The sequence below is a fragment of the Halobacillus aidingensis genome, from assembly GCF_900104185.1.
GTDB lineage: Bacteria > Bacillota > Bacilli > Bacillales > Halobacillaceae > Halobacillus > Halobacillus aidingensis.
Genome location: NZ_FNIZ01000016.1, coordinates 1 through 98544 on the forward strand (window position 1 = coordinate 1; position 98544 = coordinate 98544).

General features: G+C 44.4%; 80 protein-coding genes and 2 riboswitches. Of the genes, 26 read left to right on the forward strand and 54 right to left on the reverse strand.

Annotated elements, in window-relative coordinates; translation table 11 throughout:
• Positions 1 to 428 precede the first annotated feature (428 nt).
• The gene (locus BLS23_RS14410) at positions 429 to 1772 is read right to left on the reverse strand and encodes a sodium-dependent transporter (protein ID WP_089653540.1); all 1344 of its coding nucleotides are present in this window, start codon (positions 1770 to 1772) and stop codon (positions 429 to 431) included.
• Between the two features lie 128 nt (positions 1773 to 1900).
• Positions 1901 to 2119 (reverse strand): hypothetical protein, encoded by a 219-nt coding sequence (locus BLS23_RS14415; protein ID WP_089653543.1) that lies wholly within the window; start codon positions 2117 to 2119, stop codon positions 1901 to 1903.
• 73 nt (positions 2120 to 2192) lie between these two features.
• Between BLS23_RS14415 and BLS23_RS14420 the strand changes: the two genes are divergently transcribed.
• Positions 2193 to 2909, forward strand: a complete 717-nt coding sequence (locus BLS23_RS14420; protein WP_089653546.1) for a YwaF family protein — start codon at positions 2193 to 2195, stop codon at positions 2907 to 2909.
• 745 nt (positions 2910 to 3654) lie between these two features.
• Here the strand turns inward: BLS23_RS14420 and BLS23_RS14430 are convergent.
• The 5 genes from BLS23_RS14430 to BLS23_RS14450 form a co-directional block, all read right to left on the reverse strand.
• Positions 3655 to 4227 (reverse strand): cytochrome c oxidase subunit 3, encoded by a 573-nt coding sequence (locus tag BLS23_RS14430; protein ID WP_089653552.1) that lies wholly within the window; start codon positions 4225 to 4227, stop codon positions 3655 to 3657.
• On the reverse strand, positions 4224 to 6131 hold the full coding sequence (gene ctaD / locus BLS23_RS14435) for a cytochrome c oxidase subunit I (RefSeq protein WP_089653554.1): 1908 nt from the start codon (positions 6129 to 6131) through the stop codon (positions 4224 to 4226). Before ctaD ends, BLS23_RS14430 begins: the two co-directional genes overlap by 4 nt.
• Positions 6132 to 6155: 24 nt before the next feature.
• Positions 6156 to 6854, reverse strand: coding sequence for a cytochrome c oxidase subunit II (gene coxB / locus BLS23_RS14440; RefSeq protein WP_089653557.1), 699 nt, complete (start codon positions 6852 to 6854; stop codon positions 6156 to 6158).
• A gap of 706 nt (positions 6855 to 7560) precedes the next feature.
• Entirely contained in the window at positions 7561 to 7869 is a 309-nt protein-coding gene (locus tag BLS23_RS14445; RefSeq protein ID WP_089653560.1) for a phasin family protein, read from the reverse strand.
• Positions 7866 to 9530 (reverse strand): ABC1 kinase family protein, encoded by a 1665-nt coding sequence (locus tag BLS23_RS14450; RefSeq protein ID WP_089653563.1) that lies wholly within the window; start codon positions 9528 to 9530, stop codon positions 7866 to 7868. Before BLS23_RS14450 ends, BLS23_RS14445 begins: the two co-directional genes overlap by 4 nt.
• Positions 9531 to 9754: 224 nt before the next feature.
• Between BLS23_RS14450 and BLS23_RS14455 the strand changes: the two genes are divergently transcribed.
• From BLS23_RS14455 to BLS23_RS14465, 3 genes are all read left to right on the forward strand, one after another.
• Complete coding sequence (locus BLS23_RS14455; protein WP_089653566.1) at positions 9755 to 11869, forward strand: choice-of-anchor J domain-containing protein; 2115 nt, start codon at positions 9755 to 9757, stop codon at positions 11867 to 11869.
• Between the two features lie 236 nt (positions 11870 to 12105).
• Positions 12106 to 13005, forward strand: a complete 900-nt coding sequence (locus BLS23_RS14460; protein WP_089653568.1) for a GNAT family N-acetyltransferase — start codon at positions 12106 to 12108, stop codon at positions 13003 to 13005.
• Positions 13006 to 13019: 14 nt separating this feature from the next.
• Positions 13020 to 13886 (forward strand): fructosamine kinase family protein, encoded by an 867-nt coding sequence (locus BLS23_RS14465; RefSeq protein ID WP_089653577.1) that lies wholly within the window; start codon positions 13020 to 13022, stop codon positions 13884 to 13886.
• 1 nt (position 13887) lies between these two features.
• Here BLS23_RS14465 and BLS23_RS14470 read toward each other — a convergent pair whose 3' ends face one another.
• Positions 13888 to 14856 carry a YbgA family protein gene (locus tag BLS23_RS14470; protein WP_089653580.1) on the reverse strand — a complete coding sequence of 323 codons (969 nt, stop codon included), beginning with the start codon at positions 14854 to 14856 and terminating at the stop codon, positions 13888 to 13890.
• A gap of 192 nt (positions 14857 to 15048) precedes the next feature.
• On the opposite strand from BLS23_RS14470, the gene BLS23_RS14475 reads away from it, so the two are divergent.
• On the forward strand, positions 15049 to 16401 hold the full coding sequence (locus tag BLS23_RS14475) for a YjiH family protein (RefSeq protein ID WP_089653583.1): 1353 nt from the start codon (positions 15049 to 15051) through the stop codon (positions 16399 to 16401).
• Positions 16402 to 17053: 652 nt separating this feature from the next.
• Here the strand turns inward: BLS23_RS14475 and BLS23_RS14480 are convergent.
• The 9 genes from BLS23_RS14480 to ribD all read right to left on the reverse strand — a co-directional run bounded on the left by BLS23_RS14480 (position 17054) and on the right by ribD (position 26180).
• Positions 17054 to 17719 (reverse strand): type 1 glutamine amidotransferase domain-containing protein, encoded by a 666-nt coding sequence (locus BLS23_RS14480; RefSeq protein ID WP_208599188.1) that lies wholly within the window; start codon positions 17717 to 17719, stop codon positions 17054 to 17056.
• Between the two features lie 48 nt (positions 17720 to 17767).
• A complete protein-coding gene (locus tag BLS23_RS14485; RefSeq protein WP_089653586.1) occupies positions 17768 to 18589 on the reverse strand; it encodes a GNAT family N-acetyltransferase in 822 nt (273 codons plus the stop codon).
• Positions 18590 to 18648: 59 nt separating this feature from the next.
• Entirely contained in the window at positions 18649 to 19665 is a 1017-nt protein-coding gene (locus BLS23_RS14490; RefSeq protein ID WP_089653589.1) for an acyltransferase family protein, read from the reverse strand.
• Between the two features lie 170 nt (positions 19666 to 19835).
• Entirely contained in the window at positions 19836 to 21077 is a 1242-nt protein-coding gene (locus BLS23_RS14495; protein ID WP_089653591.1) for an aminopeptidase, read from the reverse strand.
• Positions 21078 to 21151: 74 nt separating this feature from the next.
• Positions 21152 to 22576 carry a cryptochrome/photolyase family protein gene (locus BLS23_RS14500; protein WP_089653593.1) on the reverse strand — a complete coding sequence of 475 codons (1425 nt, stop codon included), beginning with the start codon at positions 22574 to 22576 and terminating at the stop codon, positions 21152 to 21154.
• Between the two features lie 187 nt (positions 22577 to 22763).
• A complete protein-coding gene (ribH, locus tag BLS23_RS14505; protein WP_089653596.1) occupies positions 22764 to 23231 on the reverse strand; it encodes a 6,7-dimethyl-8-ribityllumazine synthase in 468 nt (155 codons plus the stop codon).
• A 16-nt stretch (positions 23232 to 23247) separates the two neighbouring features.
• Positions 23248 to 24441, reverse strand: coding sequence for a bifunctional 3,4-dihydroxy-2-butanone-4-phosphate synthase/GTP cyclohydrolase II (locus BLS23_RS14510; RefSeq protein ID WP_089653599.1), 1194 nt, complete (start codon positions 24439 to 24441; stop codon positions 23248 to 23250).
• 12 nt (positions 24442 to 24453) lie between these two features.
• Complete coding sequence (gene ribE / locus BLS23_RS14515) at positions 24454 to 25104, reverse strand: riboflavin synthase (RefSeq protein ID WP_089653602.1); 651 nt, start codon at positions 25102 to 25104, stop codon at positions 24454 to 24456.
• Positions 25104 to 26180 (reverse strand): bifunctional diaminohydroxyphosphoribosylaminopyrimidine deaminase/5-amino-6-(5-phosphoribosylamino)uracil reductase RibD, encoded by a 1077-nt coding sequence (gene ribD / locus BLS23_RS14520; RefSeq protein WP_143015285.1) that lies wholly within the window; start codon positions 26178 to 26180, stop codon positions 25104 to 25106. The genes ribE and ribD overlap by 1 nt, the downstream gene beginning before the upstream one ends.
• A 164-nt stretch (positions 26181 to 26344) precedes the next feature.
• Positions 26345 to 26495: riboswitch (FMN riboswitch) on the reverse strand.
• 295 nt (positions 26496 to 26790) lie between these two features.
• On the opposite strand from ribD, the gene BLS23_RS14525 reads away from it, so the two are divergent.
• A complete protein-coding gene (locus BLS23_RS14525) occupies positions 26791 to 28452 on the forward strand; it encodes a glycoside hydrolase family 13 protein (RefSeq protein WP_089653604.1) in 1662 nt (553 codons plus the stop codon).
• A 68-nt stretch (positions 28453 to 28520) separates the two neighbouring features.
• Here BLS23_RS14525 and BLS23_RS14530 read toward each other — a convergent pair whose 3' ends face one another.
• The 5 genes from BLS23_RS14530 to pepT form a co-directional block, all read right to left on the reverse strand.
• Positions 28521 to 28970: an OsmC family protein gene (locus BLS23_RS14530; protein WP_089653608.1), complete on the reverse strand. Its 450-nt coding sequence runs from the start codon at positions 28968 to 28970 to the stop codon at positions 28521 to 28523.
• Between the two features lie 17 nt (positions 28971 to 28987).
• On the reverse strand, positions 28988 to 29443 hold the full coding sequence (locus BLS23_RS14535; RefSeq protein WP_089653611.1) for a GNAT family N-acetyltransferase: 456 nt from the start codon (positions 29441 to 29443) through the stop codon (positions 28988 to 28990).
• Positions 29440 to 29634: an SE1561 family protein gene (locus BLS23_RS14540; protein ID WP_089653614.1), complete on the reverse strand. Its 195-nt coding sequence runs from the start codon at positions 29632 to 29634 to the stop codon at positions 29440 to 29442. Before BLS23_RS14540 ends, BLS23_RS14535 begins: the two co-directional genes overlap by 4 nt.
• 107 nt (positions 29635 to 29741) lie before the next feature.
• On the reverse strand, positions 29742 to 30518 hold the full coding sequence (locus tag BLS23_RS14545; protein ID WP_089653617.1) for a TerC family protein: 777 nt from the start codon (positions 30516 to 30518) through the stop codon (positions 29742 to 29744).
• 316 nt (positions 30519 to 30834) lie between these two features.
• A complete protein-coding gene (pepT, locus tag BLS23_RS14550) occupies positions 30835 to 32067 on the reverse strand; it encodes a peptidase T (protein ID WP_089653621.1) in 1233 nt (410 codons plus the stop codon).
• A 138-nt stretch (positions 32068 to 32205) separates the two neighbouring features.
• Between pepT and BLS23_RS14555 the strand changes: the two genes are divergently transcribed.
• Together BLS23_RS14555 and BLS23_RS14560 are read left to right on the forward strand one after the other, a co-directional pair.
• Positions 32206 to 33282, forward strand: coding sequence for an AI-2E family transporter (locus BLS23_RS14555; RefSeq protein WP_089653623.1), 1077 nt, complete (start codon positions 32206 to 32208; stop codon positions 33280 to 33282).
• An 86-nt stretch (positions 33283 to 33368) separates the two neighbouring features.
• Positions 33369 to 34553: an MFS transporter gene (locus tag BLS23_RS14560; protein ID WP_089653626.1), complete on the forward strand. Its 1185-nt coding sequence runs from the start codon at positions 33369 to 33371 to the stop codon at positions 34551 to 34553.
• A gap of 645 nt (positions 34554 to 35198) precedes the next feature.
• Here the strand turns inward: BLS23_RS14560 and BLS23_RS14565 are convergent.
• From BLS23_RS14565 to BLS23_RS14580, 4 genes are all read right to left on the reverse strand, one after another.
• Entirely contained in the window at positions 35199 to 36236 is a 1038-nt protein-coding gene (locus tag BLS23_RS14565) for a DctP family TRAP transporter solute-binding subunit (RefSeq protein WP_089653757.1), read from the reverse strand.
• 77 nt (positions 36237 to 36313) lie between these two features.
• Positions 36314 to 37579, reverse strand: a complete 1266-nt coding sequence (locus BLS23_RS14570; RefSeq protein ID WP_089653629.1) for a TRAP transporter large permease — start codon at positions 37577 to 37579, stop codon at positions 36314 to 36316.
• A gap of 31 nt (positions 37580 to 37610) precedes the next feature.
• Positions 37611 to 38168, reverse strand: coding sequence for a TRAP transporter small permease (locus tag BLS23_RS14575; RefSeq protein WP_089653632.1), 558 nt, complete (start codon positions 38166 to 38168; stop codon positions 37611 to 37613).
• A gap of 219 nt (positions 38169 to 38387) precedes the next feature.
• Entirely contained in the window at positions 38388 to 39233 is an 846-nt protein-coding gene (locus BLS23_RS14580; protein WP_089653635.1) for a GNAT family N-acetyltransferase, read from the reverse strand.
• Between the two features lie 127 nt (positions 39234 to 39360).
• On the opposite strand from BLS23_RS14580, the gene BLS23_RS14585 reads away from it, so the two are divergent.
• Entirely contained in the window at positions 39361 to 39543 is a 183-nt protein-coding gene (locus BLS23_RS14585) for an SE1832 family protein (RefSeq protein ID WP_089653638.1), read from the forward strand.
• Positions 39544 to 39582: 39 nt separating this feature from the next.
• Here the strand turns inward: BLS23_RS14585 and BLS23_RS14590 are convergent, their stop codons facing one another.
• Complete coding sequence (locus BLS23_RS14590) at positions 39583 to 41439, reverse strand: cation:proton antiporter (protein ID WP_089653641.1); 1857 nt, start codon at positions 41437 to 41439, stop codon at positions 39583 to 39585.
• 524 nt (positions 41440 to 41963) lie between these two features.
• Here BLS23_RS14590 and brnQ point away from each other — a divergent pair.
• Complete coding sequence (gene brnQ / locus BLS23_RS14595) at positions 41964 to 43283, forward strand: branched-chain amino acid transport system II carrier protein (RefSeq protein WP_089653644.1); 1320 nt, start codon at positions 41964 to 41966, stop codon at positions 43281 to 43283.
• A 38-nt stretch (positions 43284 to 43321) separates the two neighbouring features.
• Here brnQ and BLS23_RS14600 read toward each other — a convergent pair whose 3' ends face one another.
• The 4 genes from BLS23_RS14600 to BLS23_RS14615 form a co-directional block, all read right to left on the reverse strand.
• On the reverse strand, positions 43322 to 44173 hold the full coding sequence (locus BLS23_RS14600) for a transglutaminase family protein (RefSeq protein ID WP_089653647.1): 852 nt from the start codon (positions 44171 to 44173) through the stop codon (positions 43322 to 43324).
• A gap of 23 nt (positions 44174 to 44196) precedes the next feature.
• Positions 44197 to 45159 carry an alpha-E domain-containing protein gene (locus tag BLS23_RS14605; protein WP_089653650.1) on the reverse strand — a complete coding sequence of 321 codons (963 nt, stop codon included), beginning with the start codon at positions 45157 to 45159 and terminating at the stop codon, positions 44197 to 44199.
• Complete coding sequence (locus tag BLS23_RS14610) at positions 45152 to 46612, reverse strand: circularly permuted type 2 ATP-grasp protein (protein ID WP_089653651.1); 1461 nt, start codon at positions 46610 to 46612, stop codon at positions 45152 to 45154. The genes BLS23_RS14605 and BLS23_RS14610 overlap by 8 nt, the downstream gene beginning before the upstream one ends.
• A gap of 761 nt (positions 46613 to 47373) precedes the next feature.
• Entirely contained in the window at positions 47374 to 48309 is a 936-nt protein-coding gene (locus BLS23_RS14615; RefSeq protein WP_089653654.1) for an NADP-dependent oxidoreductase, read from the reverse strand.
• A 112-nt stretch (positions 48310 to 48421) separates the two neighbouring features.
• Between BLS23_RS14615 and recQ the strand changes: the two genes are divergently transcribed.
• Genes recQ through kynB form a run of 3 tightly spaced genes read left to right on the forward strand, consistent with a single transcriptional unit; the run spans position 48422 to position 52504 of the window.
• Positions 48422 to 50563, forward strand: a complete 2142-nt coding sequence (gene recQ, locus BLS23_RS14620) for a DNA helicase RecQ (RefSeq protein ID WP_089653760.1) — start codon at positions 48422 to 48424, stop codon at positions 50561 to 50563.
• Positions 50564 to 50582: 19 nt separating this feature from the next.
• Positions 50583 to 51860 (forward strand): kynureninase, encoded by a 1278-nt coding sequence (gene kynU / locus BLS23_RS14625; protein ID WP_089653658.1) that lies wholly within the window; start codon positions 50583 to 50585, stop codon positions 51858 to 51860.
• 14 nt (positions 51861 to 51874) lie between these two features.
• Positions 51875 to 52504, forward strand: a complete 630-nt coding sequence (gene kynB / locus BLS23_RS14630) for an arylformamidase (RefSeq protein WP_089653661.1) — start codon at positions 51875 to 51877, stop codon at positions 52502 to 52504.
• Between the two features lie 110 nt (positions 52505 to 52614).
• Here kynB and BLS23_RS14635 read toward each other — a convergent pair whose 3' ends face one another.
• The 3 genes from BLS23_RS14635 to BLS23_RS14640 all read right to left on the reverse strand — a co-directional run bounded on the left by BLS23_RS14635 (position 52615) and on the right by BLS23_RS14640 (position 56014).
• Entirely contained in the window at positions 52615 to 54141 is a 1527-nt protein-coding gene (locus tag BLS23_RS14635) for a BCCT family transporter (RefSeq protein ID WP_089653664.1), read from the reverse strand.
• Between the two features lie 158 nt (positions 54142 to 54299).
• Positions 54300 to 54473, reverse strand: a complete 174-nt coding sequence (locus BLS23_RS21810; protein WP_167356094.1) for a hypothetical protein — start codon at positions 54471 to 54473, stop codon at positions 54300 to 54302.
• A gap of 62 nt (positions 54474 to 54535) precedes the next feature.
• Positions 54536 to 56014 (reverse strand): phytoene desaturase family protein, encoded by a 1479-nt coding sequence (locus BLS23_RS14640; protein WP_089653667.1) that lies wholly within the window; start codon positions 56012 to 56014, stop codon positions 54536 to 54538.
• Positions 56015 to 56667: 653 nt separating this feature from the next.
• Between BLS23_RS14640 and BLS23_RS14650 the strand changes: the two genes are divergently transcribed.
• From BLS23_RS14650 to asnB, 3 genes are all read left to right on the forward strand, one after another.
• Positions 56668 to 57216, forward strand: a complete 549-nt coding sequence (locus tag BLS23_RS14650; protein ID WP_244157225.1) for a sigma-70 family RNA polymerase sigma factor — start codon at positions 56668 to 56670, stop codon at positions 57214 to 57216.
• Entirely contained in the window at positions 57198 to 58355 is a 1158-nt protein-coding gene (locus BLS23_RS14655; RefSeq protein WP_089653672.1) for a hypothetical protein, read from the forward strand. The genes BLS23_RS14650 and BLS23_RS14655 overlap by 19 nt, the downstream gene beginning before the upstream one ends.
• A gap of 109 nt (positions 58356 to 58464) precedes the next feature.
• Positions 58465 to 60348: an asparagine synthase (glutamine-hydrolyzing) gene (asnB, locus tag BLS23_RS14660; protein ID WP_089653675.1), complete on the forward strand. Its 1884-nt coding sequence runs from the start codon at positions 58465 to 58467 to the stop codon at positions 60346 to 60348.
• A gap of 41 nt (positions 60349 to 60389) precedes the next feature.
• Here asnB and BLS23_RS14665 read toward each other — a convergent pair whose 3' ends face one another.
• From BLS23_RS14665 to BLS23_RS14675, 3 genes are all read right to left on the reverse strand, one after another.
• Positions 60390 to 61637, reverse strand: a complete 1248-nt coding sequence (locus tag BLS23_RS14665; RefSeq protein ID WP_089653678.1) for an aminopeptidase — start codon at positions 61635 to 61637, stop codon at positions 60390 to 60392.
• 131 nt (positions 61638 to 61768) lie between these two features.
• Positions 61769 to 63664, reverse strand: a complete 1896-nt coding sequence (locus BLS23_RS14670) for an ABC-F family ATP-binding cassette domain-containing protein (RefSeq protein WP_089653681.1) — start codon at positions 63662 to 63664, stop codon at positions 61769 to 61771.
• A gap of 301 nt (positions 63665 to 63965) precedes the next feature.
• Positions 63966 to 65387 carry an alanine/glycine:cation symporter family protein gene (locus BLS23_RS14675; protein ID WP_089653683.1) on the reverse strand — a complete coding sequence of 474 codons (1422 nt, stop codon included), beginning with the start codon at positions 65385 to 65387 and terminating at the stop codon, positions 63966 to 63968.
• An 856-nt stretch (positions 65388 to 66243) separates the two neighbouring features.
• Between BLS23_RS14675 and BLS23_RS14685 the strand changes: the two genes are divergently transcribed.
• The 3 genes from BLS23_RS14685 to BLS23_RS14695 all read left to right on the forward strand — a co-directional run bounded on the left by BLS23_RS14685 (position 66244) and on the right by BLS23_RS14695 (position 69882).
• Positions 66244 to 67356, forward strand: a complete 1113-nt coding sequence (locus BLS23_RS14685; protein WP_089653689.1) for a Fe(3+) ABC transporter substrate-binding protein — start codon at positions 66244 to 66246, stop codon at positions 67354 to 67356.
• A 191-nt stretch (positions 67357 to 67547) separates the two neighbouring features.
• Positions 67548 to 69158 carry an ABC transporter permease gene (locus BLS23_RS14690; protein WP_089653764.1) on the forward strand — a complete coding sequence of 537 codons (1611 nt, stop codon included), beginning with the start codon at positions 67548 to 67550 and terminating at the stop codon, positions 69156 to 69158.
• Between the two features lies 1 nt (position 69159).
• The gene (locus tag BLS23_RS14695) at positions 69160 to 69882 is read left to right on the forward strand and encodes an ABC transporter ATP-binding protein (protein ID WP_089653692.1); all 723 of its coding nucleotides are present in this window, start codon (positions 69160 to 69162) and stop codon (positions 69880 to 69882) included.
• Between the two features lie 38 nt (positions 69883 to 69920).
• On the opposite strand, the gene BLS23_RS14700 is transcribed toward BLS23_RS14695, so the two are convergent.
• The 3 genes from BLS23_RS14700 to BLS23_RS14710 all read right to left on the reverse strand — a co-directional run bounded on the left by BLS23_RS14700 (position 69921) and on the right by BLS23_RS14710 (position 72521).
• Positions 69921 to 70442 (reverse strand): acyl-CoA thioesterase, encoded by a 522-nt coding sequence (locus tag BLS23_RS14700; RefSeq protein ID WP_089653695.1) that lies wholly within the window; start codon positions 70440 to 70442, stop codon positions 69921 to 69923.
• 64 nt (positions 70443 to 70506) lie between these two features.
• Positions 70507 to 71838: a sensor histidine kinase gene (locus tag BLS23_RS14705; protein ID WP_089653698.1), complete on the reverse strand. Its 1332-nt coding sequence runs from the start codon at positions 71836 to 71838 to the stop codon at positions 70507 to 70509.
• Positions 71835 to 72521 carry a response regulator transcription factor gene (locus BLS23_RS14710; RefSeq protein ID WP_089653702.1) on the reverse strand — a complete coding sequence of 229 codons (687 nt, stop codon included), beginning with the start codon at positions 72519 to 72521 and terminating at the stop codon, positions 71835 to 71837. The genes BLS23_RS14705 and BLS23_RS14710 overlap by 4 nt, the downstream gene beginning before the upstream one ends.
• A gap of 192 nt (positions 72522 to 72713) precedes the next feature.
• Here BLS23_RS14710 and BLS23_RS14715 point away from each other — a divergent pair, with 192 nt between their 5' ends.
• Entirely contained in the window at positions 72714 to 73862 is a 1149-nt protein-coding gene (locus tag BLS23_RS14715; protein ID WP_089653705.1) for a S1C family serine protease, read from the forward strand.
• 776 nt (positions 73863 to 74638) lie between these two features.
• Here BLS23_RS14715 and cls read toward each other — a convergent pair.
• From cls to BLS23_RS14735, 3 genes are all read right to left on the reverse strand, one after another.
• Positions 74639 to 76081, reverse strand: coding sequence for a cardiolipin synthase (gene cls / locus BLS23_RS14725; protein WP_089653710.1), 1443 nt, complete (start codon positions 76079 to 76081; stop codon positions 74639 to 74641).
• Between the two features lie 162 nt (positions 76082 to 76243).
• Positions 76244 to 76786, reverse strand: coding sequence for a transcription repressor NadR (locus tag BLS23_RS14730; RefSeq protein WP_089653713.1), 543 nt, complete (start codon positions 76784 to 76786; stop codon positions 76244 to 76246).
• Between the two features lie 80 nt (positions 76787 to 76866).
• Complete coding sequence (locus tag BLS23_RS14735) at positions 76867 to 78324, reverse strand: glycoside hydrolase family 32 protein (protein ID WP_089653716.1); 1458 nt, start codon at positions 78322 to 78324, stop codon at positions 76867 to 76869.
• Between the two features lie 166 nt (positions 78325 to 78490).
• On the opposite strand from BLS23_RS14735, the gene BLS23_RS14740 reads away from it, so the two are divergent.
• A complete protein-coding gene (locus BLS23_RS14740; protein WP_089653718.1) occupies positions 78491 to 78721 on the forward strand; it encodes a hypothetical protein in 231 nt (76 codons plus the stop codon).
• A gap of 74 nt (positions 78722 to 78795) precedes the next feature.
• Here BLS23_RS14740 and BLS23_RS14745 read toward each other — a convergent pair whose 3' ends face one another.
• The 5 genes from BLS23_RS14745 to BLS23_RS14765 all read right to left on the reverse strand — a co-directional run bounded on the left by BLS23_RS14745 (position 78796) and on the right by BLS23_RS14765 (position 84234).
• Complete coding sequence (locus BLS23_RS14745; protein ID WP_089653719.1) at positions 78796 to 79293, reverse strand: PTS sugar transporter subunit IIA; 498 nt, start codon at positions 79291 to 79293, stop codon at positions 78796 to 78798.
• 702 nt (positions 79294 to 79995) lie between these two features.
• Positions 79996 to 81180, reverse strand: a complete 1185-nt coding sequence (gene megL / locus BLS23_RS14750; RefSeq protein ID WP_089653721.1) for a methionine gamma-lyase — start codon at positions 81178 to 81180, stop codon at positions 79996 to 79998.
• Between the two features lie 73 nt (positions 81181 to 81253).
• Positions 81254 to 82447: an MFS transporter gene (locus BLS23_RS14755; protein WP_089653723.1), complete on the reverse strand. Its 1194-nt coding sequence runs from the start codon at positions 82445 to 82447 to the stop codon at positions 81254 to 81256.
• Entirely contained in the window at positions 82447 to 82875 is a 429-nt protein-coding gene (locus tag BLS23_RS14760; RefSeq protein ID WP_089653725.1) for a MarR family winged helix-turn-helix transcriptional regulator, read from the reverse strand. Before BLS23_RS14760 ends, BLS23_RS14755 begins: the two co-directional genes overlap by 1 nt.
• A gap of 108 nt (positions 82876 to 82983) precedes the next feature.
• A complete protein-coding gene (locus tag BLS23_RS14765) occupies positions 82984 to 84234 on the reverse strand; it encodes an EAL and HDOD domain-containing protein (RefSeq protein WP_089653727.1) in 1251 nt (416 codons plus the stop codon).
• 145 nt (positions 84235 to 84379) lie between these two features.
• On the opposite strand from BLS23_RS14765, the gene BLS23_RS14770 reads away from it, so the two are divergent.
• Both BLS23_RS14770 and rarD read left to right on the forward strand, forming a co-directional pair.
• A complete protein-coding gene (locus tag BLS23_RS14770) occupies positions 84380 to 85969 on the forward strand; it encodes an FAD-dependent oxidoreductase (protein ID WP_089653729.1) in 1590 nt (529 codons plus the stop codon).
• Positions 85970 to 86077: 108 nt separating this feature from the next.
• Entirely contained in the window at positions 86078 to 86983 is a 906-nt protein-coding gene (gene rarD / locus BLS23_RS14775; RefSeq protein WP_089653731.1) for an EamA family transporter RarD, read from the forward strand.
• A gap of 233 nt (positions 86984 to 87216) precedes the next feature.
• On the opposite strand, the gene BLS23_RS14785 is transcribed toward rarD, so the two are convergent.
• Both BLS23_RS14785 and BLS23_RS14790 read right to left on the reverse strand, forming a co-directional pair.
• A complete protein-coding gene (locus tag BLS23_RS14785; RefSeq protein ID WP_089653735.1) occupies positions 87217 to 88182 on the reverse strand; it encodes an NAD(P)/FAD-dependent oxidoreductase in 966 nt (321 codons plus the stop codon).
• 128 nt (positions 88183 to 88310) lie between these two features.
• Positions 88311 to 91478 (reverse strand): efflux RND transporter permease subunit, encoded by a 3168-nt coding sequence (locus tag BLS23_RS14790; protein ID WP_089653737.1) that lies wholly within the window; start codon positions 91476 to 91478, stop codon positions 88311 to 88313.
• 115 nt (positions 91479 to 91593) lie between these two features.
• Here BLS23_RS14790 and BLS23_RS14795 point away from each other — a divergent pair, with 115 nt between their 5' ends.
• A complete protein-coding gene (locus BLS23_RS14795) occupies positions 91594 to 92439 on the forward strand; it encodes a TetR/AcrR family transcriptional regulator (protein ID WP_089653739.1) in 846 nt (281 codons plus the stop codon).
• Between the two features lie 63 nt (positions 92440 to 92502).
• On the opposite strand, the gene BLS23_RS14800 is transcribed toward BLS23_RS14795, so the two are convergent.
• The 3 genes from BLS23_RS14800 to BLS23_RS14810 all read right to left on the reverse strand — a co-directional run bounded on the left by BLS23_RS14800 (position 92503) and on the right by BLS23_RS14810 (position 95045).
• Positions 92503 to 92958, reverse strand: a complete 456-nt coding sequence (locus BLS23_RS14800) for a hypothetical protein (protein ID WP_089653742.1) — start codon at positions 92956 to 92958, stop codon at positions 92503 to 92505.
• A gap of 36 nt (positions 92959 to 92994) precedes the next feature.
• Positions 92995 to 94215 carry an NAD(P)/FAD-dependent oxidoreductase gene (locus BLS23_RS14805; protein ID WP_089653744.1) on the reverse strand — a complete coding sequence of 407 codons (1221 nt, stop codon included), beginning with the start codon at positions 94213 to 94215 and terminating at the stop codon, positions 92995 to 92997.
• Between the two features lie 632 nt (positions 94216 to 94847).
• Positions 94848 to 95045, reverse strand: coding sequence for a DUF2188 domain-containing protein (locus BLS23_RS14810; RefSeq protein ID WP_089653746.1), 198 nt, complete (start codon positions 95043 to 95045; stop codon positions 94848 to 94850).
• Between the two features lie 135 nt (positions 95046 to 95180).
• Positions 95181 to 95291: riboswitch (SAM riboswitch) on the forward strand.
• A 109-nt stretch (positions 95292 to 95400) separates the two neighbouring features.
• Here BLS23_RS14810 and BLS23_RS14815 point away from each other — a divergent pair.
• Complete coding sequence (locus BLS23_RS14815) at positions 95401 to 97095, forward strand: O-acetylhomoserine aminocarboxypropyltransferase/cysteine synthase family protein (RefSeq protein WP_089653748.1); 1695 nt, start codon at positions 95401 to 95403, stop codon at positions 97093 to 97095.
• 23 nt (positions 97096 to 97118) lie between these two features.
• Positions 97119 to 98171, forward strand: a complete 1053-nt coding sequence (gene metX / locus BLS23_RS14820) for a homoserine O-acetyltransferase MetX (protein ID WP_089653751.1) — start codon at positions 97119 to 97121, stop codon at positions 98169 to 98171.
• Here the strand turns inward: metX and BLS23_RS22055 are convergent.
• A partial coding sequence (locus BLS23_RS22055; RefSeq protein ID WP_244157226.1) for a transposase occupies positions 98163 to 98544 on the reverse strand: 382 nt, incomplete at its 5' end. The two genes, metX and BLS23_RS22055, sit on opposite strands and share 9 nt — an antisense overlap.

Sequence of the window (98544 nt, forward strand, 5' to 3'; positions counted from 1 at the left end):
ATAAGCTGCTTTTATGCACAGATTTAATGGAGGGTCCGAACTTGCAGACACTCTATTCTGGGTGCGGAAAGCTTGTTATGTAGCGCTTTATGCATATAACACAAGGATAGTGGAAGTCCCCCTCCCACAGTAAAGGGGTTCGTTTCTCACCTTCATGGAATGGGGTGGTTGGGAAGCTGCGAGACTCCCGTGGGAGAAAGGAGATAGGCGAGATCCCGCAGGACGAAGTCCGAGGAAGCTTGCCACTCCCCCACAGGAAAGCGAGTAGCTTCCCAGCCACCCCCTAACGCTCAACACGGCAAACGAACCCCGAAAAGTCTCGGAATCGAGTCTTCAACAATCCTGCCATATTCTTTAATAACCACTCTAAAAATTCCAACATGTAAAAAAGAACCCCGACAAATGGTCGGGGTTCTTGGGTTCTAAATTTATAGAGAGATGACACCGATTTGGTTTAAGAAGATCAAAATGATCATGACTGGGGCAATGAACTTGACGATTGTAAACCATACGTTGCCAAGCAGCCCTTTTTTCATATCGGTGGCTTCCAATGCTTCGGATTTCTTGAAGTACCATCCTACAAGAAGGGCCATAGACAGACCTCCAAGTGGAAGCAAGATGTTGGAGGCGATATAATCCATTGAGTCGAGAATATTCAAGTCTCCAATCGGGGTGACGCCGGACCATAAGCCAAAGCCAAGGGAAACGCCAATTCCGAGTACAAACATAATGGAGCCCACCAACACACTCGTGGCAAAACGAGTCCAACCGAAAGCTCTCATAAAGTAAGCCGTCGGTACTTCCAGTATAGATACAGATGATGATAAGGATGCCAGAATTAAAGCGAAGAAGAACACCAGTCCGATGATTCCTCCAAATGGCATCTGCTCAAAAATACTTGGTAGTGTAATGAATACAAGTGGCGGGCCTGAACTTGGATCAATTCCAAACGCAAACACAGCCGGAAAAATCACAACACCTGAGATGATGGCGAAAAATGTATCCATGATGCCGATCCCAAGCGTCGCACTCGGCAGTTTGTTTTCTTTTTTCAAATAACTGCCGTACGTCAACATGGCTCCCATTCCAAGGCTCAAGGAGAAAAAGGCTTGACCCAGGGCTGCTATATAAATGGACGGATTACTAAACGCTGTCCAATCAGGTTGGAACAAAAATTTCAAACCTTCTGAAGCTCCCTCCAGGGAAAGACTGAAGAACGCAAGACCGATCAAAATGATGGCAAGCAATGGCATGAAAATTTTGTTTGCTGCTTCAATCCCTTTCTTAACACCACTCAACACAATCACAATGGTTAAGATCATGAATAGTGCTGTCCAGGCAATCGGATGCCAAGAGTGGCTGATAAATTGGCCAAACGCCCCTTCATAACCAACTTCAGGCGAAGTAAAGAATGATCCATTAATATAATTCCAAAAATAAAAGATCGCCCATCCAGCTACCACAGCATAAAACCCTAAAATTAAGAAAGCACTGGCAATACCAAAGAATCCCGTCAAATACCAGGGCGTCTTAGGAGCCAACTTCTGAAATGAACCTACAACATCACTTTGAGCTTTCCTTCCGATACTGACTTCAGTCAATAACAGGGGTACTCCAATTAAAAGTACGAATAATAAATACAAGATTAAAAAGGCGCCTCCGCCATTATTACCTGCTACGAAGGAGAACCTCCATATATTTCCTAGTCCGACAGCTGACCCCATTGCGGCAAGCATAAAGCCCAGCTTCGTCCCCCACTGTTCTCTCGCCATACTCACTACACTCCTCTCACTCATTCATCTAATTCAGCCGCTCTCTTTTTTTTTCGGCTTAGTGAAATATTCATCAGCATACCATAGAATGAGCGAGTGTAAATACATATTCTGAAATTTCATTTAATTTATAGTCGGTAATCGATCATGGAAGAAGTTGCAGATTGATTATTCTTCTTTTTTTGCTTCTTTTCAGCAAATTGTAAGCATTCTGTGCCTGTCGATTTCAAAACGAATGCAGAAGGTATTTCTTTCGTTTTGAACCCGTAAGCCTCGCACGCTCTCGGAAAAGCTGGGTTCCATGTTGTACGAAAATGCTTGCAACGGAAGCAGTTGACCTTTTTCATATCGACCCTCTCTCCTGCCAAATGATATGGTAGAATCATAGCACAGCTAAAGCCCGTTCTCTAGGAGGCTATTATGGAAGCATGGTTTAGTGAACAAATTGACCAAACCTTTACTACATTCGGTAGCAGCCATACATGGATGCTCTCCATTTACTTGGTTGTTTCTTTAGTAATCCTTTTGATGCATCAAACCTTAAAAAATTCCAGCGTACTGCATAACATTGTGCGCTACAGTCTATTATTTCTGTTAATTATATCGGAAATCAGCTATCAAACATGGACAATCATGCACGGTCTCTGGATGGAAGGGAGCCACCTCCCCCTCCATTTATGCGGGATCGCTTCTTTATTAGGTGTTGCCGCGCTCATTACCTATCACCCTAAACTGATTAAGATCACTTTTTTTATAGGTATTCTGCCCGCAGCCATTGCCTTGATCACTCCCGATATCCCTCATGGATATGAGCACTTCCGCTTTTGGAAGTTTTTTGTGCATCACATGGCCATCTCCTGGACCAGTCTTTTTTTGATCATATCGACAAAAGTCACGATTAAAGGAAAAGACTTGTTGGAAACCTTCTTCTATTTGATCATTTACAGTGTGTTCATCTTCATTTTCAATATTTACTTCGAGACCAATTATTTGTATTTGAATGGACCTCCCATTGCAGGGACCCCTCTTGACTGGATGGGGGAAGGCGTAATGTATTATATCAGTCTAGTTTTAACAGCACTCTTTGTTTTTTCCCTTATGTATTTCCTTTACAAGCTCATCAAAAAAACTAGGTAGTCCCCTTGTTATTCAATATAATGGCAGGATTGTGGAAGACTCAGTTTCGAGACTTTTGTAGAGTGGATGGGGGCTGCGGGGAATGACTCGCTTTCCGTGGGAACGCGGTGAGCCTCCTCGGACTGCGTCCTGTGGGGTCTCACCAATCACTTTTTTCCTCTTCTATATCCGGTTTCGGCGCCTAGCGGCTAGTGAGACTTCCCTCGCTTCTGTACGATAAGTCAACATCGAATCACTCCGTTCTTCGTGTTTCCTTTATCTCCGCCAGCTCAGTCCAGTCCATACGCCGCTGATCGAGGCGCCTGCACACTTAAAGTAGGAGTCTCCCCATTCCCCTCCGCCCCTTTTGCCGTATTAGTCTCTCGAAACCACTTCAAGAATCATCTCATTTCCAACTGGATGTAGGTTTTTAATTGGAGCACCTGTGCCAGGTATTTATTTCCCTAATGCTGATATAGAGCGCTTCTACCTACATCCCATGATGATTGGAAGACATCCACTCTCGGTATAGGGGTTCGTATCTCTTTCACATGGAATGGGGTGGTTGGGAAGCTGCGAGACTCCCGTGGGAGAAAGGAGATAGGCGAGATCCCGCAGGGCTATTAGCCCGAGGAAGCTCGCCACTCCCCCACAGGAAAGCGAGTTGCTTCCCAGCCACCCCTAACGCTCAACCATGCAACGAACCCCGGAAACATCTCGAAACTGAGCCAGAAAAGGGAGCTTATCTACAAGAAATAATTCGATATCACAATAGATAGGGTGCGTATACGATTAGAATGATCAGTACCCAGATGACATCGACGAAATGCCAGTAATAATTGAAGATTTTGTGCTTTTCTATGAACAAGGACTTCGGCATCGTCTGCTTGAACTGGACCATCAAAAGAATCATCCACACCAGCCCAAACGCAACGTGTGACGCATGAAGTCCAACAAGTACATAAAAGGAAGCGAGGAAATTGTTCATCGTAAGGGTGTAGCCTTCACTCCAGTACTTGTAGAACTCATGAACTTCCAATCCCATAAAAATGCTCCCGAGCAGGAAAGTCGTCCCCAGTCCGATCCAGATCTTGAGACGATTCCAATTTCCCAACCCACTCTCCGCTATTAGTAAGGTACCGCTGCTTGAAAGAAGGAAAACGGATGTCAATACGACGGTTCGCAGCTCGTACACTTCTGTAGGATCGGCTCCCCGCGGTGAAGGGGTGTAAAGGATATAGGTGGCGAACAACGTCGCAAACATGATGGCTTCAACGACTAAATAGAGGAAGAAACCGAGTCGTTTGTCATTGAATAAAACCTCTGATGTCTGTTTCATGACTCTTCCTCCTTTCGGTACACAGCTTTCCTTTCATCATTAAACACACGGTAGATGAAGAAACCTAGCGCAGCGATTCCACCCATTACCTGTATCCAAACCCATCCATATATAAAGCCGATACTCATGACAATCAAGACACCCGCTAGCAGGACGGGAGCGACCGTTTGAATAGCGATTGGAGAAGGTCTCGGCTCTTCGGATTCTGGAAGCTTCTTTCTCTCGACTTTGCTGTACCAGTAAGCATCGATGGAATTTATTTTTGGAATAGGTTGGAAAGGATGCTCAGGCGCTGGGGATCCGACGGTCCATTCCAGCGTCCGCCCATCCCACGGATCCGCACCCACGGGGTCGGTAAGACGGTGAGTCTTATACAAATTCAATAAGACAATAAGCATACTCGCCCCCATCAAAAATGCTCCGATCGTACTGACGAAATTCAATAGGAATACACCATCTTCCCACGTGTAGGTATACACGCGGCGTGGCATCCCGTTTAATCCAGCAAAGTGCTGGGGCATGAACGTCAAATGAAAACCGATGATGAAAAGCCAGAAATGCCATTTGCCCAGTTTTTCATCAAGCATCTTCCCTGTCATTTTCGGATACCAATAATAAATGCCTGCAAATGCCCCAAGAATCGTTCCACCAATCATCGTATAGTGAAAATGGGCCACGACGAAATATGAATCATGATACTGGTAGTCAGCCGCTGCTACAGCGAGCATGACACCTGTCACTCCTCCAATGACGAATGTAGGAATGAACCCTAATGAAAACAGCATAGGAGTCGTAATCCGGACAACCCCTTTTCGCATCGTAAACAACCAGTTGAATACCTTGATCCCGGTCGGAACGGCAATTAACATCGTAGTGATGGCAAAGATCGAATTGGCCAGAGCCCCTAGTCCAACTGTAAACATGTGATGCGCCCATACCATAAACCCTAGAAGTCCGATTAAAGCAATCGCAATGACCATTGATGTGTACCCATACACTCTTTTCCTTGAAAATGTGGAAATCACATCAGAAAAGATCCCGAAGGCAGGAAGGATCAAAATGTACACTTCTGGGTGACCGAAAATCCAAAATAAGTGCTGCCAGTACACAGGATCGCCGTATTCCCCAAGAAAGAAGCTCGTTCCATAAATCCGGTCGAACATCAATAACAATAGGGCTACCGTTAAGACCGGAAAAGCAATCAGGATAAGAAAAGATGTAACGAGGGTAGCCCAGGAGAATAAGGGCATCCTTGTCATCTTCATCCCTGGCGCACGAAGACGGATGATGGTGACAATCATATTGATAGCAGTAAAAATGGTACCAAGGCCTGAGACTTGAAGACCGAATATGTAATAGTTGTTATTTGGGCCTGTAGTAAATGTATCTGTGGCGAGTGGAGCATAGGATGTCCACCCTGCGTTCGGGGCAGCATTGAAGAAAAAGGCCATATTGAAAATGATGCCGCCGGATACAAACAACCAAAAGCTGATCGAATTCAAATAAGGAAAAGCAAGGTCATTGGCCCCCAACTGAAGAGGCACAGCAATATTCATCAAGCCAATCAAAAGAGGCATGGCAACGAAAAAAATCATCACTGTCCCGTGCGTCGTAAAAACTTCATTATACTTTTGAGATTGGAAGACCCAGAAATCATTTTCCGGTATGGCCAGCTGCGTCCTGATGAACATCGCGTCGATACCGCCACGGATAAAGAAAACCATAGCAAGCAAAATGTACATCGTTCCAATTTTCCGATTGTCTGTAGTTGTTATGTAATCCCAAACCAATGGCCACTTCTTTCTCGTTGTCATCCACCATAATAAGGCGGCACCCAACAGAATGGATACAATCCAGGCCACAACGATATCTGAAGGTACTTCCCCTACGAAAGGTACATACATCCCATTCACCTCTTCTCCCCATGTTTATTCTTTTTCCAACCAGCTTTCAAATGCTTCCTGACTCACAACTTTCGTTTCAAACCTCATCAAAGTATGCTCCGCTCCACAAAATTCTGCGCATTTCCCCTGATATGTCCCCTCTTCACGTGGCTCAAACGATAACCTTGTCTCTTCACCAGGGAGAACATCAATTTTCCCTGATAAATTCGGAATCCAGAAGGAATGGATGACATCATTAGAAGTGAGGCGGAATTCTACTTCCTGATCTACAGGTAAAACGAGCTCATCATAAGATTCTTTTCCGTTCTCATAAGTGAACTTCCAGTTAAATTGCTGGCCTACCACTTCAACGGTCATGGCGTCTCCCTGAGATCCTTCTGCTGAACCTGACACTTTCGAGGTTAAATCATATGTAGCCTTTACCGTCGGAACAGCTAAGATTGCAATCAATAAAAGAGGAACGAGCGTCCATGTGATTTCCAGCCACTTGTTCTCTTTCTCATCTGGGGGAATATCGAATTTCGCCTTCCCTCTTTCCCGAAACTTCCTAAGAAAGGCGACGAATAAAACAAATACGACGATCAGCACAAGCATCATAATGCCGAAACTCAGATAGATTAAGTTCGTCAATGTATCAGCTGTATCGCTTTTTGGATTAAGAACTCTCATTTGGCACCCAGATAAGAAAGCGATTACGAAAAAGAACAAAACTAGTTTCTTCACCGACTCTTCCCTCCCGTCCAGTTGGATATCTGTAGTTATAGGACTGTCTAGTAATGCTCTATTACCTAATCCTTACAGAACAAAACTCCTTCTTTTCCTCCCACAAAAGCTCCCTTTTCTGGAAGGCTCAGTTTCGAGACTTTTGTTGAGTGGATGGGGGCTGCGGGGAATAGCTCGCTTTCCGCGGGAGCGCGGTGAGCCTCCTCGGACTGCGTCCTGTGGGGTCTCACCATGCACTTTTTTCCCGCAGGAGTCTCTCCATTCCCCTCCGCCCCTTTGCCATATAAGTATCTCGAAACCACTACCGGAATAATCAGCTTTCCAACTAGGTGAAAGTGTGATAATTAAACTTCTATCCATGTATTATAATCCTGAAAGGTTGATATAGAGAGCTTTCTACTTACAACAGTAGGATAGTGGAAGACACTCATCCTTGGAAAAGGGGTTCGTTTCTCACCTATATCGATTGGTTTGGAAGCTGCGAGACTCCCGTGGGAAAAGGAGATAGGCGAGATCCCGCAGGACAAAGTCCGAGGAAGCTCGGCTCTCCCCCGCAGGAAAGCGAGTGGCTTCCCAACCACCCCTGACGCCCAACATGGAAACGAACCCCGAAAACATATCTAAATCAAGTCTTCAAGAATCCTGCCATTATCCTTAATAAGAAAAGCCCCCGTTTCTGGTGGAATCAGATACGGGGGCTTATTTGTTATCTTCCATGAAGATTTTCAAGCCTTTCGATGCGGGCTTCTAGCTTTTCATATTCTTCTTTTGAAACGAAGCCCAGTTCTTTCATTTGATCCTGGAATCTGGCTTTCGCTTGTTCATTCCATTCTTTGTCTTTGCTTTGTCCTTTGGAAATCCATTGGTTCATCCAATTGTTGACCATTGTCTTTGCTTGTGAAGGGCTGATTTCTCCGCGCTTCACCATTTCGTTGACCATTTTTTCAAAACGTTCCTTGCCACTGATGGCAGCGCCTAAACCAAGATGGAATCCTTTCTTCAATAAATCACTCATCCTTCATTCCTCCTATTGTGATGGATGCGTTTTAACATCCTCAAATGATTGACCGAACTTACGAGAAACCCAAGTACACCGACTCCTGATAGGATACTCCCGATCCATACAGTCGGGAGGACAGGAACGATGAATGTGTAATATAAAGCGGCTGCACCGATTCCTGCAATGACGAGCGAAAAGAACGTATAAAATAAATAGTATTGATGAAATAAATGGTTTTTTTGATGATAACTCTTCCATTCCCTCTCTTTATCTCCATCTTCGAGATACTCGACCAATGCTCTCGGTAAGGAAAGGAGCGGTCGAGCTGTCTCTTTCGCGATTTCTTTATATAGAGAAAAACTGGAAGCTTCTCCTGACATCCATTCTTTGATCACTGGTCTGCCCCACCGGATTAAATCGATTTGAGGATACACACTTGTGAGAACCCCTACGATGATTGAAGTCGCACGTCCCAAAAAGGCATAATCTGCAGGGAGCTGAATCGGCTGCTCTTTCACAAACTCTTGCAAATCGCCCAGCATATCATTCATCATATGCGCATCCAACTTGTCAAAGTTCCCATCCAAGTACATGTCTGTCGTCTGCTTCAACAGTTTCTTCACTTTTTCTGTATCCGCATCAGGAAGTAGGAAATCCATTTCCTGCAGCGATTCAATGACTCTGTCGTAGTCGTCTAGTATGAAGCCTTGGATCATTTTACGGATCGAATTGGCATCTTCGTTTTTGATTTCTCCGACCATCCCGAAATCGATCACAACCACCGTACCATCTTCTTTTAACATTAAATTTCCGGGGTGAGGATCGGAGTGGAACATTCCTGCATATAGAAACTGTTCGACACACAAATCAAACAACGTACGAGCGATTCCTTCCCGGTCGATGCCCTGCTTTTTAATAAAAGATAAGTCCGTAATTTTTGTTCCTTCAATCCATTCCATGACAAGGACACGTTTCGTCGATAAATCTGAATAATAATCAGGAATGTAAACATCATCAAAATCTGCAAACCTCTTTTTGAAATGGTTACCGTTTTCAAGCTCCATGGTGAAATCCAATTCGTTGCTGATCACTCGGACGACTTCCCGATACAAAGCGGGCAAATCTGCTTTTTTTCCGTAAACAGTAAGCTTATCCAGCATCCAAAATACAATTTTCAATGCTTTGAAGTCCATCCGGAATGTATCGCGAACCCGGTATCGTTGGACTTTGACCGCTACGGGTGTACCGTCTTTTAAATGAGCTTTATAGACTTCCCCGATAGAAGCTGAAGCAACGGAATTTTCATTGATGTCTGAAAGGTGTTCATCGAGGGATGCATTCCAATCTTCCTCTATGGTCTGTTTAGAATACTGGAAAGGAACCGGTTCGACTCTGTCGACGAGTCCCTCTAATTCTTTAATGAACGACTGTGGCAATAGATCTCCTCTTGAGCTTAAGAATTGCCCGAATTTGATCAGAAGACCACCTAACAAGACCGCCTTTTTCCGATACTCTTCCGCTTGCCCTGCCAGCATCTCCTCCCATTTCCGTTTTGTATCCTGATCCCAGATCCGGTGTCTTTTTTCAAACCAGAAAATTTGTATAAGAAATTTCAACGCCATCCAGACGATGATAGAAATTCTGTATATAGATATGTATTTCAACCGTTTTCCCATTTTCCTCCCCCTCTATACTTCTGTACTTCATTCTTCCCTTCTCTTATTCTCGTCAATCATGAAAATTTTTAAGCCCTTAAGGAAAATAGACCTAAAACTTTTCGCCCAACTTATTTGTTTCGGGTTCCGAAACTCCATACAAAATGACTATTCTAATTTTTTAGAATATTCCACATAATAATACTTAGGTGTTTTTACAATTTTTTCATTAGGGGGATCATATTTTGAAGAATAAGAAACTAACAGCTTTACTTTCAGCGGGGGCTTTGACCCTGTCATTGCTATCTCCAGCTGCGGTGACGCAAGTAAGCGCAAGCAAAGTACAGGAAAATTGGAATGTCGAACGCTATAGCGAAAAGATAGATATTGATGGTCAATTGCAGCGTTTGGACGAGAGTGAAAGCTTCCAGCGTCAAGCGAAGCAAACGATTAAGGAAAATGCGTCTAAAGTAAACTTTAATGGGGAAGAAGTTTCTGCTTCTAGTGAACAAGCCGATGCAAACTTTACTTTCAATGGTGGAACAAAACAATTTCTTGATCGCGATCTAGGATTTAAATCTTTCACTCAAAGAGCTGTAGGTGAACACGTAGAGGTTTGGGTAGCTAACGACTTATCTTTCCCTGAGGGTGATCCTCGGGATGCTCATGTGATAAACCAAGAACAAGTGAACAAAATGGCTGCTGAATTCGATGCTAACATGTATCCAGTAGCTACAGACTTTTTCGGTAAGCCTGACTCACTGGACGGAACAAACGCTCTACTTGAAGACCTAGGAATAGTGCCAGAAGGGTATTATGAAGGGGAAGGTGATAAAGTTATTCTTCTAGTTAATAACGTAAAAGATGACAATTACGCTGACCCTTCCTACCCATTCTTTGTTGCCGGATTCTTCTGGCAAACCATAGAAAATTATACGGACCGTAATATCGTGACCATTGATTCAAGGGACTGGGATACACGACTGGAAAGCACATTCTTCGGGACGACGATCCATGAACTCCAGCACTTGATCCATGCAGACAACGACGGAGATGAAACTTCCTGGTTAAATGAAGGAATGTCGACTTTCTCTGAATACTTAGGTGGATACGGACTGGACTCAGGTTCTATCAACTTCCTGCTTGATCACCCGGAAAACTCATTGACGAACTGGGACGAGCATGTAACTGCCGAAACGGGACCAGAGACGATTGCTGACTATGGTTTGGTACAGTTGTTCACTCTTTATAACTATGAAAGGTTCGGCCAAGAGCTTATCCGCTATGTGGCGACAAATGAGTTGAATAGTATCGAAAGCTTCCAACAAGCGTATGACGAGTTTGGGTTGAACGTTACATTCAATGAAGTTTACCAAGACTTCTCCACAGCCTTAGTGGTTGATGATCCGAAATTCAAAGGCGGAAAATATGGTTTTGAAAACATCGATCTGCGCAACCTTCCTGTTGGGGATGGGGAAACACGCGATAAAACCGTCAATTTTGAAAAAGCGAAAACCTATGAAAAAGAGGGTGTCCCTGCCTGGGGTACAGACTTTAAAGAATTCAACTTTGAACCAGGTGAAAACGTAGAATCCTTCAAATTTAATGGCGTAGATTTTGAAGATAACACTTGGGAATCTGTTATCGATCCTTTAGGAAGCGATAACGAAGTTCTTTCTGCCGGTACAGGAGACGAATTGGACAACAATTTGATCTTTAAAGCGGACTTAACAGATGTTGAAGATGCAACATTAAACTTTGATCACTTTGTAGACATCGAAGAGAGCTGGGATTATGGTGTGGTTCAAGTCTCCACAGACAATGGCCAAACATGGACGTCCCTTGAAAACGAAAACACACGTTCAGATGTCGTTGAAAACGGTTATCCGAAAATCAAAGAAAATGTTCCTGGTTTCACAGGACACTTTGAAGATTACCAGTCTGAGAGCTTTGACCTTTCTGAGTATGCAGGACAGGAAGTCCACATCTCTTTCCGTTACTTGACAGACTGGGGTTACAATGACACAGGCTGGTTCATTGATAACATCGAAGTTCCAGAAATCGGTTTGAGTTATGATGGCAAGACAAAAGAGCCATTCATGTCTAAAGCGGAACTTCTTGGAAATTACGTAGACTATGGCGTTACGTTCATTAAAGAGAAAAACAACGGGAAATATCAAGTCGTTGAAGTCGACCCATTCAATGTTACAGAAGAAGATGCATTGGAACTTCAACAAGTGTTCCGCCCTGGTAAGACGTATATGACGACTTACTATGCGGCTCCACAGGATAGCTTGAACCCTGTTGAATTCGAATATGAAGTGGTTGACAAAGAACAAGGGCCAAAAAAGAATAAGTAGAATTCTAATTCTCCCCCCCCCAATCGGATGATTGGGGGTTCTTTTTAATGGTTGGATTTAAAGTTTGAATGATTCTTCTTCTGCCTTTGAGTGATTTCGCACTGGATTGGATAGATAACTCAAGCACTTTGAGGGATTATCTATTCCATTTGATCGATTCTCTTCACGCGTTTTCCTAACAGTTGCGCCATCTATACCAACTGTGTGAAAATTTACTATACAAAGGAGTGTTGCTGATGCATATTCGTGAATTGGAAGTGAAAGAGTTACATACCGTTGCCGAATGGCTGTTCAAAGTGAACGAACAAGATCACCATTACGTTGCCTGGATGGCTTCCGAACAAAACGAAATATTTGAACAGATCTGGACGTTGACGCAGTTCAAAGAACCTCTTGCCTATGTGGCGTGGGAAGGAGAAAAAATCATCGGGTTCCTTGGAATCCTTCCTTTTTTCGAGCAAAAACTATGCCGCCTACTAGGGCCATTCGCTACCAAGGACCAGCAGGAAGTCATTGAGCGTTTATGGGACAAAGCTTCTTTAACGGCGCAATTACACTTTGATGTCGTGAAGGTGGCCTGTTTTGCTGCAAATAAAGCACTCGTTTCTTTTACAGAGAGACATCAGTTTCAGATGTACAATGTAGAACGGACGTTAGCTGTCCATAAATCTTCATATGAAGCCAGTGAGACCAAAAACACGTCGATCGTTGGGCTTAGTCAGGAAGACTATGAAGCTTTGGATGCCATCCACCCTTCGGCCGCTTACTACACGACAAGGGAAATGGTGCATCTATCCGGTGATGAGGGCAATTATCTTTGGGGCTACCAGCAGAACGGAGAGTTAATTGGATACATTTACTTCGAAACCATCATTGCCGGCCATGAAGGAGAAATTTGCTTTGTGAATGTAGCCGCTGACCACCGAAGCAGTGGTGTTGGTTCAGAGCTTATTCATCATGCGTTACAGTATGCGTTCTATGCTCTTGAACTTGATGTTGTCACTCTCTCAGTCAGAACAGAGAATCAACAGGCAGAAGCCTTATATAAACAATTCGGGTTTAAAGAAATTCACACCATTTATGCCTATCAAAAAGAAATGAAACCAGAACCGCCGCTTTCCACAACCATCCATTAAAAAGGAGGGATCCCATGGAGCTTTTCATTCGTGAGACATTAGAAAAAGTCAACGACACCTCAGCCGTACGCTCCATCAAATCTGTGAGCGGAGGAGATATTAATCAGTCATTTTATGTAGAAACGGATCATCGTCCATATTTTATTAAAATAAACGAAAAAGTCGCGAGCCACTTTTTCCAGGTGGAAGCCGAGGGATTACGTCTGATCAAGGAAACAGGAGCGATCCGAGTACCTGAAGTTTTCCATTATGACTGCCCGGATGGTGATGAAAAAGCCGCTCTTGTTATGGAATGGATCGAAAAAGGTTCTTCAGATGCTTCCCATTCCCTCGGAAAGAGCTTGGCTCACATGCATCAGCATACCTCAGTAAAATACGGATTCGGAAAACCGACGTTCGTCGGTGAATTGAATCAACCGAATGAGTGGTCCCCGTCTTGGACAGATTACTACAGCCGTTATCGTTTAGGTGGGCAGTTGGAAACAGGAGTGACCAAGGGTACGATTTCAGGTGTTCGAGAAGAACGGTTGAAAAAACTGATCAATCGGATTGAAGAATTCATCCCTGAAAACCCTAAACCTTCTCTCCTACATGGCGATTTATGGGGTGGGAATTGGATGACCACTCGTGACGGTGAACCTGTTTTAATCGATCCGTCCATCCTTTACGGAGACCATGCATTTGAACTGGCCTTCACCGAGCTGTTTGGAGGATTCCCGTCAAACTTTTTAGATCAGTACAACACTTATTTCGAGCTCCCGGAAGACTACCAGGATACCAAACCGATCTATCAGCTTTTCTATTTGCTCGTCCACCTTAATATCTTCGGTGAAATGTATGGACCACAGGTGGATCGGATTTTAAAAAACTATGTCGGTTGATTCAGGAATAGGCCCTCCCCTTTCCTGAATCCGATATTTCCACAAGCTCCATCGGATAGGGTTCAAAATAGGTCTGCTGCTTAAGATACTCACTTTGAAAACGGGCGACCCAACAATTCAATACACTCAACACAGCACTCAAGGGAACTTTCTCTTCTTTGTATTGTTCCAAAAGACTTTGGAAGCTTTCTTTCTCCTCTTTAGACAATTCCCTTTTGAAGTATCCTGCAATATGCTGGCATACGTTCACGTGGGCACTTGGTTTTGCAGGTTTGCTCATAAGTTCATGGAGCAACGGTTCATAGACCACAATCACCTGTTCGAAATCAAGATGATTATGATTCGCGACTGTTTGCCCCATTTTCTTGAGCGTACCAGGATGATAAGCCATGAATAGATATTTGTTACGGGCATGAAACTGCTGCAACCCTTTCATTCCCTCTTTCTTCTTCACCTCACGAAAGTCAGCTAAAGTAAACAACTTCGTTAAAAAGTGGTGTCTCAATGTGAAGTTCTTCAGCCTGCCTTCTTCTTCGATGGCCAACCCTCCATGGCGATGAAGGATTTCTTTAGCAAAAAAACCTGACGTCTTCCCGACCACTTGAGAGTTTCCTTCACTGTGATAAACTTTTACGTCATGCATGCCGCACGTGGGCGAGCGGTTTTTCAATAAAAAACCATCCACCTCGGTCAAATGATTAAGAAAACCTTCGGAGAACTCTTTCATCGTATTTGTAAGGTTTTCCCCCGTTTTCGGCTGGACAAGTTGTTCTTCTTCACCATCAATAATACGAATGACTTCACGTGGTACACCAAGCCCGATTTCAACTTCTGGACAAACGGGTATGAACTCCACATGGGGCTGCATACGCTGAACGGCCTTGTCTGGAATCACCGCTCCATTATAGCGGACTTCTGCAAATTCAAGACACCGGCTGACAACGACTTTCGGTGTAGGGAAATGCCGCATTTCTTTCTCCCCTTTCTGACTAATGCAAGTACTAGCAAACGTTCCTTATTTTCTACTTCCATAAACACACCCCGCACATTATCTACAAATTTCCTATTGGTTTTTGACGGAAAACGTAATAGAATAAATAGTGTTGCATAATTATTCTCAACTATTTATAAATAAAACAGATAACGTCAGGAGAGATTTTGGATGAAAGCGAAAGACTTTAGTGCATCTTCCCATTTAAAGTTCATTATTCCATCCTTGATCGGGATTTTCCTATTCATGTTTCCGATCTTCGGAGATGACGGTGCCGTTACCATTCCAATCGCCATTCTTGCGGGTTGGGTGGAGACATGGCTTGCCGATTATTTATCTTTGATCATGATGATCATTATTTCTATTACCGCCATTGGAACAGTCATAGCGAAGGCAGCTGGAAAAGAAGCCCTGAGTGGCTCGCCATTTTTCCAGTCTTTATTTAATGTCCCACCAGTATGGGTGGTTACTCGCCTTTTAGGTATGATTTTCGCCATCATGGTTTACTTTCAAATCGGCCCTGAAGCGATTACCAGCGCAAACACAGGCGGTCTGCTTCTCGACTCCCTACTGCATGTTCTATTTGCTGTTTTTCTATTTGCAGGTTTGTTTTTACCCCTGCTTCTGAACTATGGACTGCTTGAACTGTTCGGGGTCATCTTAACTAAAATCATGCGTCCGCTTTTCCGCCTTCCGGGACGTTCTTCCATTGATTCTTTAGCCTCCTGGTTAGGAGATGGAACCATCGGTGTCCTTCTTACGAGTAAACAATACGAAGAGGGTTATTATACGAAGCGTGAAGCAGCTGTTATCGGGACAACCTTTTCCGTTGTATCCATTACCTTCAGCCTTGTAGTCATTCAAGAGGTCGGTCTTGGCGATATGTTCGGTCAGTTTTACTTAACCGTAGCGATTGCAGGCTTCATTGCCGCATTGATCATGCCGAGAATCCCCCCTCTTTCTAGAAAAGCAGATACGTATGTAACGGAAGAACCAAGTGATAAAAAAGAAGAAGTGCCAGAACATCACAACTTGATTACCTACGGCTATACAAAAGCCGTAGAACAAGGCAGCAAAGCGAGTGGGGTCGCTAACTTCCTGAAGCAAGGATTCCAGAACATCCTGGATATGTGGATGGGTGTAGCTCCAATCGTTATGGCGCTGGGTACCATTGCACTCGTCATTGCCGAATTCACTCCATTTTTCACATGGATCGGCATGCCGTTCATTCCACTTCTTGAACTGATGCAGGTGCCTTATGCACAGGAAGCATCTGAAACCATCCTTGTTGGTTTCGCGGACATGTTCCTTCCTGCGATTATCGGATCCTCTATCGAAAGTGAAATGACCCGTTTTATCATTGCATCTCTATCTGTAACTCAGTTGATTTATATGTCTGAAGTCGGTGGTCTATTGCTAGGGTCTAAAGTTCCAGTCAATATCAAAGACCTTTTCATCATCTTCCTTCTAAGGACAATCATCACGTTGCCGATCATTACGCTAATCGCTCATCTATTGTTCTAAAGCAAAAGCACTTCCTCCAACGAGGAAGTGCTTTTTATATCCAATCAAATCCCCATCCCTTATTGTAGTAAATGGCAGGAGTGTGGAAGACTCAGTTTCGAGACTTTTGTGTAAGTGGATGGGGCTGCGGGGAATGGCTCGCTTTCCGCGGGAGCGCGGTGAGCCTCCTCGGACTGCGTCCTGCGGGGTCTCACCATGCACTTTTTTCCCGCAGGAGTCTCCCCATTCCCCTCCGCCCTTTACCTTGTAAGTGTCTCGAAACCACTTCTCAGAAACTCTGCTTGTATGCTCAAGTCAATGGGATAATATAAACGATTCCCAGTGATCATTTCGAGCATGAAAGCTTGATGTAGAGCGCTTTATACTTCTAAAAGTGGGATGGTGGAAGACAATCCAACTTGGTAAAGGGGTTCGTTTCTCACATACATCGAATGGGGTGGTTGGGAAGTTGCGAGACTCCCGTGGGAGAAAGGAGATAGGCGAGATCCCACAGGGCGGTAGCCCGAGGAAGCTCGCCACTCCCCCACAGGAAAGCGAGTGGCTTCCCGACCACCCCTGCCTCCAAATACGGCAAACGAACCCCGGATTATCTCGAAACTGAGTTTTTCACAAACGGGAGCTTATATGGAAAAACCGCTAAGCTTTGGGGGGCTTAGCGGTTTTTTAGGAGTTCGAGCATTTTTTGTGCGGTTGACAGGCTGGACTGTGGGTTTTGTCCGGTGACGAAGGGATCGTCGCTGACGACGTGATCAGAGTAGGCCTCACCAGGATCAAACTCTGCCCCCGCATCCTTCAACCGATCTTCGAGCATAAAAGGAACGATGGAATCGAGTCCGGTATCTTTTTCTTCTTCATTCGTAAAGCCGGTGATTTTCTTACCTTCTACGAGGGGGCGGCCATTATGGTCTTCTACTCCTACAAAACCAGCAGGCCCATGACATACAGCACCTATGACTTTTCCTTCTGTTAAAAAGTGTCGGAGTAATTCTTCCAGTTCATCATTTTCCGGGAAGTCGACCATCGTTCCGTGTCCTCCGCAAAGAAAAATCCCTGCAAATTCTGTTGGGTCTACTTCGGCTAGGGGTACCGTTTTATTTATTGGTTCCATGACCCCGTCCCAAACCTTTGGCAGTCTATTGCTATAGCTGTTCGGGTCTATGGGAGGACGACCTCCTTCGGGACTTGCTGCTATGACTTCATAACCTGCTTCCTGGAATTCGGTTGCAGGCTCGACAAATTCTTGAAGCCACAATCCTGTTTCATGTTTTCCGTCCAATTGGTCCGCATTCGTCACAATCATTAATATCTTTTGATCCATGATCAGCAACCTCCTTGTACATATCCCTCCTATTATTTACAAATGAAGTCATTTCAATCCCAATACTTTCTTCATCCAAACCTGCTGCAATTGAGTTTCGAACCCTTCTTGCTTCAATGCTTCATAGGCTGGGCTTATTTCAGGTATATTGAAAGCAGTGATGATGGCATTCGGACAACTTGAACGAAGGGTTTTCAGACATTGCCTCCCCTTGTTTTCAGACTGTAGCTGAAATAATGTGATCCGCCCCTTATCATTCCGAGTGAAGACCAAGCCCCCGAAGGTTGCTTCACCATCCGTGACTTTGAAAAATTCCCCCTTTTCGATGGAGAAAGGTTGATTCTGCCACGGGTATCCCCCTTTGGACATTTGCTCCTTCCATTCACGTTCATCCATGGATTCTAAACGGTTCAGGCGTTCTCCTCTGTTGCCTCCAGGTGTGGATCTCATAATATGTAAATGATCCACGATCTGATATCCATACGCTTCGTATAAAGCAATAGCGGATTGGTTTTCTGATAGCGCTTCTAATGTAGCTACAGAGGCGTTTTCTTTTTCATACATAGATAAAGAGGAGTGAACCAGCAAGCGCCCCACTCCTCTTTTACGATACGAAGGGTGTACAGCTGTCCCTCCGTTGTATGCCGTTTTTATTCCGTCGATTTCTTGGATGCCATTCAAAACGATCCCTACAGGCTTTTCCCTATCGTACACGATAAATGAATAAGCCGGAGACAATCGTTTAGAGCTCATCATTTTTAAAAATCCATCCAACTCCATTTGAATTTGGACCGAGTAATCTTGAAACCCCTCATTCCATGATGTAAGAGCATCTTCAAACGAACAATTCTTCATAGAGATGATTTCCATAAGGCTTCCCCTCCTATTATTTCTACTTAAACATTCTCTATAGAGGAGAGAATCCCTTCTTAAGACTGAAAGGAAGAATCTTTATGATTGACCCGGTGCCACCATTTTTTCAAGAGCTGTATGCGCCCCTCTATAAATGGCTGCGTCAACGTGCGGATGATTCCGCTCGATAACACATACACAATCGCCGCAGCTACGATAGCAAGACCTAAGACATCAAACACGTGGTCGACTTTGAACCAATCGGCCTGGCGGAAAAACTGGATGAAGAACCCATGCAGCAAGTAAACATATAATGTCCTTCCACCAAGGTATGTTAACCGGTATTGGGTATTCGGAACCCATGCAAAAACACTAATAGTCATAACGGCTGCAAGCACATAAACACCTAGACGGAACACGCCTCCCATTTCAGGGCTCCCAAGCACCTCATACGATTTAGATCCGAGCAGCCAGCCTGAGCTGAATTCTGGAAATAGAGCGATGACGGAGGCAACGATCGCCATCACGACAAGGCTTGCTTCTTTCACCCGACGTGTTCTCCATTTGTGTACATGTTCTTTCGTCAACCAATAACCCACAAGGAAAAATGGGAAGAAAACGAACGTCCGGGACAAACTGAAATGATGCCCGATGTCACTGAAGTACCCGACGAGCACCCCGATTTGCACGGCTATGGCCACTCCAAGGAATGGAGGAATCTTTTTGAACCAATAAAGCAGGATATGCCAGCAGAACAAACTGAACAGAAACCATAGAGACCAGTGTGGATAGAAGATCCCGCTTAAGGTCGCTCCTTTTCCGATGAAGAAATAGTATCCCGTATAAACGAGTTGAAAAATGAGATAAGGCAAGATCAATTTTTTAGCTAATTGTAAGATGTAGTCTTTTTCCCCTGATCCTTTCGCAAAGAACCCAGCAAGAAAGATGAATGCAGGCATGTGGAACGTATAAATCCAAGTATATAATGTGTACATCGGCCTTGATCCGTCTGTAAACGGCTGAATGATGTGACCAAAGACGACGAGAAAAATCAGTACGAGCTTGGCATTATCAAAAAAGGCATCACGTTTCATGTTGTCTCACCCTTCATTATCGATTAAACCTCTACCTCATGTTTACCACATTCCTGTGCTTTTTAAGGCACTTTTATTCATTTTTAAACCATATGTAAACCAATTGTTATCTTTTGTTATGAATTGTTATGGCTGAAAAAGAGACACCCTCTACGGATGCCTCACTACAATCATTTAAAGTCGATGGCCCATGAACCTTTACGGAAGATCGCTTCAAATTCCCCTTCTTTTGTTTCACCGTCAATGTCCAACTCCTTGGAACCCATCATAAAATCTTCATGAATCAAGCTGTCATTGACCCCATGGGACTCCATCTGTTCTTTATTAAAGGAAGATCCCCCACGGATATTGGTCGGGTAAGCTTTTCCTAAAGCCAGATGACAGGAAGCATTTTCATCATAAAGCGTGTTGTAAAAAATGTGCCCTGACTTAGAAATTGGAGATTCATTCGGAACAAGAGCAACCTCTCCAAGACGTTTGGCTCCATCATCACTTTCAAGCAGATGTTTTAAAGTCTCTTCTCCAGATTCAGCTTGATAGTCAACGACTTTTCCATTTTCAAACGTCAGTGTGAAGTTTTCAATCAGGTTCCCTCCATAATTGAGAGGTTTCGTACTTGTGACTTTTCCTTGGACCCCTGTTTTGTGAGGCATTGTGAACACTTCTTCGGTCGGAATGTTCGGATTGAATTCCGTCCCTTTCTCTGAAGTCGTTGAACCACCATGCCAAATGTGGTTCTGGACGAGTTCGATCGACAACTCTGTGCCTGGTGCCTTATAGTGAAGCTTTTTGTATTGTTTCTGATTCAAGTATTCTCGAGCCTGCCGAAGCTTTTCGTTATGATCTTCCCATGCTTTGATCGGATCTTCCTGATCGATGCGAGTGATATGGAAAATTTGTTCCCATAATTTATCCTGCGCTTCTTCAGGCGAATGATCTGGAAATACTTTTTGAGCCCATGCTTCCTGCGGGTAGGCAATGATCGACCATGTGGTTTTATCGTTCATAATATAGTCTCTATACTTCGTGAGAGCTTCTCCACTTGCTTTATTCGCCTTCGCAATCCGCTCCGAATCGATGCCCTTGAATAAATCAGGATTCGGGCCATAAATGGATAAAAGCGCATACCCATCCTTGACCATCTCTTCCAGGCCTTCTGCTTTCCACTTAGGGAAATTCTCAAGCACTTCCATAGGAGCGTTCTTCATTTTCATAAAACTGAGAACTTCATCATTCCATTCCAAGTGGACATTCTTCGCTCCTCTGCCATAAGCTTTAGCTGAGATGGTGCGGACGAGCTCAGCCGCTTCAATGGGAGCATTGATGATTAATCCTTGTCCTCTTTGGAGATTCACACCTTTTTTTAAAGCAAGATCTGCATACTTTTCTAATTGTTTCTGATGTTTACTCAATGTCTAACCCTCCAACTTCTTCATTATCTGTCTATTATTTCATATCCTGGTCTTGTTTCCTAGAACGAACGTCTTCATGATTTATCTTTGAACATTTCAATTGCTCGTTCTCTCATCGTTTTATGGTCGACGATCGGTTCTGGATAGTCTTCTCCGATGATACATCCCGCTTCCTGCTGCTCTTCTTCTGTCATTTTAGATGGTTCATGTATGTGTTTCTTTTTCACGTTTTCAAGTTCAGGAAGCCATTCTTTTATAAAACGACCATGGGGGTCGAAACGCTCGGACTGCCGCGTCGGGTTGAAAACCCGGAAGTACGGGACAGGATCGGTGCCCGTAGAGGCAGCCCATTGCCATCCCCCAATATTTGAAGCGGGATCATAATCCACGAGCCGTTCTGAAAAGTATCGTTCCCCTTCCCGCCAATCCATAAGCAGGTCTTTCGTTAAAAATGAAGCGACCGCCATGCGCAGGCGATTATGCATCCATCCTGTTTCGTTCAATTGACGCATGGCTGCATCGATAAGCGGAAATCCTGTCTGACCCTCTTTCCATTTTTCAAGCAATTCATCATCATTGTTCCACGGAATCCCTCTGTATTTTTCCACCATTTCTGTAGAATTAGCATCAGGAAGGTAATGGTAAATCATGTTGTAAAAATCCCGCCAGGCAAGCTCCGAGATGTACGTATCCACCCCGGAGGTGTTTTTCCTAAAATCGACTTCCTCTTCAATTTTGTGATAGATGGTTCTGATGGATATCGCCCCTGTACGTAGAAAACGAGACATTAGACTCGTCCCATCGATGGCAGGAAAATCTCTTCGCTCATCATAGTCGTAAATGTCCTCATCCAGAAAATGTTCCAGTTGTTTTAACGCATCTTTTTCTCCGACGCGTTCATACGCGTCACCTGTTTTTTTGATCAAATCATCATATGCTTGCTGGCCATTAGAAAATGCCTCCCGCTCATCAATGGCTACAAGTGATAATTTATCGAGGTCCACCCTTTGAATGGCCGGCTTCTGAAGCTGCTTCCATTTTTTAAGATAAGGGGAAAAAACTTTGTAGAACCCTCCATCGTTTTTCTTCACTTCATCGGCCCCGTGAAGATGATGATCGATGTAAGAATAGACTTCCACTTCATGATCACTTAAGTATTCGGTCATCGATTCATCGCGCTCTTTTCCAAATCCGACTTCATCTCTATTGAAATAAACCATCTCCACATTCAAATCGTCGATAAGATGTCGGAACGCTTCTTCCGTCTCTCCATGAATGAAATGGATAGGAGCCTTCAATTCCTCTGCCCTGTCTACGTGACTCTTTAAAGTTTGGAAAAAATAATCATGTCTCGATGTAAATGATTCATTCAATGATGGATGGATATGAAAAAACAGCACGATTTGATCGTCGTCTTTTGTATGTTCCAACGCTTTGGCTAAAGCGGTGTGGTCATTCAACCTTAAATCTCTCCTAAACCATACAGCTCTCCTTGTCATCCTTCCCCCTCCTTCATTCCTTACCCTTCCTTTTTACTTGTGGATATAAACTACCGATAACCACTTATCCACATGTGGACAATTTCCCGTGAAGTCTTATGCTCTTTTATCAGCGAAAGGCATCCTTAAATCGGATTCCCCTTCGCTCAAAAAAGAGCTGACCAGCATCCTGGTCAGCTCCTCCTCTTTATTCGAAGTTTTTGAGTAGGGTTGCCATTTCGATGGCTGCAGTAGCTGCTTCCCAGCCCTTGTTCCCTGCCTTCGTACCCGCGCGCTCAATCGCTTGCTCGATGGTGTCTGTCGTGATGACTCCGAAGATGACCGGAATGCCACTTTGCTGTGAGGCCTGCGATACACCTTTGGCCGCTTCATTACATACATAATCGAAGTGTGGGGTAGAGCCGCGAATCACCGCTCCAAGTGTAACGACAGCATCGTATTTTCCTGAGTTCGCCATTTTGCTCGCCACCAGTGGGATTTCGAAAGCTCCTGGTACATAAGCAACTTCAACGTCATTCAATTCAATACCATGACGCTTGAAAGCATCAACTGCCCCTTCATATAACTTTCCTGTAATGAAATCGTTGAAACGACCTACAACGATCCCTACTTTTAATCCTGTGCCTACGAGATTACCTTCTAGCGTTTTTACCATGTTTTCTTCATCCCTTCTAGTAGTGAAATAAGTGTCCCATTTTCGATTGCTTTGTTTTTAAATATCTTTCATTTTCCTCTCTGGATTCCATTTGGATTGGAACGCGATCCACGACTTCCAATCCAAAACCTCCAAGGCCGGAGATCTTTTTCGGATTGTTTGTGAGAAGCCGAAGCTTTGTAATTCCGAGATCTTTGAGGATTTGTGCTCCTACTCCGTAATCTCTTAAGTCAGGACCGAAGCCCAGCTTTTCATTCGCTTCTACCGTATCTAAACCTTCTTCCTGAAGTTTGTATGCTTGAAGTTTGTTCATGAGTCCGATGCCACGACCTTCCTGTCTCATATACAAAAGGACGCCGCTTCCGTTCTCAGAGATCTGTCTCAGCGCATTGTGAAGCTGCGGACCACAGTCACAGCGGTAAGAACCGAACACATCTCCTGTCAAACATTCAGAGTGGACACGGACAAGCATCGGTTCATCCGGGTTGATTTCCCCTTTGACCAGCGCGATATGATCTTTGAAATCAATATCGTTGGAAAAACCGATCGCACGGAAATCACCGTATTCGGTGGGCATTTTCACTTCCACTTCGCGTTTAACATGGTTCTCTTTTTTATGACGGTATTGGATAAGGTCTGCAATCGTGATCATTGGAAGATCAAACTCATCCGCCATTTTTCTAAGGTCAGGTACACGCGCCATCGTTCCATCGTCTTTGATGATTTCACAAATGACACCAGCCGGACGTGCTCCAGCAAGTTGAGCAAGATCTACAGACGCTTCTGTATGCCCCGCTCGACGCAGGACGCCGCCTTCTTTCGCAATTAAAGGAAAGATATGTCCAGGTTTCTGAAAGTCCGCTGCTGTCGTTTCCGGATTCAACATTTCCTTAATCGTCAATGCCCTTTCGTCTGCAGAGATCCCCGTCGTTGTATCCTTGTGATCGATACTTACGGTAAAGGCCGTCTGATTGGGATCCGAATTGTTATCGACCATAGGTACAAGTTCTAAGTCCTGTGCAAGGTCGTTCGTAATGGGAGCGCAGACAAGCCCTCGACCATGCTTGATCATGAAATTGATCATTTCAGCGGAAGCATACTCAGCAATCCCTATTAGATCACCTTCATTCTCACGATCCTCGTCATCACATACAATGACGAGTTTCCCCTGTTTTAAATCTTCAATCGCTTTTTCAACTGAATCAAACATCATTTCACCCTCTTATGCAAAGCCGTTGTCGGAAAGAAACTGTTTGGACAGTCTCGACTTCGGCTCTTCTTTATTTTGTCCGCTCAAAAAATGAGCTACATATTTCCCGATCATGTCGCACTCAATATTGACACTGTCTCCAGGTCCTTTTGCGCCGAGCACCGTGTGCTCCATCGTATGAGGAATAAGTGAAATCGTCACTCTGGAGTCATCGACACCAAACACAGTCAGGGAAGTGCCGTCCACAGCGATGGAACCTTTATAAACGAAATATTGGATAAGTTCTTCAGGTAGCTCAATTTCATAATAAACGGCATTGGATTCAGGCTTTTTTGAAACGATTTTACCGGTTCCATCAATATGCCCGGATACTAAATGGCCACCAAAACGCCCGCCTGCAGCCATCGCCCGTTCTAAGTTCACCGGGTCCCCCTGCTGTAGTTCATGAATGTTCGTAGCTCTGTAAGTTTCTGGCATGACGTCAAAAGAGACCGTCTCTCCCGTAAAGTTTGTTACAGTCAGACACACGCCATTAACGGAAATACTGTCGCCTAATTTGACGTCTGTTAAAATTTCTTTAGCTGAAAGGTTCACTTCGAGTGCTTCTGTTTTATTTTTTACTGACTTTAATGTTCCTATTTCTTCAACAATCCCAGTAAACATTAAGATTCTCCTTTTTTAACGGAAACAATTTTAATGTCATCCCCTATTTTTTCAATCGAGACGATTTCAAAGGAGCTTACATTCTTTAGCTGTTGTATTCCTTTTCCGCCCACTGGCGTCAAGGCTTCTTTTCCACCGATTAACTTAGGTGCCATATACGTCACGGTTTCATCGACTTTCCCCGCGCGTACGAACGCATCAGCAATCGTCGCTCCTCCTTCAACTAGCAAAGAAGTGACTTTTTGTTCTCCTAAATAACGGAGAACTTCTTCTATGGAAACTTGTTCACCATGAAGCGGGATGATGGTGACATGTTGATAGTTTTCAAAGGTATCCATAGCTTCTTTCTTCACATGATCCCCTACGAAGATCCATGTTGGTGCCGAGTCGTCCTGGATCAATTGAGAGGAAGGCGGCATTCTGAGATGGGTATCAAGCACGACCCTTATCGGGTGGCGGCCTTCCCCCTCTATTCGAGTCGTCAATTTAGGGTTATCCATCAGCACCGTGTTGATTCCGACTAAGATCGCATCTGAGCGGTGTCTATAGTGGTGACCATCCAGGCGTGCTTCTTCACCTGTAATCCACTGACTCTCACCTGTAGAGGTTGCAATCTTCCCATCAAGGCTCATAGCCGTCTTCAAACGGACATAGGGCTCTTTCTTTTGAATGAAATGAAAAAAAGGAGTATTGAGCTCATCGGCTTCTTTTTTCAACACCTCTGTCTTCACCTCAAGACCATGCTCTCTCATCATTCGAATTCCTCTGCCGGATACTTTAGGATTGGGGTCATTGGATGCAACTACCACTCTTTTTATTCCAGCTTCGATGACAGCTTCTGCACATGGGGGGGTCTGCCCATGGTGACTGCACGGTTCAAGCGTGACATAAATCTCTGCACCTTTAGCCTTCTCTCCTGCCATACGAAGGGCATGGACTTCGGCATGAGGTTCGCCTGCCTTGATGTGAACGCCTACTCCTACGATCTGATTATGCTTAACAACAATGGCAGCGACGGAAGGATTCGGACTTGTCTGCCCAACCGTTTCCCGCGCCATGTCTATCGCAATTCTCATGTATCTTTGATCTCGATCCAAGACCTTCACCACCGTTTCCGTATGCTTAAGAAAAAATAAAAAAACCCTGAAGAAGACAGACTTCTCCAGGGTCGTTGAACGTAAATCGCATACACTTAAAAAAGGGTACACGTAATGCTCTAATTTTTGTACCTTTACGTTTCTACAACCTTCTCCCATCCAGACTTTAACTGTCGGCTTTGGAGTTTCACCAAATCAGGGAGAACCGTGCCTAACACTGATTCTCCGTCGCGGGCTAGGAGCAACATGCTCATTACCGCCGGCTGGGACTTTCACCCGACCCCGAAGGTTTTCAATATACGATTATCTCTTACATCCTAAATATATAGGAAATGACGGGAAAGTGCAATTCTAAGAACTCGTATCCTTTTCATTTTTCAACCCGATCCCTATTGTAAAAAATGATAAAATCGGATAAGATAGATTACATTAGGAAAACGTTTGCACAAAACTGTGCACAAACTCATATACAGCAATATTTTTGAGATAGCTTGTAATGGAATCAAGTTTTTATTTTTATACAAGTGCGCAATCGGTTGCATCTGCCTGTGACAGGCATCTATAAACGTAACGAAATGAGGCGAATACTATGGAACGTGTATGGTGGAAGGAAGCGGTTGGATATCAAGTCTATCCTCGTAGTTTTCAAGATTCGAACGGTGACGGAATCGGTGATTTGCAAGGAATGATCGACAGACTTGATTATCTAAAAGAAATGGGCATTGATTTTATTTGGATCTGCCCGATGTACAAGTCTCCTAAAGACGATAATGGCTATGATATCTCCGATTACCAGGACATATTAGAGGAATTCGGGACGATGGAAGATTTCGATCGTTTGCTTCAGGAAGTACACAAACGTGACATGAAGCTGATCATAGACCTTGTTCTCAACCACACGAGTGATGAACACCCATGGTTTATTGAATCAAGAAGCTCTAAAGACGATCCGAAGCGTGACTGGTACATTTGGCGTGACGGGAAAAACGGTGGAGAGCCAAACAACTGGGAAAGTATCTTTGATGGTTCTGCCTGGCAGTACGATGAAAAAACAGATCAATATTATTTGCACGTGTTCTCCACAAAGCAGCCGGATTTGAACTGGGAAAATCCTGATGTTCGTGAAGCGTTATATGATACCGTCAACTGGTGGTTGGAAAAAGGAATTGATGGCTTTCGCATCGATGCCATCAGTCACATTAAGAAACGGCCGGACTTTCCGGATATGCCAAATCCGAAGAAAGAAAAGTACGTCTCCTCTTTCGATATGCACATGAACCAGGAAGGCATCCATGAATTTTTACAAGAGTTCAAAGACGAAACGTACAGCAATTATGACGTCATGACGGTCGGCGAAGCAAATGGTGTCAGTGCCGATGAGGCTGATCTTTGGGTCGGAGATAACGGGAAAATGGATATGATTTTCCAATTCGAACACTTGGATCTTTGGGATCAGGATGCAGAACAGCAGCTGGATATCCCAGGATTGAAAAAAGTCCTCACACGCTGGCAGAAAGCTTTGGAAGGTGACGGATGGAACGCTTTGTTCGTAGAAAACCACGATAAAGCCCGTGTTGTATCTACGTGGGGCGACGACGAAGTCTACTGGCGCGAGAGTGCAACATCCATTGCAACGATGTATTTCTTCATGCAAGGAACACCCTATATCTATCAAGGACAGGAAATCGGCATGACAAATATGGCCTTCCCTTCTATTGAAGATTATGATGATGTCGCAGCGAAGAATTTGTACAAGGCGAAGAAAGAACAAGGCATGTCCCATGATGAGATCATGCAGATTCTTTGGAATACCTCCCGGGATAACAGTCGTACGCCTATGCAATGGAGCCGTGAAGAAAACGCTGGATTCACGAGCGGCACGCCATGGATGAAAATCAATCCGAACTACAAAGCAATCAACGTCGCAGACCAACAGGACGATCCCCATTCGATTCTGAATCATTATAAAGAGATGGTTCGTCTGAAGAAGCAGCATGATCTGTTCACATATGGTACGTATGAGCTGATTCTTCCAGAGGACAAACAGATTTATGCTTATACGAGAACGCTTGGTGACAAAACCGCTTTAGTGATTACAAACTTGACGAAAAATGCAGCAGCATTCACATCCTCTTATACACTGAACTCGGAGGATTTAATCCTGTCAAACCTAATTGTTGATAAACATGTGGATGTAAAGAGTTTTACGCTTAAGCCTTTTGAAGCACGTGTTTACTTATTAAACCAATAAATCACATGTCTTCATCCGCTTGATGAGAACTAAAAAGGACGGCTACCTTGTGAGTGCCGTCCTTTTTGTCATGTAGTAATGCTTGTATCTGCTTCCATTTCAAGTTCAACGTTACCTTGAATGGCTTTTGAAATCATGCAGCTTTTTTCAGCTTTTTCAACGAGGCGGTTCAGTTTGGATAAATCTTTTTCATCCGCTTCCGCGTGCAGGACCACTCTCGGTCTGTGGATGATCTTTTGATAGGTGAAGACTCCATCGGTAACATCCACTATTCCTTCTGACTGCATGTCCATTTCTTTCAGAGGTAGTTCTGCCCTTTCAATCATAGCAGCGAGACTGATGATATAGCAGGTGGCCGCCGCTCCAAGGAGCATTTCATCTGGGTTCGTACCCACATCTGGACCATCCATCTCTTTCGGAATCGATATTTTCGTTTTCAGTTTTCCTGATTCGATATGACCGACTTCATTTCTTCCTCCTGGCCAGTCGGCTTTTAAGTGAAAATGATGCAAAGCCATGGTGTCACTCTCCTTCTTTATTTTTCCATAGAAAGGAACTCATATTGTCCCCCATTCGTTGCTTGCATGAACGTGTGCTTCTTTTTGAAGCCTACACGCTCGTAAACAGCAATGGCACGTTTATTGAATGTAGCAACAGAAAGTGTAAAAGCACGCGCTTGATACCTCTCGGTCGCAAAGCAGAGACAAGATTGAACGAAACTTTCCCCTTGCCCTCTACCTGCTTCATCCGGGCGCATCCCTAACCCCAGGTCAACGGCGGGATGATTTTTCAAGTCCACCGTTAGGAAGCCGATCAACTCCCCATCCTTATGGGCACTATACGTATGTGGGCTCCGCTTCTCCGGATTTATGAATAGCTCCAAATCGTCTTCGTCAGCCGTCATGTCATAAAAATCATAGGGGGCAGGATATTTCCAGCCTGCCATTTCTTCTGCTTCCTGTTGGGTGGTGGGTGTCCATTGAATTTTCAAGATTCCTGCTCCCAATCTTTTTTGAAGCGGGACATTTTCACCTGCAGCTGCTCAATCATGTCCAAAACGCGATTGAAATCTTCGATATCCACATCTTCTGCATCCATGCTGGACACGACTTGATTAAGCATTTGGATTCTATTTTTTATATAATGAAACTGTTGTGAAGGATGTTGAGCTGCCTTACCCATTTGTAAGCCCTCCTTTATTTTCCTCTCCTCTCATCTTAACTTGCTCATAAGGAAAGTAAAAGATTTTGCCCATAAGAAAAGCTGTGGCGAAGGCCACAGCTTTTTTATTAAGCTTCTTCCACTTCTTTTTTATCGGATAAGAACCATCCAAGTACTGCGATAAGGACAAGGACAGAATAGAAGATGATTTTCCATAAAGCTGAATGAGCGAAGTGTTCATCTAAAATTTGTATATTCGGGTGTGCAAGTGTAGATACAACCAATTTCACACCGACCCAGCCGACAATGACAAAAGCGGCTACTTCTAAACCTGGACGGGATTTCAGTAGTTTAACAAAGTATCCAGCTGCAAAACGCATAATGATAATTCCGATCATACCACCAGTGAGAATGACGGCGAATTGTGCGCCATCCAAGCTTCCGACTTCCGGTAAATCTGTTTCAGGCAAAGCGACAGCAAGAGCGACAGCAGCCAATATAGAATCTACGGCGAAAGCCAAGTCGGCAAGCTCTACTTTAAGGACAGTAGCCCAAAAGCCTTTACCTCGCTGATTTCCTGCATCTTCTTCCATTTCTTCTTCATAATCATCCCCTTTGGTCCGCCACCGATCAAAGAGGTGTTTTCCTGAGATGAAGAGTAAGTACGCGGCCCCCAATGCTTGAACCTGCCATACGTCTACAAGGAAGGAAATGATGAACAGAGATCCGAATCTAAGTATAAATGCACCAGCTAAACCGTAAAATAACGCCTTTTTCCTTTTTTCTTCCGGCAGGTGTTTGACCATAATCGCTAGTACAAGAGCGTTGTCTGCGGCAAGAATCCCTTCCAAACCGACAAGCACGATCAAAACCCAACCGTATTCAATCAATAATTGAGCATCCAATTCTATTCTCTCCTTTTCCATAAAAAATGGTCCCCACCACTATGGTAAGGACCAAAAGAATAGACCTTTACCACAGTGGGTAAAGGTCTCGCTAACAACTTCCGTTGCCAATAAAGCCGGGGAATGTTTCCCGAAATGACGACTTTATTGTCCCAGCTACTCCCCTTTAGGAATGCTACATCTATCCTTCATCATAGCACGCAACGATGTTTTGTCAACGACTTTCCTGCCCACTTTATAGAATAATTTTAGTATGAGAACAGGAAGGTTTCCTTATGCAACATTGAACGGACGTTTGAGCTATTCGCGTCTTCTGTTACTTTTCTGCCTTTTCTTCGAATAATCGGGCAATCTCGACAATGACCTGCGTCGCTTTTTCCATACTTTCAAGCGAAATATATTCATACTTCCCGTGAAAATTTTCACCTCCAGTAAATAGGTTTGGAGTCGGTAAACCCATATAGGAGAGCTGCGACCCGTCTGTTCCTCCCCTGATCGGTTTCACAAGTGGCTCTACTTCTTTATTCAGCATGGCCGCATGGGCGATATCTACAATATGTTTCACAGGTTCGATTTTATCCCCCATGTTGTAGTACTGATCTTCAATGGTGAGATCCACTCGTTTCATGCCATATTGTTCACGGATGGCTTCCGCTATTTGCTTCATCTTCTCTTTTTTCTGTTGGAACGCATCTTTGTCATGATCCCGAATCAAATAAGTCAATTCGGCTTTCTCTACGTCTCCCTGAATAGAGTGAAGATGGAAAAATCCTTCATATTCTTCTGTATACTCAGGAGCTTCTTGTTCAGGTAGTGATTCTTGAAAGGCCACCGCCAACTTGGCCGCATTCACCATTTTATTCTTAGCTGTACCCGGGTGAACGCTATGGCCGTGGAAGATCACCTTAGCTGTTGACGCATTGAAGCTCTCATATTGGAGTTCACCAAGCGGGCCACCATCGACCGTATAAGCATAAGACGCACCAAAACGTTCCACGTCAAATTTATGTGGGCCTCTGCCGATCTCCTCATCTGGTGTGAAAGCAACCCGAATTTTCCCATGCTTAATATCCGGGTTCTGAATCAAATAATTCAGTGCGGTCATGATTTCCGTAATTCCCGCTTTGTTATCCGCACCCAGTAGTGTCGTACCATCTGTCGTAATCAAGGTCTGTCCTTTATATGTAGGAAGTTCAGGAAACTCTTCCGGTGACAACACAACATCCTTGTTCAATTCAATAGCGCCACCGTCATAATTCTCTACCACTTGCGGGTTCACACCTGTCCCTGTAAAGTCTGTAGCTGTATCGATGTGCGCAAGAAAACCGATGACAGGAACATTTTTGTCCGTATTGGCTGGAAGGGTCGCCATCACATAGGCGTTGTCGTCGACTATGACCTCCTCCATTCCAATCTCCTTCAGTTCATCCACCAGTTTATTGGCAAGCTCCCATTGTTTTTCGGTAGAAGGAGTTGTCGGACTGTTTTCATCCGATTGCGTATCGATTTTCACGTAAGAAGTAAAACGTTCCAGTAATTCATTCTTCATTCAATTTCCTCCTCAAAATTCATGCTTCTTTTTTCAGTTTATTCTTACTAAGATTAAAAGTAAATGTATTGCTTCACCGGCAAACTTTGGTATTCTAAACATAGTAATTAAACTCTTATAAAAAAGGTGTGTCCGCTTTTGATACATAAACGCTGGTTCCAAGTCATTGTTACCGCCATCCTCCTCTCCCTGTTAGTTTTATTATTAAATCAAATCCATTTTTTCTTTGAACCCATTCTGACTTATATTGCAGCCATCGCTGTTCCTCTCATTGGCGGGGGAATTCTTTTTTATATTTCTCGTCCGATGCTGCAGCTATTAGAAAAATACCGCGTCCCTCGTATACTGGGCATTCTTATCATTTTTCTTCTCTACATATTCATCGGATTTTTGATAACCCGGTTCATAGCTCCGATCGCCCAGGAGCAATTCACAAAACTTGTGGACAACATTCCCGATATGGCTGAAATGCTAAGTGAAACAGTTACGTACTGGCAGCAAAATCAGGATATTATTCCAAGTGAATTCAACAGCACTATTGATAATGTAGTCAATAACTTAGAAACATACTTACAAGGAGCACCAACGGTCATTATCAACGTCGTCAGTCAGCTGATAGGTTTTGTCTTCGCCCTCGTGCTTATCCCTTTCTTCCTTTTCTTCATGTTGAAGGATGGAGATAAGCTTGTACCATTCATTAAACAGTTTTTAAATAATCGTGCTGCGAAAAGCTTCGAAAAGCTGGCACGTTCTGTAGACTATACGTTGAATGCCTTTATCTTGGGACAAATGACGGTAAGTATTGTCGTTGGTCTTCTGCTTTTAATCGGATACATGATTATTGGCTTGAAGTACGCCCTGACTTTGGCCTTGTTTGCCATGGTCATGAATGTCATTCCATTTGTCGGACCATTTTTAGCGGTCATTCCAGCCTTGCTCGTTGGTCTGTTTCAGGATCCGATCCTCGCTGTCTGGGTGGCCGTTATTACGATCATCGCGCAACAGCTGGAAGGAAACTTTGTCTCCCCGAACGTTATGGGGAAAGCACTCAGTATCCACCCACTGACTATCATCACATTGATTTTAGCAGCTGGAAGTCTCGCAGGATTTTTGGGATTATTGTTTGCCATCCCGACCTATGCCGTACTGAAAGCCATCATCAGTCATTTTTACGAAGAATGGCTTGAGAGAAGAGAAACAACGAATCCAGAATAATATCAGCTGAAGCCCGCTATTTATAGTGGGTTTCATTTTTTGGAAAACAAGACGCACGCCACACGATATGAAAGCGAGGAAAAGAAATGCCACAACCGAAACTTTGGACATGGCCGTTCATATTTTTGATCTTAGCCAACCTATTCACATTCATGAGCTTTCAAATGCTTCTTCCAAACCTGCCTCCCTATATTGAATCCATTGGAGGCTCGAGTTTACAAGTAGGACTGATTACGACGACGTTTGCCTTTGCCGCCATCATCATCAGACCTTTCATCGGCCACTTGTTAATGACGCGGCCACGTAAAATCCTTGTGTTGATCGGAGCCATCTCCCTACTCGTGATGACCGCCCTTTACCCGATTACCCAAGTGGTTGTCATTCTTTTGATCATTCGTTTCATCCACGGAATTGCATGGGGATGGTCGACAACGGTTAACGGGACCGCCGCTGTCGATCTCGTTCCAAGAAGACGCGTAGGAGAAGGCATGGGGTATTTCGGCCTTTCCGTAACGGTCGGGATGATTATGGCTCCGAGCCTGGGCATCTACCTTTACCAGAATTATTCCTTTGATTTACTTGTGGGGATTGCTGTTGCTTTAGGTATGATCGCCATTCTGCTCTTCTCCATTACCAGCTTTGTAACACCTGAGCAGGTATATAAGAACCAAGAAGCTCCTCCACGCTTTTCTTTTACTGGTTCTCTCATTGAAAAAAGAAGCTGGTATCCGGCACTCGTTACAATTTTGAATACCTTCGGCTACGGCTCTGTCGTTACCTATATTGTCATTTTCGGGAATGAACAAGGGCTTTCCGGGACGTTTCTTTTCTACTTCTTTAATGCTGTATTTGCGACCATAACGAGACCGATCACAGGCCGCTACTTTGATAAAAACGGTCCGTGGAAATTGATCATGATTTGCTCTGTTCTTTCGTTTAGTGCGATGTGGGTGCTTGCTCTAGCAAGTTCAAACGTCCACTTGGTCATTGCAGGAGCTATATTCGGAATTGGGTTTGGGTCCATGATGCCCGCTCTTCAAGCATGGGTCATCTCCAAAACGACGACAGAGCGAAGCGGGATTGCTAACGGGATGTATTATTCATCGATTGACCTCGGGATTGGATCAAGTGCATTTATTCTTGGGTTTATTTATCAGTTCGTCGAAACGGCGACGTTATTCAAACTTTCCAGCTTCCTTTTCCTTCTCGTCCTACTGCTCACAATTTTGGACTACAGAAAACAAACCGAACCATGGGTAGCTCCCGAATAAGATTTTTAACCGCTGTTTATTGAACAATATGGCAGGATTGTTGAAGACTCGGTTTCAAGATGTTCTTGGGGTTCGTTTACGGTGTTGAGTGTTAGGGGTGTTTGGGAAGCAGCTCGCTTTCCTGCGGGGATGACGGCAAGCCTCCTCGTGCTTCGCACTGTGGGGTCTCGCCAGTCAATCCATTCCCGCGGGAGTCTCGCAGCTTTCCAACCACCCCATTCCATGAAGGTGAGAAACGAACCCCGCTACTGTGTGGGGGGTCTTCCACTATCCTTGTGTTATATGCATAAAGCGCTACATAACAAGCTTTCCGCACCCAGAATAGAGTGTCTGCAAGTTCGTACCCTCCATTAAATCTGTGCATAAAAGCAGCTTATTCTGGAAGTGGTTTCGAGACACTTATATGGCAAAGGGGCGGAGGGAAACGGTGAGACTCCTATGGGACGTGTGGGACAGGTGAGACCCCGGAAGGCGTAGCCTGAGGAGGCTCACCGCCCGCCCCATGGAAAGCGAACCTTTTCCCGCAGCCCCTAAACTCACACATAAGTCTCGAAACTGAGTCTTCCAGAAAAGGGAGCTTTAGTTGAAGAGTATATAAAAAAAGAAGTCCAAAGCTCATAGCTTTGGATTTCTTTTTATCATGAATTATTGACCGGAAGAATCGATTTCTTCTAGCAGCTTATCAAGGATTTGCCCATCTACGGTAGAGACTTCCTCACGATAGAAGTCACGCACCGGTGCCGCTTTCTCTCTAAATGCGTTACGTTGCTCTTCATTCAACTCGATAATTTCTGTAGGGTTTTCTGTATCATTTTTAATGACTTCAAGGTATTCTTCGTTCTGTTTCTTTTGTTCTTCGAATACCCAGTCCTGCATTTCTTCTACAGTTTCATCGATCGTTGATTGCATTTCTTCATCCAGACCCTCATACCAATCTGTATTCACTGTCGTCATCGCGACGTAGTTGTTGTGGTTTGAAATCGTCATATAATCCTGTACTTCATGGAAAGAAGCGTCTCCGATAAAGAAGATCGGGTTCTCTTGGCCTTCTACTGTTCCTTGATCAAGTCCTGTGTAAAGCTCTCCCCAGCTCATAGACTGTGGATCTGCTCCATAAGCCTTATAAGATTCAAGAATCAATGGAGAAGTTTGTGTACGCATTTTCAACCCTTCAAAGTCTGCAGGCTCAGAGATTGCCCGACTGGATGTCCACTGCATAGCACCCTCTGTCCAGTAAGATAAAGGTGAGATACTGTGTTCTTCATACAACTCACGTAAATCGGTATTCAAAGCTTCACTATCATTCAAAATCTGTTGTGTAGTTTCTACGCTATCCGGGAAAAGGAAGTGAAGGGCAAACAACTGTCCTTCTTTAACCATGTTCCCAGTAAAGCCCGGTGACATGACAGCCATTTCAACTGTACCACTTTGCAGCTGCTCCACCTGGTCAGTTTCGCTTCCAAGGCCACCAAATTCATATACATCAATATTTACGGCGCCGTCTGTTTTTTCATTCATACGTTTGGCAAATTCTTCAGCATATTCGTATTGAACTTGCCCGTCAATTTCTTCTGTTACAAATTTCCAATTATATGTTTCTCCTCCATCTCCACTTGCGCTTCCATCACCTTCACCATTTCCGCCACAAGCAGCTAACACCATGCCCAAAACCACTAACGTCATTAATGCTAAAAGATTCTTTTTCTTAAAGATAAAAATGACCTCCCCTAATTTTTGTATATTTGCTCTCACTCTATCCCTTACAAAAGAATAAGTGAAAGTTCTTCAAAGAATATTAACAAAGCAGATATCACAAACATCATCAGGATATACGGCGGTGTTCCTTTAATTACCTGTAAATACGGTTTATTAAATACCGCACTTGCTGTAAATATATCAACTCCAAATGGTGGAGTGGCTGACCCTAATGCTGCTTGGAATGTAATGACAACTCCTAAATGTATAGGATCCACTCCTGCGCTCATTGCGGCAGGATAGAAAATAGGAGTCAGAATAAGAATGACGACAATTGGATCGACGAACATACAGCCGATAAAGAAGAAAATTGTCACCATCAACAGGACATAGATGGCGCTTGGATCAGAACCAAGCACGGTTTCCGTAATCATTTGCGGAATCCTGGCAAAGGATATTACCCATGTAAAGGCCTGCCCTCCTGCCACCAAGACAAAGACCGCTGATGTAACAAGTCCTGTTGATTTAGCGACTTTAGGTATGTCCTTGATATGTACGGAACGATAGATCAGCACTTCCAGAATAAAGGCATAAAGCACTGATACACCAGCTGCCTCAGTTGGACTGAAAAGACCAGTATAGATTCCTCCGATAATTAATACAGGGAATCCTAAAGGCAGAAGCGCTTTCTTTGTCATCTGTAAACGCTCACTCCAGCTCGCCTTATTTGCAAGTGGAATATTGGCTGCCTTTGCATAAATAACACTGTAAATAGCAAAACAAAGGAAGACAAGTACCCCTGGGATAATACCTGCTATGAATAAATCACCCACGGATGTACCGGAAACAAGACCATAAATGATCATTCCGATACTAGGTGGTACAAGTAAAGCCACATCACTAGAGTTAATGATCAAGGCCATGGCAGAGGAATCTTTGTACCCAACCTTCAACAACCTTTGCCGCATGGGCTTACCGACGGCTACAACAGTCGCCTGCGTAGAACCCGATATAGCTCCGAATAATGTACAGGCAGCAGCTGTCGTTACCGCATACCCCCCTCGGATATGTCCGATAAATGAACCTATAAAATCTAATAATCGATTCGATGTTTTTCCAGTGGTCATAATATCAGCTGCAAATATGAAAAGTGGTACAGCTAACAGTACATACGCTTCAATTCCAGTAGAAAATTGCTGCATGAGTATCATGGGATCCAATGTAGGAAAATAAATGAACATGATGACTAATGGGGCAACCATTAGCGGAATCATCATTGGGAAGTTCAAAAAGAGAAGAACCACCATGATTATAAGCATAGTCGCTATCATATCGTTACCCTTTCTGGACTTGGATTTTTTGTTACAAGTGTGTTCCTTCTAATTCTTCTGTTGTGTCCTGATCATTGTAATCTTTCGCATCCGTTCCCAAATACACATCCTCCCGGTTACGAATATTGACCCACATGTTTCTTAAGAACTGAATTCCTCCGAGCAAAAAGCCTATGGGAATGAAGATGTACAAATAAAAAGCAGGCATTTGAAGTGCAGAAGTCACCCTGCCCGATTCTCGTACATCCATTACGTATAACCAAGAATAGTAACTAAGAACGAACAAGACGATAGCCGTTACAAATGGAATAAAAATAGCTAATACTTTTCTTGCCTTAAAAGGAGCCAAGTCATAAAATGCCGACATACTGATGTGGCGTCCTTTTCTGGCTGCATAGCTAATTCCCATGAATGTAGCAATGACGACAGCAATTTGACTAACTTCATCAGCAAATGGCAGCGAATAACCGAAGGTCTCCCTTATAATCGCTTTTCCGACTACCATCAATGCAATGATAATGACCGCATAACTTAATATGAATTCTTCGATCTTCAGAATGATTTTGTCTACTACCTTTAATACCTTCAACTATGTAATCCTCCTAAATGATTGGTGTGGTAGTTTTTAGGTCAATTACTAAACATAATACCGAAATTGTTCCCTTTCACTCAAATCAGTTTAAACAGAATTTTTCGTTTATTTTATGTATATTTCACATTGTAAGGAACTTGTAATTGTTGGATGCTTATATGTTCCACATAGCTCAACATAGATGCTGAATGCTCCAATTTCACTATTACCTTTTCCTTATTCTGTAAAATAATAGACAATTGAATCCCCTATTTTTTCATATCCAATCTTTTTATAAATGGAATTTGATGTAGAATTGGCAAGGTCCGTATAGAGAGAACAAAAAGAGTAGCCACTATGCAACAGCTTATCTGTCAGATGCCATACGGCTTGAGAAGCATACCCCTTCCTTTTATACTGATCAGGTGTAAACACAGCATTGATTGTGGCTCCATTCTTCGTTGTTCGAGCCCGACTTGCCATGGAAACGGCTGTTCCATCGACGATCCATAAATGAAGGCGTTGATCCTCAATTAGACTTTCAGCCAATTCCTTCGCTCGTCCCGCTACATGGTTCTCTCCTGTTTCCTTTCCATACTGTTCCAACCAATTTTCGACAAGGGACTGATAGGAAGCGTCTGCTTCAATTAACTGACCCTTTTGTTTTTGAATCGTTTTCAATTGATTCAACCTGAATATTCCTTGCTCCATCTGCAGCTCTGCTTCCTGCCCGGTATGGCGCATCCATTCTTTCAAGAAAAATTCCACCGCTTTCCGTTCTCCAAGTACACCGGGGACATCATGCTCTTCCTTAACCAAGTACTGGACAAATGCACGAATATGAGCAGGCTCCCAATGATTGAGCGAAGGAATGATCCATAAATGCGGAGGCGTTCTCATTGACATGAACACAGGTTTTCCATTGTCCTGGAAGCTGATTAAATGACAAGCTTCTTTCCCATGGGATTTTTTCAGACGTTCTAAAATCCCCAGAGGCAGGTTGTTTTCCGCTTCCTTATCCAGTAGCAATGCTTCCACTCGTTCATGGAACTTGATTGGGTCGTGTTCATAAATTATAGTCATCAATGAGTACCCCTTTTCTTTTTGCTTCAAACCAGTTTTTTGTTAAAATTCTGAATAAGATGAATTTTTATTTCCATTATACGTCTCAAAGACAAGTAGAACAACATAAAGAAAGGAAGAATAAACCATGACAAAAAAAGAAATCCAAGATCAAATTGCTTTCTTAAAATCTGACTATATCCGTATTCAAGGAGATTTAGATAAACTTGAAGCTGCCGGCGGAAACATTCAAAATGCCGAAAAGCAGCTGGCTCGGATGGAAGAAGAATTAAAAGAACTAAATAAGCAGCTAGCTCAGGCAGAGCAGTAAAAAAAGACGGAGGAACCTGATTTCCTCCGTCTTTTCATGTTAAGATTTCTTTTGATTTTCTTTTTCTTTTCGCTGCCCCTCAAGTTTCTCCTGGATCTTTTCAAACTCTTTGCTTGGAGGCATTAAAGAAACGATGACATCACCGTTTTCTGCCTTATACTCCATATCGGGAGTGAAAAACTCCACTTTTCCTGAGGCCCTTTTCGCAAATAAGAGCAAGGCGTGTTGATCCATATTCTTCATGTAGTCTTTGAAGGTATACTGTTCTGTGATCGTCGTTTTGCGGAATACGTAGCCATTTTCCACTCTAGCATTCAATTCTTCCCAGGAAGCCCCTTCTTCAAATAGGATTCTCCCTCCGATCGTATGCACAAGATCTTCCAAATCGTCTCCCTCTTTATTGCTTAAACTAAGTTGGAATGAGTTGTTACGACCGAATTCCGGTACGAAGGTCGTACACACGAGGGCATTGTATGAATCTAATTCTGTAGCGGCAACTAGATACTCATATGGTGTCATATCTAAATAGTATTCGGTTTGCTCCGATAAGATTTCTCCATGATAGGATTCAATTCCTCGGGAACGTGCTCGGGACAGTCTCTCCCATGAAGAATCCGTAAGAAGAACGGGGATCTTAAGGTCCTCCAATGTCTTGGCAAGACCCGTTGTGAAGGCACTTCCTCCAGCGATGAGTACTCCTGGAGGTCCCTCCATCGATAATCCCAATTTTTTCGCAAGCCAGCCAATAGAAAAGCCATGGGCCACAACAGTTGTAAATACAAGGGCAAAGGTCAATGATATGAGAATCGATGCATCCTCAAATCCTTCCTCCAAAAGGACACTCGCAAAATAACTGGCAACCGTCAGGGCGACAATCCCTCTCGGTGCAATCCAACCGACCAGAAGCTTCTCTGATTTAGATAAATCCGTCCCTACAGTGGATAGAAAAATCGACAACGGTCGGACGATAAACAACATTAAAGCGACAAACCCAATAATCTGTATGTTGAAGATTTCTACCAACGTATCAACCGTCAGGGAAGCGGTCAGCATGACAAAGATGGTAGAGATCAACAATAAGGATATATTTTCTTTAAAGTGTCTCATATCTGCAATGGACGAGATATGCATATTTGCAAGAGTCATCCCCATCGCTGTTACAGATAATAGACCCGTTTCATGCATGATTTCATCAGCAATCGTAAAACAAGCAATAACAACGGCAAAGACGGCTGGGGATTTAAGGAACTCAGGGATATACCCTGTTTCAAACATCCAGCCGACTCCTTTTCCGCAAACCCAGCCAAGAAAGACAGCAAAGGCGGAAGCGGCAAAGAACATCAATAACGCAGAAGGATCATTGTTGGTCAGGAATAGGATGATTTCGAACGCAAATACCGCAAGTAATGCGCCGATCGGATCGACAATGATTCCTTCCCATTTCAAGATTTTAGCTGGACGTGGTTTTAACTTTGCCTGACGTAATAGAGGCAGGATAACAGTCGGTCCAGTAACAATGAATAAGCCCCCGATTGTAAAAGCGACAGCCCAAGATAAACCCGCCACATAATGAGCCGCTAATGAACCTAATATCCAGCTTAGAAACGCACCGAAAGTCACGATCCTGAACACGGGGCGGCCTAAACCTTTCACTTCCTTCATATCCAGGTTCAAGCTTCCTTCGAAAAGAATGACGGCGACGGCCAAAGATATGATCGGTTTATAAAGTTCTCCGAAGTCCTGCTCAGGGTTCATGAGGCCTAGTACAGGTCCGGCTAAGAGACCGGCGATGGACATGACTACAATGGCAGGCAACCGAAAGCGCCAGGCCACCCATTGCGATCCTACGCCGAGAAACCCCACTAACATCAGTTGTAAGAGTAACGAATCTATCATTGAACAGTCTCCTTCTGTAAGGTGTATGTACGACCCTCGAGTAATATAGACATATTCTATATGCCTCTCCCTCATCTGTAAACTAAATTGTCTGTAAAAAACTTCCCACTAAAGCTCCCTTTAATTGAAGGCTCAGTTTCGAGACTTTTGTTGAGCGGATGGGGTCTGCGGGGAATGGCTCGCTTTCCGCGGGGCCCCACACGATGTGGGGTCTTTCGAAGAGCCCCTAAACTCCAACAAAAGTCTCGAAATCAAGTCTTTCACAATCCTGCTATATTGCTGAGTAAAACCTTAATTTGTAAGGCAATCCCACAAAAAATGGTATGGTAATCATAACCTTTTAAATTTTCTAAAAAAATAATTGACAGAAAGGTGTGACATTGATAGTATTACGGCGGTGCGTTAATCTCATTCACTTTTCAATAATGAAAATCATGCAGAAGCCTTGATTATTGCCGCTCATCTTTTGGATAAGAGCGCTTTTTTTACGCAAAATATACAGACATCTATGAGGAGGAGCCAGTATGAAAGCAAGAGACACAATTTTTATTGGATTCACATTGTTCGCTTTGTTTTTCGGTGCTGGAAACTTGATCTATCCTGTTTCCCTCGGTATTGAATCAGGAACATCCTACTTCCCGGCTATATTCGGTTTTGTTATTACTGGTGTAGGGTTACCTATTATTACCGTAGCGGCTATATCGCTTGTACGTAACGGCGCTGTTCAATTAGCTGGACGCGTCCACCCGATGTTCGGATTATTATTCACATCGATGGTCTACCTTGTCATTGGACCTTTCTTTGCCATTCCGAGGGCCGCAAACGTCGCCTTTGAAACAGGCATCGTTCCATTTACGAACGGAAAATCGTTGACATTATTCATTTTTACGGTCTTATTTTTTGTACTCGTTTATTGGCTCAGCCGCAATCCATCTAAACTCGTGGATCGCGTAGGACAAATTTTAACCCCTGCTTTGTTCTTGGCCATCCTTGGTCTTGTCATTGGAAGCTTCTTTCTGCTTGATGGTCCTATTCAACCAGCCGGTGAAAAATATCAGGCACAACCTTTCTTTACAGGATTCATTGAAGGTTACTTGACCATGGATGCCATTGCTTCTCTTGCTTTCGGTATTATCGTCGTTTCATCCTTCCGCGATCGTGGGGTTACTGATCCTAAAACGTTGACCATTCGAACATTAAAAGCAGGTTTAGTGACTGCCATCGGTCTAGCCACTGTCTATGTAGCCATTGGTTGGATCGGAGCTAGAATGGCAACGGAAGGGTCTTTTGATAATGGAAGTGCCATCCTTGCTGGTGCTGCACAAATCATGTATGGAGATGTAGGAACGCTGTTACTTGGTGTGATTGTAGGACTTGCCTGTTTGACGACATGTATCGGTCTGACCGTCGCCTGTGGCCAGTTCTTTTCAAAACGTGTGCCAGGGCTTACTTATAAACATGTCACCATCGTAGTTACTCTGATCAGTTTCGCTATATCCAATATCGGATTGAATCAAATCATCGCTTATTCTGTCCCGGTGCTTGTGTTCGTTTATCCGATCACCATTGTTCTCGTAGCCCTTACATTCATGAGCCCGCTCTTTAACCACTCTCCTTATGTGTATCGAGGAGCCATTTTGTTGACTGCCATCATAGGGGTCTATGACGGACTCGTGGCTTTTGGCGCCGATGTTTCTGGCATCGAGCCATTGATCAGTCAACTTCCTTTATTCGAATTGAATTTAAGCTGGGTCTTCCCTGCCATTATTGGTGGCGTCGTCGGGCTTTTGATTGATTACTTTAAAGGAGAACCCCGTCATAAAGAAAGCTTTCAGAACGGTTAACGTATGAAAATCCCTCTCCATGGTGGAGAGGGATTTTTTTAATGATCCAGAAGCGTTACGCTGACTTTCACATCAAGGTTCTGACCGCCGCCTCGATATACTCCCTGAAGTGGACTGACATCAGCATAATCCCTTCCTGTACCAATTCTGATGTGCTGTTCTAACGCTTCCACATTGTTCGTAGGATCCAAACCAATCCAGCCGATTCCGGGTACCATCACTTCCACCCAAGCATGTGTGGCCGCATCACCCACAAGCGCTGAATCTTCTCCGACATACAGGTAACCACTCACATAACGGGCTGGTATCCCCTGTGATCTTAAGACCCCAATCATAACGTGTGCATAATCCTGGCACACCCCGCTCCTTAACGGCCATGATTCGTAGGCCTTGGTATTGACCTGGGTTGTCGTCGTATCGTACCGGATCGATTGATTGATGTACTCCATCAACCTTAAAGAAAAGCGGATTGGATCGCTGGCGTCTCCAACTTCATTGAAAATTTCTTCGATTTGTTCTTTATACAAGAATGTATACGGTGTTTCATTCAAATAAGCCAAGTAATGGCGACGGAAAAGTTCCGAGTGAAAGATTGTACGCATTTCATCCGAACATTCGATCATACGGATGAATGGACTTTTTTGAATGCTGACCGTCGATGTCGTTTTTAATGTTAAATGTTCATGCTTCTCAGGAATGAAAAAAGTCTCCACATGGTTCCCCCATAGATCGATATGTTCTTTCGTCATCGATCCTGGAGTGATTTCAGTCCGGTAAGCAAGCAGCCTCTGACATTCATCCGTCCTCGGTTTCAGGCGGATATGATTCATGCTCTGATCGACAAAATTATCATAATAAAACGTATTGGTGTGCTCAATTTGGAATTTCACAGCGTATTCCTCCTGGATAGCCTTTACTTGGCGTGTACGGGTTCAATTAAATAATAGGTTTGTGAGAACATGCGACTCAGTGTCATGCATCGATCTTGGAAGTGGTCGAGAAACGACATCAGCTCATTCATATCCATCTCCTCAATGTTCGTACTCGTAATTTCTTCCTGAATGAGTTCAAGCATTTGGAAAAGATCCTCAGAATAGTGAGAGATTTTCCCACCTTCAAGCTTGTCAACCGCTTCGAGGACATGATCCATACAGTATCGGATCGATCTTGGGAACGTCCTCTCTTTAATTAAAAAGCTGAGGACATGCTTCGATTCCATTGTAGGTGGGTGTTCTTTAATATACGCATCATATCCATTCAGAAACTGCAGAGCTGTCAGCCAATAATAGTAATGATCTGTCGGGATATCGGCTTCTTTTCTGTTCTTTTCACAGGTCACATTCAATATTCTTGCTGTTTTCTCAGCGCGCTCCAACCATTTCCCAACTTTAATAAAAGTATAAGGAGTTCCACGGCTCATACTGGACTCAATGACTCCTTGTGATGTCATCGAAGTTTTAATCACTTGAGCCAAGTAATCCTGGGTATGCTGCCTCGTATTCGGGAGCTCCTGCCAATCCTTTTGGTCCAAATGGAATGCATTTAACACTTCCCAAAGTTCTTCGGGAAGGATATCCCTTGTCGAACGGGCATTCTCTCGGGCATAATTCATGCTATTCATAAGAGAATTGACGTTAAATGGACTGATGGTCAAGTATTGGATCAGTGTTTCCCTGTCTAAACGATCGTACAGGTTGTAATAATCTTTCGCGGACGCACAGACTTCCACAATTTCTTCCCAGTCCCGATCCGCTGCCTCCTGATTTTGTGCCTCCAACATATGAATGAGCTGGACACTGAGTACCCTTGCATTGTTTTCGGCTCGTTCTATGTTTCGGGACATCCAGTAAAGAGAATCTGCTACACGACTAAGCATGTTGATCACCACTTTCTGTCAAGATCCACGTATCTTTTCCTCCCCCACCCTGAGAGGAGTTCACAACAAGGGAGCCTTCTTTAAGAGCTACTCGTGATAACCCTCCAGGAAGTACATTCGTCTTTTCTCCATTCATGACAAACACGCGTAAATCTACATGACATGGATAAAATCTACCTTCCTGATACGCAGGAGCCCTTGATAATTTAATGGTCGGTTGAGCGATATATTGATGAGGATTTTCTATAATTTTCTTCTTGAACGCCTCACGTTCACTTTCATCCGACTGCGGACCAATTAACATATCATACCCGCCTGACGCACCGACATTTTTCACAACCAGTTCATGAATGTGATCCAGCACATAATCCAGACGTTCAGGATCACTAAGGAAGTATGTTTCAACGTTCGGGATAATCGGATCTTCCCCAAGGTAGAAGCGGATCATATCAGGTACATAAACATACATCGCCTTGTCATCGGCAACGCCATTGCCTATGCCGTTAAGTATCGATACATTTCCTTTTCGATAAGCCCTGAGCAACCCGGGTACTCCGAGAGCAGAGTCAGGACGGAACGCTTCCGGATCAAGGAAATCATCGTCAATTCTTCTATAAATGATATCCACACGTTTTAACCCTTTGATGGTCTTCATGTAAACAACATCATCTTTGACAATCATATCTCTTCCTTCTACCAGTTCAATTCCCATCTGTTGAGCAAGAAAGACATGGTCATAATAAGCAGAATTATAAATCCCCGGCGTCAATAAAACAGCGGTGGGCGATTTATGAGGGTTTGCATTGGCAGGCAGATGGCTGGTTACCGCCTGGTGAAGTTCTGACAACTGATGCTCCAATGTTTCGATAGAATGTTGGAAGAACAATTCGGGGTACACTTGTCTCATAACATACCGATTTTGGAAAACATAAGACATTCCTGAAGGATTACGCAAGTTATCTTCCAATACCCGGTATTGACCCTTTTCATCTCTAATTAAATCTACTCCTGCAAGGAATATATGGTTCCTTAAAGGGATATCTATGCCACTGACTTGTTTGTTGTAGTAATAAGGATTGTTCTCGATCAACTCTCTCGGAATGACTCCCGCTTCTACAATTTCCTGATCATGATAAATATCTTCTAAAAAATTATTGAGCGCGGTCATCCGCTGCTTCATCCCTTTTTCAATCTCTTCCCAATCTTGCCTCGGAATGATGATCGGAACAAAGTCAAACGGCATCGTTCTCTCTGTACCTCCTGTGTGGTTGTACACGGTGAATGTAATGCCTTGTCTAAGAAAATTAAGCTGAGCTGTTTCATGCTTTTTCATCAAATCGCGTTCTGTAAATTGATTGACCAGTTGATAAAACCATTGGTAGTGTTTCTTCGGCTCACCACCCTGTTTCATCATTTCATCAAAGTAAACACCCGTTTGATAATTAGTTAGCACGACCTCTCCTCCATTCCTACTTACTACAAATCCTTTACCCTTAGTTTACTCCACCCACTCATAAATTGTAAGAAAATTTACACAACAATTGTCGTTTCTTATGAGAGTTATTAAAGTAAATGGCAAGATTGTGGAAGACTCTGTTTCGAGATTTTTGTGTAAGTGGATAGGGCTGCGGGGAATGACTCGCTTTCCGCGGGAGCGCGTTGAGCCTCCTCGGACTCCGTCCTGCGGGGTCTCACCTAGCACTCTTTTCCCGCAGGAGTCTCGCCATTCCCCTCCGCCCTTTTACCATGGAAGTGTCTCGAAACCATTTCTCGGAAACTCTGCTGGTATGCTCAAGCGAAGTGGATAATATAATACTCTCCCCAGTGTGAATCCGAATATGAAAGCTTGATATAGAGCGCTTTATTCCTGCATCTAAGTGAGGGTGGGAGACGCACCATTGTGGTAAAGGGGTTCGTTTCTCACATGCATCGAATGGGGTGGTTGGGAAGCTGCGAGACTCCCGTGGGAGAAGGAGATAGGCGAGATCCCGGAAGGCGATAGCCTGAGGAAGCTCGGCGCTCCCCCACAGGAAAGCGAGTGGCTTCTCAACCACCCCTGACTCCCATTCCGGCAAACACGAACCCCGGTTATCTCGAAATCGAGTCTTCCATAAACGGGAGCTTAAGTGAAAACTACGTAGAGGTTTTCTGATGAAAGACGGACCAGCTCATCTGTTTTAAGGGATGAGCTGGTCCGGTGGGAAATGGTAGACATTATTTGATGTTGATGACAATTTTACCTTTGGCGTGGTGGGTTTCGCTGACGCTATGGGCTTCTTTTAGACCTTCCTCGCTGAGGTCGAAACGATGTCCGATGACAGATACTAAATCTCCTTCTTCCATCATGGAAGCGAGTTTTGTCAGTTTCTCTCCGCTCGGCTCAAGCCAGACGAATCCTGCTTTCACTCCATGTTTGGCAGCGAGGTCTTCATCCGGTGGCTGGACAATGGACGGAAGACGCCCACCTTCTTTCAGGACAGAAAAGCTTTTTTCCTGGATTTCTCCACCAAGAGTATCAAGGACGATATCGTAATCACTTAACACCTCTGAGAATTCCTCTTCTTTATAATTGATAAAACGATCGACACCCAGTTTCTCTACCCACTCCTGGTTCTTTCCACTGGCTGTCGCTGCTACATAAGCACCTTTTTGCTTCGCAATTTGAATGGCATAATGGCCGACACCACCTGACCCTGCATGTATGAGCACATGGTCTCCTTCCTGGATATCGCTAAAATCCACTAAACATTGCCATGCAGTAAGTCCTGCCAATGGCACCGCTGCCGCTTCCTCAAAAGAAACGTTCTCAGGAAGATGTGCTAGAAGATGTTCATCCACTGCTGTGTACTCTGCATACGTTCCGAATCGTGTTGTATCCGGACGAGCAAAAACTCGATCTCCTACTTTGAAGTTTTCCACTGCAGAACCAATCTCTGCGACGATTCCTGCAGCATCCCATCCTAAAATGATAGGAAAATCAAAGTCCAGCATTTCTTTTAAGTAACCTTCCCTAAGCTTCCAGTCGATGGGATTGATCGATGTTGCGTGCAATTCCACGATGACCTGGTTCTCATTTGGAACAGGAAAATCCACGTCTTTTTCTTTTAGTTGATTTCTATCTCCATATTGCTCAATAACAATGGCTTTCATATTATAATCGCTCCTTTTAAGAGGTATGACTTCTATAGTTTTCCCCACAGTTTTCACGTGAAACATGATAAGATGTGGAAGAAAGAAGATTATGTATAAAAGGATGATCACGATGATTCAACAGGCCGAAAAAATTCTCCACCAATACTACGGTTATTCCTCGTTCCGCCCTGGTCAAAAAGAGGCCATTACTCATGTTTTAGATCAAAAGAACACACTGGCCGTCATGCCGACAGGAGGCGGAAAATCCCTCTGCTATCAAATCCCCGGACTCACTTTGCAAGGAACAGCGATCATCATATCCCCCTTGATTTCTTTGATGAAAGACCAAGTGGATGCCCTCCATTCCTATGGGGTGGCCGCTACTTATATTAATAGCTCCCTTTCTCATACAGAGCAGCAACAAAGGCTGCGGGATATGGAAAACGGCCGCTATTCCTTTGTGTATGTCGCTCCTGAACGGTTTGACTCACCCAACTTTTTGGCCGCTATCAACAGCATTCCCCTTTCGTTGATTGCCTTTGATGAAGCGCACTGTATTTCCCAATGGGGACATGACTTCCGTCCAAGCTACCGATCGATTGTTCCTACCTTGAAAAAAGTTGCAAACCTTCCTGTCCTTATGGCTCTAACCGCTACCGCGACCCAGGAAGTAATTAAGGACATTAAAGAGTTGATCGATGTCGAGGATACAAACGTCATTAATACTGGATTCGCAAGGGACAACTTATCTTTTCGTATTATCAAAGGCCGTGACAAACGAGAATTCATCAGCGAATATTTGACTCAGATTCCCAATGAATCCGGCATCATCTATACAGCCACACGAAAAGATGCTGACCAGCTTCATTACCTTTTAACGAAAAAAGGATTTGCTGCTGGAAAATATCACGCAGGAATGACAGAGCATCAAAGAAAGCAAGCACAGATGGATTTCGTTCAGGATGAAATCACCACGATGATTGCAACCAACGCCTTCGGGATGGGCATCGATAAATCAAATGTCCGTTATGTTATTCACTATTCCATGCCGATGAATATTGAATCTTATTACCAGGAAGCTGGTCGTGCCGGCCGTGATGGTGAGCCTGGTGATTGTGTATTGCTCTTTTCAAGTCAGGATATCAACCTGCAACGGTTTTTGATCGACCAGTCACCAAATGAAGAAAAGAAAAAGGATGAGTACACGAAACTCCAGGCGATGGTGAATTATTGCCATACCCACTCCTGTTTGCAGCAATACATTCTTGACTATTTTGATGATCCGACAGAATCCGAGCCTTGTGGTAAATGTACGAATTGCACCCACGATGGTGAAGAGCAGGATATGACAAAAGAAGCGCAAATGGTATTATCCTGTGTGAAACGTATGGGCGAAAGGTTCGGAGCCGGCCTGACAGCGAAGGTACTCAAAGGTTCTTCTGACCAAAAAGTGAAACAGTTTCGATTCCAAGATTTATCGACCTATGGCATTATGCCGAATTATACAGAAAAAGAATTAACTCGATTCATTCAGTTTTTAACGGCGGAAGGCTACCTATCGACAGGCGAAGGACGTTATCCTTCATTAAAGTTGACGAATGAAGCCGTTTCTGTCATTAAAGGCAACCAGCCTGTTCTTATGCTTGTTGAATCCACAACGAAAAAACAGAAAACCGAATACAATGAGCAATACTTCGAAGAGTTGCGACAGTTACGTAAATCGATTGCAGATGAAAGCAACCTTCCCCCTTACGTCATCTTCTCTGATGCCACACTCAAAGACTTGACCATCTATCTCCCAGAAAGCAAAGAAGAGATGATGAACATCAAAGGAATAGGGGAGCAGAAATTCGAGAAGTATGGAGAACAGTTTCTTGAGAAATTACGACCTTGGGCACAAGAGACGGAGACGAAGCCTACGCCGGTTCGTTCGACCGAACCTTCAATCCAACAGAAAGACCCGTTTGATGACCGCCCCAGTCACCATATTTCTTACGACCTTTGGATACAAGGAAATGATGTGAAAGACATAGCCAAAGAAAGGGGTATAGGCAAACAAACGATTGAGAACCATATTTTCCGAGCTGGAAAAGAAGGAAATGAGATCGATTGGAGCCGATGGTTTGATGAAGAACAAGAAAGCAACATTGTGCAGGCCTATGATCAAATGGAGGAACATAAATTGAAACCCTTGAAAGAATCTCTGCCTGAGGGGTATTCCTACTCTATGATCAAGGCCGTCCTTGTGAAGCATAACTTGATGGATGAATGATAGTTGAGGAGGAAGATTTATGACTAAACCTGTAATCTCAAGAGAAGATGTAAAAGCATTGGACCAACATGACCCGCTTCAACCTTTCAAACGTGAATTTTACCAAGAAAGATTTTATTACATGGATGGAAATTCCCTAGGTCTGCTTTCGAAACGTTCTGAAGAAACCCTCTCAACCTCCCTGAATGATTGGAAGAAACATGCCATCGGAGGATGGACCGAAGGAGAAGAACCTTGGTTTTACATGTCAGAAAAAATCGGGGCACTGACTGCTCCTCTCATCGGGGCGAAACCAGAAGAAGTCATCAATACCGGTTCTATTACATCAAATATTCATCAGTTGCTGGCGACGTTTTATAAGCCAGAAGGAAAACGGACGAAAATCCTCGCAGATGAACTAAACTTCCCGTCTGACATTCACGCCATGAAGAGCCAAATCAAATGGCACGGGTTAGACCCGGAAGAACACTTGATTCGTGTCCAAAGTGTGGATGGCTATACGTTATCGGAAGATACCATCATCAAAGAAATGGACGAAGACATCGCTGTACTTCTCCTGCCTTCCGTTTTATATCGTAGTGGCCAACTGCTCGATATTGAAAAAATAACAAGGGCAGCTCATGAATATGGCATCATCGTTGGCTTTGACCTTGCCCACTCGATCGGTGCTCTTCCTCACCGCTTGAACGAATGGGGCGTCGACTTTGCTGTCTGGTGTACGTATAAGTATTTGAACAGTGGACCTGGCGGGGTCGGCGGACTGTATGTGAACAAAAAACACCTCGGCAAAAGCCCAGGACTTGCAGGTTGGTTCAGTTCGGACAAAGACAAGCAGTTCGATATGAGCCACGAACTAACTCCTGCAGAAACCGCAGGAGCATTCCAAATCGGAACGCCTCATGTGCTCAGTTCAGCGCCTCTCATAGGGTCATTGGAACTTTTTGAAGAAGCGGGCATTCAACAGATTAGAGAAAAATCACTAAAGCTCACTCGTTTACTGATGGACCTTATCCACCAGGAGCTTTCAGGTTATGGCTTCAAAATCGGCAACCCTTTGAATGATGAAAGCCGTGGAGGCCATGTCTGTCTCGTCCATGACGAGGCGGCAAGTATCTGTAAAGCATTAAAACAAGAAGCCATCATTCCCGACTTCCGTTCACCGAATGTCATCCGCCTTGCCCCGATCGCTTTTTATACGTCTTACGAAGATGTGTATGACGTCGTGTTACGCTTGAAAGACATCATGGAGAATGAAAAACAAAAGCAATTCAAAAATGAAAGAGACACCATCGCCTAAGGAGGTTTGTGATAATGAAATTTATCGATATTACAATGCCACTGAACAATGATACGCCTCCCTGGCCGGGAGACGAGCCGTTTGAATACAAGCTGACGTGGTCCATGGAAGATACGGGATCGGTCAATGTCGGCCAATTCAAAGGCAGCAACCATATTGGGACCCACGTGGATGCCCCCTATCACTATGATTCAGCTGGCTTAAAAATCGCAGATCTTCCCGTCGATCGATTTTCCGGTCAAGCTCTGGTCGTTTCCGTAAAAGATGACCCTGTCATCACTAAAAAGCTGTTGGAAGGCGTAGACTTGAGTCAGGTAAGTAAAGTTTTGTTCCATACGGACAGTTGGAAAGACCGCACCCGCTTCCCTGATCATTACACGGTCATCGGTGATGATGTAGGTCCATTTTTAAAAAAGCAAGGCATCGACCTTATCGGCATCGATACTCCTTCTGTTGACCCTGAAACAAGTAAAGAGTTGAAAGGCCATCACACGCTGTACCAGAATGATATCCTGATTCTTGAAGGGATTGATCTTTCTCAGGTGTCGCAAGGAGTTTATGAGCTTTTTGCTTTTCCATTAAAAATGGAGCAAGCCGACGGCAGCCCCGTCCGCGCCGTCTTACGAACCATCGAAGCATCCTAGCCTCAAATAAACATCCCGTAATCAAGTTTTCAAAGATACTGACATATAGCTGAAGATTTTGTACTAAAAACACCTAGGGATCCCCTAGGTGTTTTTAGTGTAAGCCTATATTATTTCTTCGTGATTCGTTGGTCGATCGCCATCTTCTTCGCTACTTTTGGTGCGAGCCAAATCATTGGCAGTAGAAGAATGGATACTGGAACAGCTGTGACGACAATGAAGTTTTGCAGCTGTGTAATCCCACTGTCTCCTGTAATTAACAGAATCACAGCGATCGCGCCCATCAATACGGCCCAGAAGATTCTAAGCCAGCTTTGTGGGTTTCCTTCTCCTGTGACAGCCATGGCAATCGTGTAGGACATGGAGTCACTCGTCGTTACGACAAATAGGATCGTTAGAAGCAAGAATAGCGGCGAAATCACGCTTGCCAATGGGAACTGTTCTGTAATGGCAAACATGGCTGCCGGGTTGCCTGCTTCATTCAGTGCGTTGGATACAGAACCAGGATTGTTCAATTCAAAGAAGATTCCGGATCCACCTAGGACTGTAAACCAGAACGTAGAAATAACAGGAGCAAAAACAGATACGGCAATGATGATCTCTCTTATTGTCCGGCCTCTTGAAATACGGCTGACAAGAATGGCCATCATCGGTCCATACCCGATGAACCAGCCCCAGAAGAATACGGTCCATAGAGATAGCCAACCTTCATCTCCTCGATACGTACTCATAGGAATGAATTGATCAACATAATAACCAAATCCTGCTAAGAAGTGGTCGATGATAAAACCACCTGGTCCAAAGATGACGATGAACGCCATTAGCCCAATGGCCATGCGGACGTTGAAGCTACTTAAAAATTGTATCCCTTTATATAAACCAGTGACTGCTGAAATCGTCGAGATGATTACAACGGCAAAAATAATGGAAAACTGTGTGCTGAACTGATTAGGTATCCCGAAAATTTCCTGAAGTCCGTAGCTCGCTTGCAGACCAAGGAAACCAATTGGACCGATCGTCCCTGCCGCCACAGCAATGACGGAGAAGGCATCAATGATCGTCCCTATCCAACTGTGGCGTAATTTTTCGCCGAAAATCGGATACAGCAACGTTCTAGGCTTCATTGGCATTCCTTTATGATAGTGACCGTACATCATGACAACCGCACTAATCGTACCAAGAATAGCCCATGCCAGGAATCCCCAGTGCATAAAGCTTTGCGCGAGGGCCGGGTTGATTGCTGCTTCTGTCCCGGCTTCAATTCCAGACTGAGACGGGGGTACAGTCAAAAAGTGCCACATCGGTTCAGCGGCAGCCCAGAAAACACCTCCGCCGGCCAACAGTGTTGCCATAATGATGGATAGCCATTTGTATAATCCCAGTTCAGGCTTTTCCATATCCCCCATTCTTATTTTTCCATAACGTGAAAAGGCTAAATATAATCCAACAAAGAATGTGGCAAGCATGAGCACTTGCCAAAAAGCACCGAAGTACTTGGCTGACCATGCGAAGCTTTCACTAACGATCATTTCAATCAAATCAATATCAATGAGTGCAAGAATAACGAAAAGGACTAATAATCCTCCACTTATTACAAATACCGGCCAGTCAATACGGCCTGATGTTTTATTTTCCATAGTTGTCTCCTTTAATTCATAATGTGTTTGAATGCACAATTTACAACTTTATCACTCTTTTTATTATGGTGTAAAGATATTTCCTTTATCCTTTAGAGAAATGATTTTTGAGAAGAACGGCATAAAAAAAGCGATCCCTAGCAAGAGATCGCTTCTCTTTAATCTTCTGTGGACTCTACCTTATGATCTTCCTGTATGTTCTGACATTCCTTACAAAGATTAATTTCTCGCTCTTCTTTGATCTGAAGCGGTTTGCCACAACGCTGGCACTCATCATAGTTATTCGGATTTGTTTGAAATCCCGGCATTTCATTACTTCCATCGTTATACATACAAGTTCATCTCCTTTTTCTTTCACCTTTTCTTTTCTTATTCCCTATTCGCTTTTCGTTAATCATCTTGTCATTTCCTTTGCAGCGGTCATTCCAGACAATGTCACCCCAAGCGTTCCAGCTCCTGGGAAAACCGTATCCCCGCACTGATAAACGTCCGGAATCCCGGTGCGAATGGAATAACTGTTGAGCCAGCTGTATTTTCCCGTTGGCGCGTATCCACCCACTTTTCCATTTTTCCTTCTCAACCACTTTTGAAAAGTAATCGGAGTCCCTGGAAGAACAATGTCTAACTTTTCCTTAAAACTCGGGAAGTAAAAATCCACCGTATCCAGGAGTCGATTCTTCATTTGTTCCTTATCCGCTTCATATTTTTCCGAATTCCACCAGGGTGAAATGGATGTGTGAGTAGAAATCGTCAATGAGCGCTTTCCGACAGGTGCCATCGACGAATCTCGAGGGTCAGATAATGACATTAAAAACTGTCCCCCATCATGGAGGTCGTCCGGTTTTTGCGGATCAATAAACTGATGATACATGGCGTCTTCTCCCTCAAAAACCGCCCCTTCCACACCTCCATGAATGATAAACGCTCCCCATGAATCTCTTTTTTCTTCTTTTAACGCTTTAACATAGGACTGTTCACCCATCTCCTTTGATACCGTATCATGGAAGTTGTGAACAGAATTGTTCAACAGTGCCTTTTGCGCTCGAAATACTCGATCACGTTTCGTATGAAATTCAAAATGTTGGCCGCTTTTCTCTACTTTATGAATCGGATGACGCATATAAAGGTCGCTCCCTGAATGCTTAATGAAAGATGCCAAACGTTCGGCAACCGCTGCAAGACCTCCATGTACAGCATAAGCGCCTTTATGGAAGGTTTGTAACGCAGCATAACCCAAAAACGCAGGGCAATATTCAACGCTTGTTTGTACGCTATCCATCAACTCACCATTCAAAAACACGCGGAAAAGACGATGGTTATGAAGGCTATACTTTTTCAAACGATCTTCTACCGTCTGGTTCATGAATGGGAGAAGTTTCATAGCATCTTTGTTCACGAAAGGTACCAAATGCATGAAATCTTTTAAGGTTCGTGGTGGAAATACAGGAAGATCTTCTGTTAACTGATCGACTATCGCTCCCACCCTATATACTTCATCATAGAACGACTGTATAGCGGAAGATTGGGTTGGGAAGACTCGTTGAATCTCTTCATACCAGCGGCTTCGCTCACGAAAATAGTGAATGGTGCGATCCGGCATGTGAATATCCATGATCGTATCCAATAACGTCATGGCAGGAGGATCGATGTTTAACTGATCGAAGAGTCGATGGAGAACCCCTCCCTCTTCAAATCCCATTCCAAGGGTTGCCCCTGACTGAAAACGGTAGCCGTTTCGTTCGAATTTGCCTGCGCTACCCCCGAGTTCATTGGAGGCTTCAAAGACAGCAACTTTCATTCCTTTTTTGGCGAGTGTAGCTGCAGCTGCCAGCCCACCAAAGCCTGCACCTACAACTCCAACATCATAAATCATCCGCTCACCTCCCTCCTCTTCTTTTCCCCCATCTCCCCCTTTTTAGGCGTAACGAATGTTCTTGAAGTATATGGCAGTATTGTGGAAGACTCAGTTTCGAGACTTTTATGTGATTCTAGGGGCTGCGGGAAAAGGTTCGCTTTCCGTGGGCGAGTGATGAGCCTCCTCGAGCTAACGCTCTGCGGGGTCTCATCTACCACGCATTTCCCACAGGAGTCTCACCGTTTCCCTCCGCCCCTATACCAAATGAGGTTCTCGAAACCCCTCTTATAGTAAACTGCCTAGTTGTGTTGTGTAACCCTGCTTAAACTGCGTCGAAATAGGATTATTAACCATAAAAGCTCCTATTACTGGAAGGTAGTTTCGAGAATCTCTTCCGGCAAGTGGGCGGAGGGGAATGGCGAGACTCCTGCGGGAAAAAAGTGCTTGGTGAGACCCCACAGGACGCAGTCCGAGGAGGCTCACCGCGCTCCCGCGGAAAGCGAGCCATTCCCCGCAGCCCCCATCCACACACCAAAAGTCTCGAAACTGAGTCTTCTACAATCGGGAGCTTTAGTGGAGAAAGTTTATGGATTTATTGAAGAAATTTGTATTTTTGCAGACCTTTTGGATGAGACACTCGTCTAAGGAAGAGGAAAGGAGAGGAAAGCCTGGTGTCCGGACATACACAAACTCATTACACACGCGAGGAAGCGGTTGAGTACATAATGGACCAATACGGAGAATCGTTGAAACGAACCATTTTTACATATGTGAAAAATCACCATACCACAGACGATATCTTTCAGGATGTTCTCCTGCAGATTTATCGGAAGTGGGACAGGTTCAACGGAGATTCCCAATTGAAGACATGGGCGATGAGAATCGCCATCAACCGATGCAAAGACTATTTACGTTCCCCTATTCACCGCATCAAAATCGCTACAGATAAATGGCGCGAGCAAAAAGACCCGAACTACACGGAGCAAAAAGTCGTACAAAAGGAACAGTGGGATGAAATAGCGGAAGCCATCCTTCATCTCCCTATCAAATACCGGGAAGTCATGATTCTGACTTTCCAGCAAGATATGACGCAGAAACAGATTGCTGAAGCGACCGGCACACCTTTAAGCACGATCAAAACAAGGATGCAGCGTGCACGTCAACTGCTTAGAGAAAAGGCAGATGAAGGAGGGATAGACCCGTGGATCATCAACAAATAAAAGAAGCCATCAACCGTCAAATTGGCGAGGATCCTTTATTCACAGATAAAGATAAAGAGCGCTTTTATAAAAACAAGCCGAACCGACGGCAACGGTTCCCTGCTGCTCCGAAAATTGTTACGGTCCTTCTTGCTTTCTTTGTTTTAAGCGGACCCTTTTATACCTTTATAAAAACGGACTGGTTTGAGCAACCTTCTTCACCGACGCAAGAAGAAAAAGAACCAGTAGAAGAAACGCCTCCTGCACCTGATCCGGATCCAGAAGAACCTACCCATGTAAAGGTTGAAAAGCTCAAGGAAGTCATTACTTCTATACCGAGCAAAAGTAAGGTTAAAGTCGCCATTGACCGATTCCATGGGGTCGAGGTTGAGTTCGAACAATCTACAAAAACAGAAAACGGAAACGAATATCATTTGCTTGAAAGTTATTATGTATTCGACCGCCACAATGAAACCGGAGATTCCTCCGCGTATATTGGTCCAATGCCTCCAACAAAAGACGACTTCAAGCGCGGGGATGTGGAGATTTCTTTAAAACTCGACTGGATAGAATCAGAAAGCCACAATTTGTTACGAGAAGCCACACTTCTTTACCTTTCTGAGGAAGGAGATTTGATCGAAGAGAACTACAGCAGAAGCGCATATCATGGAAAATTCATCAAGGTTAAAAATCCGAATGAACCTGTGGTTATGGACGACCTAATCCTTCGGTCTATCGCAAGGTCCGTAGGTAAAGAGCCCGATAACATCACCAAGCGTGACCTATTGTACTTAGAAGAATTGACGATTAACGCCTCCCATTTGAGCGGCATCTATGAAGTAGACGAAGATATTGAATATTTTAAAGCGATGCAGTCGCTCTTCGTGCTGAAGCTAAATCAAGCCATCATTCCAGGGGAGTTATTAAAAGAAGTTCCTTATTTGGATCAAGCAACCTTCATCGGTCCTACCGTCGACGATTTGAGTCGTGTCAAAGAAGGGCTGCAAACCATCACGTACTTGAATTTAATTAATTCCTCATTTAGAGGAACGGCCGAAGACATTCTTGAGCTGAAATCTTTGAATATCGTCAGGGTCGATCCTGCCGTTGTTCCTAATTACGAAGATTTACAATTTGAAGGTATGGACGTTCGGTGGTAGTAAACAGAAAAACATAATAGGGTACGGGGAACTGCTTCCGACCGGAGGCGAGCTTCAATCCCCTTCCCTACTTATATGAGGTATAGGATTTTAAAAAGGAGGAATTTCCATGTGTGGAATTGTTGGAATTTTCAATAAAAATGGCATTGAGAATCATGCTCTCATCCAGGACATGATGGGAAAAATTCATCACCGCGGACCAGACAACCAAGGTTCATACACAAACAGAGAAATCAGTTTAGGTTTTCAGAGACTGACGATTATCGATGTTTCTGAAAATGGTAATCAACCGATGTGTAGTGAAAATGAACGGTATGTGATGGTATTCAATGGAGAAATCTATAACTTTCAAAACTTAAGAGAAGATTTACTTCTACAGGGGCACACGTTTCATAGCCAGGCGGATAGTGAAGTTGTCCTTCATGGATACGAGCAATACGGCACGGATATTTTGCAGAAGTTACGGGGGATGTTCGCTTTTTCCATATGGGACAAAGTTGAAAAACAACTCTTCATTGCCAGAGACTCATTCGGGATCAAACCGCTTTATTATACACAGGAAACGACAGACGGATCCTTCTTATTTGGGTCTGAAATCAAATCGTTTCTTGCTCACCCTCAATATTGCAAGTCCTTCAATGAGGAAGCACTGCAACCTTATCTCACCTTTCAATATTCGGCTATGGAGGAAACATTTTTCAAAGGCGTTTACAAACTTCCTCCCGGCCACTATATGATCCATGATGGGAATGATTTTGAAATAAGACCCTACTGGGAGCCTTCTTATTCTGAGCAGACAACGGATTTAAACGAAGCCATTGAGAAAATCCAGGAAGCGATGGATGATTCCATCCGTCATCACAAAATCAGTGATGTGGAAGTAGGATCCTTCCTTTCAGGAGGCATTGATTCAAGCTATGTGACGAGTTTACTAAAACCGAATAAAACGTTCTCGATCGGCTTTGAAGATTATGAAGGCATGTTTAATGAAACGACACTCGCTGAAGAGTTATCACAAAAAATAGCAGTCAAAAACTATAAACGGTTAATTTCAGCGGATGATTTTTTCCAGGCGGTTCCGACCATTCAATATCATATGGATGAACCTCATGCGAACTTGTCTTCCGTCCCTCTTTTCTTCTTAAGTGAATTGGCTAAAGAACATGTAACGGTCGTTCTCTCAGGAGAAGGAGCCGATGAACTTTTCGGAGGATATGATTGGTATAAGATCAGCCCTGAACAGAAGATTTATGAAAAAGTGCCGTTTGCGATTCGCCAATCCATTGCCATTGTTTCTTCTAAGCTTCCTAAAAATAGGATCACCACCTTTTTGAGGAGTGGCGGAGAGAAGATTGAAGAAAAATTTATCGGACATGCGAAAGTCTTCCGCCCTGAGGACGCTCACGAAGTCCTTAAACCCGCTTACCGGCAGAATCGTAAACCAGCAGACCTTTTATCAGACACCTATGCCAAAGTTTCCGGAGCGAATGATTCGACGAAGATGCAATACGCAGATCTTCATCATTGGCTTCCAGGGGATATCCTTCAGAAAGCTGATAAAATGAGTTCCGCTCACTCTCTTGAGTTACGCGTCCCCTTTTTGGATGCAAAAGTAATGGATGTCGCGTCCTCCCTCGCTCCTTCTTTAAGAGCCAATGGCAAGGACACAAAATATGCACTGAGAGAAGCAGCTAAGGCTGTGCTCCCTGAAGAATGGGCGAACCGTAAAAAAGTCGGTTTTCCAGTTCCTATCCGCGATTGGCTGAAACAGAAAAAATACTATGACTTGGTGAAAGCATCTTTAACGTCTGAAACAGCTCAGGAATTTTTCCACACCGATTCATTAGTCCAGTACTTGGACGAACATTATGAGGGGAAAGGAAATCATCATCGTTATATTTGGACCGTCTATGTGTTTATTCAATGGTATGAAGTCTATTTTGGAAAAGAGGTACATCTTCAAGAAGAAGAAAACCATCTCGCTTATGCATAACAAAACCGGCAGCTTTTTAGACGCTGCCGGTTTTCGTTTATTTATTCAAATGTAATGGCCCAGCTTCCTTTACGCATGACGGATTCTGTCGTCCCGTCCGCAAGTACACCATCAATATCAAGCTCACCGGATCCCATCATGAAATCAACGTGGGATAAACTGTCATTCACACCATGTTGATCAAGTTCTTCTGCGCTCATATCTGACCCGCCTGTCATGTTATTCGGGTAAGCTTTTCCGAGGGCAAGGTGACAAGAAGCGTTCTCATCATAAAGCGTGTTATAGAAAATCAGACCAGATTGAGAAATCGGGGACTCATGCGGCACAAGCGCCAGTTCTCCAAGTCTACGTGAACCTTCGTCTGTTTCCAGAAGGTGCTTGAGTGTCTCTTCGCCTTCTTCCGCTGTGAAGTCAACAACTTTCCCCTCTTTAAACGTCAAGGTGAAATTGTCGATGACGTTTCCACCATAATTCAGCGGTTTCGTGCTGGAAACTTTTCCATCTACTCCATATTTATGAGGAGCTGTGAACACTTCTTCTGTCGGCATGTTCGGGTTGAATTGCACCTTTCCTTCAACCGTCTTCGAAGGTCCACCCTTCCAAATGTGTCCTTCAGGCAGAGCTACTTCGAGGTCCGTACCTGGAGCTTTGTAAATCAACTTCTGGTACTGTTTCTTATTCAAGTATTCACGAGCTTTGATCAATGTTTGGTTATGCTCTTCCCATGCAGCTACCGGGTCCTCACGATCGACGCGGACAATGCTGAAGATCTGCTCCCAAAGCTTCTCAACCGCTGTATCTTCCTCTTCTCCAGGGAAGATCTTTTGTGCCCACTTAGGAATAGGGATACTGACAATCGACCATTGAATACGATCATTCATCGTATAATCACGGAACTTGGACATCGCTTCTGATCTCGCTTTGGTAGCAGCTGCGACTTTGCTTGCATCAATGCCTTTCAAAAGATCAGGGTCTGTAGAGCGAATTGAAAGGATCGCCGCTCCCTGCTCAGCAAAGTAAGTGTACTGCTGTTTCTGCCATTCTGGAACGTCCGATAACGTTTCCTGATCAGCATGTTCATATTTCATGCGCGTCAGTTCATCGTCACCCCAGTTAATATGTACATCTTTCGCTCCCATTTCGAAAGCTTTTCTTGCGACGATGCGTGTAAAGTCCGCTCCAGCAATCGTGGAGTTAATCATCAGCAATTGATCCTTTTGCAAACTGACACCTGTACGTAAGGCTAATTCTGCATATTTTTCCAAGTTTTCTTTGCTTGGCATTTTCATGATTACATTCCTCCTGTCAATGCTTGTATCCGTATTCATTATTCCATAAAACGCACGGAACTACAAAAATAAGCCAATCCTCATTATAAAAAAAGAGAGCGGAAAACAACGGTTCTCCACTCTCCACTCAGTCATTCTTCCTCTACTCCTTCAATAATCAAGGAAAGCTCTTCCCACCGCTCCATCTTGGCTTCCAATTCGGATTCGGCTTCATCTTTTTCCTTTGAAAGTTCCTGGACACGATCGTAGTTCGTCGCTTCTGCCGCGAGCTGCTCATCAAGAAGCTCAACCCTCTCCTCCAAAGCGGAGATTTCGTCTTCAATCGTCTCCCATTCCTGCTTCTCTCGATAGGATAACTTACGTTTTCGATTCGCACGGCGTGTATCTTCCTGAGTGGAAGGCTTCTTGTTTACCTGTTCCACTTTCTTCTCATCTTTTCTTTTCTCAAGATATTCCGTGTAATTGCCGTAAAACTTCCGGATATCTCCATCTTCTTCAAAAGCTAACAGACGATCAACCACACGATCCAAGAAATAACGGTCGTGTGAAACAGTGATGACGACACCTGGGAACTGTTCCAAGTAGTCCTCAAGCACACTCAGCGTCTCCGTATCCAGGTCGTTGGTCGGTTCGTCTAAGAAAAGAACATTCGGTTCGCTCATCAGAACCCTAAGCAAATACAAACGGCGGCGTTCTCCTCCAGAAAGACGCTTAATATACGTCCACTGCTGCGGCCGCGGGAATAAGAAACGCTCAAGCATCTGTTCTGCTGTAATTTCATCCCCCTCGGCTGTCGTAATGACTTCCGCTACTTCTTTGATATATTCAATGACTTTCAGACTTTCATCAAGCTCTCCATGGTCCTGTGTGTAATAGCCTATTTTAACGGTCGAACCGATGTGGACACTTCCGGTTTTCGGTTGAATGCGTTCAGCCATGATGTTCAGCAACGTTGTTTTGCCTGATCCATTCGGGCCAATGATTCCGAGTCTTTCTCCCGGCACGACAAGGTAATCTAAATCATCGATGAGCGGTTGATCTCCAAAACTGTGCGTGATTCCCTCTAACTCTATGACCTGGTTTCCTAATCGCGTAGAACCGATCGCCATATCCACATTTTCCTTCTTCGTATCAAAGGTTTCTTCCTTCATAGCTTCCACGCGTTGTTTACGAGCTTTTTGTTTCGTCGTTCTCGCTTTCACACCAGCTTTCAACCAGGCCAGCTCTCTACGTAGCGTGTTTTGGTGCTTTTGTTCAGCCTGACGCTCCCATTCTTCTCTTTCCGCTTTTTTTTCGAGGAATGTTTCATAGTTTCCCTCATAAATATACAAGCGACTCTTGTCTAGTTCATAAATCAAATTCGTCACACGATTCAAAAAGTATCTATCGTGCGTGACGACGATGAGTGATCCTCTATAGGAAGCTAAATACTCTTCCAGCCACTCAATGGTTTCATTATCAAGATGGTTCGTAGGCTCATCCAGCAACAGCAAGTCAGCCGGCTGGATCAGGGCTTTCGCAATGGCAATCCTTTTTTTCTGTCCTCCAGAAAGTTCGCTGATCTTCTTATCGAAAAACTCGATCCCCAACTTGGATAGAACCGTTTTGGCCACCGTGTTAGCTTCCCAGGCCCCTTTTTCATCCATCTTTTGCTGAAGGTCCAGCATACGTTCCTGGACTTGTGGATCCTCCGGATGAGCTGCTAAGTCTAATAGAACTTTTTCATAGGCTCTCATGACAACCATAATCTCCGCATCACCGTGATAGATTTGCTCAAGAACTGTATTGCTCTCATCTAATTCCGGTTCCTGCGGCAAATATTCCACCGTGAAGTCCTTCGCGTGATCCATATCCCCTGAATCTCCACTCTCTAAGCCTGCGAGAATTTTCATAAGTGTGGATTTCCCTGTACCATTCACTCCAATCAGGCCGATCCGTTGTTGATTGGATATCGTGAAAGTGAGGTCGTCGAAGAGATCTTTATCTCCATAACTTTTACTCAATTGATTGACTGATAGTAAACTCATTCCGCTCATTCCTTTTACTGAATATCTCTGTCCATCATATCACATATGCAAGTGTGAAGACTGATGTAGCGATTCGGACCTCGTTTGGCGCGATTCGGACCTCGTTTGGCGCGATTCGGACCTCGTTTGGCGCGATTCGGACCTCGTTTGGCGCGATTCGGACCTCGTTTGGCGCGATTCGGACCTCGTTTGGCGCGATTCGGACCTCGTTTGGCGCGGACGGGCATCCTATAAATGGATGCCCGTCCACGCCATAAGAAAAACAGCCTCTGGAACGAAATCCTGAGGCTGTTTATGTTTGTTATCCTTGTTCTTTCTCCGAGGATTGATCTCTTCTCCAGTATTCCATCCCGTCGACACCCGGGAGATGATCTTGATAAAAGACCGGATCTTTTCCTGCTTTCTTTTGCTTACGATAATCTTTCAATGCAGCATAAGCTACAGATGACAATCGGAAAATAGCATACAAGTTAATCAACGCCATGATCCCCATCGTCAAGTCAGCTAGTGACCATACAAGACCAAACTCCGCAATCGCACCGAACATGACCATAAGCAGCACAGCCACTCGGTAAATAAAGATGGCTGATTTGCTCGTTTTGATGAATTCTATGTTCGTCTCCCCATAGTAATAGTTTCCGATGATCGAACTGAATGCGAAAAGGAAGATCGCTACAGCAATAAAATTAGCCGCCCATGCACCGAGTTCAGATTCAAACGCTTCCTGGGTCAGTTGAATTCCATCAAGGTCTGTGCCTACATAATCTCCGGCAAATAGAATGATGACGGCAGTGGCACTACAAATAAGTAAGGTATCGGTGAATACACCCAATGTCTGAATCAAACCTTGTTTGACAGGGTGCGTAACTTCAGATGTAGCGGCTGCGTTTGGCGCACTACCCATACCTGCTTCGTTGGAGAACAATCCACGTTTGATTCCAATTAAAATCATACCACCAAACGTACCCCCAGCCACTTCACGAAAACCGAAAGCACCAGCGAAAATTTGCCCGAACATCGTTGGCACCTGTCCGATATTCACAACTAGAACGTATGCAGCAAGGATGATATAGAAAATAGCCATAATCGGAATGATAAACTGAGTCACTTGAGCAATTCGTTTTAAACCACCAAATATAATAAGAGCAACAATAAAGGTAAGAATTCCTCCAAGAAGCCATTTGTCCATATTAAAGGAATTCTCAAAAGCTAGACGAATCGTATTGGATTGCACGGAGCTGAAAACTAACCCGTACGTAAACGTAATGGTTATCGCAAAAACAATACCAAGCCCTCTGTTCTTCAACCCTTTTTCAATATAATAGGCAGGGCCACCTCGATACTGATTTTTTTCAGGAACTTTGTAGATTTGTGCAAGAGTACTCTCAATAAAGCTTGACGCTCCTCCAAGAATAGCTACAATCCACATCCAGAAAACGGCGCCGGGACCACCGACCGTAATCGCAGCGGCAACCCCTGCCAAGTTTCCCGTACCGACACGTGAAGCGGTACTAATGGCAAAAGCCTGGAACGGAGAAGTTCCTTTTTTGCCCTCAGCAGAAATGGATCGCTTATCAAAGAGAACACGAAACATTTCTGGTATGTATGTAAACTGGGCAAAGTTCAGTTTGATCGAAAACCATAATCCTAAACCGAGCAAGGCGGCAACAAGAATGGTCCCCCACATCCAGTCGTTCAGAAAAGTAAGTATATCTTCCACCATAACCTTCACCTCTCTAAGTATTATTTTCCATTTTAAGTCATTTCCCATAATCGCTTACAAACAAACACACAACTACAAGAACTCAACTATTTTACCATATATGTTCCCCACCCTCTACTTCCTATATCATACAACCCATCATTCCACTGAAGCTCCCTTTTCTGGAAGACTCAGTTTCGAGACTTTTGTGTGAGTTTAGGGGCTGCGGGAAAAGGTTCGCTTTCCATGGGGCGGGCGGTGATCCTCCTCAGGCTACGCCTTCCGGGGTCTCACCTGTCCCACACGTCCCATAGGAGTCTCACCGTTTCCCTCCGCCCCTTTGCCATATAAGTGTCTCGAAACCACTTCCAGAATAAGCTGCTTTTATGCACATGGTAATTGGAGGGGAAGGAACTCCTAAGGATGCTATTCTGGATACGAAAAGCTTGTTATAGAGCGCTTTATGCTTATAACACCAGGATATTGGAAGGCACCCTCCCACAGGAAAGGGGTTCGTTTCTCACCTTCATGGAATGGGGTGGTTGGGAAGCTGCGAGACTCCCGCGGGAATGGATTGACTGGCGAGACCCCACAGTGCGAAGCACGAGGAGGCTTGCCGTCATCCCCGCAGGAAAGCGAGTAGCTTCCCAACCACCCCTGACGCTCCACACGACAAACGAACCCCGAAAAGTCTCGAAACTGAGTCTTCCACAATTCTGCCATATAGTTTAATAGAGTATTAAAACCACCTAATAGTCTAAATGAAAAAAATTCTCAATATTCGCTTGACTTCTTTGCTCAATCTATTAGAATTGAATCTGGAATGAAAATCATTATCAATGATTAATAAAATTTTTACATAAGAGGTGGAAAGAACATGAGAAACAAATGGTTTTTAATGAGCTTCATCCTTATCCTTTCTATGTTCGTGCTCGCTGCTTGCGGCGGAGACGATCAGGAAGAAGCAACAGACTCAAATGAAGAAGAAACAACAAACACAGAAGAAAATAGCGAAGAAAATGCGTCAGAAGAAACTGGCGGAGAGGTCAATCTATATACTGGCCGCCACTATGACACAGACCAGGAGCTTTACGACAAGTTCGAAGAAGAAACAGGTATTAAAGTGAATGTGATTGAAGGAAAAGACGATGAATTGATTGCTCGTCTTGACCGTGAAGGCGAAGCTTCTGAAGCCGACCTTTTAATTACAGCTGATGCTGGACGTCTGCACCGCGCAAAATCCCAAGACCTTTTGCAACCCATTGAAAGTGATGTACTAAGTGAAAACATTCCGGAAAAATTCCGTGATGAAGACAACAATTGGTTTGGATTGACAAAACGTGCTCGTGTCATTGCTTACCACAAAGAACGCGTAAATGAAGAAGACATTCAAACTTACATGGACCTAACAAAAGATGAATTCCAGGACAAAGTCTTAATTCGTTCATCTTCTAACATTTACAACCAGTCCCTTGTCGCTTCTATGATTGCAACAGAAGGTGAAGAAGCTGCGAAAGAATGGGCACAGGGCATCGTAGATAACATGGCTCGTGACCCTCAAGGTGGAGACCGCGACCAGGCGAAAGCTGTGGCTGCCGGTGAAGGTGATGTTGCCGTTATGAACACTTACTACCTTGGAAAAATGTTGAATTCTGAAGACGAAGAAGAAGTCAAAGTTGCTGAGCAATTAGGAATCATGTTCCCTAACCAGGACACGACTGGTACTCACGTTAATATCAGCGGCGTAGGTGTGACAGCGAGCAGTCAAAACACGGAAAACGCTCAGAAATTCATTGAGTACCTTTCCAAAGAGGAAGCACAGAAACAATTCGCTGAAGCGAACTATGAATACCCAGTCAACCCTAATGTAGAGCCTTCTGAGCTTCTGCAAAGCTGGGGTGAGTTCAAAGAGCAGGACATTCGTCTGAATGAACTTGGTGAGAACAACGACCGTGCCATTCAAATCATGAATGAAGTCGGTTGGAAATAATAAGCCTTCTAACCGCATCATGCCTCCCATGATGCGGTTTTTTCTATACAAAACAGTTGAGAACTGTTATCATTAAAGCGGACTCAACCTTGAATGAAGAAAGCTCACCGGCTTTTTTCATTCAAGGCTGAGCGATTGGTAGGATAAAGGACGTGTCACGCTTGAATTTGTTACGTAAGCTTCCTGGATATATGAATATATGGTCGATCCTCAGTCTAGCGATTGTCATCTTGATTCTCATTCCCAACGTGACTATCCTATTCAACTTCTTTACTCAAAAAGCGGAAAACTGGAATCACATCCAGGAATACATCTTGCCGGATCTATTAAAAAATACCGGCTTGCTCATTGTTTTCACAGGGATATTAACCATCATCATCGGCACGAGTTTAGCATGGATCGTATCGGCTTATGACTTTCCTATGAAAAAGTTCTTTAAATGGGCGCTGATTTTACCACTGGCGATTCCCCCCTACATTGCAGGTTACACATACAATGGAATCTTGAACTATACTGGCGTCATTCAAACGACATTAAGAAACAACTGGGGCATTGAGGTGGATCAAGTCTACTTCAACATTCTAAACCTGCCGGGGGCCGTCTTTATATTTACGCTCTTTCTCTTTCCATATGTGTACACAATCACAAGAGCTTTTCTAGCTAACCAGTCCGCATCACTCATTGAAAATGCCAGGCTCCTCGGCCGCTCTCCGGTAGATATCTTTTTCAGGGTGGTCCTCCCTATTTCCCGTGGGGCAATTGTCGGAGGCGTGAGCCTTGTGCTCTTGGAAGTATTGAATGACTATGGGGTTGTCCAATATTTTGGTGTACCGACTTTCAGTACAGCGATTTTTCAAACATGGTTTGGGATGAATGATCTCAATTCAGCCATCAAATTATCGGCGACCCTCATGTTTATCGTCTTTGCCATCCTTACTTTAGAAAAAGTGCTCCGCGGCCGTAAAAAATATGCATCGACAACGGCTAAAGCTCGCCCTCTCCACCCTACTCGATTACAAGGTTGGAAGGCATGGGGAGCTTTTGGATACTGTTTGTTTATTTTCTTATTAGGGTTTCTTATCCCATTCGTCCAACTCGTCGACTGGATGTTGTTAACTTTTGAAAAAATCGCGTCACCCGAATTTACGACACTCATATGGAATTCACTTCTTGTCTCTTTCGTTGGTGCCTTATTGATCGTCTTGTTCGCTGTAATTATTGGTAACTTTGCCAGAATGCATCAGAGCGCATTATCAAAATCCGCAGCAAAAGTGACGATCTTAGGGTATTCCATTCCGGGAGCCGTCATCGCGGTCGGGATCAGTACCGTTTTCATTGGTTTAGATAGTGGTCTTTCACGTTTTTATGAGGCTACCGGCTTGGAAAGCCGCCTATTCTTGAGTACGAGCTTGATCATCTTAATTTCTGCGTACATCATTCGCTTCCTTGCGATTGGATACAATTCCATCGAATCAGGTTTTGATAAAATCGGAAATAAGTACACGGAAGCTTCAAGGATGCTCGGCTTGAACATGACACGCACCTTTTTCAAGGTCGATTTGAAAATGATCAAAGCCCCGCTCATCAGTGGGTTTCTGCTTGCTTTTATCGAAATCATCAAAGAATTGCCTCTCACCTTGATTTTGCGTCCGTTTAACTTTGGAACGCTATCGACGAATGCCTTTAAGTACGCGAGTGACGAGCAGATTCATGAGGCGGCTCTTGCCTCCATCATCATCGTTGTCATCAGTGCCATTGCCGTTTTTGTTTTCCATCAAGTTTTAGAAAAGGAGTCGAATTGATATGTACGTTCAAATCAAAGATCTCTGTTTCGGTTATAAAAACGCAAAGAATTTGACGATCCACCATTTCAACCTCGATATCGAACAAGGAGAGATCATCTCCATTCTTGGTGAAAGTGGCAGTGGAAAAAGCACCGTGCTGCGCCTTTTGTGTGGTCTTGAGACACCTTCCAAGGGAACCATAAAAATCGGCAGCCAGACGATGACCGATGAACGGACGTTTGTCCTCCCTGAAAAAAGAGGCATTGGCATGGTATTCCAGGACTATGCTCTATTCCCTCATATGACGGTTTATGAAAATGTTCAATTCGGATTAAAGAATTGGAAAAGAAAAGAAAGAAAGAATCGCGTGCATGAAGTGCTTGAACTTGTGAATATGAGCAGCTATGCAAAAAGATATCCCCACGAATTAAGTGGTGGACAGCAGCAGCGAATCGCTCTTGCCCGCTCCCTAGCACCGGAGCCTTCCCTACTTCTATTGGATGAACCGTTCAGTAATTTGGATGCAGACCTCCAAATCAAAATCAGAAGTGAATTGAAAGAAATCATCAAACAAACAGGCACGACTTCTATTTTCGTGACTCACGATCGAGAAGACTCGAGAGCCATTGCAGATCGTATTATTACTATGAGAGACGGAGCTGCCCACGATTGGGATTCCCTTTGTACTACGACCCGTCTTGAAGAAGAGCAACGTCAACCAGAGCTCGTTCGGCTCAAATAAAGAAAAGCTTGGCTACCTATAAGGGCAGCCAAGCTTTTTTAGCAATCACGTTTCCAAGGAAGGCTAGTACCAAACTTCTCAGCAAGCTCCTTGGATTCTTTCCTTCTGTTTTTCCTGTGTTCATGGCGCTTCTGCGCGTTCTCATGCAGCCACTTTTCTTCGTCTGATTCAGGGTACACCCCTGGAACCGGCGATGGTTCATTCTTCTCATCCACGGCTACCATGGATAAGAAAGCGGTCGTACAAACCTTTCTTTCTCCAGTCAAAAGGTTCTCGGTCGTTGCTTTGACGAACACTTCCATGGACGTATTATGTGTCCATGTGACGAATGCCTCGAGGCAAATGGTGTCTCCCTCAAAAACCGGCTGCAGGAAATCGACAGAATCTGTAGACGCCGTCACGACCGGCTTTCTGGCATGTCTGACAGCTGCAATCGCTGCTACATCATCAATATGTGCCATTAATTTGCCACCGAACAACGTTCCATGACTATTGGTATCTGGTGGTAAAACGTGTGAACTTTTTACTGTTAATGAATCGATACAAGGTTTTGCTTCCATCCTGTATTCCTCACTTCCATATGGAATCGTTCTCTGCCTTCTATTATACCATGTTTGGTATTTCTCACTCTTTTTCACGGAATACAATTTCAAAAACTGCACCCGGCGTGCCTTTCCGGTTGTAGGCATGAATTTCCCCGCCACTCCGTTCAACGATCGCTCTGGATATGGCAAGCCCAAGCCCTGTTTCCCCTTCTTTTCCTTTAATAAAACGTTCGAAAAGTTGAGGGAGAAGTTCTTCTGGAATGCCAGGTCCGTCATCGAGCACTTTTACTCTATACAGATCTTGCTCTTTCTCTGTTGTCATTGTAACTGAACTCTCCGCATGTCTGACCGCATTGCTCAATATATTGATCATGGCCTGCAGCACTCTTTCCCTGTCAACGAATGTATAGTAGGAATGAATATCTTCCGTTCTCAGTTCAATTCCTTTTTCCTTTGCCAGTGGATACAACCGATCCCTCGCCTGACTAATCACTTCAGATATCTCCGTTCCTTCAGGGTTATACACGTCTTCGCTGCTGTCGAGCTTGGCGAGCAAAATCATTTCATTAACGATCTTTTTCAAACGCTCGGTCTCACTCACCATCACATTCAAACCCTTTTCTGCCGCTTCTCCTTCGAACACTCCATCCCTGATCCCCTCGGCGTACCCTTGAATCGACATTAAAGGCGTTTTAAGTTCATGGGAAGCATTTTGAAAGAACTGCTTTTGGGAGTGTATGTACCTGGAGAGCTCTGCAGCCATGTGCCTGAGGCTTTGCTCTACTTCACCAATTTCACCAGAAGCGTGTACTTTTTTTACATCAGAAAACTGACGCTTTTCGATCTTTTTCACTTCTTCTTTCAATTTTGTAAGAGGGGTCACGAGACGCCAGGTCAACACATAACTCACAACGATTGCAAGGAATAGACCAATGAGGAAAACAACAATCATACGTGAAGCAAAAACGGACTGGACCGCCTGTAAGTCATTAAGTGGCGTGGCCATAACGAGCACTTGACTCCCGTCTTTGCTCACAGGAAAATCATAAGCCACGTATTTTTCCCCCATCGTTTCCCAAACTTCCTGATCGATGAGTTCCTCTTCATAACGTTCCACCCAGGCATATGCAACGACTGCCGGCATAGTCCTGAACAATATCTCGTCATTTTCCCGATCGAATAATAAAATCGGATAATTTCTGTCCTGCAATAGTTGGGAAAGTTCAGGGCTCCGTTCAGGATCTTGATCATTGATAATGTCCACAAGAAGATCCGCTCTCCCCTCAAGCTGTCGCTGTTCATCCTGAATGAGCATGTCCATGAGTAACGAGTAGATAAAAAATGCGGTGATGGACATGATGACGATGATTAACGTTGCAAAAGCGGCATTCAACTGATACAAAAGCTTCATGTACGCTTCTCCTTCAATCGATATCCGTGTCCCCAAACCGTTTCAATCGGCAGGTCTTTCATCTTTTTACGTAATCGTTTGATCAGGTCGTCGACCGCACGATCACTTCCGTAATAATCTTCTCCCCATACTTTAATTAACAGCTCTTCACGTGCAAAGGCCCGATTCTCTTGAGAAGCCAGGATCTTCAACATTTCAAATTCCTTTGTTGTCACTTCGATCTCTTCACCTTGGAAGTAGGCTTGTCTCTCCGCATCATTCAATTCAAGTTCACCAGCTACAATCGTGTCCTGTTCTTCAACTTCACTCGGCTTCATCGCCTGCCAACGCTTCAAGTGGCGCTTAGCCCTTGCCACTAACTCCCTCGGACTGAAAGGTTTGGTTAAATAATCGTCCCCACCCAGTTCTAGACCCAGTATTTTATCGACCTCTTCATCTTTGGCGGAAATAATAATAATCGGGACTTCTGAAGTCTGGCGGATTTTTTTACAAAACTCATAGCCATCCATTCCAGGAAGCATGATGTCCAGTACCCAAAGGTCAGGAGTCTGTTCCTGAAAAATATCCCAGGCCTTCTCTGCTGTATCGACAGCTATAACCTGATACCCTTCTTTATTTAAATAACCTTCTACAATATCTCGAATATTCGGATCATCTTCTACAAGTCCAATCATCTGATTCATAGATGGTATCCTCCTCTATTCACATCTGCGTTTGCTTTATTCTCTCATATTTTTATGGATTACTCCTACATTACACACTTTTTCCACAATTACACCAAAGTCATTCCATAACTCTGTCGTAGAATAAAAATTGTCAGAGGGAAACACCAAAGATCAACAGCGAATCTTATTGAAAGGGGCGTCGTTTCTCTAATGTTTGATGAACAGAAGCGAAATGATAAGAAACAATACAAACGTTCCGGTATAGCTTTCAGTGTTTTAGGAGCCATTGCAGCTGTTTTTCTAGTTACCACCGTTTTTCAGTGGCAGGGCATTTCGATAGATATCCATACAGAAAAGCCTACAGCACAAGCCAATGAACTGAATCTCGGGAAAAACCAGGAGGAAGTGACTCAAGCAGTCAATGAAGCTTCCGAAGCGGTTGTCGGTATTAGTAATGTCCAGAATACAGGACAAGGTGCTAAAAAAGCCGGTACAGGTTCCGGGGTCATTTATAAGGAAGAAGGCGGAAAAGCTTTTGTTGCCACCAACCATCACGTCATCGAAAATGCTTCCGAACTTGAAGTCATTCTGAGTGATGGAACAAAAGTGAAAGCCGAATTAAAAGGTAGTGACCCTTTAACAGACCTGGCCGTTTTACAAATAGATAGCGAACATGTGCAAAAGGTTGCTGAATTAGGTAAAGCCAGTGACGTAGAGGTCGGGCAGACAGCCATTGCCATCGGTAACCCGCTGGGCATGGAGTTCGCAGGATCCGTAACGAAAGGCATTGTCAGTGGATTGAACCGTAATATTCCAGTCGATATTAACGGTGATCAACAGCCAGATTGGCAGACCGAAGTCCTTCAAACCGATGCAGCCATCAACCCAGGTAACAGTGGAGGTGCGCTCATCAATCTGCAAGGCGAAGTCATTGGAATTAATTCTATGAAAATCGCAAAAGCAGAAGTTGAAGGAATTGGATTCTCTATCCCTATGGATGTTGCTAAACCTGTCATCGAAGATTTAGAGACAAACGGCGAAGTTGAACGTCCTTACATGGGGGTTTCCCTGCAAGACTTGAACCAAATCCCTAACCCTGTGTTACAACGTGAACTAGGGTTGCCAGAAGAAGTTACTCAAGGCGTCCTCGTCCAAGGCGTCGAAAAAGGCTCCCCTGCTGATGAAGCAGGACTCGAAAAATACGATGTGATCACCGCCATCGACGGCAATGAAATCGAGTCACTCATCAGCTTGAGACAGTATCTCTACAACCAAGCACAAGACGGAGATACAGCCGAGCTTGAAGTTTACCGTGACGGCAAACCAACCACCGTCCAAATCACGCTAACCTCTCAATAATTGAACAGATATGAAGAATACGTGATGAAGAAAGAATGAAAAGTGGAAACGCTGATGGGGATTCAACACCCAATAGATATGACCTCCCCCCTCCAATAGCTATTAGGTCAAAGGATTCCCTTCAGCCTTTCTCGTGTTACAAAGGAAAACCAATACCAAAACAACCTCTCTCAAAAAGCCCTGCGCAATACGCGCAGGGCTTTTTAATCTATTCAACTATCTGGCAGAATTGTATAAGACTCGATTTCGAGACTTTTCGGGGTTCGTTTGCCGTGTTGAGCGTCAGGGGTGGTTGGGAAGCTACTCGCTTTCCTGTGGGGGAGCGCCGAGCTTCCTCGGACTGAGTCCTGCGGGATCTCGCCTGTCTCCTTCTCCCACGGGAGTCTCGCAGTTTCCCAACCACCCCATTCATGTAGGTGAGAAACGAACCCCTGTACCAAGATGGATGGTCTTCCACTATCCAACTGTTAGAGGTATGAAGCGCTCTGGATCAAGCTTTTACGTTCTGTGGAGGGGGTTAATATGATTCACTCCCCTCATTCATACGAGCTGACTTCTAGCAGTGGTTTCGAGAATCTTCCATGGCAAAAGGGCGAAGGGGAATGGCGAGACTCCTGCGGGAAAAAAGTGCTTGGTGAGACCCCACAGGACGCAGTCCGAGGAGGCTCACCGCGCTCCCGCGGAAAGCAAGCTATTCCCCGCAGCCCTACCCACTCAACAAAAGTCTCGAAACTGAATCTTCCACAATCAGGAGCTTTTCTTGAAGAATGGGATGCTTATAAGATTGGTGATAATAGTCTTGAGACGGCTTCTTTGAAGCGGATCCATTTTGTTCTGGATTGATAGAGTTTAAATGTAAGCTCTGTCGACTCGACAATGTCCTCATGGAAACGGTCGGCTAAGGACTGTGCGACTTCTGGATGATACAAAAAGGCGTTCACTTCAAAGTTCAGACGGAAGCTCCGGACATCAATGTTGGCGGTACCTACGGAAGCAATTTTGCCATCAACGACGATCGTCTTGGCATGTAAGAATCCTTTTTGGTACACATATATGTTGGCTCCTGCTTTTAACATATCTCCTATGTTGGAAAATGTTGCCCAGTACACGAATGGATGGTCCGGTTTATTGGGAATCATGATTCTCACGTCTACTCCTGACAGGACCGCTACGCGTAGCGCATCAAGCAAGCTGTCATCAGGAATGAAGTACGGGGTCTGAATGTACACGTACTCTTTGGCAGAAAGGATCATTTTCAAATAGCCATGCTTGATTTGTTCCCACTCCGAATCAGGACCACTGGAGACGATTTGCATACCGACATCGCCTTTCGGTTTCGCCTGGTAATATCTCTGTTCATAGACGATATCTCTGCTTGAAGCGTGGTTCCAATCAAGGATGAAGCGTGTCTGCATGTTGTTCACCGCTTCTCCTTCCACGCGTAAATGGGTATCCCGCCAATAGCCGAACCTTTTATTAAAGCCCAAATATTCGTCACCGATGTTGAAACCGCCGATATACCCGATCTCACCGTCGATAATCGCAAGCTTTCTATGGTTCCGGTAGTTAATTTTCATATTCACTTTAGGGATAAAGGAAGGGAAAAACGACTCAACCTGCACACCAGCTTCTTTCAAGCTCCGCTTATATGAACGCTTCAATAATCTTGAACCCATGTCATCATACAAGAGCTTGACTTCCACGCCTTCCATCGCCTTCCTTTTCAATACATCTGCAAGGCGGTGCCCCAAGTTATCGTCTCTTAAAATATAATAAAGCAAGTGAATATGATCTTCTGCTTTTTCAAGATCTTCAATAAGTGCATGAAACTTCTTTTGACCATCTGTGAAAATTTCAACTTCGTTATTTTGTGATAATAACGCATCATTGTTTTTCAGATGCATATAAATTAAGTCTTCATATGGAATGATATCTTCATGTTGGACTTTCAATTCATTATTCTTGATGGCTGTCAATTGTTCCTGGACAGCGGCAAGAAGTCCAAGACGACTTTTTTTGTCCCAGGTGAATATTTCTTTATTGCTGAGTCGGCGTCCGAAAATTAAATAAAGAAAGAAACCTGCGACAGGGATAAATAGTAAAACCATCAACCACGCCCATGTTGCGCTGGCATCTCTTCTTTCAAGGAAGATGATGGCTAAAGCAAGCAACACGTTCAAGGTAAGAATGATACTCACAAAAATCGGCAGGATGTTCAACGTGGCCACCTTCCTTTTTCTAACAAGAAATCATGATATAAATATATCATATTCCTTTCATTCATTGATTACGACATGCCTGGCATTTGGTCCTTGTATGGAAAAAGTAAAAAGAGATAAGCTTCTCTTTCAGAATGCCTATCTCTTTTCAAGATTTCAATGTTATTTCGTCATCAATATACCTACTTCTTCCAATGCCATTTGCGCCTCATCCAGGGCTTCCTGGCTGTCCGACGCTATGGTATGTGTATGGATGCCATCTGTCAATTCGAGTAAGTAAGAGGCTTTGGTGCTGTTCACTTTCTCGATGAATTTCTTTACATCCCGGCGATTCGAAATTCTGAGTCTGGCTGTTAAATCACCATAAATAGGGTGCTCGACAACGACATCCTGGACATGTACGCCATGATCGACGAGAATATTAAGTTCCTGTTCTGTATCGTCGCCTTGATGCTGGCATACAATCGTACGTTGATAAGGCAGTTCTTCTTTTCCATCCATCATGTACATATACCCTTGACTTGTGGCGACAATCGGTTCATTCTTTGCTTTCAAGAGGGAGACATCACCGACAATGACTTGCCGGGTCACGTTCATTTCCTCTGCAAGAGAACTACCTGTCACAGGAGCACCTTTTTGTTTTAATAAAGCGAGAATATACTCTCTTCGTTCATTCGCTTTCATTTTCTTTGAAGATTGACTCATAGACATGACCCCTTCGTGCAATTTACATAAAATTATCTTACCACAATAATAAGGCTTTCAGAAAGTGAGCCCCATCCCATTTAAGAATACTCATAACCTTTCAAGTCCCACTTTTCAACGGAGAAAGTGGTGGATCCCAAGGACGTAAAGAGAATATGTTCTTCTTCCGCTTGAGGATAAATCCTGGAAGTAAATACTTCTTCCCCGCCATTAATGAAAATCTCCAGGGATGACTGATCAATAAACAAACGAAGATTCTTCAATCCCTCATCCAATTTCACCCGACGGAACTCCGTTTTTGACCGGTCTTCTAAATTTGGCCTGGATAATGTGACGACATGGTCCTTGTAACTTAGAGAGGCGTATTGGAAAAGTTCGATGGCGAACATGTCTTCCAGTGATTCAAAATCAAGGTTCAACTCAATCGATCTCCCCTGTACCCCTCTCACCGCTTTTTGGTCATTTTCAATCGTAATCGATGAATGCATTAAAACTGGTCCACGCATATGGGCAAGCTCAGGAACGGGATTTTGAATGATTCTCTCACCATTCCACTTCAATTCACGAGGAATCGTCAAGCAATGAACCCATCCATTTTCAACAGTCGGGTGTGCTTGTTCATACTGATCCGGAACACCCATCCAACCGACAAGCAACCTTCTACCCTTTTCATCCCGTGTGGTTTGAGGAGCATAAAACTCGAAACCTCGATCCAACTCACGAAAGTCTCCATGCTGGAATGTTTCTGCAGTTTCGTCCCACTTCCCAACAAAATACCCGCTCTGATATGTATTCGCATAATCCATTCCATCAGCCTCTAGCCCCTGCGGACAGACCATAAGCACGTCTGCACCATCCAGCTCGAATAAATCCGGACACTCCCACATGTAACCGAACTCGCCTAGCTTCCCTTCTTTACTACCAGCGACGGGACCGATGTGCTCCCAATTTTGGAGATCCTCCGAACGGAACAATACAGCCTTCCCCTGCTTGTCTTCTGTTTGAGCTCCAATCATCATGTACCATTGGTCACCATTTTTCCATACTTTTGGATCTCTAAAATGACCCGTATAACCTTTTGGAGTTTCAATGAGGACGCCTTTTTTCTCAAAATGTATGCCATCCTGAGATACAGCAAGGCATTGATATTCTGCCTCCGGTTCACGTTCTCCTTCAATGTTCCCCGTATAAAAAAGGTGCAATTGATCATCATGAACGATTGCGCTCCCCGAATAAACACCGTCCTTGTCATACCATTCGGATGGAGTCAAAGCGACAGCCTCATGCTTCCAATTCACAAGATCTTCAGATGTGTAATGCCCCCAGTATTTTGCGCCATGAGCTGTCTCGAAAGGCATCCATTGATAAAAGAGGTGGTAGGTCCCTTTCCATTGAATGAATCCATTCGGGTCGTTCATCAAACCAACAGGTGGCATGTGATGGTAGTTCTGACGATACGTGTCCGCTTCTACGATTTGTTTATGTTCTTGTATTTCTGTCTCCACTTTCTTACGAATCTCTGCATCATGTTTAGACATAACGCTTCTCCTCCTTTTTCTTCCTTATCCGTCTTCTTTCTTGCCCCATTATAAAACATCCCACCGTCCTCCGCCAGAAAGCTCTCTATTCTTAATAACTCAGTTTCAAAACGTTAGCGGGAGCCTAGGGCTGCGGGAAGAGGTTCGCTTTCCATGAGGCCCCAATGTGGGGTCGTTCGATGTTGGCACAGGACGTGCCGGATTTAATCGAACATCCTCTAATCTTTTGAGCCTCCTCCAGCTTCGCTTGGGACTGCTTGCTGATACTGATAAAATCATTAAAGTCACTGATAAAAGTGCGAAATTCACCGATAAAAGGCCGGAAGTCGCTGATAAATACCAACCACCCGCCGATAAATGCTTAAAAACCACTGATAAATTTTTTAATGTCTTATAAAATGTTCTCTTGTTGGATCATACGTGTAGAAAAAGCCTGAAGTACTAGTGGTACCTCAGGCTTTGTGGGTTTGATTATTTCGTTTTCAGTGTCGCGATGGTTGATTCGCCAGCGTTGGCACCGTCGCTATAGGATGGATCGAAGTTTTCGACTACATCGTCATAGTTTGTAATGACTACAGGAGTGATGGTGCTTTTCGCTTTTTCTTTAACAAGATCCATATCAAACGTAATCAAATGGTCGCCGGCATTTACTTTATCTCCGGTAGTAACATGGCCTTCAAAACCTTCCCCTTCCATAGAAACCGTTTCAAGGCCGATGTGGACAAGGACTTCCACACCTGACTTTGTTTTAATTCCAACGGCATGGTTGGTAGGGAACAGTTGGACGATTTCTCCAGAAACCGGGCTCACTACTTTTCCGTCTGTCGGTTCAATTGCTACGCCGTCCCCCATCATTCGCTGACTGAATACAGGGTCGTCTACTTCATCTAAAGGAACCACTTTTCCACTTACGGGAGCAACAATCTGTTCCTCCACACTTTTGTTTCCGCCAAATAGTTTCTTAAGCATTTCTCCATCGTCCCTTTCTATATGAATTCTTATGGCAATATACATGAGCACTCAATGTTTCATCAAACTGTTAATACTTTTCCCTATGTGTTCATGAATAAACCCATATAAGCTCACTATTCTTGAAGACTCAGTTTCGAGATGTTTGTTGGAGTTTAGGGGCTCCGGGAAACAGTTCGCTTTCCATGGGGCGGGCGCTGAGCCTCCTCAGGCTACGCCTTCCGGGGTCTCACCTGTCCCACACGTCCCATAGGAGTCTCACCGTTTCCCTCCGCCCCTTGACCATAAGAGTATCTCGAAACCACTTCCAGAATAAGCAGCTCTCCATCGTAATGGGAATTAGTGTATAGTGTATTCAACTCTCAAACAAGCAGTAGAAAGCAGTTATTATGGAAGACGCTCCATTCGTGTACATGGGTTCGTTTATCTCATCTCTCGAATGGGGTGGTTGGGAAGCTGCGAGACTCCCGTGGGAGAAGGAGATAGGCGAGATCCCGCAGGACGTAGTCCGAGGAAGCTCGGCGCTCCCCCACAGGAAAGCGAGTTGCTTCCCAGCCACCTCTACCGCTCAACACGGCAAACGAACCCCGGTTATCTCGATACTGAGTCTTCAACATTCCTGCCATATTGTTTAATAACTTCTTAAGAAAACTAAAAGAGCTCCATGCTTTGACCATAGAGCTCTTGATTGTGTGTATGAAATTATACTTCCTTCAAAGCCTGCTCGAGATCTTCCCATAGATCTTCGACGGATTCGAGGCCGGCGGATAGGCGGATGAGTGTGTCGCTAATGCCCATTTCCTGTCTCTTTTCTTCCGGGACGACAGCGTGGGTCATGGTGGCTGGATGTTGGATCAGTGTTTCCGCATCCCCAAGGCTGACCGCAATTTGAATCAGCTTCAGCCGGTCCATGAATTGCTGCGCCTCTTTTTTACTCCCTTCGATCTCAAAAGCTAGTACGCCTCCACCTGTTTTCATTTGCTTTTGGACAATGTTGTATTGCTCGTTCCCTTCCATTCCTGGATAAAACACTTGTTTCACCTTTGCATGGTTATTCAGCCTTTTGGCCAGGTCATGAGCGTTTATGCTGTGGCGATCCATACGGACATGGAGAGTCTTCAAGCCTCTGAGTAAAAGCCAGGCATCAAATGGAGAAAGGACACCTCCGATATCTTTCTGTTGAGACATGGCTAAGTCATCCATGAACGCTTTTTTCCCTACGACAAGTCCGGCAATGACATCTCCGTGTCCACCGATGTATTTGGTGGCACTATGCAAAACGATATCACACCCAAGATCCAACGGGCGCTGTAGGTATGGGGTGCAAAAAGTGTTGTCGACAACGACAGGGATGCCATGTTCTTTCGCCACCCGTGCCACCATAGCTAAATCGATGATTTTCATCGTCGGATTGATGGGGGTTTCAATAAAGATGCAGCACGTATCAGGAGTGATCTTCGCCCTCACGTCTTCTTCTGTTTCCATATAGCTGAAGTCATGGGTGATCGCATATTTTTCTTCAAACATTTGCAGTAAACCATAAGTACAACCGTAAAGACCGTTCGAACACAACACATGATCACCAGCTTTTGTGAGTGCTATTAAAACGGCGGATACCGCAGCCATGCCTGAGGCGAAAGCAAGGCCCCGCTCTCCACCCTCAAGAGTGGCGATGCGGTCTTCTAATGTTCGTACAGTCGGGTTCCCGAGCCTCGTATAAATGTAACCTTCCTCTTCTCCGGCAAATCTCCTTTCACCTTCAGCGGCAGAAGAAAAAGAAAAGGTAGAGGTTTGAAAGATTGGTGTCGTCAAGCTTCCGTCATACTTCTCTGCTTTTTCATGATTATGGATCATCGCTGTTTCTATCCGCTTCTCTTTGTTTTTCAAAATGGTCTTCCCCCTTCATTTTGTAAGCGTTTTCAATTAATTTTAACAAAAGAAGGAGAAAAAGACCTCCTTCTTAACTACTATATTCAACCCTGTGCTCAGCGTTCGAGCGAACCTTTCTTCCGTGCAATAGAATATAAAGGCCGACAGCCCCGAAGACAACAAAAGAACTGTTGAAATAAAGGGAGGAAAATCCAATACCTGTTGCAATCGCCCCAACGACATAGGAACCTACCCCAATGCCAATATCAAATATCGTAAAGAAGGTCGCTGTAGCTGAACCTGCTCTTTCTGGTACTTTCTTCAAAGCAATCGTCTGCATACTTGGGACGAGCGTTCCCCACCCCAGTCCGATCAATCCGCCAGCCAACAGCAAAACAAAAGCCGTGTTGGCAAAACTCAAGATCAGCATCCCTGCACCAAAAATAAGGATGGATGGAATGACGATCACATTTTCTCCATATTGATCAAACCATCTTCCTGTAAATGGCCGGGAGATAAGCAGCACAAGAGCATAAACGACGAAGAAGTAACTAGCCGCCTCCGCAAGGCCGAGTTGGGTTGCATAGACAGAAACAAACGATAATACCCCCGCGTACGCAAGCGCCATAACGGCCCCGGTTAACGCTATAGGGATCACAGGTTTCTCTAGGAGATTGTGCATGCTTGGGACTAAGCTTTTCTTTGCAGGTTCAGCGAGAGGATCCACCCGAATAACAAGCCCTGTAAGTAAAGCCATAACGGCAAGGGCGGCACAAACATAAAACATCACGGTAAAGCCTGCATTTTGAATCAGAGTAAGACCCAGGAAAGGACCAATGACCATCGCGAAGTTCATGGACATCGCAAAATAACCGAGGCCCTCCCCTTTTCTTTGATCTGGAACAACATCTGCAGCAATAGCTCCCAAAGCCGTTGTCCCCATCCCGAAACCGATGCCTTGTATGAAGCGAACGATTAGAAGCGCAGAAAAGGCGTCAAACCATAGATACAAAAAAGAACTTCCTAAAAAGATGCTCAAAGCAGTCACGACCACTGGCTTCCGTCCAAAGGATTCCACCCACTGCCCTGAAAGTGGACGTATGAGAATGGCTGCAAGCAAGAAGACCGTAATAATCAACCCCGCTTCTCCCTCGGCCACTCCAATGGATTCAATCGTATAGATCGGCATCGTGACGAACAGAAGATAAAAGACTAAAAATACGAGGAAATTGCTCGCACATACATTAAGAAAACTCGACGTCCATAAACGAGGTTGTCTTTCCATCAGTCCCTCCCCCTTTCTTCTTCAATCAGGCGGGAGAGCGAGAGTACATGCTCTTCCAATACCGTTTCCCTCCGCTCGCCGTAACGTTCCAGCAAACGCGTTTCTGCTTTTTGTATGGCCTGCTCCCACACCGGATATCTGTCTTTCCCTGCTTTCGTCAGCGTTATATCATTCGTTCGCTGATCGCTGCTTTTATTTTTTTGGACATACCCTTGGGTCTCCAGTTTAGCTATAACCCTCGATAATGGAGGGGCTTCGATATTCAACCGGTTTTTAAGCTCCGCTTGTGTCATTGATCCTCCATGGCTATGCAATTGAAATAATACCGCCCAGTGAGACATATAAATGTCTTCACCTTGCAATCCTTCATTCAAGAATTGATTCACGTTTCTCGACAATTGTTGAATATGGTGAAAAATTAAACTCATGATGACCGCTCCTTTTCGTTACCTAGGTAACGTTCTTAACAAAAAAAGGGCTCTCTTTACGAGAGCATCTTACAAAATTTTAACATAGATCGATCGTTTCAGCTATTTTCACACCATGTCAGTAAAATGTTCGTGATAGAGCTGTTCAGACCACGCAATCGCCTGGCCGTAAACTTCAAACACTTCCGAATAGGACAAATTCCATTCAGCCAAGTGGTTTTCCAACCACTCAAAATCCGCTTTTTCCATCGCTACAGCCAAATCCAATACGAGCCGATACGTATTCTGCTTTCCTTCTAACGCTTTCTTTATCTCTTCATCGAGCGGCAGCGAACCAATCACTTCGTGGGCGGGGCGTTGGGTTATCACATCGATCAGCGACATGAACCCGGTCAGGAAATATCCGTCCGCCTTCTTTTCCGCCCTGATTCTTACGGCCATTTGTTCACACAATTTGGCACGAACGAGACTTGTTTTGATGACAAGCTGGGATTGTGTTGAAGTGACCGCCGTCGTTTGTTCAACCGATAATACGTACAGCCACTTTTTCAAGCCCTCTGTACCTAACAGCATCACGGCTTGTCTGATCGATTGGATCGGTACTCTTGTCCGTTGTTGAGAAGAGTTGATTAAGCGCAGCAATTTATAAGTAAGAGCTAGATCCTGTTCCATAATTTCCGTTACTTTTTCAATATTAATTTCGTCATCCGTAGCTGTGAGCTCTTTGATCATTTGAAAATAGGTCGAAGAAAGAAAAGGAATATCCATCCCTTTCACGATCACTGGCTTACTGAAATAAAATCCCTGGAAGAGCGAAAAACCTTCCTCTATACAACGTTGGTGCTCTTCATGGGTTTCCACTTTTTCTGCTAACAACGTCAATCCATACTCTTCCCCCAACTGAATGATCCGCGCCCGATTCTCGTCCGTCACTTCACGTATATCCACTTTTAAAATATCGACATAATGCAGGAGTTCATAAACGGACGGCCGATCAATATCGATGACATCATCAAGAGCAATTAAATACCCTTTTTCCTTCAATGTTCTGCACACTCTGATGAGATCGAGGCTGAAGGAAACGTGTTCAAGGATTTCCACGACCAGTTGTTCAGAATCGAAGTATTCAGGGACTTGTTCGAGCAAAAGATCCTCCGTGAAGTTGATAAAACATGGCTTGTTGTTTGACAAACGCTCTAAGCCGATCGTAACAAAGCTGTTCATCAACACTTCTGAAGTCGCCTGGCTCCCATCCATAGGGACGAACCGATTCTCTTCACTGTTCCGGTACAGTAGTTCATAGGCATACACATTATTCTCGACTGTCAAAATCGGCTGCCGCGCCACGAATACTTCCATCCTGCTTACCACCTTCATGTGTTTCTTCACATCTTGTTCAAGTATACTACAAAGCCTAAATGTTGTTAATTTTTCCATGGAAAAATACATGAAACCTTTGGAGAGGGAAAGACTGAGAGAAACGAGTCACTCAGGAGGGAAAGTCATGGAACAACACGAGAAATGGACTCAACCAGAACCATTATGGCGTGAGAATATGTCATTGCCTACTTTTGAAGCTATGAAAGAGGATACAACGACAGAGGTGGCTGTCGTAGGTGGCGGGATCACCGGGATTACGACCGCTTACCTTCTAGCAAGAGCAGGAAAAAAGGTAACCCTGATCGAAGCGGACGAGTTGTTGAATGGTACGACAGGTCATACGACAGCAAAAGTAACCGCTCAACACGGGTTGATCTACCACGAATTGTTGAAACACTTTGGTGAAGAAGAAGCTTCGCTCTATTATCAGGCCCAAATGAGTGCCATGCAATCCATGGAAGAATGGATTGATAAATATCAGATTGATTGTAACTGGGTGAAAGAGGATGCTTATCTCTTCGCTACTACAAAAAAAGGCGCACATAAACTGGAAAATGAGTATGAGGCCTATCAAAAGTTGGGCATTCCAGGTGGCATGATTGACGCACTCCCTTTTGATATGGAAGCTACCAAGGCGCTCAGCATGAAGAACCAGGCCCGCTTCCACCCCATCAAATACTTATCTGCACTCCTTGATGAATTCGTTACACTGGGCGGGGAAATTTTTGAACATACAAAAGCGACAGATGTGAAAGAAAGGGACCGCATCGAGGTCCAAACAGGAGACGGGCATACGCTTGCCTGTGAGAAGTTGGTTTCATGCAGCCACTTCCCTTTTTACGATGGAAAAGGGTTCTATTTCAGCCGCATGTATGCCGAGCGCTCCTATCTCCTTGCTATTGAGCCCGAGAAAGAAGTGCCTGAGGGGATGTATTTATCGATCGATGAGCCGAAACGCTCCATCCGCACGGCTGACTACAATGGAAAACCTGTGCTGCTAATTGGTGGAGAAAGCCATAAGACAGGGCAAGGGGTCGACACGTCCTTCCATTACAACGCCTTGGAGGAATTCGCTGCCGAGACGTTTGGCATTAAAGAAAAACTGTTCCAATGGTCGGCGCAGGATCTCACGACACTTGATAAAGTCCCTTATATCGGACCGATCACACGGAACAATGACCGCGTATTCATCGCTACAGGCTTCCGAAAATGGGGGATGACGAACGGTACACTCGCAGCTAAGCTGATTTGTGATTACGTCCTTGGTGAGGAATCTCTTTTTCACGAACTATTCAAACCTACACGCTTCAAGTCAGATCCAAGCATGAAACAATTCTTATCCCAGAACTTCGATGTCGCTGTACATCTGGCCGAAGGGAAACTGGAACTCGTAGCCGATCGTCCGAATTCACTCAAAAAAGGAGAAGGGATGGTCGTCCAGTGGCGTGGAGAAAGAGCCGGTGCGTACAGAGATGATGAAGGCAAACTTCATGTACTGGACACGACCTGTACACATATGGGGTGTGAAGTCGAATGGAATAGTGGTGAACATACGTGGGATTGTCCATGTCACGGCTCCCGCTTTTCCTATGACGGAGCGGTTGTCGAAGGACCTGCTGACAAGCCTCTGATGAAGATTGCATTGGAAGGAACCCAGGATATGCATGCTCCATTAGGAGAAAGCAACGAGGAAGAACACGGTGAACAACCTTAACATGCATGGCCCGTAATTTGGGCCATGCATTTTTCAAGCTTCCCCTTTCGAACGGTGATATAATAAAGCGGATGAACAAATATCCTGACATACGAAAGGGTCCTAACCATGATCAATGAAGAAAAACTCGGCATTTTCTATACGGCCGGAGCTTACATATTGTGGGGTGTGCTCCCCATTTACTGGAAGATGATTCAAGAGATTCCCGCTTTCGAAATCCTAGCTCACCGCATCGTCTGGTCCTTCCTCTTCATGGGAATTGTAATCATGATTGCAAGGAAACAGAAAGAATTCATGCGAGAATGCCGCCAAATCATAAAAAATAAAAAACAGTTGGTCGGCATCACCCTTGCCTCCATCACGATCAGCATTAACTGGGTCACGTACATTCTTGCGGTCAACACCGACCATGTCGTTGAAGCAAGTCTCGGTTATTACATCAATCCGCTGGTCAGTATTTTGCTTGGAATGATCGTGTTAAAAGAAAAATTTTCAAAAGCCCAATGGCTCGCCTTCTTACTAGCCGCACTCGGGGTGATCTATATGACGGTCAACTTCGGTTCCGTCCCGTGGCTTGCTTTGCTGCTTGCTTTCAGTTTTGGATCGTACGGCCTTTTGAAAAAGCTCGTCCCTTTGAATGCCATGTTCGGTTTGACGATTGAAACGCTGATTGTCACGCCGGTTGCACTGGTCTTTCTTTTTCAACAGCAGACAGGCCAATGGTCTACGATCGACTTTGGGTCATGGACGACGGCCATCGTTTTCGGAGCCGGCATCGTCACAGCGATTCCTCTCCTTCTATTTTCGGCAGGGGCCAAAAGAATTCCATTATCGATGGTAGGGTTCCTTCAGTATTTCGCACCCACCATCATGCTGATCATAGGCATCTTCCTATATGATGAACCATTTACGGATGTTCACGCTGTATCCTTCACCCTTATATGGGCAGGACTTGCAGTTTATACCGTCACGAGAATGAAACGATTGAAAAAATACGAAGCGAAAGCAAGTTAAAAAAGGTTGGGCGGAATGCACACACATTCCGCCCAACCTTTTTCTCGACTTCTTGCTCCTTTGGCGCGATTCGGGGCTCCTTTGGCGCGACCCGGGGCTCCTTTGGCGCGACCCGGGGCTCCTTTGGCGCGACCCGGGGCTCCTTTGGCGCGACCCGGGGCTCCTTTGGCGCGAAAGGTCATCCTCGAAACGGATGACCTTTCGCTTTTTTATGCAAAACGCCTAAAGTAAGCTCACCAACTCAAGTAGGCTGCCGCATCTTTCCCTGACAGATAAGCACTTTCAAAGCGCGTGCGCCCTGCTTCATCATTCAGTCGCAAGAACGCATCCCCGGCGACTACAAGACGTCCATCTCCTGAAAGATCAACATAAGGCTGCCGCATCACTTTTTTGGCCTGGGCATATCTCCAACGTTTCAACTGTTCGGACTCCAGCTGCTTCCAGTTCAAGTACCCTGCTGCTTTTTCTTTAATTAAAGACATCACATAATCTTCCCCATAATGTTTACGTGACCAGTCCGCTTCCATATAGACGCTCACAATCGTATCACCTGATATCCCTTTTTTCCGATGATCAACCATCCGTTCCATCCCTTCAGGCAGACCAACATCTACATGGCCACCGTCCGGCAATTCCGTTTCTTCTCTGAATTGGAAAATGCCCACATACGTCGGTTCGAAATAAATGTTCCTGAGTTGCTTCAGTTCTTCTTCATCAACCTCCACCTCACTATTTTTCAATAGTTCAATGATTTGAGGGGCCGGCATCGTCAGAAGTACTTTATCTGACTGCCATTCCTTCCCGTCTTCACTATACATACGGTATCCTCCCTCTACTTCAAGCAGTTTGACTACTTTCGTATGTAGGGAAGTAGGAAGATCTGAGGCTAATTGCTTCGCAAGGCCGTTCATGCCCTGAACAGCGGTGTAGCGAGGGTATTTCTCTCCAAACCATTGTTTAATCCATCCTTGATCGAGCCAATCCTGCACCTCTTCTTCTAATTCACCTGTTCTTACGGTGAAGAATTGCGCCCCGTGGTCGGCTCGTCCATCTGCTACTCTTCTCGTTGCCAATCGTCCACCAACACTTTTACTTTTATCTGTTAACAATAGATTGCTTCTTCCTTGCTTCTTTAATCTTCGTGCTGCTGTGATGCCAGCCAGTCCAGCACCTACGATCGTAATTTCATAATGTTCCATTCGAACCCCTCCATTAACCGATTTATAGTCCATTCCCACTGCCATATAATTAAAAACGATGAACTTTTTACTAATGTATAAAAAAAGAACATCCTCGTCATGTGAGGATGTTCTTATTCTACCAAAATCTATTTCGGAGTTTGTGTCTTTTTCTGTCTACGGAACTTCATTAATGTTTCGTACGCGAGCGGTACGATGAGTAGTGTTAGGAGTGTGGAACTCGCTAACCCTCCGATCACCGTAACTCCAAGACCTTTACTGATGATCGAACCTCCTTCAAATCCAAGCGCTAGTGGAAGCAGGGCTCCGATTGTGGCCAGGGCTGTCATCAAGATTGGACGGAGTCTTGTCATCCCTGCATCGAGTAACGCTTCACGTGTAGAGAAGCCTTCTTTTTCTCTATAAATGACACGGTCAATAAGAACGATCGCATTGGTTACAACAATTCCGATCAGCATCAATGCACCGATCATGGCTGAAATACTAAGCGTTTCTCCACTGATCAATAGTCCAAGAACCGCTCCGATAATGGTAAACGGTAAAGAGAATAGAATTGCTAATGGCGCCAGTCCTCCGCCAAAGAAGACAACAAGAATCAAGTACACGATCGCGATCGCCGCGAGCATCGCTAAACCTAATTGGGAGAAGGACTCATTGATATCTTCAGCTACCCCGCCTTGAGTAATTTCAACACCGGACGGCGTGTCAATCTCCTGTACTTTTTCATTGACTTCTTGTGAGACAGCACCTACATCATCAACCGTTATCTCTGCGCTGACACTTGCATACACACGTCCATTTCTCCGTGTAATCGTATCAGCTGTTGTTCCCTCTTCGACTTCGACAAGTTCACTAATTGTGACTGTCTGACCCGTTGGGGAAGTAATTTCTTTCTCTGTTAAGTCTTCAATTCCAGTAATGTCTTCTTTCTCTACTTCCAGATAGACATTCAGTTCCTCTCCATCCCGTTCAATGGTCGTAACCACGGGTTCCTGACGGTTCTGCCCGAGCTCCATACCGATTTGTGCGGCTGTAAGTCCTAATTCACTTAAACGTTCATGGTCAGCGACGAGCGTGTATTCCTCGTAGGATTCGGAAAGGCTGGAATCGACGTTTCTCAACTTCTCTTCATCTGCCAGAAGTTCTTCAACTTCGGTAACGACTGGTTTGATTTCTTCTGTATTATCTCCGTACACACGCAGTTCAAGACCACTGCTTGATCCTGCGCCAGAGAAGTCCTGACTCATCCATTCGCCATTTTCCGTTTGTTCATTCAGGCTGTCTATGACGCGTTGCGTTTCTTCCGAAAATTCTTCGGTATCATCGGCATATTCCACGTAGAACATTGCCTGGTTGGAAGCTCCAGGGTTCATCGGGTTTTCGCCACCGACTGAATATTGAACTGTCTCCGCTCCATCACGGTCCATAAAGAATTGCTGTGCATCTTCAGCAATTCTTTCCACGTCTTCTGACGTCTGCCCCGGTTCCGGGCTGAAGGTTGCAACGACCATCTTCTGTTCTTGTTCAGGAAGAAAACTTGTTCCCACAAGTGGAAGAAGAGCGATACTTCCGACCAGAACCAAGACAGCAATGATGCTTGAAATGATTTTATGGTTCAGCGTGCTGTTTAGGACCTTTTTATATAAGAGAGCGAGTTTCCCTGCCCCTTCTTCATGTGTACGTCCCTTTATTTTCGACTCTTTTAATAGAGAATGTGACAGCATCGGAACAATGGTAACAGCCACAAGTAAAGATGCTAACAAGGCGAAAACAACGGTAAGTGCAAACGGTAAGAATATTTGACCGACTGTACCTTCAACAAGACCCAGCGGTAGGAACACAGCGATCGTTACAAGCGTCGAAGAAAGGATCGGCATGAACATTTCTTTCGTCGATTCGCGAATCAGTGCTTTTCCTTTTAACTTCTCCTCCGATAACGACATCCGCCTGTATATATTCTCGACAACAACAATGGAGTCATCCACCACACGTCCAATCGCAACCGTCATGGCTCCAAGGGTCATGATATTCAACGTGATATCCATCCAGTTCAAGAATAGAATGGCAATCAGTAAGGATAGCGGAATGGAAATGACTGAGATCAGTGTAGTCTTGATGTTGCGTAAGAACAACAAGATGACGAGGATGGCGAATATTCCACCAAACAATGCTTTATTAAGCATCGTACTGACAGACTCTTCAATCGGCTCGCCCTGGTCGAAGGAGTACACGAACTCCACTCCATCCAGTTCTTCCTGGAAAGATTCTGTTTCTGCTTTTACAAGGTTTACGACATCAACCGTATTCGCTTCTTGAGATTTGACAATCTGCAAGGAAATGGAATCTTCCCCATTCGTACGGGAGATAGATTCAGCTTCTCCAACGACCTCCACATCAGCAATTTCACCTAAGGTAACGGTCGGGATGCCATCCATGGCCGGCATGTCGCCAGTCGCTGCTCCCTGCCCCTGGCCTCCTTGCTGCGCTTCTGAAGGAACTTGACCTGCCCCTTGTGAAGGCATTTGCTGACCGGAAGCAGTCCCTCCCGCAGAAGGAATGGCAGGGATCTGCAATTCTCTCAATTCTTCCACACTTGTAAGATTTCCATCGATGACGACAGATTTTTGAGTATCGTCAAACGTGTACAAACCTAACGGGAAGGAAACATCAGACCCTTGAATGAAACTTGTAATGGTATCTTGATCCAGACTACGTTCATTCAATGCTTTCTCATCCAAATCAATTCGGACTTCTTCAAGCTGCTGTCCGGAAACTTGCACATCCGCGACACCTTCAAGCCCTTCAAGAGACGGCACAATCTCTTCTTCTACTGTCTTCGTCAATTGTTCAAGAGATCCATCTCCATTGATCGCACTTAAACTCACGACAGGAAAGGCATTGAAGTTCAGACGTGATACGGAAGGATCTTCTGCTCCTTCCGGCAAAGTCACCTGATCGACAGCTTCTTGCAATTCATCCTCTGCTTCGTCTAAACTTTTATCAAAGCTATATTCCAACTGAAGCGAAGAAGCATTTTGTAAAGAGGAAGAACTGACCGTTTTCACTCCACTCAAATTGCTCACTTGCTTTTCAAGTGGTTCTGATATTTGATCAGCCACCTCTTCTGGTGTAGCCCCTGGATAGGTTGTTGTCACCGTAATGATCGGTGGCTCGATATCCGGTATCGTTTCAAGCTTCATATTCAATCCTGCATATAATCCTGCAGCGGTAATGAGAATTGTCATAAGCCAAATCGCAAATTTGTTATTCATCGAAAAATCGATGATTCGTTTCATACTCAACTCTCCCCTTTATTGACCAGTTAGTCATAACACTATAAAATATAAATGACCAACTGGTCAGAGGTCAAGAGAAAACATCAACTTCTCCAAGTTTGAAGGAGCGACAACCATGGAACAAAAATCAATATATATTATCGAACAGTCCATCAAGCTGTTTGCGAAAAAAGGATTCAGCTCTACTTCCGTCCAAGAAATCGCAAGTGCATGTGGAATATCCAAAGGAGCTTTTTACCTCCATTTCAAATCGAAAGATGCTTTGCTTCTCGACATATTCAATTATTATTATCAGCGAATCCAGACGCGCATTGACGAGATTCAAAAACTCGATGCTGATGACCGTACGAAGTTTAAGAAACAATTGCAGGTCACATTCGAAGAACTGGCCGATCACCGTGAATTCATCATTATGCAAATCCGGGAGCAGGCCATTCCCTTCAATGAAAATATCGAACAATTCCTCACTCAAATGCGGGTGAACTCCTATCTTTTCTATAAAAGCCATCTGCAAAATATCTATCAAAAACGGGTGAATGAAACCGTATGGGAGGTTAGTTTGATTCTGCAGGGTATGTTCAAAGGGTATATGGATCTCATCATTATCGAGGGGGCTGATTTGGACCTTGAGGCCCTGTCGGAAGCCATGTTACGTAGAACAGACTACATTGTGGAAGGTTTCGAAAAGAGCGGTGACCAACCAGTCATAACTGAAGGAACCATGCGTCAGCTCTTACCTGCTAACCTCTATGGAGAAGAAAAAGAGCAACTGCTATCGAACTTAGAAGAACTAGCCAATGAAGGGGACCAGGAGATTAAAGACACCGTTCATGTCCTGACGGAAGAAATGAAAAGGGAGCAGCCTCGCTCTGCCATTCTAAAGGGAATGATCGCAAACCTCGAAGGGTCCTCGCGTTTCACCGAAGTTATCACTAGCATCAAAAAGTTCTACCAGTTATAAAGAAGTTTTTTTACAATCCTATAGTTATAACAAAAAAGCTCAGGCATTGCCTGAGCTTTTTTGTTATACGCGCTCTGCTTCTAATACTTCATCGAGAATTGGATAGACAGCTTCTACACCTTCTTCTGCAACTAAACAAGCTACACCAAGAGGGGTTTCCCAAAAGGAATCAGGAATATAAGGGTTTTTCAGCCCTGCCGGCTGGTAAAGCGAACGGTAGATGCGGTTCAAGTGCTGCCGTGTCTCTTCTGGATCTCTTTCCTTTTCCCCCCGAGCAATTAGGAACACGTAGCGCATCGACTGAAACAAGTTGTCCCCAGGCATAAACGTATATTCCTTAAAGAATTTCAGCTGTTCCTGCGCTTTTTCCTTCAACCCCGATTGGACCGCAAGATCATCGAGATGTTGTTGCAAATGGTTGTGCACTTGTTGGAAAACTCTCCGTTTTTCGTCCTGCATGACTTTATCATTATAAATTTCCTGCAATTTTGCAAATGCGGTTTCTTTCGTCCATCCCACCTTGATCACCTCATTACCTACATTCGACTTTTCTTGCTAGGATTCCTTTTTAAAACCGAACTGTTCTGCTTCCATTTGCATCGCTGTATGAAGAAGAGGAAAATCAGCAGCATCGTTTTCTAAATGACGGGACAAATTCGGGACGAGTTTGTTCCATACCATTGGATTTGCTGCCATCGATTGAAACAGGGCCACTTCATTATCTGTCCATTTTCTGAGGGACTGAACATAATGAAGTGTCATTTGGAAACCTGGTAGAAGCTGTTCATCTCTTTTCCTTGCGAATTCTTTCATCGCCTCTTCTTTCGAGATTCCTTCATCTATTTTCAAGCATGCATCGGCCAGTAAAAATGACTGCATAAAAGCATCATTGATTCCTAAACCTGTACTCGGGTCTTTGCTGTGACCAGCGTCGCCAATTAATGCCCAGCCATCTCCATAGGCCGTTCGAAAAAAATTCGGCATGCCTGGTGTTCCAATCATTTTCCCTTGAAGTCTGGCACCTTTCATTCTTTCTTTCATTCCGTACATTTGATTAAACGTTTGTTTAAACGATTCTTCCGGGTTTTTCATCATCGTTTTGAATTCTTCTGGATGGATTTCTATGCCCAGGCAGTCTCGATTGGGCTCCATTGGAAAAACAAACCCGATTCGACCTTCATGAAGAAAGATCTCTGTGGCAGGTTCCGGTAGAGGCTCTATCCCCTCAAAATATCCGTAGATGACCGGGCGCAAAGGCTTCGTTTCTTCATACTTTTCTGCCCCTGTCCAGTAAGCAAGGTTTGAGTTTTTCCCATCAGCCCCAACAACTAAATTTCCAAACACACCTTGTGGTTCTCCGTGTTCTATTAGAGTGACGCCAACAACTTTATCCCCTTCCCATATCAATTCCCGAGCCGCCGTTTCGGGTTTGAAATGGACGGATGGGAATGTGAGCGCTCGTTCAATCAGCATCGAGTCGAGCTTGTCTCTCCTGGGAATGATGGTATAAGAGGTCCTCGGCCCTTCTACGAAACTGCTTCCAATATAGGTCCGCATCCTCGTTACTTTTCTCAAACCCGAATCTTCGAGTTTCTCAAGCACGCCTAATTTTTCTAAAAATCCTGTATGGGACATAAAGTGAGTGGACAATGTATCACTCGGAAAACTGGCTTTATCGACAAGGAGGACCTTCTTCCCCATCTCTCCTAGTAAAATAGCTAAACTCGCGCCGGCCACACGTGCACCGACGATGATGACATCATAATGATGATTCATGATTGCACACACCTTTATGTATCGTTTACCTCCATCATAACTGGAGCACCACGAAAACTCTAGAGGCAGCTGCATTGGTTTTTTTGTAGATAAGCTCCCTTTTCTGGAAGACTCAGTTTCGAGACTTTTGTTGAGTGGGTAGGGGCTGCGGGGAATAGCTCGCTTTCCGCGGGAGCGCGGTGAGCCTCCTCGGACTGCGTCCTGTGGGGTCTCACCATGCACTTTTTTCCCGCAGGAGTCTCGCCATTCCCCTCCGCCCACTTGCCGGAAGAGATTCTCGAAACTACCTTCCAGTAATAGGAGCTTTTATAGTTAAGAATCCTATATCGACACGGGTTAAGGAGGATTTTACACAGAACTAGGCAGGGTACTTTAAGAGCGATTTCGAGAACCTCATATGGTAAAGGGGCGGAGGGAAACGGTGAGACTCCTGTGGGAAGTGCGTGGTAGATGAGACCCCGCAGAGCGTTAGCTCGAGGAGGCTCATCACTCGCCCACGGAAAGCGAACCTTTTCCCGGAGCCCTAAACTCCCACAAACGTCTCGAAATCAAGTCTTCAACAATACTGCCATTTCCTTTAATAACTAATCATTCTATGAACATAAAAAAACTCCCGCAATGGGGAGTTTTAATTAGTAGGTACGTTCTTCTTCAACTTCATGGTTTTGATCCAAGATTTGAAGTTTGCTCGGTTTGTTTTCTTTTGCGATTTCCTCTGCTTTGGCAACAGCGGTATCACGCTCATCATAAAGGTCTGTCGGAGCGACATCCTCGATTTTTACAAACCAACCGGTTACATCTTTATTAGGTACGACACTATATTGTTTCATGAACTTCACTCCTATCTCATAGACTTAATTAACCATTCCCACAGCAAGGAGGGTTCAAACGTATCGAAATTGTTTGACAATGAGAAAGGACGGCTTTATAATTTCAAACAAGTCAGAAAAATTTAATAAAAACAACTCTTATCGAGAGCGGCAGAGGGACTAGGCCCTACGACGCCCGGCAACCTTCAAGGCAAAACCTTGAAAAGGTGCTACATCCTACAGGTCACATGATCTGAAAGATAAGGGGAGGTATGAGATACATAAAGCCCTCTTCTTACTTACAGAAGAGGGCTTTTCGATTTCCCTCTTCTATAAAGTGGATGCCCTAGGAAAAAATCAGAGGAGGAATTTTTCCATGAGTTTACCATTCCATACGTTCGGTCCTGAAACGAATTTGCTTCACGGCGGTCAAGAACCTGATCCCGCTACAGGTTCTCGTGCTGTACCGATTTATCAGACGACATCGTATGTTTTCAATGATACAGAACATGCTCAAAACCTTTTCTCACTTGCGGAACCCGGCAACATTTATTCACGAATCGGAAACCCGACCGTGGATGTATTCGAACAACGAATCGCTCTTCTTGAGGACGGTGCCGCGGCGGTGGCGACAGCATCAGGCATGTCTGCCATCACGATGGCCATTCTGAATGTCGCTAAAGCCGGGGATGACATTGTTACTTCTACGAACCTTTATGGAGGGACATACAATTTGTTTGTCCACACCCTCCCCCGCTATGGAATCAATGTACATTTTGTAGAAGGAGATGACCCCGAATCATTCGCCAAGGCGATTACTCCTCATACAAAAGCAATCTTTGCCGAAACCATTGGGAATCCGAGTTTGAATGTACTGGACATTGAAGCGATCGCAGATGTCGCGCATGATCATCACATCCCTTTCATTATCGATAACACATTCGCCACCCCGTATGTGTGCAGACCGATCGACTGGGGAGCAGACATCGTTGTCCACTCTGCTACTAAATGGATTGGTGGACACGGCACGGCCATTGGAGGTGTTGTTGTTGATAGTGGACGTTTTGACTGGAATCATGAAAAATTCCCAGGGTTCACAGAGCCTGATGAAAGCTATAACGGCATACGCTTCGGGGTCGATGTGGGTCCGGCCGCTTTCGCCATAAAACTGCGCGTACAGCTGCTTCGGGACATTGGCGCATGTCTCAGCCCGCAAAACGCTTTCTTACTTTTGCAAGGACTGGAGACTTTACACTTGCGAGTGAAAACACATGCGGATCAAGCTTTAGAAATCGCCGAATATTTAAACCATCACGAAGGTGTCGAATGGGTGAATTATCCAGGATTGAAAGATCACCCCACTTATTCTCTAGCCGAAAAATATTTCCACTACGGCCATGGGTCGATCGTTGTCTTCGGGATTAAAGGAGGACGCGAAGCAGGGCGTAAGCTGATTGATCAGAGCACTATCTGGTCGCATGTAGCCAATGTAGGGGATGCCAAATCTTTAATCATCCATCCGGCCTCTACGACTCACCAGCAATTAAGCGACGAAAACTTGAGTAAATCCGGTGTAACAGAAGAACTTGTCCGTTTGTCTGTCGGGTTAGAGTCTGTAGAAGACTTGATTCAGGACCTGGACAACGCCATTTTCCATGCCACTGGATATAGGAGATCCTACGGTAAAAGTAAGCATGTGGCAGAGCCGGTTTTATCATCCTCCCTGGATCGTTCGAACGGGGAATTAAGAAAAAGGGTAATCGGAATTGTTGGAACAAGTGCTCTTCTTGCGGAGCAGAACAAGTTGGAAAGGTTGGGATTTGAAGTCGTTGCCTTCTCTCACCTTGAGGACCTTCAAAAAGTAACGAATGTCCACTGGGATATTGTCTATGTTGAGGAAGCGAATGAGGATGTCTTGAACATAACGAAAGAAGTAAAACCGACACTACTCTGGTCACGAAAACCAATCACTCACGAAGATGCAGCCATCATATCAGGGGTAAGCCTCTATGACGCTGTTGTAAATATCCGGTCAGGGAAAGATTTTTCTACTTCCCTCGTATCGGTCTAGTGAAAGAAAGGAGAATGAAAAGCATGTCATTAAAAAACCCCACCAGTCACCCAAGAACCAATCAAACGATATCGATTGGAACTTTCACCTGCGAGTCTGGTGAAAAGCTTTCGCATGTCGAGCTTGCCTACGAAAGATACGGGCCGACAAATGCTCCCGTCATCCTCGTATGTCACGCATTAACGGGCAACCAGCTCGCCGTCGGTTCAAGGGAAGAACGTGGCTGGTGGGCCGGTTTGATTGGTGAAGATTGTCCGATCGACACCAATCGCTATCAAGTGATCACCTTCAATGTTTTGGGTGGATGTCACGGATCTACAGGGCCTGCGAGCATTAATCCAGACACCGGCAAACCATACCGTCAAACCTTTCCCAAAGTTACCATTCGGGATATGGTCCACGCTCAGTATGAAGCTTTATATCGCTTAGGCATCACTCATGTCCACGCTATAGCAGGCGGATCACTTGGAGGTATGCAGACGTACGAATGGGGACTTCTTTACCCTGATTTCATGAAAAAATTATTCATTCTCGCAGCTACCCCTTATTTAAGTGATTATGGCATCGCTTTTAATCATATCGGTGCTCGAGCCATAAAGAGTGATCCTCATTTCCATAATGGGGACTATCATTCAAATGAAGATCTAAAGGGGTTTGAAATCGCCCGGATGACCGGGATGGTCACGTACCGCAGCAGTACCTTATTTGAAAAAAGGTTCGACCGTTCCTATCATGCCGATACCTCTTATGAGATTCAATCTTATTTGGATTACCAGGGGGATAAGATCAAAGAACGCTTTGATGCCAACAGCTATCTTTACCTTCTTGAGGCGATGAACAACCATGACATCGGACGAGGAAGAAACGGATGGGCCCAAGCAGCGAAGCAATACAAAGCAGAGGTTCACACTTTCAGTTTTGAACACGATCTCCTTTATCCAGAAGCCTTGATCCAACCATTCTCTACCTTCTGTAAAAAAGGGAAGCATCACCATATACCCACCGACTATGGGCATGATGGATTTCTCGTAGAGTTTGAACGTTGGGGCAAATGGGTGGAAGAACAATTAAACTAATTGTTCCTCCACGTGTATAATCAAAATAAAGAGGCTGGGACATAACCAGTCGAAAACGTAAAAAAGGGTTCCGGTCATCGAATTTTGATGACCGGAACCCTTTTTTACTGAGTTTATCTTATCATTGGTTAGACGGTTTCCGTTTCTGGCCGTGTACTTTCTCAAGTTCACGGCCAGGAAGGCAAATCCTAATTCATTTTCCACACACTCTTTGCCCCTCACGGACATTCGAGTGAAACGCAAATTAGCCTTCAAAAATCCAAAAACTGGCTCTACGTCTACCTTACGTTTTCCGTAGATTTCACCCGTTTTCTCGTCTGAAAGCTTCTCCTTCACGCTATTCTTTTGTTGCTCCCACTTCTCGTTGTAATAG

What these genes read in the sequence shown, in the direction of transcription:
- pepT (WP_089653621.1), bottom strand. Translation starts at nt 32,067, where the DNA reads ATGAAGAATGAATTACTGGAACGTTTTACTTCTTACGTGAAAATCGAT.
- ribD (WP_143015285.1), bottom strand. Translation starts at nt 26,180, where the DNA reads ATGAGAATTGCGATAGACATGGCGCGGGAAACGGTTGGGCAGACAAGT.
- BLS23_RS14735 (WP_089653716.1), bottom strand. Translation starts at nt 78,324, where the DNA reads ATGTCTAAACATGATGCAGAGATTCGTAAGAAAGTGGAGACAGAAATA.
- BLS23_RS14490 (WP_089653589.1), bottom strand. Translation starts at nt 19,665, where the DNA reads ATGAAACGTGATGCCTTTTTTGATAATGCCAAGCTCGTACTGATTTTT.
- BLS23_RS14465 (WP_089653577.1), top strand. Translation starts at nt 13,020, where the DNA reads ATGGAGCTTTTCATTCGTGAGACATTAGAAAAAGTCAACGACACCTCA.
- BLS23_RS14485 (WP_089653586.1), bottom strand. Translation starts at nt 18,589, where the DNA reads ATGGAAATCATCTCTATGAAGAATTGTTCGTTTGAAGATGCTCTTACA.
- BLS23_RS14560 (WP_089653626.1), top strand. Translation starts at nt 33,369, where the DNA reads ATGCCACAACCGAAACTTTGGACATGGCCGTTCATATTTTTGATCTTA.
- BLS23_RS14760 (WP_089653725.1), bottom strand. Translation starts at nt 82,875, where the DNA reads ATGAGTTTAATTTTTCACCATATTCAACAATTGTCGAGAAACGTGAAT.
- BLS23_RS14605 (WP_089653650.1), bottom strand. Translation starts at nt 45,159, where the DNA reads ATGCTTAGTCGTGTAGCAGATTCTCTTTACTGGATGTCCCGAAACATA.
- BLS23_RS14480 (WP_208599188.1), bottom strand. Translation starts at nt 17,719, where the DNA reads ATGGATCAAAAGATATTAATGATTGTGACGAATGCGGACCAATTGGAC.
- BLS23_RS14585 (WP_089653638.1), top strand. Translation starts at nt 39,361, where the DNA reads ATGACAAAAAAAGAAATCCAAGATCAAATTGCTTTCTTAAAATCTGAC.
- BLS23_RS14460 (WP_089653568.1), top strand. Translation starts at nt 12,106, where the DNA reads ATGCATATTCGTGAATTGGAAGTGAAAGAGTTACATACCGTTGCCGAA.
- recQ (WP_089653760.1), top strand. Translation starts at nt 48,422, where the DNA reads ATGATTCAACAGGCCGAAAAAATTCTCCACCAATACTACGGTTATTCC.
- brnQ (WP_089653644.1), top strand. Translation starts at nt 41,964, where the DNA reads ATGAAAGCAAGAGACACAATTTTTATTGGATTCACATTGTTCGCTTTG.
- BLS23_RS14805 (WP_089653744.1), bottom strand. Translation starts at nt 94,215, where the DNA reads ATGAATCATCATTATGATGTCATCATCGTCGGTGCACGTGTGGCCGGC.
- BLS23_RS14795 (WP_089653739.1), top strand. Translation starts at nt 91,594, where the DNA reads ATGGAACAAAAATCAATATATATTATCGAACAGTCCATCAAGCTGTTT.
- kynB (WP_089653661.1), top strand. Translation starts at nt 51,875, where the DNA reads ATGAAATTTATCGATATTACAATGCCACTGAACAATGATACGCCTCCC.
- BLS23_RS14635 (WP_089653664.1), bottom strand. Translation starts at nt 54,141, where the DNA reads ATGGAAAATAAAACATCAGGCCGTATTGACTGGCCGGTATTTGTAATA.
- BLS23_RS14810 (WP_089653746.1), bottom strand. Translation starts at nt 95,045, where the DNA reads ATGAAACAATATAGTGTCGTACCTAATAAAGATGTAACCGGTTGGTTT.
- BLS23_RS14665 (WP_089653678.1), bottom strand. Translation starts at nt 61,637, where the DNA reads ATGAAAATGCCAAGCAAAGAAAACTTGGAAAAATATGCAGAATTAGCC.
- BLS23_RS14730 (WP_089653713.1), bottom strand. Translation starts at nt 76,786, where the DNA reads ATGAGTCAATCTTCAAAGAAAATGAAAGCGAATGAACGAAGAGAGTAT.
- BLS23_RS14525 (WP_089653604.1), top strand. Translation starts at nt 26,791, where the DNA reads ATGGAACGTGTATGGTGGAAGGAAGCGGTTGGATATCAAGTCTATCCT.
- BLS23_RS14530 (WP_089653608.1), bottom strand. Translation starts at nt 28,970, where the DNA reads ATGGCTTTGCATCATTTTCACTTAAAAGCCGACTGGCCAGGAGGAAGA.
- rarD (WP_089653731.1), top strand. Translation starts at nt 86,078, where the DNA reads ATGATCAATGAAGAAAAACTCGGCATTTTCTATACGGCCGGAGCTTAC.
- BLS23_RS14430 (WP_089653552.1), bottom strand. Translation starts at nt 4,227, where the DNA reads ATGAAACAGACATCAGAGGTTTTATTCAATGACAAACGACTCGGTTTC.
- BLS23_RS14790 (WP_089653737.1), bottom strand. Translation starts at nt 91,478, where the DNA reads ATGAAACGAATCATCGATTTTTCGATGAATAACAAATTTGCGATTTGG.
- BLS23_RS14695 (WP_089653692.1), top strand. Translation starts at nt 69,160, where the DNA reads ATGTACGTTCAAATCAAAGATCTCTGTTTCGGTTATAAAAACGCAAAG.
- BLS23_RS14640 (WP_089653667.1), bottom strand. Translation starts at nt 56,014, where the DNA reads ATGATTTATGATGTTGGAGTTGTAGGTGCAGGCTTTGGTGGGCTGGCA.
- kynU (WP_089653658.1), top strand. Translation starts at nt 50,583, where the DNA reads ATGACTAAACCTGTAATCTCAAGAGAAGATGTAAAAGCATTGGACCAA.
- BLS23_RS14670 (WP_089653681.1), bottom strand. Translation starts at nt 63,664, where the DNA reads ATGAGTTTACTATCAGTCAATCAATTGAGTAAAAGTTATGGAGATAAA.
- ribE (WP_089653602.1), bottom strand. Translation starts at nt 25,104, where the DNA reads ATGTTTACTGGGATTGTTGAAGAAATAGGAACATTAAAGTCAGTAAAA.
- BLS23_RS14510 (WP_089653599.1), bottom strand. Translation starts at nt 24,441, where the DNA reads ATGTTTGATTCAGTTGAAAAAGCGATTGAAGATTTAAAACAGGGGAAA.
- BLS23_RS14675 (WP_089653683.1), bottom strand. Translation starts at nt 65,387, where the DNA reads ATGGTGGAAGATATACTTACTTTTCTGAACGACTGGATGTGGGGGACC.
- BLS23_RS14415 (WP_089653543.1), bottom strand. Translation starts at nt 2,119, where the DNA reads ATGAAAAAGGTCAACTGCTTCCGTTGCAAGCATTTTCGTACAACATGG.
- BLS23_RS21810 (WP_167356094.1), bottom strand. Translation starts at nt 54,473, where the DNA reads ATGTATAACGATGGAAGTAATGAAATGCCGGGATTTCAAACAAATCCG.
- BLS23_RS14615 (WP_089653654.1), bottom strand. Translation starts at nt 48,309, where the DNA reads ATGAAAGCCATTGTTATTGAGCAATATGGAGATAGAAATCAACTAAAA.
- BLS23_RS14470 (WP_089653580.1), bottom strand. Translation starts at nt 14,856, where the DNA reads ATGCGGCATTTCCCTACACCGAAAGTCGTTGTCAGCCGGTGTCTTGAA.
- BLS23_RS14785 (WP_089653735.1), bottom strand. Translation starts at nt 88,182, where the DNA reads ATGGAACATTATGAAATTACGATCGTAGGTGCTGGACTGGCTGGCATC.
- ribH (WP_089653596.1), bottom strand. Translation starts at nt 23,231, where the DNA reads ATGGTAAAAACGCTAGAAGGTAATCTCGTAGGCACAGGATTAAAAGTA.
- BLS23_RS14700 (WP_089653695.1), bottom strand. Translation starts at nt 70,442, where the DNA reads ATGGAAGCAAAACCTTGTATCGATTCATTAACAGTAAAAAGTTCACAC.
- ctaD (WP_089653554.1), bottom strand. Translation starts at nt 6,131, where the DNA reads ATGTATGTACCTTTCGTAGGGGAAGTACCTTCAGATATCGTTGTGGCC.
- BLS23_RS14565 (WP_089653757.1), bottom strand. Translation starts at nt 36,236, where the DNA reads ATGACGTTAGTGGTTTTGGGCATGGTGTTAGCTGCTTGTGGCGGAAAT.
- asnB (WP_089653675.1), top strand. Translation starts at nt 58,465, where the DNA reads ATGTGTGGAATTGTTGGAATTTTCAATAAAAATGGCATTGAGAATCAT.
- BLS23_RS14590 (WP_089653641.1), bottom strand. Translation starts at nt 41,439, where the DNA reads ATGATAGATTCGTTACTCTTACAACTGATGTTAGTGGGGTTTCTCGGC.
- BLS23_RS14815 (WP_089653748.1), top strand. Translation starts at nt 95,401, where the DNA reads ATGAGTTTACCATTCCATACGTTCGGTCCTGAAACGAATTTGCTTCAC.
- BLS23_RS14445 (WP_089653560.1), bottom strand. Translation starts at nt 7,869, where the DNA reads ATGAGTGATTTATTGAAGAAAGGATTCCATCTTGGTTTAGGCGCTGCC.
- BLS23_RS14570 (WP_089653629.1), bottom strand. Translation starts at nt 37,579, where the DNA reads ATGATAGCGACTATGCTTATAATCATGGTGGTTCTTCTCTTTTTGAAC.
- BLS23_RS14690 (WP_089653764.1), top strand. Translation starts at nt 67,548, where the DNA reads ATGAATATATGGTCGATCCTCAGTCTAGCGATTGTCATCTTGATTCTC.
- BLS23_RS14500 (WP_089653593.1), bottom strand. Translation starts at nt 22,576, where the DNA reads ATGACAAGGAGAGCTGTATGGTTTAGGAGAGATTTAAGGTTGAATGAC.
- BLS23_RS14420 (WP_089653546.1), top strand. Translation starts at nt 2,193, where the DNA reads ATGGAAGCATGGTTTAGTGAACAAATTGACCAAACCTTTACTACATTC.
- BLS23_RS14770 (WP_089653729.1), top strand. Translation starts at nt 84,380, where the DNA reads ATGGAACAACACGAGAAATGGACTCAACCAGAACCATTATGGCGTGAG.
- BLS23_RS14755 (WP_089653723.1), bottom strand. Translation starts at nt 82,447, where the DNA reads ATGGAAAGACAACCTCGTTTATGGACGTCGAGTTTTCTTAATGTATGT.
- BLS23_RS14745 (WP_089653719.1), bottom strand. Translation starts at nt 79,293, where the DNA reads ATGCTTAAGAAACTATTTGGCGGAAACAAAAGTGTGGAGGAACAGATT.
- BLS23_RS14450 (WP_089653563.1), bottom strand. Translation starts at nt 9,530, where the DNA reads ATGGGAAAACGGTTGAAATACATATCTATATACAGAATTTCTATCATC.
- BLS23_RS14540 (WP_089653614.1), bottom strand. Translation starts at nt 29,634, where the DNA reads ATGGGTAAGGCAGCTCAACATCCTTCACAACAGTTTCATTATATAAAA.
- BLS23_RS14685 (WP_089653689.1), top strand. Translation starts at nt 66,244, where the DNA reads ATGAGAAACAAATGGTTTTTAATGAGCTTCATCCTTATCCTTTCTATG.
- BLS23_RS14580 (WP_089653635.1), bottom strand. Translation starts at nt 39,233, where the DNA reads ATGACTATAATTTATGAACACGACCCAATCAAGTTCCATGAACGAGTG.
- BLS23_RS14715 (WP_089653705.1), top strand. Translation starts at nt 72,714, where the DNA reads ATGTTTGATGAACAGAAGCGAAATGATAAGAAACAATACAAACGTTCC.
- BLS23_RS14705 (WP_089653698.1), bottom strand. Translation starts at nt 71,838, where the DNA reads ATGAAGCTTTTGTATCAGTTGAATGCCGCTTTTGCAACGTTAATCATC.
- BLS23_RS14410 (WP_089653540.1), bottom strand. Translation starts at nt 1,772, where the DNA reads ATGGCGAGAGAACAGTGGGGGACGAAGCTGGGCTTTATGCTTGCCGCA.
- BLS23_RS14765 (WP_089653727.1), bottom strand. Translation starts at nt 84,234, where the DNA reads ATGGAAGTATTCGTGGCGCGGCAGCCGATTTTGACAGTCGAGAATAAT.
- BLS23_RS14475 (WP_089653583.1), top strand. Translation starts at nt 15,049, where the DNA reads ATGAAAGCGAAAGACTTTAGTGCATCTTCCCATTTAAAGTTCATTATT.
- metX (WP_089653751.1), top strand. Translation starts at nt 97,119, where the DNA reads ATGTCATTAAAAAACCCCACCAGTCACCCAAGAACCAATCAAACGATA.
- BLS23_RS14710 (WP_089653702.1), bottom strand. Translation starts at nt 72,521, where the DNA reads ATGAATCAGATGATTGGACTTGTAGAAGATGATCCGAATATTCGAGAT.